General features: G+C 70.8%; 102 protein-coding genes and 1 pseudogene (2 of these 103 only partly in view). 51 read left to right on the top strand and 52 right to left on the bottom strand.

All coding sequences use genetic code 11. The annotated features are described in order from the left end of the window. From ASC56_RS09815 to ASC56_RS09795, 5 genes are all read right to left on the bottom strand, one after another. A protein-coding gene (locus ASC56_RS09815) for an erythromycin esterase family protein (protein ID WP_055490869.1) crosses the window boundary here: on the bottom strand, positions 1-1919 show its 5' portion. The gene continues 94 nt to the left of window position 1, outside the view; only the first 1919 of its 2013 coding nucleotides appear in the window; the start codon lies at positions 1917-1919; its stop codon lies off the left edge, out of view. Positions 1920-2329: 410 nt separating this feature from the next. Continuing rightward, positions 2330-3154, bottom strand: a complete 825-nt coding sequence (locus ASC56_RS09810) for an LLM class F420-dependent oxidoreductase (RefSeq protein ID WP_055490868.1) — start codon at positions 3152-3154, stop codon at positions 2330-2332. A 172-nt stretch (positions 3155-3326) separates the two neighbouring features. After that, the gene (locus ASC56_RS09805; protein WP_055490867.1) at positions 3327-4271 is read right to left on the bottom strand and encodes a phosphotransferase family protein; all 945 of its coding nucleotides are present in this window, start codon (positions 4269-4271) and stop codon (positions 3327-3329) included. 141 nt (positions 4272-4412) lie between these two features. Beyond that, a complete protein-coding gene (locus ASC56_RS09800; protein ID WP_055491077.1) occupies positions 4413-5564 on the bottom strand; it encodes a glutathione-independent formaldehyde dehydrogenase in 1152 nt (383 codons plus the stop codon). A gap of 271 nt (positions 5565-5835) precedes the next feature. Next, complete coding sequence (locus ASC56_RS09795) at positions 5836-6672, bottom strand: DUF1206 domain-containing protein (protein WP_055490866.1); 837 nt, start codon at positions 6670-6672, stop codon at positions 5836-5838. A gap of 259 nt (positions 6673-6931) precedes the next feature. Between ASC56_RS09795 and ASC56_RS09790 the strand changes: the two genes are divergently transcribed. From ASC56_RS09790 to ASC56_RS09775, 4 genes are all read left to right on the top strand, one after another. After that, positions 6932-7852, top strand: a complete 921-nt coding sequence (locus ASC56_RS09790; protein ID WP_371330047.1) for an AraC family transcriptional regulator — start codon at positions 6932-6934, stop codon at positions 7850-7852. Between the two features lie 332 nt (positions 7853-8184). Beyond that, complete coding sequence (locus ASC56_RS09785; RefSeq protein WP_234376907.1) at positions 8185-12303, top strand: Pls/PosA family non-ribosomal peptide synthetase; 4119 nt, start codon at positions 8185-8187, stop codon at positions 12301-12303. Then, positions 12300-13694 (top strand): aspartate aminotransferase family protein, encoded by a 1395-nt coding sequence (locus ASC56_RS09780; protein WP_055490864.1) that lies wholly within the window; start codon positions 12300-12302, stop codon positions 13692-13694. Before ASC56_RS09785 ends, ASC56_RS09780 begins: the two co-directional genes overlap by 4 nt. A gap of 37 nt (positions 13695-13731) precedes the next feature. Further along, on the top strand, positions 13732-14535 hold the full coding sequence (locus ASC56_RS09775; protein ID WP_055490863.1) for an aspartate kinase: 804 nt from the start codon (positions 13732-13734) through the stop codon (positions 14533-14535). Positions 14536-14658: 123 nt separating this feature from the next. Here the strand turns inward: ASC56_RS09775 and ASC56_RS09770 are convergent, their stop codons facing one another. Next, the gene (locus ASC56_RS09770) at positions 14659-14889 is read right to left on the bottom strand and encodes a hypothetical protein (RefSeq protein WP_055490862.1); all 231 of its coding nucleotides are present in this window, start codon (positions 14887-14889) and stop codon (positions 14659-14661) included. Between the two features lie 97 nt (positions 14890-14986). Further along, complete coding sequence (locus ASC56_RS09765) at positions 14987-15706, bottom strand: hypothetical protein (RefSeq protein WP_055490861.1); 720 nt, start codon at positions 15704-15706, stop codon at positions 14987-14989. Positions 15707-16017: 311 nt separating this feature from the next. Between ASC56_RS09765 and ASC56_RS41750 the strand changes: the two are divergent. Continuing rightward, positions 16018-16119, top strand: a pseudogene (locus tag ASC56_RS41750) (aldo/keto reductase); the annotation flags it as partial. A gap of 140 nt (positions 16120-16259) precedes the next feature. Here the strand turns inward: ASC56_RS41750 and ASC56_RS37790 are convergent. The 4 genes from ASC56_RS37790 to ASC56_RS09750 form a co-directional block, all read right to left on the bottom strand. Beyond that, positions 16260-16433: a CsbD family protein gene (locus ASC56_RS37790; RefSeq protein ID WP_079102398.1), complete on the bottom strand. Its 174-nt coding sequence runs from the start codon at positions 16431-16433 to the stop codon at positions 16260-16262. Between the two features lie 217 nt (positions 16434-16650). Beyond that, positions 16651-17295: a hypothetical protein gene (locus tag ASC56_RS09760; protein WP_055490860.1), complete on the bottom strand. Its 645-nt coding sequence runs from the start codon at positions 17293-17295 to the stop codon at positions 16651-16653. A gap of 313 nt (positions 17296-17608) precedes the next feature. After that, a complete protein-coding gene (locus ASC56_RS09755; RefSeq protein WP_055490859.1) occupies positions 17609-18073 on the bottom strand; it encodes a hypothetical protein in 465 nt (154 codons plus the stop codon). Positions 18074-18245: 172 nt separating this feature from the next. Next, positions 18246-19808, bottom strand: coding sequence for a hypothetical protein (locus ASC56_RS09750; protein WP_055490858.1), 1563 nt, complete (start codon positions 19806-19808; stop codon positions 18246-18248). 218 nt (positions 19809-20026) lie between these two features. Here ASC56_RS09750 and ASC56_RS09745 point away from each other — a divergent pair, with 218 nt between their 5' ends. Both ASC56_RS09745 and ASC56_RS09740 read left to right on the top strand, forming a co-directional pair. Beyond that, entirely contained in the window at positions 20027-20341 is a 315-nt protein-coding gene (locus tag ASC56_RS09745) for a hypothetical protein (protein WP_055490857.1), read from the top strand. Then, positions 20341-20733, top strand: a complete 393-nt coding sequence (locus tag ASC56_RS09740) for a hypothetical protein (protein WP_055490856.1) — start codon at positions 20341-20343, stop codon at positions 20731-20733. The genes ASC56_RS09745 and ASC56_RS09740 overlap by 1 nt, the downstream gene beginning before the upstream one ends. A 73-nt stretch (positions 20734-20806) precedes the next feature. On the opposite strand, the gene ASC56_RS09735 is transcribed toward ASC56_RS09740, so the two are convergent. Beyond that, positions 20807-22084 carry a CHAT domain-containing protein gene (locus ASC56_RS09735; RefSeq protein ID WP_055490855.1) on the bottom strand — a complete coding sequence of 426 codons (1278 nt, stop codon included), beginning with the start codon at positions 22082-22084 and terminating at the stop codon, positions 20807-20809. A gap of 447 nt (positions 22085-22531) precedes the next feature. On the opposite strand from ASC56_RS09735, the gene ASC56_RS09730 reads away from it, so the two are divergent. Then, positions 22532-23311, top strand: coding sequence for a hypothetical protein (locus ASC56_RS09730; protein WP_055490854.1), 780 nt, complete (start codon positions 22532-22534; stop codon positions 23309-23311). A gap of 141 nt (positions 23312-23452) precedes the next feature. Here the strand turns inward: ASC56_RS09730 and ASC56_RS09725 are convergent, their stop codons facing one another. Further along, positions 23453-24262, bottom strand: coding sequence for an SGNH/GDSL hydrolase family protein (locus ASC56_RS09725; protein ID WP_079102397.1), 810 nt, complete (start codon positions 24260-24262; stop codon positions 23453-23455). Positions 24263-24613: 351 nt separating this feature from the next. Here ASC56_RS09725 and ASC56_RS09720 point away from each other — a divergent pair, with 351 nt between their 5' ends. From ASC56_RS09720 to ASC56_RS09700, 5 genes are all read left to right on the top strand, one after another. Beyond that, positions 24614-25669 carry an NAD(+)/NADH kinase gene (locus ASC56_RS09720; protein WP_055490852.1) on the top strand — a complete coding sequence of 352 codons (1056 nt, stop codon included), beginning with the start codon at positions 24614-24616 and terminating at the stop codon, positions 25667-25669. Positions 25670-25923: 254 nt separating this feature from the next. Next, positions 25924-26088 (top strand): 50S ribosomal protein L33, encoded by a 165-nt coding sequence (gene rpmG, locus ASC56_RS09715; RefSeq protein ID WP_055490851.1) that lies wholly within the window; start codon positions 25924-25926, stop codon positions 26086-26088. 45 nt (positions 26089-26133) lie between these two features. Beyond that, the gene (locus ASC56_RS09710; protein WP_055490850.1) at positions 26134-26394 is read left to right on the top strand and encodes a type B 50S ribosomal protein L31; all 261 of its coding nucleotides are present in this window, start codon (positions 26134-26136) and stop codon (positions 26392-26394) included. Positions 26395-26432: 38 nt separating this feature from the next. Next, positions 26433-26555, top strand: a complete 123-nt coding sequence (locus tag ASC56_RS09705; RefSeq protein ID WP_055490849.1) for a ribosomal protein bL36 — start codon at positions 26433-26435, stop codon at positions 26553-26555. Positions 26556-26815: 260 nt separating this feature from the next. Next, positions 26816-27880 carry a biotin/lipoate A/B protein ligase family protein gene (locus ASC56_RS09700; RefSeq protein WP_055490848.1) on the top strand — a complete coding sequence of 355 codons (1065 nt, stop codon included), beginning with the start codon at positions 26816-26818 and terminating at the stop codon, positions 27878-27880. A 107-nt stretch (positions 27881-27987) separates the two neighbouring features. On the opposite strand, the gene ASC56_RS09695 is transcribed toward ASC56_RS09700, so the two are convergent. From ASC56_RS09695 to ASC56_RS09675, 5 genes are all read right to left on the bottom strand, one after another. Next, positions 27988-30195, bottom strand: coding sequence for a xanthine dehydrogenase family protein molybdopterin-binding subunit (locus tag ASC56_RS09695; protein ID WP_055490847.1), 2208 nt, complete (start codon positions 30193-30195; stop codon positions 27988-27990). After that, positions 30192-31181 (bottom strand): xanthine dehydrogenase family protein subunit M, encoded by a 990-nt coding sequence (locus ASC56_RS09690; RefSeq protein ID WP_055490846.1) that lies wholly within the window; start codon positions 31179-31181, stop codon positions 30192-30194. Before ASC56_RS09690 ends, ASC56_RS09695 begins: the two co-directional genes overlap by 4 nt. After that, positions 31168-31689 (bottom strand): (2Fe-2S)-binding protein, encoded by a 522-nt coding sequence (locus tag ASC56_RS09685; RefSeq protein ID WP_055490845.1) that lies wholly within the window; start codon positions 31687-31689, stop codon positions 31168-31170. The genes ASC56_RS09690 and ASC56_RS09685 overlap by 14 nt, the downstream gene beginning before the upstream one ends. A gap of 199 nt (positions 31690-31888) precedes the next feature. Beyond that, a complete protein-coding gene (locus ASC56_RS09680; protein ID WP_055490844.1) occupies positions 31889-32470 on the bottom strand; it encodes a GNAT family N-acetyltransferase in 582 nt (193 codons plus the stop codon). 227 nt (positions 32471-32697) lie between these two features. After that, positions 32698-33705, bottom strand: coding sequence for a hypothetical protein (locus ASC56_RS09675; RefSeq protein ID WP_159039625.1), 1008 nt, complete (start codon positions 33703-33705; stop codon positions 32698-32700). Between the two features lie 289 nt (positions 33706-33994). Between ASC56_RS09675 and ASC56_RS09670 the strand changes: the two genes are divergently transcribed. Next, positions 33995-35854, top strand: coding sequence for a CoA transferase (locus ASC56_RS09670; RefSeq protein WP_055490842.1), 1860 nt, complete (start codon positions 33995-33997; stop codon positions 35852-35854). Between the two features lie 126 nt (positions 35855-35980). After that, complete coding sequence (locus tag ASC56_RS09665; protein ID WP_055490841.1) at positions 35981-36565, top strand: hypothetical protein; 585 nt, start codon at positions 35981-35983, stop codon at positions 36563-36565. On the opposite strand, the gene ASC56_RS09660 is transcribed toward ASC56_RS09665, so the two are convergent. From ASC56_RS09660 to ASC56_RS09625, 8 genes are all read right to left on the bottom strand, one after another. After that, positions 36525-38156, bottom strand: a complete 1632-nt coding sequence (locus ASC56_RS09660; protein ID WP_055490840.1) for a class I adenylate-forming enzyme family protein — start codon at positions 38154-38156, stop codon at positions 36525-36527. The genes ASC56_RS09665 and ASC56_RS09660 overlap by 41 nt on opposite strands. Positions 38157-38188: 32 nt before the next feature. Next, positions 38189-38944 carry a DNA alkylation repair protein gene (locus ASC56_RS09655; RefSeq protein ID WP_063784954.1) on the bottom strand — a complete coding sequence of 252 codons (756 nt, stop codon included), beginning with the start codon at positions 38942-38944 and terminating at the stop codon, positions 38189-38191. Between the two features lie 22 nt (positions 38945-38966). Next, entirely contained in the window at positions 38967-39563 is a 597-nt protein-coding gene (locus ASC56_RS09650; protein ID WP_055490838.1) for an NADPH-dependent FMN reductase, read from the bottom strand. Continuing rightward, on the bottom strand, positions 39563-39790 hold the full coding sequence (locus ASC56_RS09645) for a ferredoxin (RefSeq protein ID WP_055490837.1): 228 nt from the start codon (positions 39788-39790) through the stop codon (positions 39563-39565). Before ASC56_RS09645 ends, ASC56_RS09650 begins: the two co-directional genes overlap by 1 nt. Beyond that, the gene (locus ASC56_RS09640) at positions 39790-40434 is read right to left on the bottom strand and encodes a hypothetical protein (protein WP_159039624.1); all 645 of its coding nucleotides are present in this window, start codon (positions 40432-40434) and stop codon (positions 39790-39792) included. The genes ASC56_RS09645 and ASC56_RS09640 overlap by 1 nt, the downstream gene beginning before the upstream one ends. A gap of 4 nt (positions 40435-40438) precedes the next feature. After that, positions 40439-41335 (bottom strand): hypothetical protein, encoded by an 897-nt coding sequence (locus ASC56_RS09635; protein WP_055490835.1) that lies wholly within the window; start codon positions 41333-41335, stop codon positions 40439-40441. Further along, entirely contained in the window at positions 41316-42152 is an 837-nt protein-coding gene (locus tag ASC56_RS09630) for a sugar phosphate isomerase/epimerase (protein ID WP_055490834.1), read from the bottom strand. The genes ASC56_RS09635 and ASC56_RS09630 overlap by 20 nt, the downstream gene beginning before the upstream one ends. An 86-nt stretch (positions 42153-42238) precedes the next feature. Beyond that, positions 42239-43549: a TrpB-like pyridoxal phosphate-dependent enzyme gene (locus ASC56_RS09625; RefSeq protein ID WP_055490833.1), complete on the bottom strand. Its 1311-nt coding sequence runs from the start codon at positions 43547-43549 to the stop codon at positions 42239-42241. 317 nt (positions 43550-43866) lie between these two features. Here ASC56_RS09625 and ASC56_RS09620 point away from each other — a divergent pair, with 317 nt between their 5' ends. The 14 genes from ASC56_RS09620 to ASC56_RS09555 all read left to right on the top strand — a co-directional run bounded on the left by ASC56_RS09620 (position 43867) and on the right by ASC56_RS09555 (position 61467). After that, positions 43867-45978 (top strand): molybdopterin-dependent oxidoreductase, encoded by a 2112-nt coding sequence (locus ASC56_RS09620; protein WP_055490832.1) that lies wholly within the window; start codon positions 43867-43869, stop codon positions 45976-45978. 47 nt (positions 45979-46025) lie between these two features. After that, on the top strand, positions 46026-47312 hold the full coding sequence (locus tag ASC56_RS09615) for an aminotransferase class V-fold PLP-dependent enzyme (RefSeq protein WP_055490831.1): 1287 nt from the start codon (positions 46026-46028) through the stop codon (positions 47310-47312). Beyond that, a complete protein-coding gene (locus ASC56_RS09610) occupies positions 47309-48433 on the top strand; it encodes an alcohol dehydrogenase catalytic domain-containing protein (RefSeq protein ID WP_063784945.1) in 1125 nt (374 codons plus the stop codon). Before ASC56_RS09615 ends, ASC56_RS09610 begins: the two co-directional genes overlap by 4 nt. After that, positions 48430-49653 (top strand): phenylacetate--CoA ligase family protein, encoded by a 1224-nt coding sequence (locus ASC56_RS09605; RefSeq protein ID WP_055490830.1) that lies wholly within the window; start codon positions 48430-48432, stop codon positions 49651-49653. The genes ASC56_RS09610 and ASC56_RS09605 overlap by 4 nt, the downstream gene beginning before the upstream one ends. 107 nt (positions 49654-49760) lie before the next feature. Continuing rightward, a complete protein-coding gene (locus ASC56_RS09600; protein ID WP_159039623.1) occupies positions 49761-50603 on the top strand; it encodes an NAD(P)-binding domain-containing protein in 843 nt (280 codons plus the stop codon). Positions 50604-50658: 55 nt separating this feature from the next. Then, positions 50659-51765 (top strand): 2-deoxy-scyllo-inosose synthase, encoded by a 1107-nt coding sequence (locus ASC56_RS09595; protein WP_055490828.1) that lies wholly within the window; start codon positions 50659-50661, stop codon positions 51763-51765. 6 nt (positions 51766-51771) lie between these two features. Continuing rightward, complete coding sequence (locus tag ASC56_RS09590) at positions 51772-53151, top strand: phenylacetate--CoA ligase family protein (RefSeq protein ID WP_079102395.1); 1380 nt, start codon at positions 51772-51774, stop codon at positions 53149-53151. After that, positions 53148-54323, top strand: coding sequence for a BtrH N-terminal domain-containing protein (locus ASC56_RS09585; RefSeq protein WP_055490827.1), 1176 nt, complete (start codon positions 53148-53150; stop codon positions 54321-54323). Before ASC56_RS09590 ends, ASC56_RS09585 begins: the two co-directional genes overlap by 4 nt. A gap of 72 nt (positions 54324-54395) precedes the next feature. Then, entirely contained in the window at positions 54396-55916 is a 1521-nt protein-coding gene (locus ASC56_RS09580; protein ID WP_055490826.1) for a coproporphyrinogen-III oxidase family protein, read from the top strand. Further along, positions 55909-56655: a class I SAM-dependent methyltransferase gene (locus ASC56_RS09575; protein WP_055490825.1), complete on the top strand. Its 747-nt coding sequence runs from the start codon at positions 55909-55911 to the stop codon at positions 56653-56655. The genes ASC56_RS09580 and ASC56_RS09575 overlap by 8 nt, the downstream gene beginning before the upstream one ends. 100 nt (positions 56656-56755) lie before the next feature. Next, positions 56756-57709: a carbon-nitrogen hydrolase family protein gene (locus tag ASC56_RS09570; RefSeq protein WP_055490824.1), complete on the top strand. Its 954-nt coding sequence runs from the start codon at positions 56756-56758 to the stop codon at positions 57707-57709. A 12-nt stretch (positions 57710-57721) separates the two neighbouring features. After that, positions 57722-58357, top strand: a complete 636-nt coding sequence (locus ASC56_RS09565) for a class I SAM-dependent methyltransferase (RefSeq protein ID WP_234376906.1) — start codon at positions 57722-57724, stop codon at positions 58355-58357. Further along, on the top strand, positions 58354-60705 hold the full coding sequence (locus ASC56_RS39535; RefSeq protein WP_055490823.1) for an MFS transporter: 2352 nt from the start codon (positions 58354-58356) through the stop codon (positions 60703-60705). The genes ASC56_RS09565 and ASC56_RS39535 overlap by 4 nt, the downstream gene beginning before the upstream one ends. Before the next feature lie 156 nt (positions 60706-60861). After that, a complete protein-coding gene (locus ASC56_RS09555; RefSeq protein WP_055490822.1) occupies positions 60862-61467 on the top strand; it encodes a GyrI-like domain-containing protein in 606 nt (201 codons plus the stop codon). On the opposite strand, the gene ASC56_RS09550 is transcribed toward ASC56_RS09555, so the two are convergent. Continuing rightward, positions 61442-62320, bottom strand: a complete 879-nt coding sequence (locus tag ASC56_RS09550) for an AraC family transcriptional regulator (protein ID WP_055490821.1) — start codon at positions 62318-62320, stop codon at positions 61442-61444. The genes ASC56_RS09555 and ASC56_RS09550 overlap by 26 nt on opposite strands. 423 nt (positions 62321-62743) lie before the next feature. On the opposite strand from ASC56_RS09550, the gene ASC56_RS09545 reads away from it, so the two are divergent. Then, positions 62744-63841 (top strand): alpha/beta hydrolase, encoded by a 1098-nt coding sequence (locus tag ASC56_RS09545; RefSeq protein ID WP_079102394.1) that lies wholly within the window; start codon positions 62744-62746, stop codon positions 63839-63841. A 313-nt stretch (positions 63842-64154) separates the two neighbouring features. Here ASC56_RS09545 and ASC56_RS09540 read toward each other — a convergent pair whose 3' ends face one another. The 11 genes from ASC56_RS09540 to ASC56_RS09490 all read right to left on the bottom strand — a co-directional run bounded on the left by ASC56_RS09540 (position 64155) and on the right by ASC56_RS09490 (position 74375). Continuing rightward, entirely contained in the window at positions 64155-64739 is a 585-nt protein-coding gene (locus ASC56_RS09540; protein WP_055490820.1) for an NADPH-dependent FMN reductase, read from the bottom strand. Positions 64740-64824: 85 nt separating this feature from the next. Beyond that, positions 64825-65670: an aldo/keto reductase gene (locus ASC56_RS09535; RefSeq protein WP_055490819.1), complete on the bottom strand. Its 846-nt coding sequence runs from the start codon at positions 65668-65670 to the stop codon at positions 64825-64827. A 508-nt stretch (positions 65671-66178) separates the two neighbouring features. Continuing rightward, on the bottom strand, positions 66179-67453 hold the full coding sequence (locus tag ASC56_RS09530; RefSeq protein ID WP_055490818.1) for an MFS transporter: 1275 nt from the start codon (positions 67451-67453) through the stop codon (positions 66179-66181). Between the two features lie 570 nt (positions 67454-68023). Beyond that, positions 68024-68203: a hypothetical protein gene (locus tag ASC56_RS41135; protein ID WP_055490817.1), complete on the bottom strand. Its 180-nt coding sequence runs from the start codon at positions 68201-68203 to the stop codon at positions 68024-68026. Positions 68204-68564: 361 nt separating this feature from the next. Continuing rightward, complete coding sequence (locus ASC56_RS09520) at positions 68565-68942, bottom strand: DUF2267 domain-containing protein (protein ID WP_055490816.1); 378 nt, start codon at positions 68940-68942, stop codon at positions 68565-68567. A gap of 122 nt (positions 68943-69064) precedes the next feature. Continuing rightward, positions 69065-69325, bottom strand: a complete 261-nt coding sequence (locus ASC56_RS09515) for a hypothetical protein (protein WP_055490815.1) — start codon at positions 69323-69325, stop codon at positions 69065-69067. Positions 69326-69543: 218 nt separating this feature from the next. Beyond that, on the bottom strand, positions 69544-69990 hold the full coding sequence (locus ASC56_RS09510) for a hypothetical protein (RefSeq protein WP_055490814.1): 447 nt from the start codon (positions 69988-69990) through the stop codon (positions 69544-69546). 103 nt (positions 69991-70093) lie between these two features. After that, complete coding sequence (locus ASC56_RS09505) at positions 70094-70471, bottom strand: hypothetical protein (RefSeq protein ID WP_234376905.1); 378 nt, start codon at positions 70469-70471, stop codon at positions 70094-70096. Next, on the bottom strand, positions 70468-72168 hold the full coding sequence (gene ctaD, locus ASC56_RS09500) for a cytochrome c oxidase subunit I (RefSeq protein WP_199835951.1): 1701 nt from the start codon (positions 72166-72168) through the stop codon (positions 70468-70470). Before ctaD ends, ASC56_RS09505 begins: the two co-directional genes overlap by 4 nt. A gap of 179 nt (positions 72169-72347) precedes the next feature. Continuing rightward, a complete protein-coding gene (locus ASC56_RS09495) occupies positions 72348-73619 on the bottom strand; it encodes a multicopper oxidase family protein (RefSeq protein WP_234376904.1) in 1272 nt (423 codons plus the stop codon). A 363-nt stretch (positions 73620-73982) separates the two neighbouring features. Further along, a complete protein-coding gene (locus ASC56_RS09490) occupies positions 73983-74375 on the bottom strand; it encodes a TraR/DksA C4-type zinc finger protein (protein ID WP_055490813.1) in 393 nt (130 codons plus the stop codon). 419 nt (positions 74376-74794) lie between these two features. Here ASC56_RS09490 and ASC56_RS09485 point away from each other — a divergent pair, with 419 nt between their 5' ends. From ASC56_RS09485 to ASC56_RS09475, 3 genes are all read left to right on the top strand, one after another. Continuing rightward, positions 74795-76432 carry an APC family permease gene (locus ASC56_RS09485; RefSeq protein ID WP_055490812.1) on the top strand — a complete coding sequence of 546 codons (1638 nt, stop codon included), beginning with the start codon at positions 74795-74797 and terminating at the stop codon, positions 76430-76432. Positions 76433-76642: 210 nt separating this feature from the next. Next, positions 76643-78763, top strand: a complete 2121-nt coding sequence (locus ASC56_RS09480) for a helix-turn-helix transcriptional regulator (protein WP_055490811.1) — start codon at positions 76643-76645, stop codon at positions 78761-78763. A gap of 9 nt (positions 78764-78772) precedes the next feature. Next, on the top strand, positions 78773-79327 hold the full coding sequence (locus tag ASC56_RS09475; protein WP_055490810.1) for a hypothetical protein: 555 nt from the start codon (positions 78773-78775) through the stop codon (positions 79325-79327). 163 nt (positions 79328-79490) lie between these two features. Here the strand turns inward: ASC56_RS09475 and ASC56_RS09470 are convergent, their stop codons facing one another. From ASC56_RS09470 to ASC56_RS09450, 5 genes are all read right to left on the bottom strand, one after another. Next, a complete protein-coding gene (locus ASC56_RS09470; RefSeq protein ID WP_055490809.1) occupies positions 79491-80711 on the bottom strand; it encodes a GDSL-type esterase/lipase family protein in 1221 nt (406 codons plus the stop codon). Positions 80712-80816: 105 nt separating this feature from the next. Beyond that, positions 80817-81371: a TetR/AcrR family transcriptional regulator gene (locus ASC56_RS09465; RefSeq protein ID WP_234376903.1), complete on the bottom strand. Its 555-nt coding sequence runs from the start codon at positions 81369-81371 to the stop codon at positions 80817-80819. A gap of 88 nt (positions 81372-81459) precedes the next feature. Then, entirely contained in the window at positions 81460-82374 is a 915-nt protein-coding gene (locus tag ASC56_RS09460) for an NAD(P)H-binding protein (RefSeq protein ID WP_055490807.1), read from the bottom strand. Between the two features lie 91 nt (positions 82375-82465). Next, positions 82466-84373, bottom strand: coding sequence for a glycoside hydrolase family 5 protein (locus ASC56_RS09455; RefSeq protein ID WP_055490806.1), 1908 nt, complete (start codon positions 84371-84373; stop codon positions 82466-82468). Between the two features lie 263 nt (positions 84374-84636). Next, the gene (locus ASC56_RS09450) at positions 84637-85497 is read right to left on the bottom strand and encodes an LLM class flavin-dependent oxidoreductase (RefSeq protein WP_055490805.1); all 861 of its coding nucleotides are present in this window, start codon (positions 85495-85497) and stop codon (positions 84637-84639) included. A gap of 243 nt (positions 85498-85740) precedes the next feature. Here ASC56_RS09450 and ASC56_RS37775 point away from each other — a divergent pair, with 243 nt between their 5' ends. Continuing rightward, positions 85741-86532 carry a C39 family peptidase gene (locus tag ASC56_RS37775; protein WP_079102393.1) on the top strand — a complete coding sequence of 264 codons (792 nt, stop codon included), beginning with the start codon at positions 85741-85743 and terminating at the stop codon, positions 86530-86532. 282 nt (positions 86533-86814) lie between these two features. Here ASC56_RS37775 and ASC56_RS09440 read toward each other — a convergent pair whose 3' ends face one another. Then, positions 86815-87147: an antibiotic biosynthesis monooxygenase gene (locus ASC56_RS09440; protein WP_234376902.1), complete on the bottom strand. Its 333-nt coding sequence runs from the start codon at positions 87145-87147 to the stop codon at positions 86815-86817. Here ASC56_RS09440 and ASC56_RS09435 point away from each other — a divergent pair, their 5' ends adjacent. After that, a complete protein-coding gene (locus tag ASC56_RS09435) occupies positions 87148-88830 on the top strand; it encodes a recombinase family protein (protein ID WP_063784952.1) in 1683 nt (560 codons plus the stop codon). 603 nt (positions 88831-89433) lie between these two features. Here the strand turns inward: ASC56_RS09435 and ASC56_RS09430 are convergent. Next, a complete protein-coding gene (locus ASC56_RS09430) occupies positions 89434-89847 on the bottom strand; it encodes a hypothetical protein (protein ID WP_055490801.1) in 414 nt (137 codons plus the stop codon). A gap of 395 nt (positions 89848-90242) precedes the next feature. On the opposite strand from ASC56_RS09430, the gene ASC56_RS09425 reads away from it, so the two are divergent. Both ASC56_RS09425 and ASC56_RS09420 read left to right on the top strand, forming a co-directional pair. Beyond that, entirely contained in the window at positions 90243-91460 is a 1218-nt protein-coding gene (locus ASC56_RS09425; RefSeq protein ID WP_107309220.1) for a polysaccharide pyruvyl transferase family protein, read from the top strand. A 302-nt stretch (positions 91461-91762) separates the two neighbouring features. Further along, positions 91763-93217, top strand: a complete 1455-nt coding sequence (locus ASC56_RS09420; protein ID WP_055491069.1) for an FAD-dependent oxidoreductase — start codon at positions 91763-91765, stop codon at positions 93215-93217. Positions 93218-93256: 39 nt separating this feature from the next. On the opposite strand, the gene ASC56_RS09415 is transcribed toward ASC56_RS09420, so the two are convergent. Next, positions 93257-94870 (bottom strand): right-handed parallel beta-helix repeat-containing protein, encoded by a 1614-nt coding sequence (locus ASC56_RS09415; RefSeq protein ID WP_055490800.1) that lies wholly within the window; start codon positions 94868-94870, stop codon positions 93257-93259. A 160-nt stretch (positions 94871-95030) separates the two neighbouring features. Between ASC56_RS09415 and ASC56_RS09410 the strand changes: the two genes are divergently transcribed. The 4 genes from ASC56_RS09410 to ASC56_RS09395 all read left to right on the top strand — a co-directional run bounded on the left by ASC56_RS09410 (position 95031) and on the right by ASC56_RS09395 (position 98164). Continuing rightward, positions 95031-96050: an RNA polymerase sigma factor RpoD/SigA gene (locus ASC56_RS09410; RefSeq protein WP_055490799.1), complete on the top strand. Its 1020-nt coding sequence runs from the start codon at positions 95031-95033 to the stop codon at positions 96048-96050. 128 nt (positions 96051-96178) lie between these two features. Further along, complete coding sequence (locus ASC56_RS09405; RefSeq protein WP_055490798.1) at positions 96179-97273, top strand: glutamate--cysteine ligase; 1095 nt, start codon at positions 96179-96181, stop codon at positions 97271-97273. A gap of 73 nt (positions 97274-97346) precedes the next feature. Beyond that, entirely contained in the window at positions 97347-97787 is a 441-nt protein-coding gene (locus tag ASC56_RS09400; RefSeq protein ID WP_055490797.1) for a hypothetical protein, read from the top strand. Between the two features lie 206 nt (positions 97788-97993). Then, complete coding sequence (locus ASC56_RS09395) at positions 97994-98164, top strand: DUF5670 family protein (RefSeq protein ID WP_055490796.1); 171 nt, start codon at positions 97994-97996, stop codon at positions 98162-98164. Between the two features lie 165 nt (positions 98165-98329). Here ASC56_RS09395 and ASC56_RS09390 read toward each other — a convergent pair whose 3' ends face one another. Continuing rightward, on the bottom strand, positions 98330-98767 hold the full coding sequence (locus ASC56_RS09390) for a hypothetical protein (RefSeq protein ID WP_055490795.1): 438 nt from the start codon (positions 98765-98767) through the stop codon (positions 98330-98332). Between the two features lie 280 nt (positions 98768-99047). Here ASC56_RS09390 and ASC56_RS09385 point away from each other — a divergent pair, with 280 nt between their 5' ends. Beyond that, a complete protein-coding gene (locus ASC56_RS09385) occupies positions 99048-100130 on the top strand; it encodes an esterase family protein (protein ID WP_055490794.1) in 1083 nt (360 codons plus the stop codon). A gap of 69 nt (positions 100131-100199) precedes the next feature. On the opposite strand, the gene ASC56_RS09380 is transcribed toward ASC56_RS09385, so the two are convergent. Further along, positions 100200-101054 carry an SDR family NAD(P)-dependent oxidoreductase gene (locus tag ASC56_RS09380; RefSeq protein WP_371330046.1) on the bottom strand — a complete coding sequence of 285 codons (855 nt, stop codon included), beginning with the start codon at positions 101052-101054 and terminating at the stop codon, positions 100200-100202. Positions 101055-101310: 256 nt separating this feature from the next. On the opposite strand from ASC56_RS09380, the gene ASC56_RS09375 reads away from it, so the two are divergent. The 7 genes from ASC56_RS09375 to ASC56_RS09345 all read left to right on the top strand — a co-directional run bounded on the left by ASC56_RS09375 (position 101311) and on the right by ASC56_RS09345 (position 108263). Next, positions 101311-102123, top strand: a complete 813-nt coding sequence (locus tag ASC56_RS09375; RefSeq protein WP_055490793.1) for a maleylpyruvate isomerase family mycothiol-dependent enzyme — start codon at positions 101311-101313, stop codon at positions 102121-102123. 215 nt (positions 102124-102338) lie between these two features. Beyond that, positions 102339-102509 (top strand): DUF5670 family protein, encoded by a 171-nt coding sequence (locus tag ASC56_RS09370; protein WP_055490792.1) that lies wholly within the window; start codon positions 102339-102341, stop codon positions 102507-102509. Positions 102510-102932: 423 nt separating this feature from the next. Continuing rightward, the gene (locus ASC56_RS09365) at positions 102933-103772 is read left to right on the top strand and encodes a maleylpyruvate isomerase family mycothiol-dependent enzyme (protein WP_055490791.1); all 840 of its coding nucleotides are present in this window, start codon (positions 102933-102935) and stop codon (positions 103770-103772) included. Positions 103773-103890: 118 nt separating this feature from the next. Continuing rightward, entirely contained in the window at positions 103891-105423 is a 1533-nt protein-coding gene (locus tag ASC56_RS09360; RefSeq protein WP_055490790.1) for a CYTH and CHAD domain-containing protein, read from the top strand. 512 nt (positions 105424-105935) lie between these two features. Continuing rightward, positions 105936-106868 (top strand): hypothetical protein, encoded by a 933-nt coding sequence (locus ASC56_RS09355; protein WP_234376901.1) that lies wholly within the window; start codon positions 105936-105938, stop codon positions 106866-106868. A gap of 218 nt (positions 106869-107086) precedes the next feature. After that, positions 107087-107353 (top strand): hypothetical protein, encoded by a 267-nt coding sequence (locus ASC56_RS09350; protein WP_055491067.1) that lies wholly within the window; start codon positions 107087-107089, stop codon positions 107351-107353. Between the two features lie 136 nt (positions 107354-107489). Then, entirely contained in the window at positions 107490-108263 is a 774-nt protein-coding gene (locus ASC56_RS09345) for a hypothetical protein (RefSeq protein WP_159039621.1), read from the top strand. 187 nt (positions 108264-108450) lie between these two features. Here ASC56_RS09345 and ASC56_RS09340 read toward each other — a convergent pair whose 3' ends face one another. Beyond that, complete coding sequence (locus tag ASC56_RS09340; RefSeq protein ID WP_159039620.1) at positions 108451-108723, bottom strand: hypothetical protein; 273 nt, start codon at positions 108721-108723, stop codon at positions 108451-108453. Position 108724: 1 nt separating this feature from the next. On the opposite strand from ASC56_RS09340, the gene ASC56_RS09335 reads away from it, so the two are divergent. Next, positions 108725-108994 carry a hypothetical protein gene (locus tag ASC56_RS09335; RefSeq protein WP_055490786.1) on the top strand — a complete coding sequence of 90 codons (270 nt, stop codon included), beginning with the start codon at positions 108725-108727 and terminating at the stop codon, positions 108992-108994. Positions 108995-109327: 333 nt separating this feature from the next. Then, a complete protein-coding gene (locus ASC56_RS41130; protein WP_055490785.1) occupies positions 109328-109651 on the top strand; it encodes a hypothetical protein in 324 nt (107 codons plus the stop codon). Positions 109652-109731: 80 nt separating this feature from the next. Here the strand turns inward: ASC56_RS41130 and nrfD are convergent, their stop codons facing one another. The 3 genes in view from nrfD to fdh are tightly spaced (each overlapping or abutting the next) and all read right to left on the bottom strand, a layout consistent with a single transcriptional unit that may run on beyond the window. Further along, positions 109732-110793, bottom strand: coding sequence for an NrfD/PsrC family molybdoenzyme membrane anchor subunit (nrfD, locus tag ASC56_RS09325; protein ID WP_055490784.1), 1062 nt, complete (start codon positions 110791-110793; stop codon positions 109732-109734). Next, positions 110790-111809, bottom strand: a complete 1020-nt coding sequence (locus ASC56_RS09320) for a 4Fe-4S dicluster domain-containing protein (protein ID WP_055490783.1) — start codon at positions 111807-111809, stop codon at positions 110790-110792. The genes nrfD and ASC56_RS09320 overlap by 4 nt, the downstream gene beginning before the upstream one ends. Beyond that, positions 111806-114615: the 3' portion of a formate dehydrogenase gene (gene fdh / locus ASC56_RS09315; RefSeq protein WP_234376900.1), read on the bottom strand. It continues 481 nt past the right edge of the window; the window shows 2810 of its 3291 coding nt (coding positions 482-3291); the start codon falls outside the window, past its right edge — the gene reads right to left on this strand; its stop codon occupies positions 111806-111808. Before fdh ends, ASC56_RS09320 begins: the two co-directional genes overlap by 4 nt.

The raw sequence follows: 114615 nt of genomic DNA, 5'->3' as shown, positions 1-114615 counted from the left end.
ATGAGCGCGTCGAACTGGTCGGCCGGGCGCGCGATGAAGTAGTGGCTCTGCCGCTCGGTGTCGGGGCGGTAGATGACGCCGATCGCGCGTTCGAGACGTGTGGCACGCAGACGTTCCGCGGCCAGTGGTGCGCTGCCGAAGTCGAGCAGGAACTCCTTCTCGCCGACCTCGTGGAACAGTTCCTCCACGCTGTCGGGGAGCGCGGGACGTACCCATTTGCGTTCGGCCGCGCCTCCCCAGTCGTGCGCCGCCGTCACCGTGCCCGTGTAGGTGGTGAAGCCCAGCAGCCGGCAGCCGTCGGGATGGTTCTCGCGCACGAGCTGACCCACGTTGAGCTCGCCGCGCATCGCGGACTCGGTGGCCCGGGCGTCACCCAGGTGCGAGTTGTGCTCCCACACGACGATCTTCGCCAGATCGCCGCGCTGTCTGCTCAGATGCTCGTCGAGCGCGTCCAGGGTCTCCACCATGTGCCGGTCGCGCAGGTTCCACGAGGACACCCTTCCGCCGAACATCGAACGGTAGTACTCGGCGGCGTTGCGCACCGCGACCGCGTTCCGCTCCGCGTAGAAGACCTCGTCCTCGGCGAGGAGACCGCCGCGTTGCGCGTACTCCACGGCGTTGCGTTGCAGTTCCTCCAACTGCTCGACGATCTCCTGCTCGCACGTTTCACCGGCACCGAAGGCGGCTTGGAAACCGTAGGACTGGCCGTCGTCCCCGTCGTATCGCTCCAGACAGGCGTAGCGTTCGCGCGCCCGTACCGCGGCGGCCGGATCGACACGGTCGAGATACGAGATCACCTCGTCGATCGACCGGTAGAGGCTGTAGAGGTCGAGCCCGTAGAAGCCCGCCTTGGCCGTCTCCCGGTCGCCGAGGCGGGCGTTGTGCTCGCGCAGCCACCCGACGAAGTCGAGAACGACCGTGTTGCGCCACATCCAGGTGGGGAAGCGCTCGAAGCCGCGCAGGGACTCCTCCGCGCTGCCGTCGTCGCTGCGGCCGCGGACGTAACGGTTGACGCGGTAGGCATCGGGCCAGTCCGCCTCGGCCGCTACGGCGCAGAAGCCCTTCTCCTCGATGAGCCACCGGGTCATGGCCGCTCGGGCGGCGTAGAACTCGTGCGTGCCGTGGGAAGCCTCGCCTATGAGTACGAAGCGCGCATCGCCCACGAGGTCCGCCAGCGCGCTGACCTGCGGCATCCCGTCCTCGACGGGTGTCGCCCCGGTGCGCACGGCCACCGCGTCCGTCACGCCCTCCGCACCCCAGGCGGCCGGAGCGGCCTTGGATGCGGCGTACAGCAGTTGACGGACTTCCTCGTCGGTGACCTGTGTGAACTCCCAGTAGGAGGCTCCGACGGCGTAGAAGGGGGTGGGGGTGGTCGCGCAGATCACCTCGTCGACCACGGCGGAGAGTTCCTGGCAGGTCGACTCGGGGGCGGTCGGGACCGCCACCACGATTCTCGCCGGGTGCTTGCGCTTCAGGGCCAGCAGGGCGGCGCGCATGCTCGCGCCGGTCGCCAGGCCGTCGTCGACCAGGATGACCGTGCGCCCCTCGACCTTGGGCGGGGGACGGTCACCGCGGTACGCGCGCTCCCGCCGCAGCAGCTCCCGGCCCTCGCGTTCCGCCACCTCACGGATGACGTCGGGCGAGAGGGCGAGGCCCCGGACGACATCCTCGTTGAGCACGAGCACCCCGCCGCTGGCGATCGCCCCCATCGCCACCTCTTCCATGCCGGGCACGCCCAGCTTGCGGACCAGGAAGACATCGAGTTCGGCATCGAGGGCGGTTGCCACCTCGTAACCCACCGGTACGCCGCCGCGGGGCAGCGCCAGGACCAGGACGTCGGGGCGGCCCCGGTAGTGCTCGAGTCGCCGGGCCAGTGTCCGCCCGGCGTCTCTGCGGTCGAGGAACAGACGTTCCGGCATAGCACCCCACCTCGTTCCGTCGCGTACGTCTGTCGGTGTGATGACCGACCCGTCCGGGACGGGCATCGTGGAGGCCTGCTCCTTCCAGCATGGACCGTCGGGCAACCCGATGCAGCGCGCGCACCCCGCCGCTCCGCCCGGGAACAGCACCTCGCGCGATCCGCCACGGCGGCCGCGGTGCGAGCGTCCACGGCCGGAACCGACCGGGGACGCCGTCCCGTTCCCTGTGTGAGCTTGGGGCGCCGCCGCGCTTGGCCGATCGGGACCCTGGCATGCCGGCACCTGACTGTCGGCTGCCGACGACATCCCCGCCGGTAGCCGACCCGCGTGTACTGCGTGTACGAAGGCGCGCCCCGGATCCTCGACGCCATCACCGGCACCTCGCAACCGCTCTCGTCGTCCTCCACTCCTCAGCGGAAGGGGGCCGCGACCTCGGCCAGCCGGTCGAGTTCCTCCAGCGTTTCGCGTTCGGGCATCGTCGGCAGGTAGAACAGCAGCCGCTCGACCCCCAGGGCGATGTAGCCCTTGACCTGCTCCGGGTCGCCGGGAACCGCGTACACCGTCACCGGCACGTCCCGGCCGGCGAGCGCACGCAGCCGCTCGATCTTCGGACCGAGCTCGTCGGGCGGCACGCTGTTGGCCAGCCACGCGTCACCCAACTGCACCACCCGCGGGAACGCGCCCTCGCCCCCGCCGACGTAGATCGGCGGATGGGGACGCTGCACCGGCTTGGGCCAGGAGTAGACGGGATCGAAGTCCACGAACTCGCCGTGGAACTCGGCCTTCTCCTTGGTCCACAGCTCCCGGATGGCACGCAGGCGCTCATCGGTGAGCCGCCCCCGGGTCGAGGGGTCGGCGCCGTGGTTCCTCATCTCCTCGCGGTTCCAGCCGATGCCGATGCCGAAGATCACGCGGCCGTCCGAGATCACGTCGAGCGAGGCCACCTCCTTGGCGGTGATGATCGGGTCGCGCTGCGGGATCAGCGCGATCCCGGTGGCCAGCAGGAGCCGCTCGGTGACCGCGCTGATCGCGCTCAGGGCGACGAAGGGGTCGAGCGTGCGGTAGTAGATCTCCGGCAACTCGCCGCCGCCGGGGTAGGGCGACCGACGGTCCACCGGAATGTGCGAGTGCTCGGCGATGAACAACGAGTCGAACGCTCGCTCCTCCAGCGCCTTGCCGAGTGGGACCGGGCGGATTCCCTGGTCGGTGATGAAGGTCGCGATTCCGAATTTCACGGCGACTCCGTCGAAGGTCGAGTGGGCAATGGACGGATGGCACGGGCCTATGGGCCTACGGGGCTATGGGGCTACGAGGCTGTCGACTGTCGGCCAGGGCGGCCCCACCGTCCGCGAAGGCAGGTCGCGAGGGCAGGGGCCTGACAGGCGGGGCCCGGCCGGTACGGGTACGTCACCGGGACAGGGCCTCGGCCACGGCGGGGTCGTTGAGCACGGAGGCGCACCAGGCGAAGTGCTCGTCACCGCCGCCCGGGGCGAAGGCGTCGCTCGTGGCCATCGCGTAGGCGGCCCGGAAGAGCAGCAGGTCGTCGATCCCGTAGCCGAACTCGTCGGCGAACCGCGCGGTGAGCTGCCCGGTGATCTCCTGTGCGTGCTCGGTGTCCGTCGGGAAGATCGCCGCGGTGACAGCGGCGTCGAACCGGGGGTCGCCGGCCGTGGACAGGAAGCCGTAGTCCACGAGGGCGCGGGGCCGCAGATCGTCGTCGACCAGGACCGTCTCCGGGAAGACGTCACCGTGGACGACGGCCTCGGTGGTCCCGGGCAGCGCACGCAGCTGGGCGACGAGACGCGCGCGCTTGCCGTCGAAGTCGGTGACGTGTGCGGCGAACCGTTCCCCGCAGCGGCCGACCCGCCGGTCGATGAGGTCGGCGAGGGCGGAGCCGAAGGAGCTGTGGCCCTGCCACAGGGGGCGTTCCTCGTCCAGGACGGGCAGTTGCCTCACCTCGCCGACATCGTGGGCGGCCGCGAGGGCACGCAGCACGCCGACCAGGCAGTCGACCGCTTCCGGCAGCACCTCGGGCTCGTCGGTGCGGACCTTGCCGGCCAGCGGGTGGCCGGTCAGCTCCCGTTCCACGGTCATCGGGACCCCGGCGATGTCCTCCACAGCGATGATCTGCGGCGCGTCGAACGGCAGATGGTCCGCGGCATCCGCGTAGAACCGCTGCATCCGCTGCAGCTCGGGCCCCCGGCGGTGCTCCCACACCTTGGCCACCGTGCCGCCGCCGAGCCGGTAGACGGCCCCTTCCACCGCCGCCTCGACGGGGCGGGCGTCGGGGTATCCGGCGTCGAGGAAACGCCGGACGCGTTCGGCCGTGCGGTCCTCCGTCGAATCGGGCATCGCGCACCTCCTTCCGCCCCCCGGGTGGATGACCGGGTTGGTCACAGCCGCCGGGCGCGGCCCGCACCGGGCCTCGGCCCGGCGCAGGTTGCCGGCCCGGACACGGCGAGGGCCCGGACCGGAGGCGAGGGCACCCGTTCCTCATGCCGCGAGTTCGTGACCTGGGTGCAGTACCACCTTGGTGTAGCCCTCGATCCGCTTGTCGAACTTCTCGTATGCCTGTGGCGCCTGCTCCAGCGGCAGCTCATGGGAGACGACGAAGCTGGGCTTGGCGCGCCCGGCGATGATCAGGTCACGCAGCTGGCGGTTGTACCGCTTGACGTTGCACTGACCGGTGCCCATCTTCTGGCCCTTCTCGAACATCTTGCCGATGGAGACCAGGAGCTGGCCGTGCTTGGCGTGTTCGTCGGGTCCGCCCGGGTCGGAGGGCACATACAGACCCGGTACGCCGAGCCTGCCGGTCGCCCGCACCGTCTCGACGAGCTCGTTGAGGACGATGGCGGGTTCCTCGTGGCTCGCGTCGTGCGCCTGGGCCTGGTACCCGACGGCGTCCACGCCCTTGTCGGTTCCTTCACCCTCCGTCTGTTCCTTGATCTGCTCGGCCGGGTCGCCCTTGGTGAAGTCGATGGGGATGGCCCCGATCTCCTCCGCCTTGGCGAGCCGCTCGGGCACCCGGTCGACGGAGAACACCTTCGACGCACCGCGCAGCAGCGCGGAGTAGGCGGACATCAACCCCACGGGGCCGGCGCCGAAGACGGCCACGCTCTCGCCCGGGGACACCTGGGCGAGCTCGCATCCGTGGTAGCCGGTCGGGAAGATGTCGGCGAGCAGGATGAAATCTGTCTCGAACTCATCGCCCGGCGGCAGCTTCAGGCAGTTGAAATCGGCGAAGGGCACGCGCAGCCGCTCCGCCTGACCGCCCTTGTACGGGCCCATGGCCACGTATCCGTAGGCTCCGCCGGCGAAGCCGGGATTGACGGTCAGACAGAAGCCCGTCTCCCCGGCGAGGCAGTTCTTGCAGAATCCGCACGCGACATTGAAGGGCATCACCACGCGGTCGCCCTTGGCCAGGGAGACCACGCCCGGACCGACCTCCTCGATGATGCCGAGGTTCTCGTGTCCGAAGACGATGCCCGGCTCGGCCGCCGTGCGGCCCTCGTACATGTGCAGGTCGGATCCGCAGATCGCGCTCGACGTGACGCGTACGATCACATCGTTGGGGTGCTGGATCGAGGGATCTTCGACGTCCCTGACAGCCACGCTGAACGGCTTCTCATAGACGACGGCTTTCACCTGGGTCACCTCCGCGTCGAACCCTGGATGACGGCGGCGACGGCCGAGCTGCCACCGGGCGACGCACGGAGAGCGTGGGCTGCCGGTCTCCGCCGTGGCCCCGGGTGCTCTCGCCTCACCGCCGGATACTTCCAGGTAACGCCCGTGCGGCACCGGCCGCAACCGTCTCCGGGGACGGTCGCGGCCGGCTCCCGCCGCGCTCGTCCCGAAGCGGTGGCCACCTGGGTCCCAGAGGGCAGCAGTACCAGAACCCGCTTCTCGGAGCTCGCGCTCAGACCCGGCCCCACCGCGCCAGCGCGAAGGAGAACACGCCGAACAGCGCGACACCGGCGGCGACCAGCGCCAGCAGCCACGGCCCGAACGGTGTGTCGGCGAACGAGCGCAGCGTGTCGTCGAGCCCTTTGGCCCGGTCGGGCCGGTAGTCGATCGCCGCGCGCACCGCGAAGACCCCCGCCGCGGCGAACACCAGACCGCGTGCCGCACCGCCGCCCACCCCGGCGACATCCACGAGCCGCCGAGCCCTGGGGGACATCTCGCCCAGCTTGAGTTCGTCGTGGTAGTCACGCCGCACGGCCCGGACACCGATCCACACGCCCGCCACGATGACGCCGACCGCGGCGGCACCGACGATCCACTGCCCGCCGGGCATCCCCAGCGCCTTGGCCGTGACGTCCCGGGACTGCTCGTCGCTCGATCGGCTTCCGCTGCCGGAACCTGCCGCGAACGACAGCACCGAGTAGGCGACGAAGGCGTAGAACCCGCACCGGACCAGCGCCAGCAGCCTCTTCTTCGCCTCGTGTCCGTCCGGCCCGACCGAGCCCACCACGGCCTCGGACAGCCGCCACACCGCCATGCCGACCAGCCCGATGCCCAGCGCCCACAGGAGCACGTCACCGAACGGCTCCCGCGCGATCTCGGCGAGCGCGCCGCTGCGGTCGGCCTGCTGTGTGCCGTCGCCGAAGGCGATCCTCAGCGCGAGCACGCCGATCAGCAGGTAGATCACTCCGCGCGCGGTCAGCCCCGCCCGGGCGGCGCCCCGGGTCACCGGGCTCCGCGCCGCGCGCCGGGCCCGGCTCCGACCGGTGCGGGCCATGGCACTCGTGTTCATCTCGACCTCCCGCAGTCCGGATGCCCTGGCGACGGGCGGGCACACGCGGTACGGCGGGTGTCACCGGTTCGCCGGCAGTTCGGGACGTCCGCTCCGGCGCGCAGACCGTGTCCGGCCTCGATCGACGGGGTGGTGGCATTCAGACTGTCGTCGGGGCCAGATGGCCTGTGGACACGAAAGAGCTGTGGACACGAAAGAGCTGTGGACACGGAAGAGCTGTGGAATCCAACCGAGAGCCCTTGTCGACGACCTGAACCACATGAACGAGATCATCATCATGGCGAATACCGACGACGCCGACCTCCCTCGCAGGGATGGCAGACCGATCCCCGGATTCGGCTTCGGTCCGCCGACCACGCCCGTCCCCGGCCTGGAGATCACCGATCTGGAGACGCTGCACGGCCGTGTGAGCGACGGCAGCCTGGAGCATGTCCACCGGGTCGACTTCCACACCGTCACCCTGATCACCGAGGGCAGCGGCGAGCACACCGTCGACTTCGTCACCCACGCCTGCCGCCCCGGCACACTGCTGTGGGTCCACCCCGGGCAGGTACAGCGCTTCGGCCGCCCGGGCACGATGAACGGCACACACCTGCTGTTCACGCCCGCCTTCCCGCCCCACATCGGCGGCACCGACCGGCTGGTCGACGAGTGGTACGGCCCGGTCTGCTGGCAGCTGGGTGCCGGCGCGGACTACACCGCCCTGTCCACCCTGCTGGCCCAGATGCGGGCCGAGGTCACCAGGCCGGACGGCGCGGTGTCGCCGCAGATCCTCCAACTCCTGCTCGCCGCCGTTCTCTTGCACATCGACCGGCTGCGGAGGCGGGGCGAGAGGGGAGACCCGTACGCCGGCGGTGAGATCTACACCCGCTTCCGCGGCGAACTGGAGCGGTCCTACGCCACCACCCGGCGCGCCGAGGACTACGCCCGGCGCCTCGGCTGCAGCGTCAGGACCCTGACCCGCGCCTGCCAGGCCGCCACCGGGCAACCCGTCAAACTGGTCATCGACACCCGGGTGGCCCTGGAGGCCCAGCGCCTGCTCGCGCACAGCGACGAACCCGTCGCGACCATCGCCCGCCGACTCGGCTTCTCCGAGCCCACCAACTTCGGCAAGTTCTTCACCCGGCACACCGGCACCAACCCCGGCGACTTCCGCCGCACCCACCAGCTCCCTCGGTGAGCCGCAGAACGTGGCGGGCTCCCGGACGTGCGAGGGGGGCTGCTAGGGCCTCGACCCCTACAGCCTCTACGGCCTCGCCTGGCGCCGACGCCGAAGTGGCCGCTCCCGCCGAGCTCCGGCGGACGCCGGCCCGCAAGGCCGCCGAAGCCGCCCCCCCTGTGCGGCCGGCCCAGAGCATCGAGGCGCTCCCGGTCGCTGAGCGGCAGCCCACGAACACCCCACGCAGCGCGGCTTCTGCGACGTTTACCGTCGCCTAACCCATGTCTTTGCGGAGGTTAACCGCCCTCTTCGTAGCATCGAAGCGTGGGGTGATTCACCTCGCGGAGGACGTCATGAGCAAGCGCATCTTCCTCGACGCCCGCGATGATGTGGACGACGCTGGGGCCCGTGTGGGCCCGCCGTCCGACGACCGCCTTCCCCCGGCGCCGAGCGACTGTCTTCCCTCGATGCGGGCTCTGGGCGACTTCTTCGCGCGCACCTGCGACCGCAGGCCGTCGGCCACCGCCGTGATCTGCGGCACGCGGAGCCTCGCCTACGCGGAGCTCGACCGCCGATCCAACCGGCTGGCGCATCTGCTCATGGCACGTGGGACGGCAGCCGGGGACCGCATAGGGATCCTGCTGGAGCGGTCCTGCGAGACCTACGTCGCCCTCCTGGGCGTGCTCAAGGCAGGGGCGACGTATGTGCCGCTCGATCCGTCCTTCCCCGCCGACCGTCTGGCGTACATCGCACGCGATGCCGGCCTGCGCGAGCTGGTGACCGCGTCGGACCAGCGTGCACGAACCCGGGACCTGCCCTGCGCCGTGCTGGAGCTCGACCGTGCCGAGGACCACCTGTCCGTCCAGCCGGACAGTCGCCCGGCCGTCGACGTCGCGCCGCGGGCCGAGTGCTACGTCATCTACACCTCGGGTACGACGGGCAGGCCCAAGGGGGTGGCCGTGTCCCACGCGAGCATCGTCAACTTCCTGCGGGTCGTCGCACCGATCTACCGTGTGACCGGCGAGGACCGGGTGTACCAAGGCCTGTCGATCGCCTTCGACTTCGCCATCGAGGAGATCTGGCCGGCGTGGATGGCGGGGGCCACTCTGGTCGCGGGCCCGACCGGCGCCAAGCTCGCCGGACCGGAACTCGGTGCCTTCCTCGCCGAACACGAGATCACGGTGCTGTGCTGTGTGCCCACTCTGCTGACCACCCTCGACGCGGAGGTTCCCAGCCTGCGCAGCCTGCTCGTAAGCGGCGAGGCCTGCCCTCCCGACCTGGTACGCCGCTGGTGGCGTCCGGACCGCCGCATCCTCAACGCCTACGGGCCGACCGAGACCACCGTGACCGCCACCTGCGCCGAGCTCCATCCGCACCGGCCCGTCACGATCGGCACTCCGCTGCCCACGTACCGCGTCTACATCATGGACGACCGGCTGCGACCGGTCGGCGCGGGCGACAGCGGGGAGATCTGCATCGGCGGGCCCGGCGTGGCGATCGGCTATGTCAACCGCTCCGGCCTCACCGCCGAACGCTTCGTGCCCAACCCCGTGACGCGCGACCGCGCCGAGGTACCCCGGATCTACCGCACGGGCGACCGGGGCAGATTCACGGCCACCGGCGAGATCGAGTACCTCGGCCGTGCCGACACCCAGGTGAAGATCCGCGGCTACCGCATCGAACTCGCCGAGATCGAGGAGATCCTGCGAGAGGACGAAGCCGTCGAGAGCGCGGTCGTCGCACCGCGGGAACGGGACGGTGTCGCACAGGACCTGATCGGTTATGTCACGCTCCACGACCGCTCGGTCGCGGAGACGGACGACGTTCTCCGCGAACGCCTGCGCACGGCGTTGCGGCGCAGGTTGCCCGAGTACATGATTCCCGCGTTCGTGGAGGTCCTTCCCGCGCTTCCGCTGCTCGCCGCGGACAAGGTGGACCGCGCCAGGCTCCCTGCCCCGACGTCACCGCCGCTCGCCCGCCGCTCCCGCCCGCACGTCGCCGCCGCGACACCCCTGGAAGGCCGGCTGACGGAGCTGTGGCAGGGTGCTCTCGGCTGCGACCGGATCTCCGTCGAGGACGACTTCTTCCGTGACCTGGGCGGCCACTCCATGAGCGCCGCCGTCCTCATCTCTCGGATGCGCCAGGACCCGGGCACGAGAGACGTGGCCATGGGCGACCTGTACGCCCACCCCACCGTCCGGGGCCTCGCCGCCTTCATCGACGAGGGCGCCGGGGCGGCGGACGCCACGGGGCCGTCACCGCCCTCGTCGCCACCCGCCCGGTGCCATTCCACCGCGCGGGTCATGGCCTGCGGAATGGCGCAACTGGCGAGCCTGTACGCGTGGTTGCTGCTGCCGGGCATCGCGGTGGTCCTCGTGCCCTACCGGCAGTACGCCGCCTGGCACGGCCCCCTCCCGGGGACGGCGGCCGGTGGCATCCTGCACACCCTCGTCCATATGCCCCTGGCGGCGTTCGTCGCCCTGGAGACGGTGTGGCTGGCGGTCACCCTCCTCCTGCTGCCCATGGTGGTCTGCCGGTTGCTGATGACCGGCGTCCGCGCGGGGACCTATCCGCTGTGGGGCATCACCTACCTGCGGTTCTGGCTCCACGGCAGGCTGCTCGCCATGACACCGCTGCGCCTCCTGAGCGGCTCGCCGCTGCTCGCTCCCTGCCTGCGGCTGCTGGGCGCCCGCGTCGGCCGGGGCTGTCATCTGCAGGTCGTCCTCGCGCCGCTCACCCTGCTGGAGATCGGCGACGGCGTGGGCATCGGGTACGGCGTACGCCTGCAGACGTACACGGTCGAAGACGGCCGGTTGCGGCTGGCGCCCGTCCGGATCGGAACCGGCGCCTTCGTCGGGGCCAACAGCGTGGTGCAGCCCGGCGCCGTCATCGGCGACCACGCCTCGGTCGGCGAGCAGTCCCTCGTACCCGAGGACGCCGTGGTCCGGCCGCACGAACACTGGGCCGGTTCCCCCGCCACCCGACAGGACGCGCCCCCGGCCCTGTTGCAGGACATGGCCGCGCAGGCCGATGACGCGGCCTGGCCGGTCCGCGTGCTGGCCGGACACGTCGCGGCCGCGCTGCTGGTCCTGTTCATCCCGCTGCTGGTCATCGGGTCGGCCGCCACGCTCGTCGAGTACACGGCTCTGCGGCACGGCATCGGATGGGCCGTCCTGTCCACCGCCGCTGCCGGGCCCCTGGTCGTCCTGGCCACCTGTCTGTGCGTCCTCGTCGTCAAGCGCGCGGTGATGCCGAGGACCCCGACCGGTATCCATGCCGAGCGCAGTGGCTTCGGGGTACGCAAATGGATCATCGACGCGCTGATGTTCGTCAGCCTCACCATGACCCAGGCGCTGTACTCCACCCTCTACCTCGTCCCGTTCCTGCGTGCGATGGGAGCGCGCACCGGGCGCTGGTCGGAGGTGGCGACCGTCAACTTCGTCGACCCCGACATGCTCGTCACCGGGGAGCAGTGCTTCCTGGCGGACGTCAGCGTGGTCGGATCCGCGGTCTTCCACCGGGGGCGCATCGCCATCGCACCGGCGGAGATAGGACGGCGCGGGTTCGTCGGCAACGGCGCACTGCTCCCGGGCTCCCACCGACTGGGCGACAACAGCCTGCTGGGCGTCCACTCTCTCGCGCCACCCAGGCCCACCGGCCCCGAGACCACCTGGCTCGGGTCGCCCGCGATCTTCCTGCCCAGCCGCCAGGCCAGCCAGGACTTCCCCCCGACCCTGACCTACCTCCCCACCCGCACCCTCATCGCGGCACGTCTCGCCATCGAGTACTTCCGGGTGAGCCTCCCCGGGACCGTCAGCACACTAGGGATCCTGGCCGTCCTCTCCACCTGGATGTCGCTGGCGGCGGTCCTTCCGCCGCTCGCGGTGGTCCTGCTCGGACCTGCCCTGCTGTTCGAGGCGGCCCTGGTCTGCCTCGTTGTGGCAGTGATCCTCAAGTGGCTGGTCATCGGCCGCTACCGGCCACGGGTCGAGCCGCTGTGGAGCGTCTGGGTGCGGCGCACCGAACTGATCACCGGCCTGTACGAGAACCTCGTCGTACCGCTCGTCATGAACCTCGTCATCGGCAGCCCCTGGGCGGTCCTGGTGCTGCGTCTGTTCGGCGCCCGCATCGGACGGCGCGTCTGGCTGTCCACCACGTATCTGACCGAGTTCGACCTGGTCCGGGTCGGTGATGACGCCGCCGTCGGTGAAGTCACCTCCCTGCAGACCCATCTGTTCGAGGACCGGGTGATGAAGATGTCCAGGGTCAGCGTCGAGGCGAATGCCTCGGTCGGCACCCGGTCCGTCGTCCTGTACGACGCGCGGGTGGGGGAGGGCGCCTGCCTGGACGCCATGTCCCTGGCCATGAAGGGCGAATCACTGCCCGCGGGAACCCGCTGGCGGGGCATTCCCGCGGCCCCCCGCCGCGACAGCGCACCGGCCGTCCCGCACAACCCCGGAGGCCCCTCATGACCACCTTCCTCCTCCCAGGTCACCCGACGGCGCCGCACGTCATGGGCGACCTGCCCGGACCGCGCTCCGCCGCACTCCTCTCGCGCCAGGAACGCCGGGAGTCCAACGCCCGTACCTATCCCCGTCATCTCCCCATCGCGCTGGCCGAGGGCGACGGAAGCTTCGTCCGGGACGTCGACGGAAACGTCTTCATCGACTTCCTCGGCGGTGCCGGAGTGCTCTCACTGGGACACAACCATCCCGACCTGGTCGAGGCCGTGATCCGGCAGCTCGGCTCGCTCACCCACGGACTGGACTTCCCCACACCCGCCAAGGACGCCTTCACCGAGGCCCAACTGTCCATGCTCGCACCTGAGTTGAGAAGGCGCATGAAGATCCACTTCTGCGGGCCGACGGGAGCCAACGCGGTCGAGGCGGCCGTCAAGCTGTGCAAGATCGCCACGGACCGCGGCGACATCGTCTCCTTCCGGGGCGCCTTCCACGGCAGTACGCACGCGGCCATGGCGCTCAGCGGCCTGGTCTCCCAGAAGGCACCCGTGCGCAACGGTATGCCGGGCGTCCACTTCTTCCCGTACTGCTCCTGCGGGAGCGGCACCCCGGGACCGGTCCCGGGCCGCTGCACCGCGGACTGCGCCGCGGATCTGGAACGGGCGCTGCACGACAGCAACGGCGGCATCCCGCCCCCGGCGGCCGTGATCCTCGAACTCGTGCAGGGCGAGGGCGGCGTCGTGATCCCCGGCAGGGACTTCGTACGGCGCGTGCGGTCGCTGACCCGCTCCCTCGGCATCCCGCTCGTAGTGGACGAGGTGCAGACGGGCTGCGGGCGCACCGGGACGTGGTTCGCCTTCGAGCAGTACGGCATCGAGCCGGACGTCGTCCTGGCGTCCAAGGCCCTGAGCGGCATCGGTCTGCCGGTCTCCGTCATCCTGTACGACGCCGCACTGGACACCTGGGCGCCCGGCGCGCACATCGGTACCTTCCGCGGGAACCAACTCGCCTTCGCCGCGGGCGTGGAGGCGATCCGCGTCATTCGGCGCGACGGCGTGCTCGCGAACGTCCGGCGGCGGGGCGAGCAGATCGCGGACCGGCTCGCGGTGCTGTCCGGCTGCCCGTGGGTCCGCGAGGTGCGGGGTCTGGGCCTGATGTGGGGGATCGAGATGGCCGATCCCGACAGTGGCCGGCCCGCCACCACGGTCGCGTCCGCGGTCCAGAGCCACGCGTTGCGCCACGGGCTCATCGTCGAACGCGGCGGGCGCGAGGACGCCGTCGTACGCATCCTGCCCCCGCTCAACGTCACCGCCGAGGTGGTGGACACGGCGTGCGCGATCCTCGTCGAAGCCGTCTTCGCGTGTCGTCCTGCGTCCTCCGTCCGCCCCGGCCCGGCACGGTGAACCGCCCCCTGGGGCGCTCCGCCGGGAGGTGTCCGAGATGGCCCTCATCGTCCAGAAGTACGGCGGCTCCTCGGTCTGGAGCACCGATCGGATCAAACACGCCGCACGGCGCGTCGTCGCGGCCCATGCGGCCGGTCACGACGTCGTCGTCGTGGTGTCCGCCATGGGCGACACCACCGACCGACTGCTGGGGCTCGCCCGCGAGGTGGATCCCGCTCCACCCCCACGCGAGCTGGACATGCTGCTGGCATCGGGTGAGCAGGTCTCCAACCCCCTCATGGCCATGGCCATTCACGCGCTCGGCGCCCAGGCCTGCTCGTTCTCGGGCGCCCAGGCCGGTGTGATCACGACCTCGGTGCACGGCGAAGCCCGGATCGTCGACGTCAGGCCCGAGCGGATACGGCGGCTCCTGGACCGTGGCGTGATCGTGCTCGTGGCGGGCTTCCAGGGCATCAGCCGGGAGACGGACGAGCTCACCACCCTGGGCCGCGGCGGATCCGACACCACGGCGATCGCCCTGGCCGCGGCCCTCAAGGCCGACGTGTGCGAGATCTACACCGACGTGGACGGCGTCTACACCGCCGATCCCAGGCTCGTACCGGGGGCGCGCCTGCTGCGCCACCTCACCTACGAGGAGATGTGGGAGCTGGCGGCCGCCGGGGCGAGGGTGCTGGCGCTGCGCAGCGTGGAATACGCCTGGCGGTACGGAGTGACGGTGCACGTCCGGTCCGCTCAGGACGACGGCCCCGGCACGGTGGTCTCCGACCACCGGGACGAGGCGATGGAGCCGGTACCGGTCGGAGCCGGGGTGCACGCCGCAGCGGGCACCGAGATCCGGTGAGGCGTTCGGCCGACGGGCCGGTGCAGTGGAACCGGCCCGTCGGCCGTGCGGCGGCACGTGTGGCTGCCCGGCGACCGGGAGGGCCGGGGCGGGGAGACCCCGGCCCTCGCGCAACCGCTCGGGTCAGCCGAGACGGGTGCGCAGCAGCTGCTTGCCGATCTCGGCTCCCTTGCGGCTGTCGGCCTGCGCCTTGCGGAACAGCTCAGCCAGCTCTTTGTCGTTCTCGCGTTCCGCGTCCTGGATGTATGTCTCCATCCGCAGGGCGTTGCTCAGACATGCCTCGACGAACCAGATCAGGTTGTAGTCCTTGTCCTTGGTCCCGGTGGTGTGGCCGGTCTCCGTGCTGCTGGCCATGTACTCCTGCCTTTCCTTGATTCTGGGCGGGGGTGCCCCGTCGGCCGCCGGTCCGCGGGGCCGGCGGGGTGGTCGCTGGTGCGGTGCCGTGGAGGTGCTACTGAGCTCCTCGCGCTGTCGGTGACCCTGAGTGCAGTCCGGTACCTGTCGGGCGGGGGTCGACGCGGGTGTCCGTGGGCGAACGGTGATCCGGCCAGGCCTGGGGGCGCTGCACTCCGGCCAGGTGCGGTGTCGTGCCGGTGCGGGCGTCGTCGGTCCGGATCCACCGGCCGTCGGCGGCCGATGTGTCGGCCATGGCCTGGGCCAGCTGTTCGAGGCTGTTCTCCAGCCTCTGCAGAAGCTCCTCGTCCTGCCGACGCAGCGCGCCGAGCAGGTCCATGGCCCTCTCGTCATCGGCGAGAGCGGCGATGCTCTCCCCGGCTCGGCAGGCCGCGAGCGCGTGAGCGGCGGCCGCGTACTCGCACTCGGTGATTCTCAGCAGCCGGCGATCCGTGGTCGGGCGTCCGCCCCCGAGCAGGCCGTCCGCGATCATCGTGCCGGCCTCCAGCGGGATCCGGGCCAGACGGCCGACGCCGGACGCCAGGGTGCGGACGATCTCGACGGTGTCGCGCAGCAGGTGCCGGGGCCGGATGGCGCGTACGTGGTTGTCGAGGCGGGTGATGTCTACCTGGGCGTCGGCGACGTGGCGTTCCAGTGTGTGGCGGTGCGGGCCGACGGGGATGACGGCCATGTCCGCCCGGAACCTTTCGATGACTGCCGCATGGGCCTTCCGGGCGTCTTGCAGCGCCGGGATGAGCGCGTTCGTCGTCACTGTCATTGCCGTGCTTCCTTGTTCGGGGGTCTCTCGGGACGGCGGGTGGGGCGACCTGCACGCGGAGCGGTTGCCCGGCGTGGGCGGGCGGCCCCGGGATCAGGGTGTGCGAACCGGCCCAAGATCGCCCGGCGGCCCGTGCCGTCCTGGAGGGGTCCGACGGGTGCTCCTGACCGCGCGATCTGCACTGCCGGGACGCCCGATGAAGCGGCTCTGCGCTGCTCCGTCCGGGTGCCCGGCGGCTCCCGAGAGCCCGGGCCCGGGCCCGTGACGGGTCCGGCAGCGGGCCGGCAGTTCAGTGGAGGACGCCGAATCGCGTCGGCCTGAGCGAGGCGGGGGCCGAGACGATCCGCCGTGCGAACGCCGTCCACCCGATCACGGCAGTGCAGACGGAGTACTCGCTGTGGACGACGAGGCCGGGATGGCGGCCGTGGACCCCTGAATCGCGCCCCACGCACATCGTCGCGTGACCGGGGGCGCGGGCGGCTCCCGCACGAGCAGGGGGACCCCCGCCCGATGGACGGAGGTCCCCTGGAGTGTCTCGCTTACGGCGGCTCGATCAGCGCCGGAAGGCGTCCTTGGTCTTCTCCTTCGCCTGGCGGGCATCGCCCTTGGACTTCTCGGCCTGCCCCTCGGCGGTCAGCTTCTCATTGCCGACCGCGCGGCCGGCCGTCTCCTTGACCTTGCCCTTGGCCTGTTCCATCTTGGCCTTGGCCTTCTGCTCTCCAGCCACTGTTGCTCACTCCAAGTCGCGGTTGACTTCGGTGTCACGACACCGGGTGACCCGGGGTGCGGAACGTAAACATGCCGGGAGGCGCACTGGACGACCGCCGGACGCCGACCGGCGAAGGCCGGACATGGGACTGCGCCCCGGCGCTGTTCCCCTGTTTCGTGACGACGCCGGCCCGATTCCGGTGGGCCGGCGTCCTCCCCAACCTCCGGAGGCGCTGTCACCAGTCGTCGTGGTGACCGATCACCCGGAAGCTGCCCACGACACCGTCGTCGCCGAACCCACCCCCATTGAGATTGAACGTGTCACCGAACTGGCCCGCGCTGAAGGTACGGGTCACTACGCCGTTGGTGGCGCCGTAGGGTCCCACGGTGGCGACCGGAGCGCCGTTGTCGCAGGTGAACCCGCGGTAGACCTCTACGACCTTCTTGCTGTCGTTGAAGATGCTGAAGCTGCTGGAGCCCAGCCCGCTGGCCGCGGTCACGCAGCCCTCCGTGAAGGCCGAGTACGTCCGTTCGTTGAAGTAGATTCTTCCCTCCTCCCTGCGCTCGTGGCGGCGCCCGCCCTCCCGGTCCCGGTCCCGGCCCTCTCGGTCACGGCCCTCCCGGTCCCGGTCCCGGCCCTCGTCCTTCTTGCCGTCCTCGCCGCTGCCGCCGAGGGGAGCGGTGGCGGGAGCGGGATGCTGGACGGGCGGGGCGGCGCGGTGGGCGGGCGCGGGGGCGCGGTGCGCGGGCGCGGGGGCCGCGCGGTGGGCGGGCTGGGCGGCCTGAGGTGATCCGGCGGTCGAGGCGTAGGTGATGCCGGTGGTGGCGAGGGCCGCCGCGCCTACTACGGCGGCGGCCACGGCGAAGGTACGCGTGGGCATGTCACTTCTTTCTGTCTCGCAGACGCCGGCCGGGCAGCCGACCTGCGATGAACGTACTGACGCCCCCTTATATCTGTCATGTCGGATATGCCTAAGGTGTGATCTTGGGCAGCCGGACGGGTGCAAACGCGGTACTCGTGGCATACCCCCCAGAGACCTGACGGGGTCTCACGAAGCCGTCTGCAGCGCCTGCCGAGGGACTCATGCAGAGCTGTGGCCCTACTCGCAGCGGATGGCGGCTCAGGCGGTGCGCTGGGCGTGGGGTTTACCCCCACTCAACACCTCGGGATCTCGTGGCCGCCCGCGGACGAGGTCAGTTCCACAGCGGATAGATCACCACTCGCTCGAACCCGTCCGGCCTGTCGTCGAGGTAGACGAGGCTCATCTGGGTGTAGTGCTGCAGCTTCGGGTGCTTCTTCCAGGGCTGCGGGTGGTCGAGCCGCACGACGACCGGATAGGAGTGGAACTTGCCCGCCGCGCAGTACGGCTTGCAGTCGTTCACCACGTTGAGGCCGTTGGCCACTGCCGAGTTCGGGTCCCACTGCGACCAATGGAGCGAGACGAGACGGCTGTTGCCGTCACCACAGGCGATCATGAAGTCGTCCGGGTGCACCTGCGCGTGCCAGACACAGTCGACGAGCACGGGACGCCCGGCCTGGTTCACGGAGTGCGCGGCCGACGGCGACGCCCCCGGAGCGGCGGACGCCGTTCCCACCGCCGCCACGAGTGCTGCGCTGGCACAGAGCGTGACCGCTGTACTTACCGTGTGACTCCGCATCTCCGCTCCCGGCCGTCCGTACCCGGACCCATGGACCCCGCGCCCGCGCGCTGCCCTTCGCCCGCGTTGCTTCTGTAATGACGCTACGACCGTGTCAGGCGTTGCACCACTCGAAGGGAGCAACGGCGCGGATCTGCCCACGACGGCCTGAGGGCTGCGAAGGTTCCGCTGGTCACCGTCGGGCGCTGAGCCGGACGTGCGGCGAGATGTCGAGCCACCAGGCTGCGGCAGAGCGCACGGAGTACGGGGTGCCCGGGCGGGCACCGAGTGCGGCCAGCAGGTCGTAGCGGTCCGCCATGCCCATCGCGTACACCAGGCCCCGCAGGCCGGCCTCCGCTGCGGCGTCCCCCTCCGTCTGCCGCCGGGCGGCGTGATGGCGTAGCGCCCGCACCCAGAACCCGACGTCGGCCTGCGCGGCGGCGATGTGCCCCAGGCCGTGCACGGCCGCCGCGACCGCGGCCCATGGGGCCTGGCCCGCAAGGGCCAGACGCTCGACCGGACCCCGGCGGGGTGCGCCGCCCAGCACGCGCAGCGCGCCCAGGAGCGGCACCGCCAGGCCGGTGTCCCGGACGGTGACGGGTCTGGCGAGTTCGCTGACGAGTGCGTCCGCCAATCCGGCACGGTACGGTGTGGCCGCCAGCAGGAGCGCCGTGTAGAGCCGCGCGTCGAACTCCGGGTGCTGAAGCATCTCGGTGACCAGGGCGGTGAGGGCGGCCCCGTCGAGGGGCTCACGCACGGCGGCGGCCTCGGCGGACGCGGCCACGCGCCGTGCCGATACGCCGATACGCCGGTCGCCGTCGTGCTCCGGCGGGACCCGCAGGGCGCCGAGCGTGGGCTCGAACTGCGGGTGCAGGGCGAGGAGGCCGCCGGCGAGCGGAGCGACTTGACCGATGGCGTCTCCGTCGTCCGGGAGGTGCGTCAGTTCCCGGGCGAGGACGTGCAGTTGGCCCGGGGAGAAGTGGCGGTAGCGGATCTTGCGGAGGCAGGCCATGTGCGCGCCCTGCTGGGAACGAGGTCCCGCGGGGCGGCGCAGCGCGGCCAGCACACGGGCCGCCGCGTCCGGATGGGCGGTGTTGTCGAGCGCGCAGATCACCTCGGTGGCCGCGTGGTTGGCCGGGTCGGCGGCCAGCGCGGCGCAGACCGCGATCGCATGACGGCTTCCCCGCGGATGGTTGAGGAGGCGGTTGAGCGCCTCGAAGCGCAGCATCCACGGGATCCCGTCCGCGATCACCATTTCCTCGACGAGGCGCCGGGTGAGCAGGGACCAGACACCGGACGGCATCAGCGTGACAGCACCGGACGCACAGAGCCCGTCGGTGAGCCGTCCCCACTCCGCCCCGCTCATGACGTCGTCGGACAGCGCGTGGTCGAGCAGGTCCTCCGTCGCCCGGGTCTCCTGCGGCCCGCCCGGCAGCGGGGGCCGCTCCAGGGCGGAGGGCGCGAGATAGCGGGCCGTCGTCTCGACGGTGGCCACCAGCAGATCCGGGGGGAGGGCCAGCAGTTCCTCATAGCGGCGTACGGCCGCGCGGGGCACCGGCGCCTGGGCGGTCTCCCAGCGTGAGACGGTGCTGGGGCTGACGTCACGGGGGTAGGAGCCGCCCCGAAAGGCTCGGGCGAAGGCCGGCAGGGAGGCGTACTCGGCATGCGGTCCCAGCGTGCGGTTGACGCGCAACAGCCATGCGATCCTGTGCCGCGCCCCGATCGCTCGCGGTGGCCCACCGGTTGCCGTCGCCATGGCCGTGCCCCCTCGATTCCCCCGCCTCGACGGCAGGATGGCAGCGTGGGCGGCCCCCAAGCAGGAGATACGGCATCTTCCGCGCTTACCAGATCATCCTCCTCTATAGTGCGCGCGTTGCACATCCCGGCGCCCCCTGCAACGCCTCGGCCGCTGCGTCCTCCGACCGGCTACCAAGGGAGGGCGACACGACGCACATCGGATGAGAGGGGCCCTGGATGGGGTGGGAGAGCCTGCTGGGACTGGGTCATCTGGCGGGGGTGGCCGTCGCGCTCTGGACGTTCAACGCCCGGGCCGGCGGTTCCCTCTGGCGCGGAGTCACCCTTTCCGTTCTGGCCATGAGTCCCGAGTGGACCGTGACATCCGTGGCCAAGGCCGTGGGCTGGGAGCTGACCCTGATCGTCTGGCTGCTGCGTGGACGGCCGAGCTCGCCCTGGGGTCCCCGGCCCGGAAGCCGCACCGGCCGCGTCCTGCGGCTCACCGCGGAGGAGCGTGCCCGCCGGGACGCCATGGCCGGGATCGGGGGCGTCTGATGCTGTTCCGCCGCCGCACCCCGCCGCCGCTGCTGCCCGCCGACATCGTCCGGCGCATGGAGATCTACGGCCGCTGGGAGTTCGACCCGCCGTCGAGCGACGCGGACATCCCGGCGCTGGTCTACACCCCGCTGTATCCGATCGCCTCGGTGTCGCCCGACGCGTTCGTCGAGGCGCTGGCGGACGCGGTGCTGCCCGTGGGCGGCTGGGCGGTGTACGGCGGCTCGCACTGCGTACGCGATCTGCTGACGGCCTCGTACGAGCACCCGCGCCACGACGACATGCTGGACGGTGCCGTCGACTTCCTGCGCGCCGAGCGGATTGCCCCGGCCCGGCTCAACTCCCATGAGTGGCAGCGGTGGTGCACCACGCATCCCGGCGAGGAGTGGTAGCGGCGTCGGCCAGGCACGAGGCTCAGGCCCCTGCGGCGGGCGGCGCCCCGTGTGCCTGGAACGGCCGTCGGGTTCACGCCCCGAAGTAGCCGAAGCCCGCCCAGGAGCGAAGGGTGCCGAAACACCGGCCGTCGCGCTCCTGGTACTCCAGCGCCAGCAACAGGCCCTCCGTCGTCTCGTCGTCCGGGAGCCAGGACTCGCCCTCGGCGAGTGCCCGCTGAAGAAACGCCGACTGGTCGCCGTTCGTCGCGTCGCGCATCCAGACCTGAGCGTCGCGCAGCGCGGTGGCCGGGTGCCGTCCCTCGGTACGCCAGCGCCGGTAGAACTCGATCATCAGCAGTGTGGTGGGCAGGTCGGGCACCGACCACATGGCCGCGGCGACCCCGGCCACACCCGCCCCCAGCAGCCCGCCGGGCAGGGACACCACCTCGTCCGGCAAGTCGGTGCGCGGCAGGAAGGACTCGCAGGCGGACAGGACCGCCAGCCTGAGCCGCAGCCGGGACACCGGCAGGTCCCGCAGCCGTAGTTCGTCCGACCCCGCCAGCAGCAGGCGGCTGTCCAGCGGGGTGAGCAGATCGGCCTCCCCGTGGCAGGCGAAGTGGGCGGCGTCGGCGGCGGCCAGCGCTCTCCGCACGGCGTCCGCGTTCGCCGCCGGCCCGCGCAGCACGTTCGATCGCCCCGGGAACGCCGCGGCGGCGGCGCACGCCTGGCTCTCCGCCGAGCGCAGCGGGTCGCGTCCGTCGCCCCGGGGCGGATCCACCACGACCGTCAGCCGCTGCACCGGCCCTCGGGCGAGTGCACGGGCCGAGGTCAGGAAGCGCGCGTTGGGTACGTAACTGACGACGAGGTCGTCGAGGGCGTACCGCCGTCCGGTGGGAGCGCTCGGGTCCTCGGTCCAGGCCGCGTGCAGCGGCAGCAGACCCAGCAGTCCACCCGCCACCAGGACGGCCTCGCCGTGCCCCGGCAGCGCGGCGCGGACCGGACCCATGAGGGCGTCCCACAGCCATCTCGTCGTCCCCTCCAGGGACTTCTCCCAGTCGGCGAGCCGCCCGCCGGGGTCCGCCCGGTACGCCCGGTGGGCGTCGTCGTGGGCACGCGCGTGGACGCGCACCACCTCGGCGGACAGGTCGGGCAGCGCCACCGACCGGACGTCCTCGTCGTCCACGACCAGGGCCACGCCACCGTGCTCCGCCGCCGAGAGGTACACCAGAGGCCGCTCCTGCGCGGCATCGTGGATGTCCCGCTCCGAAGGTTCGGACAGGAAGTCCTCGAGGCCCTTGAGCCGCCGGATCTCCGCGACGACGGCGTCCAGTTCGCGCCGGGCCGCGCGGATCTCCCCGAACCGGTCCACCCCTCACCCCCTGCCCCCGTCGGCTCCCTCACCGACCCGGTGGCACTCAGCGTAGATGAAGGCCCGCGAGCGGAAGGCGAGTTGGCCGTCCGAAGAGGACGGTTACCGACTGACGGCCGGGGTCGGGCGGCGTACCGGGTCGGCTGATAGGCGTACGACCGGGGCGGCCCTCCCGGCTGGGAGCAGAGAGATCCCTCGCAGGCACGATGCGAAGTGTCTTGCTCCATCCCGGCGTGCTCAGGGACCGGCTCGTCGATGCCGAGCATGGTCCCCTCGCCGGCCCAGCGGTCCCAGGCGCCGGCCCCACCCGGTGGGGACCGGCAGACCCGGAAGGCGGAATCCAGCGCGAGCCGGGGGCGTGAGCGTGTCCATCCTGGAAGAAGCGATTGACCGGAGTCCCGACTGCCGAGCGGCTCCGGCCGGCTTCTACCTTGGGTGAGGCTTTGCATGGCTGCGATCAGAGCGACAGAGGACCCCGGCATCGCCATCGAGTTCCTGCACGAGGAGGTGGAGGAGATCACCCAGGCCCCCGACCCGGCCGCCGCCACCCGCGGGATGGTCCTGGCCGCCGCGGTCACCGTCCCCATCGCGGGCCCCCTCATGACCGACGCCGCCACGGAGATCGCGGAGGCCATCGCCCACCGGAAGGCCGATCTCCAGGAGACCGACGAGGGACACGGGGTCGAGGTCGTCTTCCCCACCACCGCGCTGACCCTCGGCCGCTGGGAGATCCAGGAGATCCGGCCCCTGCCGACCACGGTCCGCTCGGTCTCGATGGCGGAGACCTTCGCATCCCTGCGCAGCCAGGCCGCGCCGACGGCGGCGAGCCGGGGGGAGGACCTCTATGTGTTCGCCAGGGACCCGGAGGGCCGCGTCCAGTACAACCGGACCGGCCGTGGCGGGGCGTTCGAGGGCTGGGAAGAGGTGCCCGGTGACATGGTGAGCTCGTCCCAGCCCGCGGCGGTGGCCCGCGGAGGGGAGGTACTCGTGTTCGTCACGGACGCCGACGGCCGCGTTGTGTCCAACCGCGTCGGCGAGGACGGATCGTTCGCCGGCTGGGAGCCGGTGCCCGGGGACGTCAGGACCGACACCGCCGTCGGCGTGGGTTCCCGAGGCGGCACGGTGTTCGTCTTCGCGAGGGTGGACGAGGACCGCATCGTCTTCAACCAGCTGCTGCCGGACGGGACCTACGACGGGTGGCAGGACAAGAGCATCGCCTTCCGCTGAGGCCGAGGCACAGGCCCGTGGCGTGCGTCATCGCGTCGTAGGGCTTCGCGGGCCACCCCGTCCGGATGGCACCGGCCGGGGTGCGACCGCTCAAAAGCCTCCGCAGTTGTAGTGGACAACTCGGGGTGGCGGAGGTGGTGTTCAGGACGCGTGGGTGAAGACGGGCAGGTAGCCGCGGGACTGCCCGACTGCCGTGGGGTGGTACGACTCGGTGAGGGCCAGCAGGTCGACGCTGCGCAGCCAGGGGCTGCCGGAGCAGATCTCGTGCCCGGAGAAGGCGGTCCTGACGTCGGCGAAGGAGTACCCGTGGTCGGCGGCACGCTTCGCGATCACGGTGTTCAGATGGTCCACGGCGTTGTTGATGGCGGACCGCGCGGTGTCCTGGAGGCCCGCCACACAGCTGCCCTTGATCTTGTAGAAGCGCGGATAGCCGAGAACGACGACGTGGGCGGCCGGGGCCTTCCTCCTGATGGCCGTGTAGAGACGGTCCAGGTCGCGGGGGAGCGAGTTGTCCGTGTAGGAGCGCGCCTCGGCGACGGCGGACAGGCATTTGCTGTTGCCCCGCAGCACACAGGTCGTCATGACGCTGGAGAAGCCGATGTCGCTGCCGCCCGCGGTGATGCTCACCAACCCGGTACGGCGGCTGAGCGGGCCGAGCTGGCCGGCCATGACATCACTGGTACGGGCACCGTTGCACGCGGTGAAGGTGAACGACGACGGGGAATGGGCCGCGGCCCACAGGGCGGGATACGACCGGCTGCTGCGCATGCATGCGATGCCGGAGCCGAAGTAGCTGCCGGCTCCGACCCCGGCGGAGTAGGAGTCACCGAGGGCCACGTAACCCAAGGCCGCTGTCTCCGGGGCCGCCTGCGCCGCCGCAGCGCCCGTGAAGGTGCAGGCGACGGCGAGGAGGAGTGAGGACACACTTGCCGCGATTCGGGACTGTCTCATGACTCTCCCTTAGCACGGCCGGTTCGCCCCGGCCGTCATGGTCGTCGCCCCGTGCCCGACCGTGTTGAGAGACGCCGACGGCCATGCCGCTCCTCGGACGGGCCCGCGCCGGACGGGGCTTCCGCCGTACTCGGCGCCCCGGTGGCGGGCTGTCCTGTCGGCAGAGTTCACCCGTAGAGCCGTCACCCGTCCGCCAGCGCCTGGCTCGCACACCTCCCGCCCCTCCCCGCACGGCGCAGCCGACCTCGCACCGCCGACAGGGGCCGTCCCCCCCGTGGCAGGTGCAGGTGCGCTCCGAAGCTGTGACGATGGCTTCCAGCCCCGCAGACAGGACGGCAGCCCGGAGGTGACATGCCGATCAGCCGGTTGGGACTCGTCGTGCACGGAGGCCGTCCGGAGGCTGTGTCCGGAGCGCGGACCGTACGCCGGTGGTGCGCACGGCACGGCATCGGCTGTGTGGACATCGACGTGTGGCAGGGCCCGGGAAGCCGCCGTCACGCCCGCGAGGAAGCGCGGGCAGCGGGCAGCCCCGACCTCATCGTGACGCTGGGCGGGGACGGCACGTTCCTGCGCGGTGCGCGGATCGCGGCTCGCAACGACGTCCGGGTGCTGGGCGTCGACCTGGGCAAGGTCGGCTTCCTGACCGAGATACCGATCTCCGACGTGGAGCAGGCGCTGGACGCCGTGCATGCCGGAAGGTCGGAGTGCGAGGAACGCATGATGCTCACGATGCGGGCGTCCAGGCCGCTCGAGGTACCCACCGATGTGGAGGAGATCCTGTGCTACGGGCGCGGGCCCGCGCTGCCGCCGCCGCAGCCGCAGACGGACCTCGCCGAGGACGACACCTGGGGAATCGCGCTGGACGTCACCGCGCTGAACGACATCGTCGTGGAGAAGCTCGCCCGGGACCACCAGGTCAGCGTGGGCGTCTACATCGCCGGCCGGCTCCTGGCCTCGTACTCTGCCGACGGCGTCATCCTCGCCACCCCCACGGGCTCCACCGCCTACAGCTTCGCCGCCGGGGGACCGGTGCTCTCGCCCCGGATGCGGGCGGTGGTCTTCACCCCCGTGGCCCCGCACATGGCGTTCAACCGCACGGTGATCGCGAACGCGGACGAGCCGATCGCCCTTCGCGTGCAGCCCCACTCCGGGCGCGCCGCGGTCAGCGTCGACGGGCAGCCTCGCGGCGTCCTGGAGCCCGGCGACTGGATCGGGGCGTTCGCGGCGCCGCGGCCGCTGCGTCTCGTCAGGCTCACCCCCGCCAACTTCTACGGCCGGCTGCGGGAGCGTATGCGGCTCACGGACGCGCCCGCGACGGCCGCGGACGGCGAAGCGGCACCGCTGTTCCGGCCCGGGAGCCCCGTACCCGACGACCTGCGCCACCTCTACCTGCCTCCGCCGCCCTGACGACCCGGGGCAGCGGGAATGTCCACGGGGCCCGACCGGTTGTACGGCGCGTGGTGGTGAGGGGGCGCGTGGTGGTGAGCGGGACCGTGTCCCCGGGCCTCACTTTCTTCCCCTGAGAACGGTCGTGTTCATCCCCTGAGGACGATCCTGCCGGGAATGCCGTGGCAGGTCTCGGTGTTGAGAATCGTGGCTGGCATGCTCTGGTCAAGAACGGGCCGTGGGTGAACCGGGCCTGTGGGTGAAGGGAGAACCTCATGACACGCAACAACGCGCGCCCCGTCGTCAGGCTGAAGTCGACGGCCGGGACCGGTGTCACCTATGTGACGCGCAAGAACCGCACCAACGATCCCGACCGGCTCGTACTGCGCAAGTACGACGCCGTGGTCGGCAGACACGTCCTCTTCCGTGAGGAACGCTGAACGAAGCCGCCGCCCCTGGCGGACGGCCATGAGGAGGGAAGCCCGATGAGGCCTGCCATTCACCCCGAAACCCGGTTGGTCGTCTTCCGCGACCGTGCCGCGGACGCCGCGTTCCTGACCCGTTCGACCGCTCACTCGACGCGCACGATCGAGTGGGAGGACGGGAACACCTACCCGCTGATCGACGTCGAGATCTCGTCGGCCAGCCACCCGTTCTACACGGGCACCTCGCGCGTCGTGGACACCGCGGGCCGGGTGGAGCGCTTCGAGCGGCGCTACGGCCGCGCGGCATCGGCCCGCCGCTGACCCGGCTCCGCCGCCCCAGCAAGAGTGAGGAGACAGTCATGAAGGTGCGCAAGTCCCTGCGCTCACTGAAGTCGAAGCCCGGGGCCCAGGTCGTACGCCGCCGGGGCGTGACCTTCGTCGTCAACAAGAAGAACCCTCGCTTCAAGGCGCGCCACGGCTGACGGGCTTCCGCCCGGCACGACGACGAAACGCCGATCGGCCCCGGCCGGCCCAGCACCGGCCGGGGCTGTCGCGTATCTCCAGCGGACTCGGCCGGATTCGTCGGGGTTGCCGGGTTGCCGGATCACAGCGGATCGCACCGCGTGGTTGCGTCGGATTCGATCCGGCGCGACCGTCCCGATCGGCCCGCCCTGCACGGAACAGGAGACACCCCGGCGGCGTTACCGTGGCGGCGTTACCGGAACGATCAAGGCGGACGGGCATGCACGGCGAGTACAAGGTTCCCGGGGGCAAGCTGGTCGTGGTCGACCTCGACGATCACGACGGCGTACTGCGCGACGTCCGCGTGGCGGGTGACTTCTTCCTCGAACCCGATGAGGCGCTCCCCGCCATCGACCGGGCTCTCGAAGGAGCTCCGGTCACCGCGGAAGCCGCCGAGCTCGCCGAACGCATCGAAGCGGGCCTTCCCGAGGGCACCGTCATGTACGGCCTCACTCCGGAAGGTGTCGCCGTCGCCGTCCGCCGCGCCCTCGCCCAGGCGACGGACTGGACCGACTACGACTGGCAGCTGATCCACGAGCAACCGCAGCACCCCGCCCTTCACATGGCGCTCGACGAGGTCCTCACCGGGGAGGTCGCCGCGGGGCGCCGACCCCCGACCCTCCGGGTCTGGGAGTGGGGCGGACCCGCCGTCGTCATCGGCAGCTTCCAGTCCCTGAGCAACGAGGTCGACGCGGAGGCCGCCCGGCACCACGGGATGACCGTCGTACGGCGCATCTCGGGCGGCGGGGCCATGTTCGTCGAACCCGGTGACACCATCACGTACTCGCTCTCCGTCCCCGCCTCGCTCGTGTCCGGGCTGTCGTTCGCCGACTCCTACGCCTACCTCGACGACTGGGTGCTGGGCGCTCTCGACGACATGGGCGTCAAGGCCTGGTACCAGCCCCTCAACGACATCGCCACCGACGCCGGCAAGATCGCAGGAGCCGCGCAGAAGCGCGTCGTCGGCCCCCAGGGTGGTCCGGGAGCGGTCCTGCACCACGTGACCATGTCCTACGACATCGACGCCGACAAGATGCTGGAGGTGCTCCGCATCGGCCGGGAGAAGCTGTCCGACAAGGGCATCCGCAGCGCCAGGAAGCGCGTCGACCCGCTGAGGCGGCAGACCGGCCTCTCCCGCGAGGCCGTCATCGACCGCATGATCGGCTCGTTCCGCGCGCGCTACGGCCTCACCGTCGGCCGTATCACCGGGCAGGAGCTCGCACGCGCCGAGGAACTGGCCGCCACGAAGTTCGCTTCCCAGGAATGGACCGCCCGCGTTCCGTAGTGGTCCCGTCCCCGACGACCCGGCCGGCACCCATCACCCCCGCAGCATTCACCTCAGCGGCATTCACTCAACAGCACTCACCCCAGCAGCACTCACCCCGGCAGCACTCACAACAGTGCGTCGAGCGTGATGGGCAGTGACCGGATGCGCTTCCCGGTCGCGTGGTGGACGGCGTTCGCCACGGCGGCGGCGACACCGACGAGGCCCACCTCGCCGATCCCCTTGGTGCCGATGGGGCTGGCCCGGTCGGGATCGCCCACGAACACCACATCCATGTCGGGCACATCCGCGTTGACGGGGACGAGGTAGTCGCTGAGGGTGCCATTGGCGATCCGCCCGCTGGGGACATCGGTGACGGTGTCCTCGAAGAGCGCCATCCCGATACCGCCGACGGTCCCGCCGACGATCTGGCTCCGGGCGGTCTTCTCGTTGAGGATGCGACCGCCGTCGATCACGGACACGATGCGCGCGATGCGTACGAGTCCCAGATCCGCGTCGACATGGACTTCGACGAACTTGGCGGCGAAGGCGCCCGACAGGGCCATGCCCAGCTCGTCCCGGGACCGGGGTCTGCTGTAGCCGTTCGCCGTCAGCTCCACCAGTTCGTGGCGGCCGAGGACGTCGGTGTACGCCTCGCCGAGGTGGGGCTGTCCGATCGGATGGATACGGCCGTGCGTGACCTCGACGGACTCGGGGGCGGCACCGTAGAGCGGGGAGCCCCTGTCCCCGGCGGCCAGCTCCACGAACCGCCGCACGAGCCGGGCACAGGCGTCGAACACCGCGTTGCCGAGCGCCGCCGTCAGCCCGGACCCTCCGGCCTGGGGCGCGACGGGCATGTCCGAGTCACCGAGGTCGAAGCGCACCTGCCCCAGCCGCAGTCCGAGGCACTCCGCGGCGAGCTGGGTCATCACGGTGTACGTGCCCGTGCCGATGTCGGTCGCGGCGCTGCGTACCAGAGCGCTTCCGTCCCGGTGCAGGGTGGCCTCGGCGTGGCAGTCCATCGCGAACCAGGGATAGCTCACCCCCGCCATGCCGTAGCCGACCAGCCGGTCCCCGTCCCGCATCGAGCGGGGAGCGGGGTTGCGACGCGACCAGCCGAACCGTTGCGCGCCGACCTCGTAGCACTCGCGCAGTGCGTTGCTGGACCACGGCAGTGCGTGGACCGGGTGGAGCTCGGCGTAGTTGCGCAGGCGCAGGTCCAGCGGATCCATCCCGAGCCTGTAGGACAGTTCGTCCAGGGCCGATTCCAGCGCGAAGTTGCCCTGCGCCTCGGCCGGGGCACGCATCGAGGTGGGGTTGGGGATGTTCAGACGGGCCTGCCGGTCCTGGGTGAAGACGTTGGGGCACGTGTAGGCGAAAGCGGTGCCGGAGGCGACCGGCTCGTAGTCGTCGTCCTCCATCGCCACCGGCGAGACACTGCGGTGGTCCATGCCCACCAGATCACCGGCGCGTGTGGCGCCGACGGTGATGCGCTGCACGCTCTTGGGCCGATGCCCCACGGACGTGAACATCTGCGGCCGGGTCAGGACCAGCTTCACCGGCCGTTGCAGCACGCGGGCGGCGGCGGCCGTCAGGACCACGTGCGGCCACACACGCAACCCGGCTCCGAAGCCTCCGCCCACGTACGGCGCCAGCACCCGCACCGAGCTCTCGGGCACCTTGAAGACGGCGGCCAGGGTGCTGCGCACCACGAACGGCCACTGGGTGGTGTCGTGGACCGTGAGCCGGTCGCCGTCCCAGGAGGCCAGGGTCGCGAACGGACCGAGTGGGTTGTTGGTGTTGTCCGCGGTCGTGTAGGTGGCCTCCACCGTGACGTCGGCCGTCGCCAGGGCAGCGGCGGCCTCGCCCCGGCTGTGGTCCATGCCCCACGGATCGTCGATCTGCGGCGCCCGCGGGTCCATCAGGTCCAGCAGGGGATCGGCGCGCTCGTACTCCGCCGACACGAGACGCGCGGCCGCGGTCGCCTGCTCCTGCGTCTCGGCGACGACGACCGCGATGTGCTGTCCGTAGTGCAGGACGCGGTCGTCCTGGAGCGGCGGGGGAGGAGAGGCTCCGAGCTTGCTCACCGGCGCCCGCCTCAGTCTGGGTGCATTGGTGTGGGTGAGCACGGTGATCACCCCGGGTGATGCCTCGGCCGCATCGGTGTCGATGCGGACGATGCGGCCGGCGGCGATCGTGCTCTGGACGAGCGCCGCGTACGCCTGTCCGGGAGCGTCGAAGTCCATCGGGTAGGGGGCGGCGCCGGTGACCTTGCAGGCGCCGTCGACGCGGTTGACGCCGGCGCCGATGATCGGCCTGCTCTGCACGGTGCTCATACCGTCGCTCCCGCCACTGTCTGCAGCTCGCGAACGAGGGTGCGCCGGGCGAGCTCGACCTTGAACGCCGTACCCGGTACGGTCCACGCGCCCTGGACGGCCGCGGCGGCCGCCCACTGGAAGTTCTCGACGGTGGCGGAGGCGCCGGCCAGTGCCCTCTCCGCCTCCCAGGCCCGCCACGGTACGGATCCGACCCCGCCCAAGCCGATCCGGGCATCCTTGATCGCGTCGTCGGAGATCAGCAGGCTCACGGCGGCGGAGGTCAGGGCGAACTCGTAGGAGCTGCGGTCCCGCACCTTGAGGTAGCCCGACCGGGCTCCGGTGGGCAGGAGGGGGATGGACACCGAGGTGATCAGCTCGCCGTGCTGCAGGACGTTCTCGACCTCCGGGCTGTCGGATGCCGGCAGGTAGAAGTCCGTCAGGGGCACCTGCCGCGGCCCGGCCACCCCCTGGATGTGCACGACGGCGTCGAGGGCCACCAGGGCGACCGCCAGATCGGAGGCATGGACGGCGATGCAGCGTTCACTCGCCCCCAGCACGGCGTGCATCCGGGCGGCCCCGTGCACGGCCGCGCATCCCGACCCGGGCGCCCGCTTGTTGCACTGGGGAACGTCGGGATCGCGGAAGTACCGGCAGCGGGTGCGTTGCAGCAGGTTTCCGCCGATCGTCGCCATGTTCCGCAGCTGAGTGGAGGCGCCGGACAGCAGGGCTTCCCTGACGAAGGGAATCCGCTCGGCGACCGTGGGATGCGCGGCCAGTTCCTCCATGGTGACCAGCGCACCGACCCGCAGGACCTCGCCGTGGCTCTCCACCGCGTGCAGCGGCAGGCGGGTGATGTCCACCAGTCGCGCGGGATCGAGCACGCCGTCCTTCATCAGATCGAGCTGCGTCGTGCCGCCCGCGAGGAACGCCGCCGTCGGATCTCCCGACACCAGCTCGACGGCTTGAGCGGCGTCGGTGGAGCGGATGTACTCAAGCGCCCGCATCGCGACCCCTCGCCGCCGCCACCTCACGGATCGCCGCGACCATGTGGGGATAGGCACCGCAGCGGCACAGGTTCCCGCTCATGTACTCGCGGATCTCCTCGTCGGAGCCGGCCCGCCCTTCGTCGAGCAGGGCCACGGCGGACATGATCTGACCGGGGGTGCAGAAGCCGCACTGAAACCCGTCGTGTTCGAGGAACGCGGCCTGGACCGGGTGGAGACCGTCGGGTCCCGCGAGTCCCTCGATGGTGGTGATCGCGCGGCCGTCGCACTGAGCGGCCAGGGTGAGACAGGACAGCACGCGCTTGCCGTCCACGAGCACCGTGCAGGCACCACAGGCGCCCTGGTCACAGCCCTTCTTGGTACCCACGAGCCCGAGGTGGTCACGCAAGGCGTCCACCAGGGTGACCCGCGGGTCGAGCGCCACCTTGCGCGTACGTCCGTTGACCTCCAGCGCCACGACCCGCACTTCCGGATCCGCGGCACTTCGCGTACGGGCTACGTCCACCATCGCGTCCTCCGGAGGCTTCGCAGTGGTTCGGAACGAGTTTGGATGACGCGCACAGGAGGCCGAGGGGAGTGCGGCAGGCGCTGGCTCGATCGTGGCACGCCCCGGCGAGCGGCTCATCTCGATCATGCCGTCGCCCACGCCCGTCGGAGCCCGCTGGGGCCCGCTGGGGCCTGTCGGGCCTGGTCAGGGGCCTCCGAAGTCACCAGAGCCTGTCGATCTCCCCTGGATACAGCCCGATACGGCTGTCGTGGAAGGACGCCTCGGCGCGCCGGCCCTTGTGCGAGAAGAAGTCGGCCATGGTGACCTTGTCGAAGCCGGGCTGGTCGCTGGGGAACGGGGCCTGCGGCGTTCCGCCCAACAGCACCGCACCGGGAAGAACATGCCAGCCCGCCTTCTCGTAGAACGCCTGGAGCGGGTGGTCGCAGGTGAACAGCCCCAGATCCAGATTCCGCGCGATCATCGACTCCCTCGCCACCGTGACCAGGCGCAGACCATGTCCGCGGCCACGCGCCTCCCGCCGTGTCACCACGGTGCTCAGCCCGCCGGCGGCGTAGCGCTCGCCCGCGTGGACGATCTCCTTGACCAGGATGTCCAGCGCGGCCAGCACCGTCTCCCCGTCCACGAGCACCATCGACAGCGGCCGTAGCGAAGGATCGTGGGTCGGGGAGCAGTCGGGAGCGATCGGGACAGGCGCGGACGGCCACGCCTGCTCCTGGAGCTCCCGTACCTGCATACGCAGCTCGGGCGGCGTGGCCTCTTCGGGAAACGAAAGGATGTGCACCCACTGATTCTCGGCATCGCCCGGATCGGCGCAAGGGCCACTGTCGCGGCGGACCCGGCCGACCCGGGATCGTCCCCCTGACCGCACGCGGCTGGACCGCACGCGGCTGGACCGCACGCGGCTGGACCGCACGCGGCCGGTTCGCGCTTCCGGCCGGTTCGCGCTTCCGGCCGGTTCGCGCTTCCGGCCGGTCCGCTCCGGTCCGCGTCGGTCCGCGCCGGTCCGCCTCAGCGTCGGTCCGGGCGCGACGTGGTACCGCGCAGCAGGGCCAGCCGGCGGGTCGTCAGTTCGTCGATGACGTCCGTGCCCGCCCGCTTGGCGGACTCGGGCCCGGACACCTCCATCCGCAGGCTTGGAATCTTCGTCCCGTCGAACCTGGCACAGACCAGGCGGTGGGCGGCGTAAACCCGCTGCAGCGCCCCCTCCAGTTCGACGACCGCGGGGTGGTCGAACCCCAGGGCGCCCAGGGCCGGTCGCGCAGCCCGCAGGGTCTTCACCAGGAGAGCGTGATCGCGGGTCTGGAAGCCGCTGAAGCCCGGGCGGACGGCAGGCGGAAGCATGGAGGGCCGTACCTCGTACTCGTAGTCCACGGGGCTGAGTCCTCCCGCGAACTTCATGGCGAGGGCGGAGTGCCGGCACATCTCCGACGCCAGGCCGAGCGACCGGGCCGCCGTACCCTCGTCGCCCGCGTCCAACTCTCCGACGAAGCACCGGACGCCCGCGATGACGGCCTGGATGAGGACGAAGAACAGCTGGTGCCCGACCCGCCAGTGCTCGTGCGGACGCGGGCAGTCGGCCAGTGCGGCGTCGTCGTCGGCGGTGTCGGCGGGGCAGTCGGCGGGGGGCGGGGCACCGTCCGCGTGCTCCATGAGACAGCGCCAGCCGGACGACAGCACCCGAAGGTCGCGGGGGTCCCCGCAGCCGCAGTGCTGCTGATGCGAGGCCACGACGTGGTGCGTGTGCAGCCCGCCGAGCAGGAAGGCGTCCGGTGAGCGGTCCTCGGCGCGCGCGACGCCGAAGAAGGTGTCGTGCTCGTCGTGCTCGTCGTATCCGTCGGCGCCGGGCCGTGGAATCACGGCGGGACCGGCGGGGCGCCGTACGGCGTCCTCGCCGCTGAACCGCCATGCGGCCGCCGACAGTTCGGCCATGCGGTGCGGAAGACCGGCCGGATCCGCCAGGACCAGCCATGGTTCCCGGCACACTGGACAGTCGCGGGCCTCGTGCGCTGCGGCCACGGACATCCCCCTCCCCCTCGAAGCTGCGGGCCGGCGATGCGGCGTCGGAGCGGTGCCCACCGACACTAGGGCCGGGTCACGCCCGTTCCGGCGGCCCGTCGGCCAACAAGCAGGGCGCTGCAACGCCGGGACCTGCGACGGCCGACGGCACTTGACTGCGGTGTTCAATTCCGCCTCGCCGGGATGGACAGCGGGCGCCGGGCACGGTCGGATGGGCGTGCAGAGCCTTGACCCTCGCCGGTCGCCTCACGGGCGTCGAAGCCCGCGGTTCTCTCGGAGGTAGGACTGAATGATCCACCCCGTCGTTGAGAAACTCGCTCCGTTGTCCGGGCGGCGCTGCGCCGTGGCGGGGACCAGCACCGCGGCACGGGTGGTCCGGGACCATCTCCGCCGTCTCGGCGGGGACGTCGCGGCGGCAGGCGCCGAGGACGAGGACGGTGAGACCGCGGGCGGTGACGGCGCCGAGGACCACTGTCCGGAGGGTCCCGGACCGGCGCCGGCGGCCCGGGCCTGGACGCACGGGCCGTTCGGGACCGCCGGGACGGTGGTCCGCTGGGCCGACGTGCTGCCCGCGGACCTGGTGCACGACGAGGCTTCCGCACAGGCCGTGTGCGGGATCATGCAGGTGCACGGCCGCCGCCACGGGCGTCCGCGTGCGCTGCCGCTCGATGTCGCGGGCACCGCCGCGGGCGTCCTGGGCACCATCGGTCTGCTCAGCCAACTCGCCTGCGCCGATCCGGACGCCGGGCGCCAGGCGGCGGCCACCGGTGTCGACCGTGCGGCCCTGCTGCTGACCGCTCACTACCTGGCCGTCGCCTCCGCCGACTCGGGGCTTCCCGACTGCGGCCCGGGCGGCCCCCCGTTCCGGAGCCTGGACGGGGTGTGGTTCGAGATCGAGGCCCTCCAGGCCGAACCGTGGGCCCGCTTCTGGGCCGCCCTCGGGGCGTCGCGCGAGGCGGCGCGAGACGGCTGGCGATCGTTCGCCGCGCGCTTCTCGGTCGCCGCCGCCCCCCTTCCGCCCGAGCTGCACACCGCGGTACGCCGGCCCTGGGACGAAGTGCGCCGACTGGCCGGGCAGTACGGCGTCAGCATCTGCCCGATCACGACGATCGCCGAGCGGCGCCGCGAGCTGGGCCTGGACGGTACCGCGGAACCACCGGACCCCTGGCTGCTGAGGTCCGGCCCGGCGCCGGACACGAGCACGTCGACGTCCGGCGCTGCGGCTGTCCCGCCCGCCGCGCCGCGGTCCGGGGCCCGTCCTGAGCGCGGACCGCTCGGCGGTCTGGTCGTGCTGGAGGCGGGGCGCCGGATCCAGGGCCCGCTGGCGGCGCATCTGCTGCGGCTGCTCGGGGCCGAGGTCATACGTGTCGAGCCGCCCGGCGGCGATCCCATGCGGGGCATGCCACCCCTGTGCGGCGACCACTCCGCCGTATGGCTGGCGCTCAACCACGGCAAGGACGCCGTGGAGGTCGACATCAAGAGCGAGCGCGGGCGGCGCGAGCTGCTGGCGGCGGTGCGCGGCGCCGACGTCTTCCTGCACAACTGGGCCCCCGGCGCGGCCGAACGGCTCGGACTGGACGGCGCGGCCCTGCACCGGGTCAACCCCGCGCTGGTGTACGCCCACACGTCGGGCTGGTCGGACGCCGTGCCGGCGCCGCCCCTGGGCACTGACTTCATGGTGCAGGCGCGCTCGGGTGTCGCCGACGCCCTGCGCCACGACCCCGGCGAGCCGCCCCGCCCGACCCTGATGACGGTCCTGGACTCGCTCGGCGGCATGCTCGGCGCCGAGGCGGTCGTGGCCGGTCTGCTGCACCGCCGGTTGACGGGACGCGGCAGCGCGGTCGAGTCGTCGCTGCTGTCGGCGGCGACGCTGCTGCTGGACCCCGTCCTCAGGAGCGGTCGGCCCCCCGACGGGCGGCGACCCGACCCGGTCCCCGCGGCGGACGGCTGGACCACACTGCCGGACGCGGACCCGAGCGGGCCGCCGGCACGGCGGGCAGGCCACGACGGCCCCGCGATCCCGGTGACGACGTCACTGCGCGCCGCCGACCTGTGCGGCCCGCTCGCGGCCGTACTCACCACCAGCGTGCACGGATGCGTCCTGCCACCCAGCCCATGGTCGGCAGGACCGACGCGAATACGCCGGTAGACGTCCGGCACTCCCTCACCGATGCACCCGCCGTGACGGGCGGCAGAGCGGTGCGCCGACGGGGGGAGATGTGTGCCGGGGACGAGGGCACCATACGAGGGGGATACGTACATGGTGGTTTCACAGATGAGCCAAGACCGCTGGCAGATCGTGCCACCCCGGCCCACGCCGGTACTCTGCCTGCGGCACACGGGGGACTGTGCGTACTGGCTGGACACCTGGCGTACGCTGACGGCCCTGCTGTTCGAATGGGGGCTCGCCGGACCGCACACCCGCGCGGTCGGTGTGCTCTACGACCTTCCGGACCGCGGACCGGTCGACGGGGTCCGCTACGACGCCTGCCTCAGCGTCGACCACGCCGACCTCAACAACTGCGACATGTGGCGCTGCCTGGAGCGCGTCCGCGGGCTGAGGTACGAGGTCATCATGAGCGAGGCGCCCCTCGCCAAGGTAGGTTCACGGCACTCGCGGCGCCTCGCGGACATGTCGATGATCAGCGGCGCCCATCCCGCGAAGCCACGCCGGGGCTCCGGCTTCGGCGCTCCGCTCTACGAGGTGTATCCATGCAGCCCGATCTTCCTCACCGACGACGTCCCCGTGGTCGAGTGGTACCAGACCGTCCACACCGCCGATGACGCTCCGGTGCGGTGCGCCCCCGGCCGCCCGCTGATCACCCGTCGGTCATGGGACCACGGCATGCGATCGTCCTGAGTCGGCGCCGGTCCACCTTGCCGGTGGGCGTCTGCGGCAGCCGGTCCACCAGCACCAGGCGCTCGGGGAGCTTGCGGTCCTCCAGCGCCCGGTGCCGCAACTGCGCGACGAGGCCGCCGAGGGTGATCGTGGCACCGGGGGCGGGGACCACGCACGCGCACAGCCGTTCACCCATCAGCGCATCGGGCACCCCCACGCATGCGGCGTCGCGGACCCCGTCGAGCTGGAGCAGCAGCTGTTCCACCTCCAGCGGGCTGATGCTCGCCCCGCCCCTGACGACGATCTCCTTGCGCCGGTCCACGACGGTCAGCCTGCCGTCCGCGTCGAGCACCCCGAGGTCGTCCGTGCGCACCCACCCGCCCGGGGTCCGGTAGCGGGCGTTCAGATGAGGAGCACCCACGTAGCACAGCGGGGTGAAGGGGCCGCGGGCCACGATCTCGCCCACCTGGCCGGGACCGACGTCGTTCAGGTCGTCGTCCACCACCCGGATGTCCACGATCGCGGGGTTCGGACGGCCCGACCTGCTGCCGCCCCGGGTGGGATCCGACATCGCGCAGTGCACCCCGTCCGAGGACCCGTACGTGCTGACGACGGGGCACCGGAACAGCGCGGCGGCCCGGCGCGCGGTGGCGCCGTCCAGCTTCGCGCCGCCGACGACCACCGCCCGCACCCCGCTGGTGTCGGCCGTCGCCGCCGACGGCTCGTCGGCCATCATCCGCATCATGGTGGGCACCCCCAGGACATGGCTGGGACGGTGACGCTCTATCAGCCGCAGCGCCTCGGCCGCGTCGAATCGCGGCTGGAGCACCAGGGTGCCGCCGTGCACGATGAGGGTGCCCACCGTGGCGTTGCTGCCGAACGCGGCGGACAGCGGCACCAGCCACAGGCTTCGGGGGCGTTCACCCGGTTCGAGGACCTCGCCGACGACCGCACCGAGCCCGGTGGCCAGCGCGTTGTGCGAGAAGGCCACCATCTTCGGCGCCGCCTCGCTGCCGGAGGACACCATGATCCGCGCCGCACCGTCCGGATCCGGCCGCGCCGGGACGGCCGGCTCGGACCGCAGCAGATCCGCCAGACAGGGGCTGCGGTCCGTGCGCTGGGCACTGACCACCGTCCGCAGCTCCGGCAGGGTCCGTGCGAGCGCCAGCACCGGGGTCAGATAGTCGTGGCCCCGGTGGGTTCCGGGGACGATGACGCACGCGGCCCTCGCCCCGCTGAGTAGGGTGGCCGCCTCCTTGCCGCCACGCCCCGGCGGGAACGGCAGCAGCACGGCGCCCAGCGCCGCGACGGCCAGTTCGACGATGCACGACAGACGGCTGTTCGGCAGCTGGACACCGACCACGTCCCCACGGCCGACGCCGTGTTCGGCGAGTCCGCCGGCCAACCGCAGGGCCAGGTCGCGCAGTTCCCCGAATCCGACCTCGCCCTCGGCGTCGACGACGGCGGTGCGGTCGCCCAGTCGCCGCGCCTGCTCGTCGAACAGGCTGAACAGGTCGAGATCGCGGTAGAGGCCTTGGGCGGCCCAGCCGCGGCGCACACGGCGCGGGACGAGGTCGGTGAAGAGAGACGTCGACTGGTCTATGGCGGTCATCGGGCACCTCGGGATCGCGGGACGGGTCGGTGTCAGGGCGGGCTCTCGTCTCCGTGCCGGTAGGCGGCCAGGACCGCCTCGCGTTGCTCGGCGCCGAGATAGCGGACGGCCTCCCGGACCGTCACACCGGACGAACGGTCGGCGCGCGGCCGGAACCAGGCGTACACCTCGGCGGGGTGCTTCTTGCTCGCCTGCCGCAGCACCCAGCCGAGGGCCTTGCGGACGAAGAACCGCGGGTCCTCCAGGAGCGGGTCGCCGATCTCCGTGAAGACCGGCCAGTACCGGCTGAACCCTTCCTCGTCGCCGACGGGCACCAGGAACGCGAGGACGCCCGAGCGCCGGATCCACTGGTGTTCCTCGGCCGCCCAGCGACGGTAGACGTCGACCACGGCGGGCTCCCGCAGCAGCAGACGGCCCGCGACGGACCCGGCGAGCAGATCGACGAGCGCCCAGGTGCGGCTGTCGCGCAGCAGCTCCTCCAACAGGGCGGTGTCCTCGCGCCGCAGGACGTGGACATGCCTCTCCAGCAGGATCGAGGCCGCGATCCGGGACTCGTGCACCTCGGGGCGCCACAGGGCGCGGGTGCACGCCACGAGCTGCGGGTGAGCGAGCCGGCCGTTGGCTCGTACGGCGTCGGCCACCAGCTTGCGGATGACCGGCAGCCTGACTCCGTAGTGCAGCAGATCGCTCTTGAGGTACTGCTTGGCCCCCTCCGCGGTCTGCGGGTCGCCGGCCGCGCGCAGGCCTGCCGTGAGCTCCGCCACCAGATGTGTCGTCTCGGCGTCCACCGGTCCGTCCCCTCCGTCGCCGTCATGCGTCGGGCCCACCCTGAGGGGGAACGGGGGCGGTGTTCAAGGCCAACGCGCGGGCGGCGTGGGTGAGCTCGTCGGCGAGCTGCGTCAATCGCCCGGTGACCTCGGGATCGTGGAAGCGTCCGCCGGCGTGCGCGGCGCGCGCGTCGGGGATCGCGACCTGGTCGGGCAGCATCCATCCGTGCAGCCAGCGCACCGATGTACGCAGCTGGTTCAGTGCGTTGCTGTTGGACCGGCCGCCCAGGGCGCTGATGCCGGCGAACACCTTGCCCCGGGCATGCGGGATGTCCAGCAGGTCGAGCGCGTTCTTCAGCGCCCCGCTCATTCCCCCGTGGTACTCGGGGGTCGCCAGCACCACCCCGTGGGCCAGCGAGACCGAGCGGCGCAGCTCGGCGACGGCCGGATACTCCGGCCACGGTGCGGTCTTGTCCCCGTCGCAGAACGGCAACCGCACCTCGGCCAGGCGGATCACCCGGGTGCGGCAACCGAGTTCCGCGGCCCGCGCGAGCACGACGTCCAGGGCGGCGCCGCTCGTCGAGTCCTTCCGCGCGCTCGCGGCGATACCGAGGATGTCCAGGCGTCGCTCCCGGGCCATCACATCTCCCCAATGGCGTCCGCCGGACACCGGTCCATCGCCTCGTACAGCTCGTCGGCCTCGTCGTCATCGACCGGCTGGCGGACCACGTACGAGTAACCGGCCTCGTCGTTGCGCGCGAACAGGCCGGGGGCGAGGCACCGGCAGGTGTCGCAGTCGGTGCACTCGCTGTCGACGAAGAAGCGGCCCGGGGCGTTGTCCCGCAGCCGTAGCCGCGGATCGGCCATCAGGCCGCCTCCGCGCCGTGGCCCGGTCCGGCGCCGTACGCGGGGGCCCCCGCGTACACGACCTCCAGCACCAGACCGGTCTCCGCACTCTGCAGATGACCGTAGGTGTGGCCGATCTCGTCGGCCGGCGTGTAGGCGAGCTGCTCGATGCCCGGCCGCGCGCCGAGGAAGTCGAGCATCGCGAGTACCTGTTCGGGCCGGTTCACCGACAGCGCGTGGTGCGACATCAGGGCCGTCTTGCGCCGGACGCTGAAGGTGGCCCACTCGCCGCGGGCGCGGCAGTTGAACAGCTCGTACTCGTACCCGTCCACCGTGAGGTTGATCCAGTGCCCGGGTGTGCCGTACAGGCGCGGGGCGATGTACGAAGGACCGTGCCGTACGTCCCGGACGGCGCCGAACGCCTCGATGGAGGCGAGCCAGTTGTCGAAGTCGTCCTCGGTCACGTAGTCGCCGGCGTAGACGGCCACGTGGTGCACCCCGTCCACCTGGAGGGTCGCCGGGTCGGCGGGCGCGCCGAGGAACTCCTTGAGGACCTGCTCGGGCGTGCTGCGGCGGGCCTGCTCCAGGTGGTCCACGATGCGTTCGAGGTAGGCGGGGTGTTCGTCCTGGGGCGGCAGGACCGCCGGGGCGTCGAAGAGCATCACGTCATCACTCCTGCCGTGCTGTCGGGACGGCGGCTTCGTAGGGTTCGGTCGGGATCCGGAAGAACGCGGCCGCGTTCTTGCGGGCGATGCGGTCCAGCACCTCCGGCTCGACGCCGGAGAGCCTGAGCCGCAGTACGGTCTTCGACAGGCCCAGCGGATCGGCCGAGCCGAAGTGGAAGCCGGAGTTCAGCATCAGCCGGTCGGGGCCGAACTCCTCCAGCACAGCCAGGATCTGATGGTGGTCCGCCTTGCGCCGGACCTGGAACAGCCGGTCGGAGGCCGGTGAGACGGCGATGCCCAGACCCCCGCAGCCCAGCCCCGCCGCGACCGGCAGCATCTCCGGCGCGACGTCCATCAGCGCCACCCGCGCCGGATCGACCAGCCCGTCGTCGAACCCCCGCCGCAGCACCTCCACCATGCGGTGGAACTCCGGCATCCACGGCGGCAGTTCCACCATCACCGGCTTGTCCGCCGCGGTGGCCAGCTCCAACTGCTTGCCGAACACCGTCAGTTCGTCGTCGGTGAACCGCCGGATCGACAGTTCGCCCAGGGCCAGGACCCGGGGGTCGTCCAGTCGGGCGGCGAGCCGGTCGATGCCGTCCATGGCGCTCGTCAGATCGGCCATGTCGGCCGCGTGCACCGAGAGCCCGATCCAGGCGCGCACCCCGTAGTGGGCCGCGCGCCGGGTCTCGGTGGTCAGCAGGCGTTCGAAGCGGGCGTCGTGGGACGCGCCGCACGGACGGGGCTCGTTCGACGACGAACAGGGGATGAGCACCGTGTCCACGCCGCTGAGCGCCATGAGCTCGTAGTCGTCGGCGTTGCGGCCGTCCGCGTGGATGTGGTGGTCGAACAGGCGCGGGTTCGGGGAGCCGATCGCGCCCTCAGGCGGCAGCTGCGGCATCGTACTGCTCCTGCAGATACGCGATGCTGCGCTTGAGCGCGGCGTCGAAGTCGTCCGAGTGGTTGTACAACTCGACGCTGTAGTAGCCCTCGTAGCCCTGCTCCCGGCAGATCCGGAAGAACGAGCGGAAGTCGATGTCACCGTCGCCCGGGATCTCGTGGTAGTGGTGGCGGCCCTTGATGTCCTCCACCTGGATCACCGAGGTGGCGCGCAGGGAGCGCGCCACGGAGCCGAGGTAGTCCTCCTCGACCACGCGGCAGTGACCGAGGTCCTGGGCCAGGGTGAAGTCGGGCGAGGCGAAGTCGTCGATCAGTGAGATCGCGTGGTCGTTGGTCTCGACGAAGAAGCCCGGCTCCGGCTCCATGGCCAGCTTGACCCCGTCGCAGTGGTCGATCAGCCGGGTCAGCCCCTCCCTGAGCCAGCGGTCGGCGTCCTGCTCGGAGACCTCCGGCTTGCGGATGCCGCTGGCGAAGTTGATCACCGGGACGCCGAGGTCGGCCGCGATGTCCAGGGCACGCTGGATCAGGTCGATCCGCTGCTCGCGGCCCTCCCGCGTGGGGTGGATCAGCGACGGCTCGAACCGCTCGTCGCTGAGCAGGTTGTCGGCCCCGGCCGCCAGACAGCAGGCGACGATGCCACTGCGCTCCAGGGCCCCCGACAGGCGGTCCGCGTCGGCCGGGCCGAACGCGAAGGGATCGATGTGCTGGGGGTGCAGGGACAGTTCGATCGCCTGGTAGCCGGCGTCCGCGACCGCGCGAACCGCCTCCTCGACCGGGACGCTGCGCAATCCATTGGCGTTGTAGCTCGACTTCAGCACGGTGTTTCCTCCCTGGCGGCCGCGGCGGGCCGCCGGTTCGACTCGAATGGGGAGTTCTGTCCTCGCGTGGTCTTGTGGCGGTGGCCTCAGACCGCCTGGACCGGGAAGGCCTCCAGGTATCCCTCGATGTCGAGCAGGCCGTGCCCGCTCACACACGCCACGATCACGGTCTCCCGCCGGGCCGCCCGGGCCTCCTCGATCGCCGCGCGCAGCGCGTGGCACGACTCCGGCGCCGGCAGGAAGCCCTCCAGCCGCAGCACCAGCCGTCCGGTCTCGAAGATCTCCCGCTCCTCGTAGGCGACCGCGTCCAGCCAGCCCGAGGAGCGCAGCACGCCCACGGCCGTCGACCCGCTGTGCTGGCGCAGACCCCCCACATGCGTCTCGGGCAGCTCGTAGTCCAGGCCGAGGGTGTACGACTTCGACAGCGGGGTCATCCGGCCCGGGTCCGCGTGGTCGTACCGCCAGGTCCCCTTGGTCAGCCGGGGCGCGGCGGCCGACTCCGCGCCGATCAGCCGGAGCCCCTCGCCGCGCGCCGACTTGCGCTCCAGGAACGGCCCCATCAGACCGACCAGGTTGCTGCCCCCGCCGACCGCGGCGACCAGCACGTCGGGCTCCTCCCCGAGCGCGGTGAGCTGATCACGCGTCTCCAGGCCGATCACGGTCTGGTGAATCAGCACATGCGGCAGGTTGCTGCCGGAGATGTAGCGCACCTCAGGGTGCTCGGCCGCGTAGGAGATGGCCTCGCCGATGGCCGTGCCCAGGGAGCCGGAGGCGTGCCGGCCCGATTCCAGAACCGCCCGGCCCACGGCCGTCACCGGGCTCGGGGACTCGTGCACCGTCGCGCCCAGCATGGACAGGACGGCGCGCCGACTGGTCTTCTGCCGGGCCGACACGCCGGCCCAGAAGACGATGCTCTCCAGGCCGAACATCCGCGCGGCGTACTGCACCGCGTGTCCCCACTGCCCGGCCCCCGTCTCGGTGACGAGGGTGCGTACGCCCTCGTGGGAGGCGAAGTATGCCTGGGCGATCGCCGAGTTCAGCTTGAAGCTCCCGGTCGGCAGCTGGTCCTCGCGCTTGAGGTAGATGCGCGCCGGCGTACCGAGATACGTCTCCAGGGCGCGGGCCCGCGTCAGCCGGGTCGGACGTCCGATGTCCTCGTAGCGGCGGCGCACCTCCTCGGGCACGGGCAGCAGCACGTCGTCGGAGCGCTCCTGCTCCTGCACGGCCCGCAGCCGGATCCTTGTCATCAGTTCGAGCGCCGACCCGCCCTCGGCGTCCTGCGGTGGCGGCATCTTCTCGGGCAGGAACCGCGGGAAGTTGAGCCAGGCCGCGGGGACCGGGACCGCGGGCGCGGACCGGGGGTACGAGGTGCTGGACTCGTCGGTCGATACGGACATTACGCCTCGCCTCGCTCGCTGGGCTGGGTGGACCGCGGTGGACAGGACGTCCGCGGCCCCTTCCGGCGGCACGTGCCGTCCTGACCGCGGTCCGTACCGATGGGCGGACCGCGGCCCGCACTCGCAGCCTCCGGAGCGGGCCGGTGCCTCACAAGGCGCGGCAGGCCTTCGTGCCGACCGGCATCAACGGCCCCGTGACGCGCCTCGCCCGGCGTTGACCTTCTCGGTGAACCCGCCGCCCGGCCCGGGCCCCCCGCCGACCGGCCGTGCTCAGCTGGGGCTCCGGTTCAGTCGAGGGAGGGGACGGCGACGCGACGATGACCACGCGTGAGGTGCCCACGGTCTGCCGCATGTGCCATGGGGGATGCGGCGCGCTGGTGACGGTGGACGGCGACCGGGCCGTCTCGATCACGGGCCATCCCGGCAACCCCAACAACGCCGGCTTCCTGTGCGCCAAGGGCCGCGCCTCCATCGAGCACGCCTACCACCCCGACCGGCTCCGGCAGCCGCTGCGCCGCACCGGCCCGCGCGGCAGCGGCTCCTACCGGCCCATCGGCTGGGACGAGGCGCTCGCCGAGGTGGCCGAGCGCCTTGCCACCGCGCGGGAGCGGGACGGCGCAGAGTCGGTCGTCCTCGCCCAGGGCACCGACCGCAACTACCAGGAATGGCTGTTCCGCTTCGCCAACGCCTTCGGCTCGCCCAACGTGCTGGGCCCGGCGCACGTCTGCTTCTACCCCCGGGTGATGGCGGGCATCCTCACCCTCGGCGGCTTCACGTTCTGCGACTACGAGCACGACCCCGAGGTCGTCGTCGTCTGGGGCAGCAACAAGGCCGCCACCCACGGCGACGGGGTCATCGGCACCCGGCTGCTGTCGGCGGTCTCGCGCGGCACCAGGCTCATCGTCATCGACCCGCACCGCACGGGACTCGCCGCCCGCGCCGAGTGCTGGCTCCAGCTGCGTCCCGGCACCGACGCCGCCCTCGCACTGGGACTCCTGCACGTCGTCATCGGCGAGGGACTGATCGACAAGGAGTTCGTCGAGCAGCACACCACCGGCTACGCGCAGCTGCAGGAACACGTCCGTGACTGGGACCCGCAGCGGGTGGCCGGCATCACGGGGGTGCCGGAAGAGCTGATCGTCCGGGCGGCGCGCCTCTACGCCACCGCCGGGTCGGCCGCCGTCGAACTGGGCACCGGCACCGCACAGCACGCGAGTTCCTTCGACACCGCCCGCGCCGCGATCCTGCTGTCGGCGGTCTGCGGGAACCTCGACCGGCCGGGCGGAGACGTGCTCTGGGACCCGCAGCCGATCATCGGTCGCCGCGCCATGCCGATGAACGAGGCACTGCCCGCCGAGCAGGCCGCCAAACGCCTCGGCGCCGGCCGGCACCGTGTGCTGTCGATGTCCGGCTGGGCGCATCCGTCCGCCGTGTGGCGCGCCGTGCTGGAGCAGGACCCCTACCCGGTGCGCACCATGGCCGTCTTCGGCAGCAACCTGCTGGTGGCCTACGCGGACGCCGACCGGGTGCGGCAGGCGCTCGGCGCACTGGACTTCCTGTGCGTCACGGACCTCTTCCTCACCCCGACCGCGGCGCTGGCCGACATCGTGCTGCCCGCCAGCGGCTGGCTGGAGCGGGACCAGATCGTGGAGCACGCCAACTACGTGGCCGCCCGCCGCGCGGTGACCTCGGTCGGGGAGTCCCGGTCGGACGAGGAGATCCTCAACGACCTCGCGGGGCGCCTCGGCCTGGAGGGCTTCTGGGACAGCGCGCGCGAGGCGCTGGACGCCCGGCTGGCCCCGGCCGGCACCACCTGGCGCGAGCTCGCCGACGGCTATTACCGGCCCACCGAGCTGCGCCACTTCAAGTACCGGGAGCGCGGGTTCGCCACCCGCAGCGGACGCGTCGCCCTCTACCACGAAGGCCTGCAGAGGATGGGCTACGAGCCGCTGCCTGTGTACGAGGCGCCGGTTTGGCACCCACGCGCCGGCGACTACCTCCTGACGAGCCGTCACTCGAAGTTCTACTTCAACTCCGAGTTCCGAAACGTGCGTTCACTGCGCTCGAAGGAGCCGGACCCCCGGGTCGAGATCCATCCCGGCACGGCGGCGGCCGAGGGGATCGCGGACGGCGACTGGACGGTCCTGGAGGCCCGCGGACAGCAGGCCCTGTTCCGGGCCCGGGTCACCGACGAGGTGCGACCCGGAGTGCTCTGCGCCGCCGCCTCGTGGTGGTACCCCGAACTGCCCCCCGACCGCTCCTGGCGGATCTCCAACGTCAACCGTCTGCTGCGGGACGGCGACGAGAGCCCGGCGATGGGCTCGTCGAACCTGCGCGGCGTGCCGTGCACCGTGCGACGCGCCCCCGACGGACTGGTCGCCGCCTGCCTCGGCACCGATCGCACCGAGTGGGCCGGAGAGCTGGCGTGAGCGACCGGCACGGCCCCGTACGAGGAGGAGCAGGAGGGATCACCGACATGGCACCGGCGACACCATCGGCACCGGGAGCGGACACCACACCGTCCCGGACTCCGTACCCACCGAGCGCACGGCCCGCACACCCGTCGAACGCCCTGGCGCCGACAGCGCCCTGGGAGCCCTGGGAGTCCTGGGACGACGGCCTGGCCACGCCGCAGGTGCTCGAAGAGATCCGGCGCCTGCGCGCGGACGACCACGACTACGCGGACGGCACCGTCTTCAACTCCATCAGCTCCGAGCCCTTCGAGCCCGCGCGGCAGGTCTTCGCCGAGCACCTCAGCACCAACATGGGCGACCACCGGATCTTCCCGAGCCTGCCTCGGGTCACCGCGCTCGTCACCCGTATGCTCGGCGATCTGCTGGGCGCGCCCGACGCCGGCGGAGTGCCCACGTCCGGGGCCACCGAAGCCAATCTGCTCGCCGTGCTGGCCGCCGTCCGCAACCACAGCGGACCGGGCAGGCCGCGAATCGTGCTGGCCCGCAACGCCCACTTCTCGTTCGAGAAGATCCTCGCGATGCTGCCGGTCGAACCCGTCTGGATCGGCCTGGACGACCGGTTCCGCGCCGACACCGCCGTCTTCCGCGCGGCCGTCGCCAGTCGGCCCGCGCTCGCCGTCCTCACCTCCGGGACCAGCGAGTGCGGTGCCGTGGACGACATCGGGACGATCGCCCCGTACGCCGCCTCGCTCGGCGTCCCCGTGCACGTGGACGGGGCGACCGGCGGGTTCCTGGTGCCGTTCGCCCGGGAGTTCGGCCACCCGATCTCCGGCACCGGCTTCGAGATCCACGGCGTGGAGTCGGTGTCGGTGGACCCGCACAAGTACGGCGGGGCCCCGATCCCCTCCGGATACCTGCTGGTCCGCGATGCCGCCGCCCTGGAACCGCTGCGCTCGCCCTCCCACTACCAGGGCGCCGCCGATCACTTCGGGCTCCTCGGCACCCGTCCCGGCGCGGCCCTGCTGGCCACCTACGCCGTACTGCGGCAGCAGGGCAGGGCCGGGTACCGGGCGGCGGCCCGCGAGGTGTTCCGGCTGCGGTCCGCCACGCTCGAACTGCTCGACCGGGCCGGCCTTCCGGTGGCCTTCCCGCCCGACCTCATGGTCGTCGGTGTGGCGTGCCCGGACCCGGCGGCCGTCCAGTCGGAGATGGAACGCCGAGGACTGATCGTCTCCGTCTCCCGTCGGTTCGGCTTCGTACGCCTGGTGATCCATCTGCACCAGACCGACGAGCAGCTGGCCCATCTCGTGGACCAACTCGCCGAAGCGGTCAAGGAGGTGTCCGCATGACCGACCTCGTCATCACCGCCCCCGGCCGGCTGGAGGTGCGCGAGGCCGCCGAGGCCCGCCCCGGCGGACCGGACGACGTGGTCGTGCGCGTGGACCGGGTGACCCTGTGCGGCAGCGACTACGGCCTGTTCGGCGGCGCATACGGCGGCCCCAGCACCTACCCCCTGCGGTTCGGGCACGAGTGGTCGGGACGGGTCGTCGACGCGGGACGCGACGCCACCGGGCTCGTCGGGCGGGCGGTGACCGGCGACTGCTCCCTGTGGTGCGGACACTGCCCGCAGTGCCGCACCGACCGCAACCGCTGCGAGCACATCGAGAAGTTCGGGCTGACCGTCGACGGGTTCTCCGTCCGGCAGCGGAGCGTCGACCGCCGCTTCCTGTACGTCGACGAACACGGGCTGCGGCCCGGCACCCTCGCGATGACCGAGTTCTTCTCCGTGGTCCACCACGCCCTACGGCCCGCGGGCCCGTCGGCGCGAGGCGCCGAGGTGCTGGTCGTGGGGGGCGGCGCGCTGGGCCTGGCCGCGCAGCTGCTGCTCACCCGGAAGTTCGGCGCCGCCCGTGTCACCCTGCTCGAACGCGACCCGGCCAAACGGCGAACCGTGCGAGGCCTGCTGGAGCCGGAGACCGAACTCAGCCCGCCGCCGGAACCCGAGGAGATCGAGGCCGTACGCGGATACCGGACGATGGCCCGGCACGCGCGGTACCCGCTCGTCCTGGAGTGTTCCGGCACCGCCGACGGAGTGAACTGCGCGCTGGCCCTCGCCGGCCTCGGCGGCACCGTGCTCTGGCTCGGCCTGGCCCGGCGCGGCATGCTCCGCCCCGACCTCGTCGTCGCCAAGGGACTGACGGTGGTCGGATCCATCGGCGGCACCGGCGACTTCCCCGAGGTGATGCGCTTCCTCGCCGCCCACGAGGAACGCGCCTCGGCCCTGGTCACCCACCGCTTCCCGGCCGACTCGGCCCGCCAGGCCCTGTCGGCCGCGCCCGACGAACGCGCCGTGCGCGTCAAGGTCCAGCTCGACTTCTCCGGGGACGACAGCCCCAGCCGCTCCGAAGTCCAAGGCGACAGCGGGGAGTTGACGGGCAACGCCGTACCGGACGAGGGAGCCGGCCGATGAGGACCGCACCCGACCGGACCCTCGAACGGCTCGGCGCGCAGCTGGAGTACGCGCTGTCCCGCTCGCCCCACTACCGGCAGGCCTGGGGCGCACACCGCGGCCGGGTCCTCGACGACCTCGCGGACCTGCGCACCCTGCCGTTCACCACCGCCGACGCGGTGGACGCCGCGGGGCCGCTCGGACTCACCGCGGTCGGCCACGGCCGGATCGCGCGCTACGCCGAATCCCGCGACACACGTGGCCGGGTGCTCGGCGCCGCGGCCACCGCCGCCGACCTCGGGCGCGCCTCGGCCGCCATGGAGGAGGCGCTGCGGCCCCATGTCCGCCCCGACGACCTGGCGTTCGTCGCCGTACCCTACGAACTGTCCGGTGGCGCCCACGACACCGACCGCGCGCTGGGTGCCCTCGGCGCGGGGGTGGTCGGGGTGGGCGCCCTGTCCGCCGTGTGCCCACCGGAGCGCGCGATCGCCCTGATGGCCCTCCTGCACCCCAGCGTGCTGGTCGCCACCCCGGACCGCGCTGTCGGCACCCACCATCGACTGGGGGCCGCCGGGCACGACCCGCGTTCGGTGGGTCTGCGCGCCCAGCTGTACGTCGGTGGCGCCTGCGCACCCGCCAAGACGGCCCGGGTCGGGGCCCTGTGGGGCACGTCCACCGCGTGGGCATACGGCTCGACGCTCACGCCGGCGGCTGGGCTGCCCTGCGCCCTGGGCACCGCGCATCTGACGGACACGCTCTACCACGCCGAGGTCGTCGACCCCGACGGCCAGGACCCGGTACCGGACGGGCGGCCGGGCGAGCTGGTGCTGACCACCCTCGCCGCCGAGGCAACCCCGCTGCTGCGGTTCCGCACGGGTGACCTCGTACGGCTCGGGGGGTGCGGTTGCGGCGACCCCCGGCCGGCCCTGGAGCAGCACGGCCGCGTAGAGGACCGCTGGTCGTCGCCGACGGGCCGCGCCCTGACCGCCGTCGAGCTGGAGCAGGCCGCCCTGAGCGTGCCGGGTACCGGCCTGTACTGCGTCACCGGAGCCGTCGGCGGGAGGCCCACCGCACGCATCGACACGGCCGCGCCGGACGTCCGCCAGGAGGTCGCCGAGGCGCTGCGGCGGCTCACCGGGGTCGTGTGGCAGGTGGACACCGCGGACCGCCGGGCCTTCCTGGACGCCACCGAACGGGCGGGCCGCCGACGCATCGGCCTACGAGACCTGGAGGCCGTATGAACCACCCCGCGCGCTCCCCGGACCATCCGCTCCCCGGACCACCGCACGCCCGCGGGGAAGAGCCGGCGCCGTCGCCCGTACCCATGGCGTCCCACCGGGAGGGACCGTTGAGCACCACCCGCCCCGGGCACCAGGCCCGTTCCACACCGGAGACCGGGCGGCGGTCCGCCGGACCCGCCGTGGGGGTGCTGGGCGCCGGGCGGCTCGGACGCGCCCTGGCCGCACGCCTGGCCGGGCGGCTGACCGTCGCCGTCAGCGACGCCGAGGCGTCCGCCGCCGACGACCTCGCCCACGGCCTCGGCGTGCCGGCGTACGGTCCGGCAGAGCTGGCCGCCCGCTGCGACGTGGTCCTGGTCTGCGTGCCGCCCCCGGCCGTCGCCGCGGCCATCGCATCGTGCCGGGGGGACGCCGCGGGCGGTGGTGCCACCGTCCCGAAGGCGGTGTTCGCGAACCTCGCCACCTCGGTGCCCACCGGTCGGCTCCGCGAGGACCCACGGCTGCGGGACCTGACCGTGGTCGGACTCAAGCCCGTCTGCCAGTACACGGCCGTGGCGCACGGCGTGCCGACCGTCTTCGTCACCTCGGTCGCCGGCCAACTGCCGCTGCTGCGCGCCGTGGTCGGCGAACTGGGCACCGTGCTCCTCGGCGACGAGACCGTCGAGGAGAGCGTCGGGGCGGTCAACCGGATCGCCACCATGGCGGCGCTGCGCGCCTGTTCGGCCCTGCGCGAGGAGCTGTCCGGCCTCGTCGCCGATCCCGCTGTGATCGCCTCCGCGGTCACCAACGTCTTCGCCGGCACGGCGGTGGACTTCCCGCCCGACCCGGCCAACCCCTACACCGCGGCCCTGCTGCGCGAGCTCACCGCCGCCGGAGACCACACCGGCATCAACTCCGCGGGCGCCGCGGCCCGTTCCGTTGGCGGCGCCGGTCATCCCGCCGCCCATCCGTAGTCCCGGGTCACCGCGCCCGGCCAAGCTGACCCAAGACGACGAGGAGGAACGGCACGTGGCACGCGTACCGCTCATCGAACTGACCACGGGTGTCCGGCCCGCCAGCCCCTATCACCTCGGCGACGGCATCACGGACCTGCTCCCGGAGCACCTCGCCTCCCACGACTTCGACGATCTGTTCCTGGTGTGCGGGGAGGGCATACGCGAACTGCTGGCCGAGCCCCTGGCCCGCCGGCTGTACGAGGCGGACCTGCCGGTCACCGTCCTCACCGTGCCCGAGAGCGAGGGCAACAAGAGCTGGGCCCGGCTGACCGAACTGTGCGAGCGGCTGGTGCACGCGGGCGCCACCAAGCAGTCGATCGTCCTGGCGCTCGGCGGCGGCATGGTCAGCAACCTGACCGGGCTGGCGGCCGGGCTGCTGTACCGCGGCGTACGGTACGTCGACATCCCGACTACCCTGCTCGGCCTCACCGACGGGACGCTCAGCAACAAGCAGGCCATCAACGGACGCGGCGGCAAGAACCAGTTCGGGCTCTACCACGCCCCGCTGTTCGTCTGGGCCGACGTCGCCCATCTGCGCACCGAGCGGCCGGTGAACCACAAGAGCGGTCTGGTGGAGGCCGTCAAGAACGGACTCATCGACGACGCCGCCTGGTTCGACCGCCTGGCCGCCCGGCTCACCCCCGACCTGGAGGCCGTCCACGACGACCTGCTCGGGATCTGCCATCAGATCATCGAGTCCAAGCTGCGCATCCTCGCCAGCGACCCGACCGAGCGCTCCCGGGCCGTGATCCTGGAGTACGGGCACACCGTGGGGCACGCGACGGAGTTCCTGTGCGGCGATCTCCCGCACGGACTCGCGGTGGGCATCGGCATGTGCGCCGCCGCACGCGTGGGCATCCGCCTGGGCATCACCCCGCCCGAGGTGCTCGAGAAGCAGGAATGGGTGCTCGGCGAACGGCTCGGACTGCCCACCCGCATCCCCCGCGGCTGCACACCCGACCAGATCCTCAACGTCATCCGCACCGACAACAAGCGCCGCTCCAGCGAGGAGACCCATCTGATCCTCCTCGACGCCATCGGCTGCGTGCACGCGTCGGACGGCAGTTTCGAGACGCCCGTACCGGAGTCCGTACTCAAGACCGTGCTCCAGGAGAGCTGAGGACCCATGGCCATCCTCGACCACACCCCGGCCGCGCCGACGACCACGGTGCCGGCCCCGGCCCCGGACCGTGCGCGCGAACGCCACTCCGCCCTGCGCGAGACCGCCCAGGCAGAGCTGCACGCCTTCGAGGCGCTCGGCCGCACGCGGGTACGTTCCTGGCAACTGGACCGGCTGCGCGAGCAGGTGGCGTACGCACGACGCGAATCGCCCTTCTACCGGCGCCGGTTCGCAGCCGGCGGACTTCCGGACGGCACCGACGGGGACGAACTGCTGCGCCGGCTGCCCTTCACCACCAAGGACGACCTGCGCGACGGCTATCCCTTCGGCCTCATCGCGGCGCCCCTCACCAGCCTGGTCCGCTACGGCGAGTCCACCGGTACCACCGGCTCGCCCACCTCCTCGGCCATCACCTACCAGGACTGGGTGCGCGGCAACGTCTCCACCGAACTGTCCGTAGGGCAACGCTTCGGACCGGGCGACACGGTCTTCGTCGCCATTCCGTACGAGCTGTCCTTCGCCGCGTACGACCTGGACCGCGCGCTGGAGACGGTGGGGGCCACGGTCGTGGGCGTCGGCATCCTGTCCGCCGTCTGCCCCATCGAACGAACCGCGCGCATGATCGCCACCCTGCGCCCGGCAGGGATCGTCTGCTCCCCCACCCGCGCGCTGCGCCTGTTCGACCTGCTGACCGAGATGGGCCACGACCCCGCCGAGCTCGGCGTGCGGACCGTGCTGTACGTGGGGGAGACCTGCTCGCCGGCCAAGCTGGCGAAGATATCCCGGATGTGGCAGGCCGAACTGATCTCGGCGTACGGCACCACGGAGACCAACTCGCTCGCCCTCAGCTGCGGACACGGCAGGGCCCATCTGACCGAGGACCGGCACCTGTTCGAGATCCTCGACCCGGCCACGGGCACCCCCCTCGCCGACGGCACGACCGGCGAACTGGTCCTGTCCACCCTCGTCGCGCAGGCCATGCCACTGCTCCGCTACCGCACCGGTGACCTGGTCTCCGTCGACCCCGAGCCCTGCCCCTGCGGCAGCGTACGGCGCACCGTACGCCACCACGGCAGGGCGAGCGACCGGCTCGTCGTCGACGGGCGGCCCATCGACCGCTTGGACCTGGAGGAGTCGGTGCTCTCGGTCCCCGGCACCGGGCTGTACTACGCCGCCGGAGTGCGCGACGGCCTGCTGCACATCCGCGTCGAGTGCCCCGACCGCCCGGCCCGGCAGGTGTGCGCCGAGATCGCCGACGGCATCCGGGCCCGCTTCCGGACCGATGCCACCGTGACCGAGGTCGACCGGGCGACGGTCGGCCGCGCCATGGACCGGATGCTCAAGCCCGGCAACCTCACCCTGGAAGACCTGGAGGCGGCCCGATGACCAGCCCCGGCACGGCGCCCGTCCCCGGCGGTCCGCTGGCCGCGGATCCCGGTGAGTTCGGGGGCGCGCACTGCGAGACCTCGTCCCTGCGCAAGCAACTGCTGGTGAACGGCGTTGACATCGGGGAACCGCTGCTGTTCGGCCTCGGCGGAGGCATCGGCTTCTGGTACCAGCCGTCCGCGCCCGGCGGAGTCTTCCGCAGCATGACCTCCACCCGCAACGGACCGTTCCCGCTGTTCATCACCCGGCTGTGCCGTGCGCTCGGCCTGGACGTGACCGTGCACCGGACGGACGACCCCGACCGGGCGCTGCACGAGCTGCGGGAGGAACTGGCCGCCGGCCGGCCGGTGATCTGCTACGTCGATCTCTTCCACCTGCCGTACTTCCAGGCGAGCAGGCACTTCGGCGGTCACGCGGTCGTGGTCCACGCACTCGACGAGAAGACCGGCACCGCCTGGATCTCCGACCGTTGTCCGGGCCCCATGGCCGTCCCCGTCGAGGCACTGGCGACCGCGCGGGCCTCCACGCACCAGCCGTTCCCGCCCGCCCACGCCTGGCTGTCGGCGGACTGGTCCACCGCCCGGCTGCCCGACGAGGACGGCTTCCGCGAGGCGGTCCGCACCTGCCACGCCGCGCTGACCCAGAGCACCCTGCCCAACGAGGGACTGGCCGGCCTCGCGGCGTTCGGCGCCGAGCTGACCCATGACATCCGCACCGCTCCCGCCGAACGCGTGGTGGACCGCCTCACGGCGGCGCACATCGACTTCGAGTTCGCCGGCACCGGAGGCAGCGGATTCCGCAACCTCTACGGCGACTTCCTCGCCGAGGCCGGCCCATGGCTCTCGGGCCCCGCGCACACCGCCGCCCTCGCCGCGATCGAGGAGGCCCGGGCCGCCTGGGTGGCCCTGGACGACCTGCTGGTGCCCGACGCGGGCGAGGCATGGAAGGAGCTCCGGGAGACCTACCGGGAACGCGAGGACGCCCTGCGGTCGGGCACCCCCGACCACCTGGCGAAGGCCACCGTCCTGACCGCCCGGCTGCCCCGGTTGCGCGCCGACGCGGCCGGCGAACTGGACGGCCACCGCGACCGGCTCGCCGAGGAGACCGGCGCCGCGTTCCGGCGGCTGCTGCGGACCGAACGCCTGCTGGCGGACGCGCTGAGCCGCATCTGACCGAACCCACCGACTCGACCTCACCGATCCGAACCCGAACGCCCCACGCCCCACCACGAGAAGAGGGCACCGATGACCGAAGCGCCCAACGCCGCCGCGGCGGCCAAGGAGACCATCACCCGCAACTTCCTGGACACGCCGAGCTTCTGGCGCGAGTACCCGGACCGCGACATCGAGTTCGTCCGCTGGTACCCGTGCAACATCGGGCCATTGACGTCCGATCAGATGTTCACGACCATCGAGAACCGCCCCAAGACCGTCTCGTTCTATCTGCACATCCCGTTCTGCAACCAGGTGTGCACCAGCTGCCCGTACAACAAGCTGCACACCCGCAACACCCTGGTCACCGACTACCTCGAAGCCCTCAAGGCCGAGATCCTGCTGTACTCGCGGCTGGGCTACCTCGACGGAGTGAAGTTCTCCTCCGGCTACTTCGGCGGAGGCACCCCCACCACCCTGCGCGCCGAACAGCTCGACGACCTCCTCGGCTTCCTGCGCCGGCACCTGGAGTTCACGGACGACTACACCGTCACCATCGAGAGCACCCCGGTCGACATCGACCAGCACAAGATCGACGTGCTGCTCCGGCACGGCGTGAACCGGGTCAGCATGGGAGTGCAGACCTTCCACGACCCGCTGCTGCGCTATCTGGGCCGGGCCAGGGCCCACACCGGCGAGTCCGCGCTGCGCACGATCGAGCTCCTGGACCGCAACGGCATGGAGAACATCTGCATCGACTTCATGATCGGCATCCCGGGCCAGACGCCGGAGCTGTGGGCGCAGGACATCGCCACCCTCACCAGCATCCCCGTGACCTCGTTCTCCGTGTACAACTACGCGGTCCTGCCCGGGTCGGAGGCCTTCTTCGCGGTGCAGAGCGGCATCACGCCGCCCTGCCCGAGCACGAAGGAGGCGGACGCCATGTACCACTACATGCACGAGGAGCTGCTCTCCAAGAACTACCTCGCGCTGACCTACAACGACTTCGCCGAGCCCATGAAGCCCGAGTGGGCGGCGAAGGGCGCGCAGACCTTCCCGATCCTGCCCGACGGCTCCAAGCCCTTCCGCGGCCTGAAGGCCGACAGCCTCTCGCTCACCGACCACCTCGCCCAGGTGTGGGGGCGGTGCGGCGACATGGTGGCGATCGGCGCCGGTGCGTACGGCTACCTCAACAACCACCTCTACTGCACCGAGCCCGACATCGGCCGCTACATCGAGACGGTCAACTCCGGCCGCCTGCCGGCCGTCATGGGCGCCTACACCGACGAGCACGAACGGCGCTGCCGCAGCCTGGTCCTCGGCCTGAAGCTGCTGCGGGTCAGCCGCGCCGACTACCGGGCCCGGCACGGCGTCGATCCGTACGAGTACTTCACGGAGAAGATCGACGGCCTGGTCGACAAGGGGCTGCTGGAGGTCACGGACGACGCCCTGCAGGTCACGTACCCCAAGGGCTGGCACTACATCGACAACATCTCCAAGACGTTCTACTCCGAGGCCAACCACCGGCTGCCCCAGCCGACGTCGGCCAGCACCGAGATCCTCAACTGGCAGGTCAGGCCCGAGAACGGAAGGCGGTTGCTGAACATTGTCTGAGGAACCCACGCGCATCTTCGACCTCGCCGAACGCGTCACCGGACCGGATCCGTTCACCGAGGTCGAGCAGTGCCGCGAATTCGACCGCACGATGCGTACCCAGCTCATCATCCCGATGCAGCATCTGATGAAGCTGCTCGAACCCCATGTCTCCAAGGCGGAGCAGGTGCTGGAGGTGGGGTGCGGCCCCGGCCTGGTGTCCCTGCGGCTGGCCGCCCTGCACAAGCAGGCAGAGTTCGTCGCGGTGGACTCCAACGACCGGTTCCTCGAGGTCGCCCGGGAGAACGCGATCTTCGCCAATCTGGTCGCCTACGGCGGTCGCTTCAACTGCGACTACGCCCACACCAACCGGCTGCCGTTCGACGATGACTCCTTCGACGTGGTCTTCAGCTTCTGTGCCGTGCCCCGGTGGAAGCGGCCCGAGAAGACTATCGCCGAGTGCGCCCGGGTCTGCCGTCCGGGCGGCACCGTCCTGATCTACGACCTGGCCCGGGACGCCGACGAGGGCATGATCTCCTTCGTCCTGCAGTACTCGGCGGGCGAGGCCGAGCAGTTCATGCGGTCACTGCGCAGCGGCTACACCGTCCCCGAGATGCGCGAGCTGCTGTCCGGCCTCGGACTGGGCGACTGGTCCGTCGCCCGCGAGGGCATCAACCTCGTCGTCTCCTCACGCCCCTTGGGCGTCAACTACGCCGTGGGGGAGCCCGGTATCTACGAGGACATCTTCAGCGAGCGGTGAACCACCGCACCGGACACGGGCGGTGACCGCCACCCGATAAGAGCGGTGGCCGCCCCATCCGGCGCGAGCGGTGGCCGCCGCACCCAACACGGGAGTACGCATGGAACCGACACGCCGTCCCCGCGTCGCCCTGCTGCAGACCCGGTGGCGCGAGGACCCCGAGGAGAACCTCCGGCAGGCCGCGCGCATGCTGGAGTCGCTGGAGGAGGGCACGCATCTGGCCGTCCTCCCGGAGTTCTTCCTCGGACCGCCCTTCTACTTCCCCGGCCGCCAGCACCTGCAGGGTGTGGTCGACCACCCGATACCCGACCCGGTCTTCGACCGCCTCGGTGACATCGCCCGGCGCAAGGGCTGCTGGATCATCTGCGGCTCCGTCATCGAACGCACCGAGGACGGCACCTACCACAACACCGCCGTCGTCCTCGACGACACCGGCGCGATCGTGGCCAAGGTGCGCAAGGTCCACCTGTTCTCCGCCGAGTTCGTCGCCCTGCGCCCCGGTGACGAGGCCGTCGTGCTCGACACCCCCTTCGGCCGGCTGGGCATCTGCGTCTGCTCCGACTTCTGGATCCAGGAGATGCCGCGACTGCTGGCCCTCAAGGGCGCCGAGATCATCGCCGTACCGGCGGCGGCGCTGCGCAACAACCTCCCGGCCACCAAGCCGTGCGTCCTGTCCACCGCCGTGCTCAACGCGGCCGACGTGCTCTACGTCGGTGGCGTCGGGAAGGTCAGCGGCGAGCGCGGCGGACGCACCGTCACCATCGACCTGGCAGGGCACAGCACCGTCGCCACCCCGGAGGGGATCACCGCCGAACTCGAGGAGGAGGAGGCCGTCCTCTACGCCGACCTCGACCTCGAACGGCTGCGGGAGCTGCGGGAGATCGACTTCAGCTTCCAGAAGACCATCTACTTCGGCCTCCACGGCCGTCGCCCGGAACTCTACGAGCGGCTGCTCAAGCACGCCGACGGCGTCAGCGACCTCGGGCCCGTGCTCGGCGACTACTTCCGCCGACGCCTGAAGGAGACCTTCGAGTCCGAGTCCGCTCCGGACTGAGAGGAGAACGCCGTGCAGTTGCTCGGCACCACCAGCATCGATTGGAACAAGACCTATGAGACAGGGCAGTACGCCCACTTCTGGGAGATCAGCAACCCGTCCCAGGAACTGATCGGCTTCCTCACGTCCCGCCCGCCGGGAGACGGCCGTATCGCCGTCGACCTCGGCTGCGGGACCGGCAGCGACGTCATCGAACTCACCCGGCAGGGCTACCGCGCCACCGGCTTCGACCTCAGCCGGCGCGCGATCGAGATCGCGACCGGCCGGGCGGCGGAGCACGGCGTCGCGGCGGAGTTCCGGGTCGCCGACGTGCTGGCGCTGCCCCTGGCGGACGCCAGCGTCGACCTGCTCCTGGACCGGGGCTGCTTCCACCACCTGGGCGACGACGACCGCAAACGGTACGCGGCCGAGGTCGGCCGGGTGCTGAAACCGGGCGGCGAACTGTTCCTGCGCGGCGTACGGTTCACCACGTTCCCCTTCAAGGCGGTGACCGAGGAGGCGGTGGCGGCCTTCTTCCCGCCGGCCGGTCTCGTGGTGGACCGGATCGTCCCCGCGGTCCTCAGCACCGACGCCACCTCGCTGGAGAAGCACGTCTGCCTGCTGCACAAGGCCGGCCCCGGCGACGGCCCGGACAGGACCGCGTCATGACGGCGGCCCAGCGCGAACGCAACCCGTGGCAGGTCCTCGGTGTGCTGACCATCGGGCTGTTCATGACGCTTCTCGACCTCACCGTCGTGAACATCGCCTTCCCCAGCATCATCACCGACCTGGGGGCGACACTGGACGAAGGTCTGTGGACCTTCAGCGCCTACACCCTTGCCTTCGCCACCCTGCTGATCCTCGGCGGACGGCTGGGCGACTGGTTCGGTCCGCGGCGTGTGTACGTGGCGGGTCTGGTCGTCTTCGTGGCCGCGTCGGTGGTCTGCGGTGTGGTGGACGACGCCACCGTGCTGATCGCCGCCCGTGCGGTGCAGGGGCTGGGCGGTGCCCTCGTGGCACCCCAGCTGCTGCCGGTCACCGCGGCGGTCTTCCCGCCGTCCAAGTGGGGCGCCGCGTTCGGCATGTCCGCCGCTCTGTCCGGACTCGCCATCCTCGCCGGGCCCACCCTGGGCGGACTCATCGTCAACTACCTCAGCTGGCGGTGGATCTTCTACATCAACCTGCCCATCGGACTGCTCACCCTGGTCCTCGTCCTGCGGATCGTCCCCGACCTGCGACCGGGCCGCCGCCAGTCCTTCGGACTCGGCTCGACCGCGCTGCTCATCGCCGGTCTGGGAGCGTTCAGCTTCGCGCTGATCGAGGGCCAGCGGCTGAACTGGTCCCCGCTGGTGTGGTCGCTCCTGGCCGCGGGCGTCCTGCTGGCCGCGCTGTTCGTGGTCGTTCAGCGGCGCAGCCAGAACGGGGGCGCCCTGGTGCCCTTCGGACTCTTCCGCAGCCGCAACTTCGCCACGATGACCGGGGTCATCGCGATCACCGGATTCGGGATGCTGGGCACCTTCCTTCCGCTCACCATCTACCTCCAGTCGATCCTGCAGATGAGCCCCCTGCGGGCCGGTCTGACCATCGCCGCGATGCCCCTCACCTCCACCCTCGTGGCCGGTGTGGCGGGCAAGCTCGCAGACCGGTACGGAGGCAGGAACTTCCTGGTCGCCGGTCTGTTGCTGTTCGCCTCCGGGGTGGTCCTGCTCGGCGCCCTCAGTACCCCCGACGCCGGAACCTGGCGCCTGATCGGGCCGCTCGCCGTCATCGGCCTCGGCACCGGGATGATCTTCGCGCCGCTCTTCTCGGTGGCGTTCGCCGATCTCGACCCCCAGCTCTCGGGTGCCGCGTCCGGCGTCATCAACACCGCCCAGGAACTCGGCGGACTGATCGCGACGGCCGTCGTCGGCGCGATCCTGCAAGCCAGGCTGGTGGCGGGCATGCGCGACTGGGTCGACCGGCAGGCGCTCGCCGTACCGGAGTCCGGCCGCGCACAGTTCCGCGCCGCGTTCGACCCGCTCACCAGCGGGGCCGTCGACGTCACCACGAGCGGTCCGGCCGCGATTCCGCAGGGCACCAACCCCGAGCAGGTGCGGGCCGCGATGTCCGCCTTCGCCGACGCGTTCGTCTCGGCGATGCGCGACAGCTACGCGGCCCCGGCCGTCATCCTCCTGCTCGGAGTCGTCGTCGCCCTGTTCAGCCGTCGTACACCCGTGCCCGCGTCCGCCACCCCCTCAGCACCATCGCCCCGGTCGGCCGACACACGCCCGGGTCCGTCACACGATCGAGCACACGAGAGGACAGCCATGCCACAGCAGAACGACACGAACGCCGAAGGGACCACGATCATCGGTCTCTACCAGGTCGCCAAGGGCAAGGAGGACCAGGTACAGGAGGCGATCGGCCGGCACTGGCCGGTGCTCGCCCGGCACGGCCTGGTCATCGGCGCCCCCGCGAGGGTCTACAAGGGGGAGTGGGGCGACGGTTGCTTCTTCATGGAGATCGCCACCTGGGTCAGCGACGAGGCGCTGCACTCGGCGTTCTCCATCCCGGAGATCACCGACATCTGGCAGGAGATCAAGGACCTCACCGAGGACCGCAGCGGCCGGGACGGCGTCGAGTACCCCACCGTGACCAGCCTGCCGGCGTTCCACTCCATCACGGCCGAGCAGCACGACGGCCCGGTCGCCACAGGCGTCGCCATCCATCAGATCCGGCCCGAGAAGCTGGAGGCGATGGAGGAACTGCTGCCGCGGGAGTGGGACGTCCTGCTGGCCGAGGGCTTCATTCCGCGGCACAAGCCGCAGGCGTACCTCGGCAAGGACAAGCACGGCCCGTTCTCGATCTCCATCGTCGACTGGTACGAGGCGAGCGGTCCGGGCAAGGCGTTCATGAATGAGGCGGTCAACGCCATCTGGCGCGAGGTGCAGGCGTACACCGTCGGACGCGCGGGCCGGCCCGCCAGCGAATACCTGTGGGTCGAGGAGATCACGTACGACGGGATCACCTCGGAGTGATACAGGTGCGGCGGAGCGCGTGGAAGCGAACGCGCTCCGCCGTATGCACCGAAAGACGTGTGGTGAGTGGTGTGTTCGGCTGTTTTCGCGACGGACGGGCCGTCGGTCTGGGAGGCTGTTGCCGTTTCCCTTCCGGCTCGACGAGGATCGCCGATCATGCCCAGTGCAGCAAAGAAGATCGACTACAAACGCGAACTCAAGGAGGTGTACTCGGCGGCCAGGCGCCCCGCGATCATCGAGGTTCCGCCACTGGACTATTTGACGATTGAAGGTTCTGGAGGGCCGTACGGTGACGAATACCGAGCGGCCGTCGCCGCACTGTTCGCCATCTCCTACAAGGCGAAGTTCCTGGTGCGTGAGAGTGCGGGAGTGGACTTCGGTGTAATGCCGTTGGAAACGCTGTGGCACACGGAGGGCGAGAACGCCGGGAAGGGCTCCTGGCGGTGGTCCGCGATGATCATGCAGCCGGAGCCGGTCGACAAGGACGTCATCGCCCAGGCGTGCGACTTCGTCGTGGCGAAGAAGGAGCGGCCCGCCGCCGTCGATGCGGTCTACCGGCGCCTGGACGAGGGGACGGCGGCCCAACTGCTGTACGTGGGGCCGTACGAGGAGGAGGACCCCGTGATCGACGGGCTGCACGCCTTCATCCTGGAGAGCGGCGCCAAGGCCAGTGGTACGCACCACGAGATCTACCTGAACAGCCCCGAGCGCACCGCGCCCGAGCGGCTGCGGACCATCATCCGCCAGCCCGTTCAGGTGTGACCGGCTCCTTCAGCGGGATCCCGACCTGGGCGATCACCCGGGGACAGTCCTTGGCGGGGCACTGATCCAGGTATGCGACGAAGGGCAGAGCGGCGGTCGGCTCCGCCTGACCGCCCATCACCGCGGCGACCGCGAGATGCATGTAGCTGAAGGGGAGGAACTCCAGCGGGCCCGTGTGCCGGGAGAGCAGCAGACGCTGCTCGTCGACGACCTGGACGCCTATCCCATGGTCCGGCCGGACCCCGTTCTCCACGACGAGGCCCACGTCGTAGCGCATGGGTTCGCCGAGGAACCTTCCCGGGTCGTCGTAACACATGAGCACGTGCCGGCAGGCTCGCGCGCCGTCGTCCCGCCGGGTCGCGGACCACCGGGTCACCCTGCGCCAGACGTCGTTCACATCGTCGAGCAGACCGAAGTACCGGTAGAACGCGACGGTCTGGGACGTCTGGGTCACGATGTCCAGCCCCTCGCAGCAGAGGCTGGACACGGGCCAGGCGCTCTCCGGCCGTCCGGACCTGGCGCTCGCCGGACAGCTGCCGTAGGCCTCCCGGAACGCCCTGCTGAAGGCGGCGGCCGAACCGTATCCCGCGGCCAGCGCTATGTCGATGACCGGTTCTTCCGTGAAGACCAGCCGGTACGCGGCTAATTGCAGCCGCAGTCGGCGCACGAAACGGAGCAGCGGATTTCCCGTGGCATCACGGAAAATCCGGCGGAAGTGGTGTGGTGCCGTGTTCGTTTCGCGCGCCAACAGATCGATGTCGATGTTCGCCCAGCCGTCGCGTGCCCATGTGGACACATGCCGGACGGCGTGCATGATGCGCTCGTCATTCCGTGTGACCGTGTCGTGTCGCATGTGCTTCCCCCGTTTCCCCCCGCGCTCACCGCCGCACAACGGCTGTGGAACATGGTCTGTGGGACATGGTCAATTCACCCATGCCTCAGCTGTCTCGTCCATATCCCCAGTGTCGATTTGCGGGAGATTCGTCACGCCATCATATGCAATAGCCTTCCGTACGTTCGGCGGCTCGCACGATTGCCCGGCGACATCCTGGCCCCGCACCGCCGGTCGGCGACAGGCCCGCGCCCCCGGCGCGGCCCCCCGGCGACGGCGTGGCCCCCACCGACGCGCTCGCCGACCACAGCGCCGCAAACCGGTTCGGCCCGCCGACCACCTGGGCGGGTGAACGGCGCCACTCCTTCAGCCGAGTCCGACGGGCCGTCCGACGGGGATCGCAGAAGGCTCGCTGGGGAAGTCCCTGTCGGAAGGAGGACGTCCATGAGCGCCACCCGACGCTCTCGATCACCCCGCAGGCCGCTGTCCCGCCTCACGGCGCTGCTCAGCGCCGCGGCCCTGGCCGCCACCGTCCCGGCCCTGGTGACCCGCGCGGACGCCGCCGTGCCCAAGGCGCCGTGCGGCGATCCCCAGGTGAGCCTCGAACCAGGCGCCCAGGCGTTTCTCGACAAGCTCGCCGAGGCGGACGGGCCGCCGATCCAGAACCAGACGCCCGCCGCCGCCCGGCAGTCGCTGCTGAACCTCCAGGCCGCCTATCCGGTGGCCAAGCTCCCCGCCGACATCACCACACGGACCATACCCGGCGGCCCCACCGGGTCGGTCTCGATACGCATCGTCCGGCCGCACGGCGTGTCCGGCAGGCTGCCCGCGGTGATGTACTTCCACGGCGGTGGCTGGGTGCTCGGTGACGCCTCCACCCACGACCGGCTCGTACGGCAGATCGCCCATGGCGCCAAGGCAGCGGTGATCTTCGTCAACTACACCCCCTCGCCCGAGGCCAAGTACCCGGTCGCCAACGAGCAGGCCTACGCCGCCACGCAGTGGGTCGCCCGGCACGGCGGCGAGATCAACGTCGACGGCTCCCGGCTGGCCGTGGCCGGCGACAGCGTCGGTGGCAACATGACCGCCGCCGTCACCCTGATGGCCAAGCAGCGCGGTGGCCCCAAGCTGGCCCAACAGGTGCTGTTCTACCCGGTCACCGACGCCTCGTTCACCACACCCTCCTTTCGGCGCTTCGCCAATGGCTGCTGGCTCACCGCGGCGGGCACGAAGTGGTTCTGGAGCCAGTACGCCCCCGACTCCGGCGTCCGCACCCAGCCCACCGCCTCCCCGCTGCGCGCCACCACCACCCAACTGCGCGGTCTGCCCAAGGCGCTGCTCATCACGGACAGCGACGTGCTGCACGACGAAGGACGCCAGTACGCCGACAAGCTGCGCGCCGCCGGCGTACCCGTCACCTACGTCAACTACCCGCACATGATTCACGACTTCGTGATGCTCAACGGACTGGCGGGCACCCAGGCCGCCAAGTCCGCGGTCACCCAGGCCACCGCGGCCCTGCGCCAGGCCCTGCACAGCTGACCCCCTCGTCCACCGTTCGCGGTCGGCCGGCCGCGAACGGTGGATCGGCATCGGCCCCCCGGGGATCCCGCGAGCCGCGCTCGCCGCCGGGCGCTGCGGGGAGCGGCTCCGAGCGGACGGTCCGGCGGTCGTCCACGACAATGGAGGGGACGCGTCCGGCACGGCCGGGCTCCGGCCGGCCGCCGTCCCGCGCTTCCGCCCGGCCGCCCGGCGACGCGTGAGCAGGGCGCCCCGGTCCGGCCCGGCGCCTGAGGTCCGCGGCGAGCACGGCGCGGTATCCCGCCCCGCCCAGCATGCCGCCGCCACCCTGCACTCACTCCGCGTAGTCGCAGGTGCCCTCCGCCCTGAACTGCACCGCCGCCCGCGTCACTTCCGCCCCGAGACCGCGCAACTGGTCCGCGACCGCATCGTCCGAGAGATGCCCGTCGCGATCGAACGCGCGTGAGGACTGGGCGACCGCCATGACCAGCGGAACGGACCAGCCGCGCAACGCCCTGACGATGAACTCCATCGCGTTGATCGCCTGCAGACCCTGCACCCCTCCGGCGGTCGTCAGCATCCCGACGGGCTTGTTGCTGAGGTAGGGCGGGTCGCGGTCGGCCAGCAGCGCGAGCCAGTCGACCGCGTTCTTGAACGCGCCACTGACCGAACCGTGGTACGTGGGGCTGCTCCACAGCAGGGCGTCGGCCGCATGGACCGTATCGGCGAGGAACCGGGCCGCCGGCGGTGCTGCGCGCTCGGCCGTGTAGAACGGCAGATCCAGCCCACTGAGGGAGATCACCTCCGTGTCGGCGCCTGCCGCGGCCGCCCCCTCGATCGCCACGCGCAGGGCCGTGAGGCTGGTCGAGGGGGTCCGCAGCGAGCCACCCATGCCGACGACGAGCATCGGGTGCGCCATCCTGGTCAACCCCTTTCGGTGACGTCGGGTTCCTCGCTCACGGCTGCACGGGCCGCACCAGGGGGTGCGGCGAAGCGCCAAGGGTTCAGAGGACCTCCAGCGGTAGGGGCTCGCTCGGCGGCGGGAACGCCGCGTCCAGGACGGTGAGTACCTCGGGAGGCAGCCTGAGGTCCGCCGCGCCGCGGTTCTCCCGGACGTGGTCCGGCCTTCCGGAGCGCGGAATGGCGGCCACCTCCTGTTCGAGCACCCATGCGAGCGCCACCTGGGCCGGTGTGGCCCCGAGGTCCAGGGCCACATCCTGAAGAGCCTCGTCCTCCAGCAGCCGCCCCTGTTCGATGGGCGAGTACGCCATGACCGCCACGCCGCTCTCGCGGCACCAGGGGAGCAGGTTCCACTCGATGCCGCGCCGCGCGAGGTTGTACAGCACCTGGTCGACCGCAACCGCGTCGCCGCCGGGCAGGGCGGTCAGCTCGATCAGGTCGGCGACGTCCAGATTGCTCACTCCCCAATGGCGGATCTTCCCCGCGGCCACCAGGTCGATGAATCCGGCGAGGGTCTCGTCGAGGGGGTGCCGTCCTCGCCAGTGCAGCAGGTAGAGGTCCAACTGGTCCGTACGGAGCCGCCGCAGACTGCCCTCGCAGGCCGAGACGGTGCCCTTTCTGTCCGCGTGGCCGGGCAGCACCTTGCTGACGAGGAAGACCTCCTCACGGCGCCCCTCGATCGCCTCCCCGACGAGCTCCTCGGAGGCTCCGTCGCCGTACATCTCGGCCGTGTCGACGACGGTCATGCCCAGATCGAGACCCAGCCGCAGGGCAGCGATCTCCTGACTGCGCCGCGTCGGGTCCTCGCCGAGGTGCCACGTGCCCTGCCCGAGCGCCGGGATCTCCTCCTCCGTGGGGAGTGCGACTGTGCGCATCGCCTCTGTCGTCATCACTGCCCTCCCGGGATCCAGAGCTGTCCGCCGGGTGCCGCCCGGACGGAGCAGATGCGGTCCCGTGCCGGTCCGGACCCGCCTGCGCGTGTCCGGCGCGTCACCCGTCGGTCGGACGACGCACGGCTCCTTCAGGCCATCACCCACGGCAGGCGCGTGCAACTTCGGGTCTCTCACGCGCGTGGGACCGGGTGGCCGGGGGCGCGGCCGGTGCCGGCCCGTGCGCGTTGACCTGCGGTCGGGCGTGCGGCGGCAGGTGCGGCGAGTGAAGTGGTGTGTGCGGCGCGGCTCAGCGTGCCTCGGCCAGGGCCGCCGGGGCCGGCGTGTCGCGCGCACCGAGGCGCAGGTGCTCGATGTGGTACAGGGCCTGCTCCAGAAGCACAGGATCCGATGGCGCCCCGCAGCGGTGCGCGCAGGCGCCGGACGGCCGCAGTCACCGCCGCCGTCGCCTGCCTCCCCGGCCACAAGATGTCGAAGAACCGGGAGGACCGTTGCAACAAGGTCGTCCTCAAGCCCTGGCGGGTTCGCCCGTGGCACGCAGCACCGGGTCCTTGCGCAGGCGGGTGAAGGTCGCGATCAGGGCCAGGGCCTGCAGTACGGCGCACCCTCCGATGGCATCGGTCAGATACGGCGGCGGAGTGAGGGCGATCATGACGCCCGCCATGGGGAAGGGCAGCAGCAGGAGCAGGATGGACAGCGAGAGCGTCGTGCCGAAGGCCGTGGGCGGAATGATCAGGGAGCGCAGTGTGCGCAGGACGACCGTCAGTCCTCCGTCCCCTGCCATGAAGAGTGCCACCAGGGCCGTGTAGCTGATGTAGGAGGGAGCCTCGGGCAGGGCGAGGCAGGCCGCGGCGGCGACGGTGGAGCTGATGACGCCGACTCCCCACAGCCCCAGCCGGTTGAGGGCGAATCGGCAGCAGGCGACCGCGATGAGGGTGGAGGCGGCGGCGGCCGACCAGAGGGTGCCGACGGCGGCCGGTGAGCGGCCGAAACCGTCCACCACGACGATGGGGCTGGCCGATTGCAGCATGCCCAGGGCCAGATTGGAGCAGGCCAGCCCGGCCACGAGCCAGCCGAGGGCCGGCAGGGAACGCAGCGTCTCCCATCCTTCCCGCAGGCCTCCGCCCGGCCGCTGCCCGTCCTGCCGCGCGGCACGCAGGGGGGTGGGCGGGGTCTGCAGGGCGAGGCCGGCCGACAGGAAGGACAGCACGCTCAGACACGCGAGCATGGGAGTCGGTCCGCTGAGCAGGAGGACACCGCCGAGTGCCGGGCCGACGAGGGTGGCCGTCTGGTCGATGCCGATGAGCACCGATTGCACCTTGTGGGACTGTCCTTCCGTCCGGCGGCTGACGATGGCGCCGACGGCTTCGTTGGCCACGAAGCTGAACTGTGTGAGCGTACCGGTCACCGCCGCCAGCGTCATGACGGTGACGGTCTCGGCCGTGCCCCGTGGCAGCAGGGCCAGCCCCACAGCCGCGCCCCCCACCAGTACGGCCCGCGCGAGGGAGGCGAGGAAGGACACGATCGCCGCGCCGCAGCGGTCCACCAGGGCACCGGCCAAGCTGAAGGCGGCCACCCGGGGTATCCACTCCAGCGCGAAGGCCAGGCCTGTCAGGGACGAGGAGCCTGTGGTGGCCAGTACGAGGAGCGGCATGGCGTACGTCGACATGGAGTAGGCGAGCGCGTCGCAGGCCCGGGGTGCGTGGACTCGCCGGAACAGACTGCCGGAGGGTATGGCGGCGTGCCGTCCGGCCGGGTGGCCCTCGTACAGGGAGATGGTCACGGAGAGGGGGCTTTCGGTGAGCGGTGTCGCTGGCGGACAGAGACTGGAGGGCTCCTCTCCGCTCACACTGAAGCGCTGCCGAGAGGAAGGAGAGACGGCGTGTGGGCTCCGGTCGGCAGGGCTTGGACCGCTGCTGGAACGATTCCCCGCGGTGCGTCAGTGACGGGCACCCGGCGAGTGAGGCTGGTCCATGGGAGAGCGCAAGGGGAGGTCCCTGGCTAGGGGCATGACATGGATGCAAACCATGTGAACTCCACTCAGAACCGGGATCCGAAGACGGACAACGAGCGCACCGATAGGCCTTGTTGAGGTCTGAACTACGGCGCGGTAACAACATAGCGGAAACACCTCCCACCTGCTGACCCGGGAGTCAGCACTCGCGGTGGCGTGACCGCGGTCCGGCGCAGCGGACCACCACGTCGCCTAGTGTTCCGCCCCGGGATCAGTGCGGGAAGGCTCTCGACGGGCGCTGCCGGGGCAGTTCGTCGCGGAACTCCTCGCTGACGGTGCTGATCTGCCGCATGAGCGAGGTTCCTTCCAGCCGGTCGAGGTAGAGGCTGCGCCGACCGATCAGCGCGCGGTATGCGCGCGCAGCCGCTCCACGCCCGCACGCGGGAACGTATACAACGTATACATCGTGGAGGGCAGGCCCTGCCGGTCGAGCCACTGGGCGAGTGTGCGCTCGGGCAAGTGGCGACCCCGGGCCCTGGTGTCGGGGCGGACGGCCGCGACGTCCTGCTCCAGCCACACGTCGATGTCCAGGCCCTACAGATCGGCGAAGGAGAGGCCGGCGAGGTGGACCTCCTCACCGGCCGAACGCAGGGCGAGAGTAGGCAGGCTGGCGGGTGCCGGCGAGGAGGTTGGACGGCTGTCTCCACTACGCCCGGAGGTCGCTCCATGATCAACGACCGGCAGGGGTGTGTCACCAACCTCCCGGCCGAGTACACCTAGTGCTGCGACCGGAAAGGTTCACCGGCTCGCGGCGTCCGGCACGGCACCTTGCCGCGTTGTCGCATCGCCCGAGTACATCCAGTACGCGGGCGACGCTCCGCCTTGCGATGCACCGCACCGGACGCCGCGAGCTTCCCGGCAAACCTTTCCGGCCACAGCACTAGCCCGGGGCGCCGGCGAGTGCGGCGATCTCCTGGGGGAGCTGGGACAGTACGTGCCGGAACTCGCCGGCGCTGACCGCGTCCCTGAGCGTGCTCAACGCGGCCTCCACGCCCTTGCGGGCCTCCTCCTGGTCCAGGCCCGACCGCCTGCTCACCCGGTTGACGAACTCGTCGAGTCCGAAGCCTTCCGCCTCCGGGGTGGGGGAGACCAGCGCCTCCTTCATCGGCTTGGGCAGCTCCGAGGCCAGGTCGTCCGCCTCGCCGCGGGTGAGACGCTCGGCCAGGGTCTCCAGCGTGGCGCGGGTGAGGGCCTCCGCCTTGTCCCTGGGGAGCTGGGCCCGCCGGGACACGGTGTCGAGGAACGTTTCGTAGTCCATGATGCGTCCTTCCTTCCCTTCCTTCGCCGTCCGCCCGCAGGCGGAGTGCCGTCCACGGGGACGTGCCTGCATGGGCGCCGGGTCCCCGGGGGAGCAGCCCCCGGGACGACCGGACGGGCGGATCACCCGGTGGCGATCTCCCGGTGGAGCTCCGGCCGTTCCGGCAAGTGGCGGCCGTCCAGGAAGCGTTCGAGAGCCCGGCGGCCCCTGGTTCCGGAGAGCCGGTGCCCAAGGCTCGCGGTGACGCAGGACGGAGCCATGTGCCGGTCCGTGGTCGACAGGGGATCGACCGACGGCCGGACGACGCTCGCCCGCCGGTCCGCGAGCCGGTCGGCGACGTGCGGGGCCCGGCACAACACAGAGGCCTCCGCCGCCTCCGGCACGAGACAGGTGTACGCCGGTGGGGCTGAGCTGCGTCATGGTGCGCTCACTTGCGCCGTGCTTCCCGGGAGTGCAGGCGGACCCGTACTTGCCAAGGTCCCGGACCGGGGCCCTGTTCCGCGTGCCCCCGACGGGACGAAACTGGAAGCTCCGGGTCGCCCCCGCAGGACGAGACGCCGGCACCGCCCGCCCGCTCGCCCGGGGGGAGAGGGCCTGCTCGTCAGCACAATGCCTGGTACACCGAAGCGGTGGTGAGGCCGTACACGAGATGCGGGACCACGTCGGAGGCCCAGGACGTCAGGTCCCAGGTGCTGGGGTCGGTCACTCCGAGTGCGGTGGCCGGCAGGTCACTGCCGGCCATGGCCGCCGCGCCGAGCAACGGTCCGGCCACCCGGACCGGGCCGCCCCGGCGTCGTAGCAGTCCGTACGCCGCACCGATGCCGAGGCCGGTGATGTAGCCGAGGAGCGCACCGGCGGCGTGTTCTCGGTTGGACCTGGCTTCGCCGGTGCCGAGTTCGACACCGGCGCGCTCCGCAAGACGGGCGGCCACCTGGGCCGGAGTGTCGCTGGCGGGTCGGCCGCGCAGCAGCATGTCGCCATAGGTGACCAGGTCCAGTGCGATGGTGCCGGCTGTCCCCGCCAGCAGGCCCTTGGTGAGTGGCTGCATACGCGGCACTCCCTTGTCGTGAGTGCGGTCGTGACGGACCGACCCCCGGGTTCCGCCGATGGCGGCCCTCAAACAGACGGGGAAGCGGTGCTCGGAAGGGCCCTCAGCGGGCCAGCGTGCACATCACCGCGCCGATTCCCACGACGCCGACCAGCAGGGCGGAGGCGAGGACGGCGTGGAGCTTGAGCAGGGTGCGCCGCAGGCCCGCGTAACGGGTTTCGTACTCGCAGCGCAGCTGGTCCGCGCGCTCGGCCGTGGAGCGCAGCAGGTGGCGTACGAGGTCCAGGCGCTGCTCCACGTAGTGGCGTGTGATGTCCTCGGCCTGGGCGCCGGTCAGCCAGGGCAGGCGCGCGCAGAGGGCTGCCGCTTCGCGGTGGGCGCTGTCGTACTGGGCGTGGGCGAGCAGGTATCCCTCGACCTCGTTCGCGAGGAGCGCGCCCGGATCGGCACGCACACCGCGCTGCGGGCGGCGTTTGGTCACGGCAGCTCTCCCTTGCCGCCCGGGGCTTTGAGGCCCTTGTGCTCCTCGTAGTCGATCTGGGCGTATGCGGGGTGGTGCAGGTCGAAGGCCGGGGACTCGGAACGGATGCGTGGGAGCGTGACGAAGTTGTGCCGTGGCGGAGGACATGAGGTGGCCCACTCCAGGGAGCGTCCGTAGCCCCATGGGTCGTCGACCTCGACGCGCTCGCCGTACTGAGCCGTCTTCCACACGTTGTAGAGGAACGGCAGGGTGGACAGGCCGAGCAGGAAGGCCCCGATGGAGGAGACGGTGTTCAGCCAGGTGAAGCCGTCGGCCGCGAGGTAGTCGGCGTAGCGCCGCGGCATGCCCTCGGCGCCGAGCCAGTGCTGCACCAGGAAGGTCATGTGGAAGCCGACGAACAGCGTCCAGAAGTGGATCTTGCCGAAGCGTTCGTCGAGCATCGTGCCGGTCATCTTCGGCCACCAGAAGTGGAATCCGCCGAACATCGCGAAGACGATCGTGCCGAACAGCACGTAGTGGAAGTGCGCCACCACGAAGTAGGTGTCGGTGACGTGCCAGTCAAGCGGCGGGGAGCCCAGGATGACGCCGGTCAGGCCACCGAAGAGGAACGTCACCAGGAAGCCGACCGACCACAGCATCGGCGTTTCGAACGACAGGGAGCCCTGCCACATGGTGCCGACCCAGTTGAAGAACTTCACTCCGGTGGGTACCGCGATCATGTAGGTCAGGAAGGAGAAGAACGGCAGCAGGACGGCACCGGTGGCGAACATATGGTGGGCCCACACCGTGGCCGACAGTCCGGCGATGGCGATCGTCGCGCCGACCAGCCCCATGTAGCCGAAGATGGGCTTGCGGGCGAAGACGGGAATGATCTCGCTGATCACGCCGAAGAACGGCAGCGCCAGGATGTACACCTCGGGGTGGCCGAAGAACCAGAACAGATGCTGCCACAGGATCGGCCCACCGTTGGCCGCGTCGAAGACATGGGCGCCGAAGTGCCGGTCCGCCTCCAGCACCAGCAAGGCCGCCGCCAGCACCGGGAAGGCCAGCAGCACCAGGACCGAGGTCAGCAGCACGTTCCAGGTGAAGATCGGCATGCGGAAGATCGTCATGCCGGGGGCGCGCATGCACACGATCGTGGTGATGAAGTTGACCGCGCCGAGGATCGTGCCGAACCCGGACAACGCCAGCCCCATGATCCACAGATCACCGCCGACGTGAGAGGAGTAGATGGGGCCGCTGAGCGGGGTGTAGGCGGTCCAGCCGAAGTCGGCGGCGCCCTGAGGGCTGAGGAAGCTGCCGAGCACGATCAGGCCGCCGAAGAGGAACAGCCAGTACGACAGCATGTTCAGCCGCGGGAAGGCCACGTCCGGTGAGCCGATCTGCAGGGGCATGACGGCGTTGGCGAAGCCGGCGAAGGTGGGGGTGGCGAACAGCAGCAGCATGATCGTGCCGTGCATCGTGAAGAGCTGGTTGTACTGCTCCTTGGACACGATCTGCAGCCCGGGCCGCGCGAGTTCCGCCCGGATCAGCAGCGCGAGCACGCCGGCGATCAGGAAGAACACGAACGACGTGATCAGGTACAGATGCCCGATCTTCTTGTGATCCGTCGTCGTCACCCACGACACGACCACCTGGCCCCTGCCGTGGCGCTCGGCCCTTGGCACCGGCGAGACCGGCTCCGTCTCAAGAGTCATGGAAGCCTCCCGAAGAGGTCAGTGCGGGGCAAGAGGAAGTAGTGCCCAAAAGCTCCCTCAATGAGAGCGGGAGTGCACGCACATCGCCCTCGGGAACCTCCGTGTCGCACCATGGATTACCCGTACACGCGCGCTCCCCCAGGAATGAGCGCGGTCGCCGGATCGCGGGCCCGGGCCGGTCATTTGTCGATCTGCTGGATGGCCATCATCCCTTGGTCTTCGTGATTGAGGATGTGGCAGTGAAAGACCGTCTTACCCGTGTAGTTGGTGAATCGGATACGGATCACGATCCGGCCCTTGGCAGGGACATTGGCGACGTCCTGGCGGCTGAGGGTGAGGTGAACCGGGCCGTTGCTGCTCATCAACTGGAAGTGGTTGGTGTGCACATGGAAGGAATGTTCCTCATTGCTGTCGTTGCGGACGGTCCACTCCTCGACGGTGTTCAACTTCGACCTGATGTCCACCCGATTCGGATCGAACTGCTTGCCGTTGATGTAGAACTGCGTCCCGGCCTTGTTCTCGGAGAACACGATCGTGCGGCGGACGGCGATCGGGAGGCGGCTGAGGTCCTCCGGCGGGGCGAAGGCGGAGGGTAGCGTCACCGGCGGCACCCGCGTCCCCGAGGAGACCACGGTGGCCAGGTTCACCTGGGGGAACTGGTTCCCGGCCGGCCCGGTGCTGTAGGGGAGCGTCTCCAGCACGGTACTGCCGGCCTGGCCGCCGGTCACCAGCACGTCGTAGCGGCTGCCGGCTGCGAGGAGAAGACTGTCGGAGGCGAAGGTGCGGTCGACGGGAAATCCGTCGCGACCGATCACCAGGAATCGCTGGCCTCTCAGGCTGACCTTGTAATAGATGTTCGCGCTGATGTTGGCCAGCCGCCACAACTGGACCTCGCCGGGCCGAATGGGGATGGTGGGGTTCAACTGGCCGTTGACCGTACGATTGGTGGGCGCGCCGATGTGCAGCCCCTTGGTCTTCACCGCGTCGCCCTCGATCTGGAAGTCCTTGAGCGCGATGACGTGTTCGGTGAGATGCCGCAGAGCCGGTGGCAGGTACTGCTGCAGTCCGTCGACGACGATGACCCCCGCCATTCCCCCGGCCACCTGGGGCGCCGAAATCGGATGGGCGTGTGAGTGATACCAGTAGGTGCCGGGCTTGAGGGTCTTGGGGAACTGGTACGAGTAGTGGAATGTCTCACCGGCGTGCACGTGGAGGAGAACGTTGTCGGCGTTGCCGCTCGGTGACACGTGCAGCCCGTGCACATGCAGATTGGTGTAGGGGCTCACCCGGTTCACCAAGTCCAGTTCGACCCTGTCGCCCGGGCGGATCCGGAGGGTGGGGGGCATGTACCGGTCGTTGTAGGTGAGGGCCCACAGTCTTCTGCCCGCCACGTCGACCTTCCGCCGCTCCACGATGATCCGTGTCCGCAGGAGCCCGTCGTGACTCACCACTTCGGGGGGATCCTGCAACGGGGCACCCTGTGTCGCGGAAGCCTGTGCCGAGGACCCCGAGGACGCCGATGCCCCTGCGGCCGATGACGGCGACGGCCTGCCGTCACAACCGGACAGCGCCATTGCGAGTGCCAGCAGTGCGGCAGCGGCCGGGCACGTCAGCTTCAGTCGAGATCTCATCAGTGTCTCCGCAGGTGGGCCGGGGTGCATGGGCGCGGCGATAAGGGAGATTCCGATCTTCGCCGTGATCATCACACCCGCTCCTGCGGCACGCCGCATCCTCAGACGGCTGATCGGGCGCACCCGGGCGGCCGACGGGCGTGTGCCGCCGGCCGGGCGGCACACCGACGCGACGCCGGATGACTATCCGCGTGGCGAGGCTGCGGCGCAGCGCACACACCTGCTGGCCGCCGGACGCACTTCGAGACGCTCCTTCGGGATCGGCCCGCCGCACCCCTCGCACCGTCCGTATTCGCCTCGATCCAAACGCTCCAGCGCCCGATCCAGATCGGCCAGATGCTCGCGCGCCTGCGCGAGCAGGGCGGCGACATGGGCCCGCTCGAAGGCGGTGCTGGAGCCCTCCGGGTCGTGCTCGTCGTCGATCGCCACCAGCGCGTTCGCCTCGACGATGCCGTCGAACTCACGGCTCAGCGCGGCGATCTGCGCGAGCGTGCCGGCACGGTCGGCCGCAAGCAGCTCGCACACCGACTCGCGCTCGATCGCGGAGGAAACGACATCACGGGATGAATCACGCATATATACGTAACGTCAGGGTGCCCGTGGGGATTCCGCACCCAGGTCGCTGTCCAACGGCGCCGGCGACCACGTGGGTACTGCCGCGGCCAGGGGACGTCGTCGCCGAGGATGCGCGCCGCGCGGAGCGGCGGAGTCCCGACCGACTGTCCGGGCAGCCCTGGCCACCGCTGCGGTTCCGGGGGCCGGAACGACGCCGTCAATCCCTGTGCGGGGCCTCCTGTCTCACCTTCTTCTTGCATTGGGTCACTGAATAGCCACATTCCGCCACCCCGGCTGACCTGTGCAAAATCTCTCCCAAAGATGTCCCTGTGGAACAGTCAAATCTCCGGCAAGAGTCTTCTGCCGAGTGGCTCAGGATTCCTAGTCTGAGCCGCCATTGCGCGTTAATTCGCTGTTCAAAGAGTGAGAGGCCCCTTGACATGGTGAACCTTGACCATGCAACCCCCGATGTCACGCGGGACCGTACCGGTCTACGGCGCGATGTCGGTCTGATCGGATTGATGTGGGCCTCGGTCGGTTCCATCATTGGCTCAGGTTGGCTCTACGGCGCCGAGAAGGCCGTCGTGCTGGCCGGCCCCGCAGCCATCATCTCCTGGCTGATCGGCACCGTGGCGATCGTCCTGCTGGCGCTCGTGCACGCCGAGCTCGGCGGCATGTTCCCGGTCGCGGGCGGCACGGCCCGCTACCCGCACTACGCCTTCGGCGGGCTGGCCGGCATGTCCTTCGGCTGGTTCTCCTGGCTGCAGGCGGCGACCGTGGCCCCGATCGAGGTCGAGGCCATGATCGGCTACGCCGGACACTGGGACTGGGCGAAGGGCTTCCAGAACGCCAACGGAACCCTGACCGTCAGCGGTTTCATCGTCGCGGTCGTCCTCATGGCCGTATTCGTCCTGGTGAACTTCCTTGGTGTGCGGATCCTGGCCCACACCAACAGCGCGGCCACCTGGTGGAAGATCGCCGTGCCGCTGGCCACGATCTTCATCATCGCGGTGAGCAACTTCCACCCGAACAACTTCACCGCCCACGGTTTCGCCCCGTTCGGCGCCAAGGGCGTGCTGAGCGCCATCAGCTCCAGCGGCATCATCTTCGCCCTGCTCGGCTTCGAGCAGGCGATCCAGCTGGCCGGCGAGAGCCGCGACCCGAAGCGTGACCTGCCGCGTGCCACCCTCGGCTCGGTCGCCATCGGCGCGACCATCTACGTGCTCCTCCAGGTCGTGTTCATCGGCGCCCTGCCGCTCAGCTCCTTCGCGCACGGCTGGGACAAGCTCGACTTCCCGGGCATCAGCGGGCCCTGGGCGGGCCTCGCGACGCTGGTCGGCCTCGGCTGGCTCGGCGTGGTGCTGTACATCGACGCCGTGATCTCCCCCGGAGGCACCGGTCTGATCTACACCACCGCGACCTCGCGGGTCTCCTACGGGCTGTCCAAGAACGGCTACGCGCCGAAGGGATTCACGCTCACCGACGGCCGCGGTGTGCCGTGGTTCGGCCTGGTCGTCTCCTTCGTGACCGGCGTGATCTGCTTCCTGCCCTTCCCGAGCTGGCAGCAGCTGGTCGGCTTCATCACCTCCGCGAGCGTCCTGATGTACGCGGGCGCCCCGCTGGCCTACGGCGTCTTCTCCGACCGGCTCCCGCACCACGAGCGCCCCTACCGCCTGCCTGCCGGCAAGGTGATCTCCCCGCTGTCCTTCGTGGTCGCCAACCTCATCATCTACTGGGCCGGCTGGGACACGCTGTGGCGTCTCGGCGTGGCGATCATCCTCGGCTATGTGCTCCTCGGCAGCTACGCCCTCTACGCCACGGCCAAGCGCCGGCCGGACGCGCCCCGGATGGACTGGAAGGCTGCCCAGTGGCTGCCCGGCTACCTGGCGGGCCTGGGCCTGATCTCCTGGCAGGGCGGCTTCGGCGGTCAGGGCCACATCCCTCTGTGGTGGGACATCCTGGTCGTCGCGGCCTTCTCCGTGGTCATCTACTACTGGGCGAAGGCGACCGCGTCCCGCCCCGAGGAGATCGAGCGGAGCATCGACGAGGTCGTGGTCACCGACGCACCGGCCCACTGACCGGCCCCGACGTGTCCCGTCAGTCGCAGCCACCCGGCCGCGACCGACGGGACACCGTCGTATGCGGGAGCCTCGCGATGCGGACCGATCTGGGCGGGGACGAGAACAGCTGACGGCTGCCTGACCGTGGCGTCCCAGGCGCCATGAGCGATTCGTGAGCGATCGACCGTGCGTCTCCTGGTAGGTTGAGGGGCCACGAGGGAGGCGCCGATGTCCGGCCAGGAGGAGCTGTTCAGTGCTGTCGACGCACTCTTGGAACACATCGCGCAGGACGACCTGCCTGCTCCCGCCGAGCGCAAGAGACTGCGTGAGGCCGCGGGGCTGACCCAGGATCAGGTCGCCAAGGCGCTCAACACGCGCCGGGAGGCCGTGGGGAACTGGGAGACCGGCAAGACCGAGCCCCGGCCGCCGAAGCGCGCCGCCTACGCCCGGCTCCTCGAAGGCCTCGCCGCGCGCTTCCCCGCCCCCGACAGCACCACGGCTCCCGCAGCCGCGGCGCCCGAACCCTTCCACGGCCCGGCCGACGCGCCTGCTCAGCCCCCGGCGGCCACCACGAAGGAGCCCGCGCGCAGCACCAGGCCGTCATCCACGGCGCGCCGCTCCAGTGCACACCAGACAGCGAAGAAGCCCGCCACCACGGCGCCCCCGGTCGACCCCCGCTTCGCCAACGGCCCACTCGCCGTCATCGACGCGGCCGACGGCGAGGTCTCGGCGTACTGCGTCGGCGGCCTGGTCCTCGATGTGCCCGCCAAGTCGGTCCCGGCGCTGGTGGAGTGGACGCTGACCGAAGCGAAGCTCGGGCAGCCGCGTCTGCACCGCAACGGCAAGGACGCCGACCCCCTGCTCGTGCTCACCGAGGCCGCCTGCGAGCGCTACGGGCTGCCTGCCGCGCTCAGCGACGAAGAGCGCCTGGCGGGCCGGATCCCGGAGTCGCACAAGGTCGTCAAGCAGGTGAAGAAGGCCGACTGGCAGCTCACCCGGCGCGGATTCGGCCCGTGGGCGCGGATCTACCGGCCCGCCCAGGGCGCCCAGCGCACCTGTGTCCAGCTGTGCATTCCCTCCTGGCACGCGCTGGACTTCCGGCACTGGGGCGACGCCGCCGATCTGCCGCCCGCCGAACTCGCCCGCGTCCTGGGCACCTACGCGACCCGGGTCATGACACCGCGCGGTTCCACCGCCGTCACCGGGCTGGAGCTGATGACGGCACTGCGCCCCCCGACCCGCGCCGTCCAGGACGAAGGGACGGGCAGATGGGTGTCCGCACCGAACCCGGGCGCGCTGACCGAGGCGGTCGACTGCGCCCCGTGCGAGGCCCCCGACGCTCACCCGCTCCTCGCCGACCTGCCGAGGTTCCACCAGCGCACCCCGGCTGAGGTATTGCGGGAGGAGGCCTACGACTGGGCGCGGCCGCTGACCGACGAGGAGTGCATGAAGCCGTTCCTGGTCGGGATCGACGTCAACATGGCGTTCGCCGCGGCCGCCAACCGCACCCTGGTCGGGCTCGGCGCCCCGGTACACGTGAACACCCCGCGCTTCGACCCGAACCTGCCCGGCTCGTGGCTGGTCGACCTCTCCCGCATCCGCTTCGACCCGCGCCTGCCCAGCCCCTTCACCCCGGACGGCGAGCAGCCCGAGGGCCCGGCCTGGTACGCGACGCCGACGGTCGCGTACGCGGTGGAGCTCGGCCATGAGGTGAGGCCGATCGAGGCGTACATCCGGCCCGAGCACGCCGCGTACCTGGACGGCTGGTACACCCGGCTGCGCGACGCCTACGTGGCGACGATGGCGGACCTGGGCGTCACCCCGGACCTGGACCCGGCCGCCTTCCTTGACGCGATGGCCGGCCACAAGGAGGCCGACCCCGAACTGGCCATCGTGCTGGCCGCGATCAAGGCGACCGTGAAGGGCGGCATCGGGAAGCTGCGCGAGCGCGGTCGGCAGGGCTGGCGGCCCGGCCAACGCTGGCCGGCACTGGACCGGCCGACCTGGCGCCCCGACATCCGCGCCGCCGTCATCTCCAAGGCCCGCGTCAACATGCACCGCAAGATGCTCAAGCTCGCCCGGGCGACAGGACAGTACCCGGTGGCGGTCCTGTCGGACTGCGCCGTGTACGCCTCCGACGGCCCCTCTCCGCTGGACTTCCTGCCGTACGAGGACGGCAAGCCGCTGCCCGGCGGCTTCCGGCTCGGGGTCTCGCCGGGAATGGTCAAGCACGAGGGCACCCAGACCGTCCTGTGGGCGGAAGGCCTGAGGGAAGAACACGGTGACTTCCTCAACCTCGCCCGCTACATCAAGACCGGCACCGTCACCGCCATGGACTCAGGAGAGTAGGCCGACACCATGGTCACCATCGGCGAGAGCCTGGAGAGAGCCGAGGCCGAGCACTTCACCCGCCCCATGCCCAAGTCCGCCCAGGCGCAGATGAAGTTCCTCGTCAGGCAGCTCAAGGGGACACGGGCCGTGGCCGAGTTGCTCGGCGTCTCCCAGCGGACGGTGGAGCGCTACGTGGTCGGCCGGCTGAAGCGACCGCGTAAGCAGCTCGCCGACAAGCTCGCCACCGAGGTCCGCAAACGCTGGCAGCCGAGAGTGAGGGAGAGGGCGAAGCAGAGAGCCGCCACCGCCACCGGTGTCTTCGTCTCCACCCGCGCCCAGTTCGGCTTCACCGCGGCCCCCGGCACCACCGACGACCCCCGCGTCCGGTACATCAGCCAGGCCCTGCCACCCGAGTACGCGGCCCGGCTCTTCGAGGCCCACGACACGGGCGTCCCCGAGCAGCAACTCCAGCAGATCCTCGCCGAAGGCCTGGGCGAGATGTACTTCCGCGACCGCAACCGCCGCGCCCCCGGGCTGCATGTGCACCTCAACAACATCGAGGAACTCGACCTGGGCATCTAGGGGGCGACTCGTCTCCACTGCCCCCATCACGCCTCCTCGGTCGAGGTCACCTCAGCGAGAGGCACGATCGGCCGAACACGTCCGAGGCGGGCCCGACTCATCGCCGGAGGGGTCGCCTTCGCCGATGCAGGACGAAGGCGTCGGCAGTCGGCGCGCAGGTGTGTCAGGCATGCGGGTCGGCGAACGGTCCGTCGGCGCCGAAGGCCAGCTCGGCGAAGCGTTCGCCGATACGGTGGTGCGTGGCGGCGTCCGGGTGGAGCTGGTCGGGCAGCGGCAGCTCCGCGAAGTCCTGCTCGCCGTAGAGTTCGAGGCCGTCGAGGTAGTGCAGATGGGGGTCGTCGATCGCCCGCTGCTGCACGATACGGGAGAGCTCCGCACGGATGACGCCCAGCGTCAGCTTCCCGGCGGCGCGCTCCGCGGGGTCGCCGGCGGCCCGGAACCGCAGCTTCCCGGCGCCGAGGTCGCTGAAGTCCGGGACGCTCGGGCCGGGGGTGTCCTCGTGGATGGGGCAGTGGATGGGCGAGACGACCAGCAGTGGCGTGCTCGGGTGTCCTTCGCGGATGGTGTCGAGGAAGCCGTGTACCGCCGGGGTGAAGGCGCGCAGACGCATCAGGTCGGTGTTGACCAGGTTGATGCCGATCTTGACGCTGATCAGATCCGCGGGGGTGTCCCGCAGGGCGCGGGCGGTGAACGGATCGAGCAGGGCGCAGCCGCCCAGGCCCAGGTTGATCAGTTCCGCACCGGCGAGGGAGGCGGCCAGCGCCGGCCAGGTCGTGGCGGAGCTTTCGGCGTTGGAGCCGTGGCTGATCGAACTGCCGTGGTGCAGCCACACCCTGCGGCCTCCCGGCGGCACGGCTTCGACGGGCGCGTCGGTGCGCAGGGCGACCAGCTGGGTGATCTCGTTGTACGGCAACCAGATCTCGACGTCCTTCACCCGCTCGGGCAGACCGGTGAACCGGACGGTACCGACCGGGCCGGGCCGCGTTTCCGCGGAGCCGGTGGCCATGTCCACCATCAGGACGTTGCCACCGGGCGCGCTTCCCCGGCCGGCCGGATGACCGTCGACGAGCAGGTCGTACACGCCGTCCGGACGCGACGGGGCGCCCTGGTAGACCGTCTTGGTGGGCAGCGTGTCCAGCTCGACGGCGGTGGCCCGGGTGCGGAAGACCAGCCGAACGCCGGAGGGCTGGGCCTCCGCCATGGCCAGTTGCCCGTCGGCGGACTGTGCGCGGGCCCGGGCAGGCAGCCGGTGCGGCAGCAGACCGTGCTCGGTGCGCTCCAGATCGAGCTGACCACGCAGGAGGTCCGCGGTGATGGGTGTGGTGATCCAACTCGTCTGGGGCGTGGTGGAAGGGCCGGGGACGGAGGCGCGCTGATGGTCCATGAGTTCTGCGGCGTTTCCTGTCGTACTCGATGGTCGGTCGGATCGACGTCGGGGATGAGTGTGAGGGGTGGGTCCGGGCCCGCCGGTACCGGGTGGTCCTCGTCGTCAGGCCGGCGGCCAGTCCCTGAGGATCCTGTCGAGGGCGTCCAGCGTTCTGGACCAGGAGGCTTCGGCCGCGCGCGGGTGGTGGCGGAACCCGCCTGCGGTCTCCAGGCTCACATAGCCGTGGAACGTGCTGTGCAGCATCCGTACCGCATCCGTCTGGTCGGGCTCCGACAGCTGGTAGCCGCGCAGGATCGCCCGCGTCATCTCCGAGTGCCGACCGGCCGCGCTCATGGCCGCCGTCTCGGGGTCCAGCTTCAGCTGGGCCGCCGTGTACCTTCCGGGATGCCGCTTGGCGTAGTCCCGGTAGGCACCCGCGAAGGCCACCAGCGCGTCCTTGCCCGCGCGACCGGCAAGCTCGGCCGCGACCTTGTCGGCGAGTTCCGCCAGAGCCAGCAGGGCCACCCGTGTCCTCAGGTCACGGGCGTTCTTGATGTGCGAGTAGAGGCTGGCTTCCTTGACATCGAACCGGCGCGCCAGCGCCGCGACGGTCATGTTCTCGAAGCCGACCTCATCGGCCAGGTCCGCCGCCGCCCGGGTCAGACGTTCAACGGTCACCCCTGCGCGTGTGCGTTCCAAAGGCTCCCTCCCCGCTCGCCCAGAAGACTACTCCCTCTACCTAAGGCCATTAGGGAGAGGTGATCGCTCACTTCGCGAACAGTTCGGGATTGCTCTCGACGAAGTCCTCCACGCTGGACGGCTGCCGTCCGATGATCTCACCCACGTCGTCCGTTGCGCGGTCGTACCGATTCTCCTGATGCAGACGCGCCATCGTCGACAGGTGCTCAAACACATGGCCGGGAAGATCCAGCGGGGCCAGTTCCCGCCGGACCCACTCGTCATAGGGAACATCGACATAGGTGATGGTCCTGCCCAGCGACGCGGAGAACTCGGCGGCCATGGAGGTCATGTCTCGGGAGTTCGCTCCGGTCAGGTGGTAGGGGTTCCCGAGGTGCGGGGACGGCTCCATGAGGAGCGTCGCGACGACTTCCGCCACATCGCGCGCGGCGATGGGAGAGGTCTTACCGGAGCCGAACGGCAGACGGATCGTATCGCTCGACCTGATCGAGGCATACGCGAGCTGGAAGATCGGATTCTCCATGAACACGGTGGGCCGGACGTGCACGACGGGCAGGCCCGACCAGTTCAGGACCTGCTCGGCCAGCCAGTGCTGTCGCTGCTGGATCGACTCGGATGTGCTCGCGACGGTCATCTGGCTCACCGTCATCTGCGACATGTTGACGAACGCTTCGAGGCGTCCGTGTCCGCGGGCGACGGCTGCCGCGGTGACCGTGGCCTGCAGGTACTGGGCGGAAACACCCATGCCGAAGTACACGCGCCGGCAGTCCTCCATGGCTCGCCCGACGTCTCCGGCAAGGGTCAGATCACCCACGAACACCTCTGCGCCTGTGGCGCGCAGCGCCTCGGCCCGCTCGTCCTCCCGGCGGACGAAGGCGCGGACGGGAGCGCCCCTGTCCCGGAGAAGTTCCACCACGGTCCGGCCGACGGCTCCGACACTTCCCGCGGCGCCGGTCACGAGAATCGGACTCTTGTCGGGCATCGAGCTTCCTCCTGTTCGCGGTGATTATCGAGCCCGGCGTTCCGATTCCGTGGTCGGCACGCTGGCCGGCACGCTTGCGGCTGGTGGGTGCTCACGACAGCGTGCGGCACAGCAGGGCCGCGGGACCTGGGCTGCTGCCCAGCCGCGTGGTGAAGGCGATTCCGGCGGCGTACTCGTCGGCAGCGCACTGTCCCTTGTAGTCGCCGTGGGCGAAGTCGCCGCCGGCGGCATCGGCGGGCCGGTTGTCGGACCGGTCGAACCACACGGTCCGCTCGGCGGCACCCAGCTGGGCGCGTGCGGGCACGCACAGGGCCGCGGACATCCGTTCGCCGCGGCGGCTGTAGCCGACGAGGAAGTGGCCGGAGGGGCACTGGAGCTTGGTGTAGCCAGAAGCCCAGTCGCCATCGGCGGGGACGTAGCGTTCGTCGGTGACGACCGTCTGAGCGCTGCCCGCGGCGCGCAGATCACCGGCGCTGATGTCGGCGCACAGTCCGCGGCCACCCGTATGGCCGAGGCCGATCAGCCGCAGGCCGTCGGGACAGGCCGCCTTGTAGGCGCCCGCGTCCCAGTCGCCGCCGGCTCGTACCCGCAGCGACTGCACGGAGTCGCCGTGGTCGGTGGTGAGCATGCGCCAGGTCGGCACAGGGGTGACGGCGCCGGTGCGTGTCGGTGAGGTCATGAGGTGGTGCCACGCGGTACCGCGCCAGTCGGCCTGGTCGAGGATGCCGTATCTGCGCCCCGTCGAGTCGTAGCGCAGCAGGGCCCAGTCGTCGTGGCCCTCCCAACCGACGAGCGGCCAGTAGGCGAAGTCGGCGTCGTGGTCGGCGAAGTAGTCGGTCATGTTGCCGAACCATGTGCGGGCGGCGGCGCCGGATTCGCCGGCCCCGATGCCGAACTCGCTGACCCACACGGGCGCCGTGAAGTGCCGGCCTTCTTCGGTGACGAAGAAGGCCTCGTCGGCGAGGACTTGGTGGAGCTGGTCGCGGGTGAGGTCCTGGTAGCGGGGGTCGTGGGTCTCGCCGGTTCCGGTGGCGCCGCTGTGGTTGGGGCCGGTGTACCCGTAGAAGTGGGCGGAGTAGACCAGCTTGTGGGTGGCGACGAGTGTGTGCGAGAGCGCGCGTGCGGGAGTGAGGGTGGGGCGGCCGTGCGGTAGCCCGTCGACCGGAAGGCCGGTCCAGTTGATCCCTTCGATGACGATGAGGAGATCGGGGTCGGCTTCGGTGAGGATGCGGTCCGCGGCGAGTTGGGCGGCCGCGTACCAGTCGTGGTCGTCGCCCAGGCCCCAGTTGGGATCGTCCAGGATGTCGCGGCGTACTTCGTTGTACAGGTCGGCGCCCACCACACGGGGGTTGGCGGCGTAACGGCGGGCCATGAAGACCCAGTCGTCCGCCCACTGCTGGGTGGACTGACGACTGTTCCACCGCTCGTTGCCGTCGATGCCGCAGCACCACCGGGAGGTGTTGGTGTGGTTGTTGAGGATGACCGCGAACCCCTCCTGGGTGAGGGCGGCCACCACGGCGTCGTAGACCTGCAGGGGCGACCTGCCGCGCAGTTGCGGGTTGGCCGCGACGGCGAGGTCGGGCACGGGGGCCGTTGCGTGGACCATCTCGTTGGAGAACGGCAGCCGGATGCTGTTGATGCCGAGCTGGTGGAAGTCGGCGAGCAGCTTGGGCAGCGGGGTGCGGTCCAGGCCGAGGGGTATGCCGTAGGAGTTCTGGCCGGCGTGGTGGTTGGCGGAATCGGCGATGCTGCCGCTCCCCGTCCACGAGCCTTGTGCGCCGTCCCAGTTGGCCGACCTGAGCCGGAAGCGGTTGCCCGCGGCGTCGACGATGTACCGGCCGCGGGTGGACAACGGCGGTTGCCAGGAGTCGGGGGCCGGGGCAGCGGCACGAGCGTTCGGGGCGACAGCCTCCGGGGCGGCGGCGACCGCCCCGGGCGCTGTGGTGAGCAGCAGGAGGACTGCGGCACCTGTCAGGTACTGGACAAGCCTGGTCGGCATGAGGACCTCTGCGAACGAGCGACGGGGTGGGGGGTGGTGCGGCGCCGCCGTCGGGACGTCCGTGCGCGACGCGTCTCGGCCGTTCCCGGCGCAACGGCCGGACCGGGCCGTCCACCGGGCGGTGCCCGCCAGTCTACGAAGGAACCACTCTCACTCGGCACCCCTGAGAGCGACCTACCGGTCGCGGCGCCGCTTCGGCAGATGCTCACCCGCCGCCGCGAGCGCTGGTGGTGGGGCGGCGTCCACGACGAGTGGATGTGCTCCTACGACGACGTGCGCCCCGAGATCCGGTGCCGTTGGGCGGCCACGGTCGCGAGAGCCTGCCAAGCCACCTCCGGGTGGAGGGTCTCCCGGGGATCGCCGCCGAAGGGATCGAGCACGACGGTCTCCGCGCCGAGCCCACGCAGTTGCTCGAGGTCATCGATGATCTGCTCGATCGTGCCCTCGCCCGCCAGCCGGTCGGGGCGAGTGACCGGCTCGTCGGTCAAGCGCAGGAGGATGCGGGGGACCAGCGCGGGCACCGGTCGTTGCTCCTCCGCCGCGATCTCCCTCATCCGTTCCACCGCGTCACGAAGCCATTCGAGGCCGATGCGCAGCGGATGCCACGGCGCGCCGAGCCGCACCGCTCGGCGTATCCCGGCGGCACTGTTGCCGCCGACCCAGAGCGGAATCCCTCCGCCGCGGTAGTCGTCCTCGTTCTCCCAGGCCTTGCGGATCACCTGGAGGTACTCGTCCGTCAGCTTCCCGCGCTTCTCGAACGGAACGCCGAGGACCTCGAATTCCTCGCGCGCCCACCCGACGCCGACGCCGAGGATCAGCCGTCCCCCGCTGAACTGGTTGAGGTTGGCGGCCATGCGGGCGACGAGCAGCGGGTGCCGGTACGGGGCGATGAGCACGGTGGTGCCCAGCCGGACACGACGGGTGACCCCGGCCAGATACGAGAGGGTGGTGAAGGGTTCGTAGAACGGCGCCGGGTACTGCGCGGCGACATCGGCGGTCACCGCGACATGGTCCGACACCATCAGCAAGTCGAAGCCGAGGCCTTCCACTGTCTGTGCCCATCGCAGGAGCACATCCGGATCGGTCCCAGGCCCGAAATTCGGAACGTTGACGCCTAGTTCCATGACCTCAGCGTAGACGGCGACCGCAGCGACAGCATTCCGCCAAGGCCACGCCCACACCTCGCCGCAAGCACCTGCAACTGCAATTCTCGGCTCTTCTCGCGGGAACCCACTCGTGACCAGCAGTTGCCCGCCGGACGGCCGCTCTCGTTTCGCCCGTACGGCGCAGCACCAAAGGCTTGCTCCAGGTGAGACACATAGAGTCACGATGAGTGGCCGATCGTGTGCCACCCTAGGAGGTTGAGAATGCGAGCGAAGCCGTCGCAGAGAATGAGACCGCGAATAGGCCCGGCCCGACGAATCGCCCTCACGATGGTCAGCGGTATGGCCGCGGGCACTTTGGTCCTCGCGTCAGGTTCATCGGCTACGGCCGTGACACCCGGACCCACGCCGCCGCAGGGGCACACCAGCCCGCCCCCTTCGACGTCACCGAGCACATCGCGCTCGACGACGGCATCAAGTGATGTTCCCTTGTACGGGATGCAGTTGCGCAACAACTGCGAAGCGGCGTCCCTGCGGATGGTTCTTGCCGCGCGAGGCGTCCGCACCGGAGAACAAGAGATTCTGAACCAGATCGGGGTCGACCGGAGTCACACTCAATTCGGTCGCTCCGGATCCTTGTCCGGGAACCCCTTCCGTTCCTTCGTGGGGAACCCTGACGGTTCGGAGAAAGCTGGTACCGGATTCGGCGTGTACTACCCGCCTGTGGCGTCTGCGGCCCGATCCTTCGGGCTGGGCGTGCTCGCGGCGGGACAAGGCATCTCGATCGGGCAACTGCAGACCCAGGTTGCCCAAGGACACCCCGCGATCGCCTGGGTCGACTATCTCTGGCGCCGGGCGGCAACCACGTCGTACACCGCCTATGACGGAACCCGCGTCCCGTACGCCGGCCCCGCGGAACACTCGGTCGTCGTCACCGGATTCTCCGGCAACACGGTGACGGTCAACGACCCGTCGAGGGGCAAACTCACCATCCCCCTGAGCTCGTTCGCCGCCGCCTACGCCACCTACGGGAACATGGCCGTGATCGCGCGTTGAAGACCGTCCGCGGCGGCTCGTGGCACGCCTCGGCGCCGGTGCGGTCGATGGGCGCATCGCGACCACCTCGCCCAGCTCCTCATCGGCAGGGGTTGGACGTGGGCACGGCTGGCCGGCGGTCTGTCGTTCCGGCTGTGTCTGGGCCGTACGACGACCGCGACCGGCCTCGCGGCACGAGTCGTCCGGCGCGGATCGGCGATGGCCCGGGCCCCGGTTCGCCGCCGACCGCGCGCCGCGCCGGGCTGGGAGACTCCGGTGTCCCTGTCGCCGACGAGGACCTGTCTACGCGCTCTTCGGCGCCGCCTGCTGCACGACCTCGAAGGACCACAGCGTGGAACCGCTCGCCGCAGGCTTGGGGCGCTCGCCGCTGTCGGCGCCACCGCCCTGGTGGGCCGTCTTCATGGGGCCCTCCATCCAGGCCTGGAAGGACTCCTCGTCGCGCCACCGCGTGTAGACGAGGTAATTGTCAGTGCCTTCGACCGGCCGGAGGAGTTCGAACCACTCGAACCCGTCGGAGCTCTCCACGGCATGGGCGCGGGAGGCGAAGCGCTTCTCCAGCGTCTCCCGCTGCTCGGCGGGGACGGTCAGTACGTTGATTTTTACTACGCTAGGCACATGACACCTCTCGTCAAACGGGTCTCCGACTGGACCCCTAATCTGGACCATGTGCGCGCAGTGTCCTACATCCGACAGTCAAGGAAGCGTGAGGACGACTCCGCGTCGTCCCCCGAAGCACAGCGGACCAAGTGCGAGGCGCTGATCACAGCCAAGGGTTGGGACAACGCCGGTCACTTCGCTGACGTGGGCAAATCCGGCTGGGACCCCAAAGTGGTCCGCCCCGCGTTCGAAGAGATGATGTCCGCCGTTCGCGCCGGACACGTAGACGCAGTGGTTGTCTTCTCGCTGTCCCGGCTCACCCGACAGGGCGCCCTCGAAGCGATGCTGATCAACGAGGAACTTGCCAAATACGGCGTACTGCTCGTCAGCGTCGAAGAGCCCTACTTGGACACGTCTACTCCCATGGGCGTTGCGATCTTCGGCCTCATCGCTGCGCTGGCTCAGCAAGAGTCAGACCTGAAGTCGGCGTACATCACGGCGACTAAAGAGACCCTGCGCGCTGCTGGCTCCCACGTGTCCGGCATGGCCCCGTACGGCTTCCAGTCGAGCCGTGAGCCGCGCGGGGACCTGGTGGTGGTCAAGCTGGTCCCGGACCCGGCAGAGGCACCGCACGTGCGCCAGATGGTCGAATGGGCGTTGTCCGGCATAGCCGCATCTGCCATTGCCCGCAGGCTGAACACAGACGGCGTGCCGACCAAAGCGGCGGACATGACAGCGCGCGTGGCCGCCCGGCGGGGCAGGGGCATAAGCAAGCCGCTGGAGCACACTGCGTGGGTGTCCTCGACCGTGCTGCGCATCCTGCGTGATCCTCGCCTTGCTGGCTATGCCGCTGAACGCCAGGGCGCCAAGCGAGTCATTCTGCGCGACGATTCCGGCGCCCCCCTGGTAGCACATGAGGGCATCGTTCCCGCTGATGACTGGTGGCGCCTCCAGGACGTTCTAGACGGCCGTACGCCGCAGGTTGTGAGGCAGGCTGGCCGGTCTGTGCCGTCGCTGCTCGGCGGGGCAGGGATGCTGTTCTGTGGGGTGTGCGGATCGTCCATGGTGACCGACCGACGCAACGGCAAGCAGCTCTACCGGTGCAACCGGGCCCAGTCCGGCGCTGTGCCGGGACATGGTGGCCTGGCCATCAGTATGGAAGCCGCCGACGACGTGGTCGCCCGCACCGTGTGGTCGCGCCTGAGTGCGCTGGACCCCGAGGACCGTGAAGACTTGGAATGGCTTGGTGAGGCAGCGCGCCGATTTGCCGCCCAGGCAGACACGGGCGAGCGACAGGCCGAACTAGCCGCCGCACGGGCTGAGTTGGAGCACGTACGGGAAGCCCTCCGCACGCTGTATGCCGACCGGCAGGCAGGGCTGTACGCCGGGGCGACCGGCACGGCCATGTTCGCTCAATCCGTCGAGCGGCTGACTGCCCATGAGGCTCGCGTGAGTGAGCGCGTGGCTGAGCTGGGGCGGGATGAGAGCGGCACCGTGGTCATCCCCTCGGAGTGGACGGCCCCGGAAGGCGACCCCATCGGGCCGGAGTCGACGTGGGGCAGTTGGGACCTGGAGCAGCGACGTAGCTTCCTGGCTTTCTTCCTCGACCGCATCACCATCGCTAAGTCCATCGGCCGTGGCCGGCACGCGAACACGGAGGATCGGGTGACTGTGCATTGGGCAGAGGCGCCAGCCAAGTAGGCGCCTGAGCACCCCCTGAGCCCCGTTTGGTCGATCCCTAGCGGGATTTGGTCGAGCGGGGTTCTTTCATGCCTCAGACGGCCGTACAGCGTGTAGGTGTTCAACTCGCTCCTGCCCCATGTAGTCACTCAGAGCTTCCCCGGTTCCGCCCCAAATTTTGGGCACTCAATGGACGCCCCACAGCGGGGTGCGCGTTGATCGCTACGTGTGATCACGTCACAGCAAGCCACCCCTTCGTTACCTTTCCGTCGCTTTCGCGGCGTCAGCGGCGACCCTTGGAGCCAGCGAGCGTGACGAAGCGGTTTTCCGGGGCAAGATCCACATACCCTCTGACCTGCTCAAAGTGACGAAGTGACGATTGGACCCCCATCCCGCAAATCCCTAAGGAGTTCTATAGGGATTCCGGAAGTGGCATCCGAACCGTCACTTCGTCACTCCTCCGGCGGCCAGTCTCTTCGGCGCACGGGGGTGGAGACCTCACGCAGCGTGATCAGATCCGGCGCGTCTCACCGGGAGCGGCTCGTACATCGCGGGGCTTCGCCGGGCGCCGACCGGAGGGCTCACGCGCCCGGCCCGACCCCACACCGAAACGGGAGCCGTCGGTCAGCCCGCGGTGGGCTCGACCCGCAGCCGTACCTGTTCCTCCAGGCGCCGCAGACTGGTGTCGAGGGCCTCGTGCGCGGACCGCTGTCCCGGGTCGTGGCGGTCGTCGAAGAACGACAGGTGTACGGTCACCTCGCTCGCCCCGCCGTCGATGCCGGCGACCTGGAGCCACCCGGCGTAGTAGCCCTCGTCACGGGTGCCCCACTCCAGTCGCATCTGGTCCCGGCGGGCACTGAGCAGCGCGGACGTGTCCTGCTCGGCGTGATCGTCGTGCACGGTGACGGCGGGCGGGTCCTCCGCGTGCACATGCAGTTCGTGCGGCAGCCAGCCGTCCAGCTGGTCGACGTTGGCGGCCTGCTCGAAGACGTGCTCGGGCAGCGCCGGCATGGTGCGTGAACGCTCGTACTCGGTCATCGGATATCGGTCCTCGCCTCGGGGTCGTACAGATGTGCGGGTGCCCGTTTTGTCCTGCTCGAAGCCTTGGTGACGGACGACGTCGTCGGGCCCCACCCGATGGGTGCGGAGAGCTCGCGGTGACGGAGCAGGACGCTCGCGTTGCCGATAGAGTGAACTGGATCGAGTCGTCGTTGGTGTGGGCCGTGCCGGCCCCTGTCCGACGGGGCGGCCAGCCCCCGTCTCTTCCCCCTCGGGCGTTCCTCATCGGCCGGAGCGCCCCGGGACCAGAAGGCAACACAGGGGGCCCGACGCCAGGCAGCCCCCACCCCATCCCCAGGGCCGAGCCCGGCCGTCGCGTCCTCCGGCACCGGGTCCGGCGCCCCCCTCCCAGCTCCGCCCCACAGGAGTGCCGGATGAGTGGCACGCAGCGACCAACTCCCGCACCGTCCGATGTGCGGATCGGCGTGCTCGGTTCGTACGGCGGTGTCAACGTCGGCGACGAGGCGATCCTGATGTGCGTCCTCGGTCGTCTGCGCGCCCACCGCCCGCGGGCCCGGCTCGTGGTCTTCAGCCGAAACGCCGAACACACCCGTGGCCACCAGCCCGACGCCGACGAGGTCGTGGACTGGGAAGGCGTGCCCCAGAAGCCGCTGCTCGACGCCCTGTCACAACTCGACCTGCTCGTGCTCGGCGGCGGCGGGATCCTCTACGACGGCGAGGCCCGCCGGTACCTGCGGCTGGTCAGAGCGGCACAGGCCTGCGGCGTGCACACCTTCGCCTACGCCGTGGGAGCCGGCCCGCTGCGCGAGGCGGAGGATCGCGAAGCGGTGCGTGCGGTGCTGCCCGCGATGGACGATGTCGTGGTCCGCGACGAGGAGTCGCGGCTGGTCCTGGAGGAGGTGGGCATCGATCGCGAGCTCACCGTCACCGCCGACCCGGCGCTGCTGCTGCCGTCGGAACCCTTCACCGAGCAGATGATGCGCCAGGAAGGCGTTCCCGCCGACGTACGCCTGGTGGGAATGTCGGTACGAGAACCGGGCCGGGCGGCGGAGAAGCTCGACGAGGGCGACTACCACGCTCTGCTCGCCGACGTGGCGGACTTCCTCGTACGGCGTCTGGACGCGCATGTGGTGTTCGTGCCGATGGAACGCCACGACGTGCGCCACTCCCACGGTGTGCTGTCCCGGATGACCGCGCCGGACCTGGGGCGGATCCTGCACAACGTCTACAGCCCGGGGCAGGTGCTCGGCTTCATGAACCACCTGGACCTCGTCGTCGGTATGCGCCTGCACTTCCTGATGTTCGCCGCGGTCTCCGGACTGCCCGTGCTGCCGCTGCCGTACTCGGGCAAGGTCTTCGACTTCGCACGGCGCATCGGGGCACCGGCGCTGGTCGGTGTGGCCCGTGAGCAGGCCGGTCTGCTGCTGGCCGAGGTCGACCGGCTGTGGGACGAGTTCCCGCAGCGGAGAGAGGAGCTGAACGCCCGGGTCCAGCGGTTGCAGACGCTCGCCGAGGAGACCGGGGCACGCTGTGGAACCCTTCTGGATCGCATCGACGGCGGCACGAGCGGCACACCGCAGCCGGCCGAGCCCGGCCTGAGCCTCTTCGGCCAGGGCCCCGCAGGCCGATAGCGGCTCGACGTGCAGGCCGGACGACCTGCGTACCAGCAAGGACGGCGGGAGACCGGGCACGAGGCGACGGAAGAGCGGCAACAGGGCAACAGAAGACCGGAAACGAGCCGGCGGGAGAGCGGATACGAGCTGACGGGAGAGCGGAAAGGGGCCGAAGGGCGAGACCGGACACGGGCCGACAGGCGACCGGACACAAGCGACGGGAGAGCGGAGACAAGCCGACGGGGAGAGTGGAAACGGGCCGACGGGCCAGACCGGACACGGGCCGACAGGCGACCGGACACAAGCCGACGGGAGAACCGATGCCGAACCTGGAACCACCCGCACAGCGCCGGACCATCACCCTGCCGCCCCGTCCGGCCCAGCACGGCGGCCGGACGGACGTCCTGGTCGTCGGTGGCGGACCGGCCGGAACCGCCGCGGCCCACGCCGCGGCCGAGGCCGGTGCCGACGTGGTGCTGGTGGAGCGCTACGCCTTCCTCGGCGGCAACGCGACCGTCGCGCTGGTCATGCCGCTGATGTCGTTCCACAACGAGCAGAAGCAGGCCGTGTTCACCGAGTCAGGCGAATCCGGAGACCGGCTCCTGCCCACCGACCACGGGGAGGGCGAGGCGGTGGTCGCCGGCTTCCTGTGGCAGCTGCTGGAGCGGCTCAACGCGGCCGGCGGCATCATCCCGCCGTCGCTGGACACCGGCTACACCGTGCCGTTCGACCCGGAGATCTTCAAGCTCGTCCTGCTCGACATGCTCGACGAGGCGGGCGTACACCTGCTGCTCCACGGCTTCGCCTCCGGCGCGCTCCCGCTGGACGACGGCTGGCGGGTGGTCTTCGAGTCCAAGTCCGGGCCGGTCGTCATCGACGCGGGCGTCGTGGTGGACGGCACGGGCGACGGCGATGTCGCCGCGTCCTGCGGAGCTCCCTACGAGATCGGCCGGCCCGAGGACGGGCGGGTGCAGCCGATGACACTGATGTTCCGCATCGCCGACTGCCTCAGGCCGAGATTCATGGAATACGTGCGCGAGCATCCCGACCAGTGGCACGGCGTACACGGACTGTGGGACCTCGTCCAGCAGGCCACGGCCGCCGGCGAGCTGCAGCTGCCGCGCGAGGACATACTGTTCTTCGCCACACCGCACCCGCGGGAGGTGAGCGTGAACAGCACCCGCGTCACCGACGCGCTGGGCACCGACGTGTGGGACCTCACCCGCGCCGAGTGCGTCGCCCGCCACCAGATGGCCCAGATCGACCGCTTCCTGCGCAAGTGGGTGCCGGGATTCGAGGAGTCGTACGTCGTGCAGAGCGGCACCCAGATCGGTGTGCGGGAGACCCGTCGCATCCTGGGCGACTACAAGCTGACCGGCTACGACATCCTGGAGGCCCGCACGTTCCCGGATGTCGTTGCGCACGGCGCCTATCCGGTCGACATCCACAACCCAGAGGGCTCGGGCACCGTCCTCAAACGGGTACCACGGGGCCGCTTCTACGACATCCCGCTGCGCTGTCTGCTGCCGCGGGACACCGAGCGGCTGCTGGTGGCCGGCCGTTGCATCTCCGGCACGCACGTGGCCCACTCCTCCTATCGCGTCATGCCGATCGCGATGGCGACGGGCCAGGCCGCGGGCGTGTGCGCGGCGCTCGCCGCGCGTCTGGGCCGACGCCCGCGGGACGTGCCCCACCACCTCGTGCAGGAGGAGCTGCTGCGTCAGGGTGCACGGCTGCGCTGTGTGGCGGCCGACGGGGCACGTGTGCCCTGCTGACGGCGACGGGCCACCGCAGGAGCCGTCCGCCGGCCGCGGTCATGTGTCGTTGTCGCGCCAGCGGCCGCCGCTGGGCGGGGTGTCGAAGCGCATCGCGTAGGAGGCGTTGCCGCCGAAGTCGTTGTCGGAGACCCGGCCGCCCGTCCAGCTGCCTTCGGCGGTGATCCACATGGCGTGTGTCTGGGTCGGGGGCCGCATGGGGTCCCAGATGCGGTTGCCGTGCATCTGCGCCCCGGTCACCGCGGCCGCGACCGTGAGCCCCGAGCGCGGTCCGGGGGCACCGGGCAGCCGGTAGGCGGAGCCCGGTGCGGGCGTGCCGTCGCTCCAGGCCGTGCCCGCTCCGGGACGCACCGGAGCCAGTGAGAGGCCGGTCGCGGTGTTGAAGACGACCACCGCGCTCTGCCTGCCCACCACCAGCCGCTTGCCGCGATGGCCGTCCGCCGGCCAGTCGGCGTGGTCGTCCGTCATGGACAAGTCGTCGTAGCGCACTCCTTCGCCACCGCCGGAGGTGGCGGGCGCGGCCCGGCGGCCGTTGCTGCGGACGCGGTTGGCCACCAGGGACGGATCCAGCAGTGGGGCGTCGACGCGGACGCCGTCGAGTGCGTTGTCCCGGATGTCGTTGGCCTCCAGGACGATGTCCGTGGCCGTCTCCTGGTCGCCACCGGCCAGGTTGTGCTGCCGGTAACCGTACTGTCCGTTGTTGCTGATGCGGTTGCCGCGGAGCGCGTACGGCCCGGGTGTGTTGCCGAACCCGATGCCGTCGCCCACGTTGCCGTCGATGACGCAGCCCGTGACGACGCCGCCCCGCCCGCCGATACCCGACGTGCCCTGCGAGGAGACGTCGAACCCGGCATCGTGATTCGCGATCATGGTCGACGACGTGACCAGCAGCCCGTCGGCGCCCCAGTCGGAGATGCCGAACCGGTTGTCCTCGGCGTGGCAGGCGGTGATGCGGATGCCGCGCGGCGGCGGCCAGTACTCCCGCTGCAACTCAACGAAGATGCCGTTGGTGCCGTTGCCGATCGCGGTGCACGTGGTCACCGTGAGGCGTTCGACCATGCCCCAGCCGCCGATGCCTATGCCGATGCCCGCACCTCCCATCTCCTCGCCCGAGTCCTGCCGCCCGCACCGCTCGCACAGCACCCCCTCGACGACCGTGTCCTGCAGGAAGTCGCAGCCGAAACCGGTCGCCGCGGTGTCGTGCACATACAGATCACTGAACCGGCCCCGCAGCACGTACTGCATCCCGAGCCCCTTCGCCAGCGGGTCGTACCCCGCCGTGCGCACGCCCGAGCCGTCGATCTCGAAGTGCGCGAAGGTGATGTCCGCCAGGTGGTTGTCCCGGCTCGCCCCGTGCTGCTGGGAGGTGAACCAGGCCAGCGGCACGGGTGTCGTCGGGCTGCCGGGATTGCACAGGACGAAGCAGGTCGCGCCGCGCCCGGCCCCGACCAGGGACACACCGCTGCGCCACACCGTGGGCCGGTCCCGCATGACATAGCGGCCGGCGGGGACGCGGAGGGTGCGGGGACGGCCGTCGGCGGCGCAGGCGTCACCGAGCGCGTCCACCAGCCTCTCGAACGCAGGCTGGTCGTTGGTCGTCCCGTCACCGACCAGGCCGTACTCGCGGGCGTCGACCGTCAGGGGTATGGACATCGGGACCCTCCTCTCGGGGGCGCCGGCCCCCGGTGGCCGGGGTACCAGCCGGGCGCGGAGCCCGTTCCCGCTCGGGTCCGGGCCCGGTCCGGGCGAGGTTCGCCCGATGCTCCCCGGGTACCCGGGTCATCGGGGACGACGAGGAGACGAGGAGCGCGAGATGCCTCCCGTGGCACGGACCGCCGCGGCGGGCAACCGGGACGGCCGCGGTAGCGCCGCCCGCAGGACACGGCGGCGCAACCCGGTTCCCGAACCCGACGAGGAACCCGATCTGCTGGGCCAGTACCTGAGACAGATCGCCGCGACACCGCTGCTGGACGCGGCGGACGAGGTGCGCCTGGCCAGGCGCATCGAGGCCGGTGTACGCGCGGTGGAGGAGCTGCGGGAGGCAGACGCCGGGGAGCGCGACGTGCCGCCGCCGCGGCGCCGGGAACTCGAGGAGACCGCCCGCGACGGACTGGCCGCCAAGGACCACATGGTGCGTGCCAACCTGCGGCTCGTGGTGTCGACGGCCAAGCGGCACGCCCACCGGGGCCTGCCCCTGCTGGACGTCATCCAGGAAGGGAACCTGGGACTGATCCGGGCGGTGGAGAAGTTCGACCACACCAAGGGGTTCAAGTTCTCCACCTACGCCACCTGGTGGATCCGGCAGGCGATCGAGCGGGGCCTGGCGACGCACGCCCGCGCGGTCCGTCTGCCGATGCACGTCGTGGAGCAGCTGCAGAAGCTCGCCAAGATCGAACGACGCCTGCGGCTCGCCCTGGACCGCGAGCCCACCGCCGAGGAGGTTGCCCGCGACAGCGGAGTCACCGAGGACAAGGTCGCCTGGCTGCGCCACGTCGGGCGGCAGACCGTGAGCCTGGACGCACCGGTGGACGACACCGGGGAGACGGTCGTCGGCGACCTCATCCCCGACACGGACATACTGCAGGCTCCGGAGGTCGCCGAGTACCAGGCACTCGCGGAAGAACTACGGGACGCCGTCGGCACCCTGGCCCCCCGCGAAGCACTGATCCTCAGTCTGCGCTACGGCCTCCACGACGGACAGCCGCGCACCCTGGAGGAGATCGCCCGCCACGTCGGACTGACCCGCGAACGCGTGCGCCAACTGGAGAAGCAGTCGCTGGCCCGGTTGCGGGAGCGCGAACCGGGGGAGCGGCTGCTCGCGTGGGCGAGCTGAGAATGAGGCGGAGAGCTGCCCACAGGGCGCGGGGGCAGGTTTGAATCGTTCCGGCCGCGGAACCTGCCAGAAGCAACCTGGAGGCGCACGGATCGGTGCCGGGCGCGGAGCGAACGGAAGAATCGCTGATGGCGACGGTCGGTGTCGAAGAAGAGTACTTGTTGATCGATCCGGCCACGGGCCGTCTGGCACCGCAGGGGGAGAAGGTGCGGGCCGCGGTCGGCCTGGAGCCGTTCGTCGCCGCCGACGAGGTCCAGCCGGAACTGCTGCAGGCTCAGATCGAGGTGGCCACTCCGGTGTGTGCCACGCTGGACGAGGTCCGGGGACACCTACGCCGTCTGCGCCATGCGGTGGCCGCAGCGGCGAAGGCACAGGGATGCCGGATCATGGTCAGCGGCACGCCGCCGTCGGCGCAGGGCCTGCCCGTCCCCGTCACCGACAAGACCCGCTACCAGGCCATGCAGCGACAGGCCCCACAGCTGGTGGCCGAGCAGATGGTCAACGGCATGCACGTGCACGTCGCGGTCCCCAGTCGGCGCGTCGGAGTCGACGTACTGAACCGGATCCGGCTGTGGTTGCCCACGCTGACCGCCATGGGAGCGAACTCCCCGCTGTGGGAGGGGCACGACACGGGCTTCGCAAGCTGGCGCACCATCATCTTCGATCGCTGGCCGGTCAGCGGGGTTCCACCGCACTTCGCCGACGAAAGGGACTACGACAGGCGGGTACGCCGGCTGCTGTCGGCGGGAGTCATCAGTGACACCGGCCAGTTGTACTGGCAGGCCCGGTTGTCCGAGAACTACCCCACGGTGGAACTCCGCTGCCTGGACGTCCAGTTGCGCACGGACGACGCCGTGATGTTCGCCGGCCTGGTACGCGCCCTGGTGGCCACGGAGCTGTCCGCAACCGGCTCGCGCAGCCGGGCACCGGAGCCCGCTCCGGAGCTGGTACAGGCGGAGATGTGGCAGGCCGCCCGTTACGGGCTGAGCGGAGAGCTGATCGACCCCGACGGCCGGCGCCGCCCTGCGCGCGACGCGGTGAACCGGTTCCTGGAGCATGTGAGCCCCGCTCTGGAGGCGGCCGGCGACGCCGACGAAGTGACCACGCTCCTAGGCCGTCTGCTCCAGCGAGGTACGGGCGCGGATCGGCAACGCCAAGCTCTGGCCGCCGGCGGCCTCGGCGCGGTCACCGACCTGGTCACCGGCCTCGGTGCCGCGCCGTGACGAGGAGCAGTGACGAGGAGCAGTGACAAGGAGCCGCGACAGGGAGCAGTGACAGGGGGATCATGATGGGTGCATGGATCCAGTGCTCCACCAACTACCGGCCGACTTCTGGACCGTTCCCTACGTGGGCTCCCGATTTCCGGGTTCGCGGGCGGTGACCGCTCGTCCTGGCCTGTCAATGGGCGCGAACTGCCAGTTGTTCGCCTACGAGGTACTTCGGCACTTCGGCCTGGCCGCACCCGCTCTGCGCTCGAGTGACCTATGGACGGATACGCGGGCCACGATCCGCGTGTCGGCCGCCCGGCCGCTCGACCTGCTGCTGTTCAACGCCACCGACGATGCTTACGGCGCCCACGTCGGGGTCCGGGTGGACGAGGGACGGGTGCTGCACCTGTGTGCGGAGATGGGACGTCCTGCAGTCTGGGACATGACGGAGTTCGCCGCACATGAGCGGTACCGGGTCTTGATCGGCATCAAGCGCGTGGTCGCCGGCCGGCCGACGAAGCCACGGTGAAAGGGACAAGGCCTGCCCTGAGCAACGGAATTCACAGCACCAACTTCGGGACCCTCTCGAAACGTCGTCGTCCGCTGCCCTTTGGATGATGAGTCGAGGTGCGGGCGAACCGTCAAGACTTCCCCGGTCCACGCTGAAGAAACGGGGATTTCTGGATGCTTGTCTGCTCGTCGAGCGGGCACTCGCCGGACTGGAGGTTGATAGAAATGGTTCCCTTGCTTCTCGTTCTTCTACTGGCTCTGATCCTTTTCGGTGCGGGCTTTGCGCTGAAGGCACTGTGGTGGATCGCCGTCATCGTGCTCGTGCTGTGGCTGCTGGGCTTCGTCGTCCGCCCGGCGGCAGGCGGCGGCCGACGAGGCCGCTGGTACCGCTGGTAGACACGCAGAGCCAGCGCGAGAGGGGCCCCGGCTGCGCGCCGGGGCCCCCTCGTCTGCGCCCACCCCCGTGGGGCGCCCGGACGCTGGGGGGAGGAGAACCGGCGGGGCGGCCGTCCGCCTTCGGCTGGACGGCCGCTGCTCGGATCCGACTCTGGGGGCGACCCTTCAGAGGATCCTCATGCCGGTGGCACTGTAGCGGCCGTCGTAGTACATGCTTACCCAGGCCTGGCTGAGGCCGCCGTGCCCGGCGCAGTAGGCGTACGACCAGCGCCGATCGCCGGCCCAGCGCCGTGCCCCGCTGGTCAGGGTGCCGTCCTTGCACTGGGCGTGCGTCTGGTACGACCAGTTCGGGCCCTGGCCGTCGCAGAAGCCGCCGGCGGTGTTCCGGTCGTGCCAGGTGCCGGTGCGCTCGTCGCAGGCGTACCAGCCCGAGGCGGCGGCCGAGGTGCCGCTCGCGACATGGGCGACGTCGCCGCTCTGTGACGCGGTGTGATGCTGGGAGTTGTCGGCTTGCGCGGCGGCGGAGGTGCCCGTCAGAGCGAGACCGCCCACACCCATGGCGAGCGTCATCCCGGTCACGGAGATCTTCCTGAGCATGGACATGGGTCCACCTCTCTCGTTCGTCGAAAGGGCGGCACGGGGTGGACCGTGCCGCCCGTCTTGCACCACCGAGAGTGGGGTGGAGCGTCGGGAAAGGGCCAGGGCATCCGGGCAAGTGAGGGCAACGTGGGACGTCCCATGCGCTGACCTGCCCTTTGAGGGCGGCGGCTGAGGGTGTGCCGGGAGACTCGGCACAGTGGATTTTGATCAACTCGCCGGGCTGTGGTTCCGTGAAGCGCATGTCTCCACCCACCCTGGGTTCGACCGGCTAGGAGGCCGACGCGTGAGTCTCACCGGGACGCCGTTCTTCGTCCTGCTCATAGTGGCCACCGTGTTCTGCGTGGTCGGCACCATGGTGCTGTGGTCGCTGCTGCGGGGGCCGCGATCGCTGCGCTGGGTACTGCGGTTGTTGATGATCGGCTGCTGCCAGCTGACCGCGATCTCGGTGGTGGCGACCTGGATCAACAACAGCTATGGCCTGTACGCCTCCTGGGACGACCTGCTGGGGAGGGACAACAGCACCGGCACCGTCGCCATGCCCGGCCCGCCGCCGGACCGGGCCAAGTTCACCCGCGGCGACACGGGGCTGATGGACACCTACTTCCGCGGTGCGCACTCCAAGCTGTCCGGTGAGGTCGTCGTCTGGACCCCGCCGCAATACGACTCGCCGCAGTACCGCAATACCCGTTTCCCGGTCGTGATGTTGCTGCACGGAGTGCCGGGCAGTCCCGCCTCCTGGATCGAGCACGGCGGCATCCCGAAGGACTTCCAGCAGCTGGTGAACCAGGGCACGGTCCATCCGTTCATCCTGGCCATGCCGGTGGTCGATCCGGGTGGCATCGACACCGACTGCACCGATGTACCGGACCGCAAGGTCGCCACCTGGATGGCTCGGGACGTGCCGGAGCTGATCAGCCGGAAGTTCCGCACCCTGCCCGGCGCGCACGGCTGGGGCCTGATGGGCTATTCCACGGGAGGCTTCTGCGCTGCCCGGCTGCCGCTGGTCTATCCGAGCGTCTTCGCTGCCGGTGTCGCGCTCGACCCCGACCCGCTCACCGGGGACAAGGGCGTCATCAAGGACCCGGCGCTGCGGGAACGTACCAGCCCCACCGGTCTGGTGCGGCACAGCACCGCCGGCGTGAGCCTGTTCCTCGCCACCTCGGCCCAGGACCGGCTGAGCCCGCCGAGCTACATCCAGCAGTTCGTACGGGCGGCCGCAGGCACCCGGGTTCAGACGCAGACCCTGGTGCTCCCCAGCGGCGGCCACAACTACAACACCTGGACACGGATGTACCCGGACGCGTTCGGCTTCCTCAGCCACCGACTCGACGCCCCGCACACGACAAGGGCCAAAGCACCACGCTGACAGCAGCGCAGACCGAAAGCGCGCCGGCTCGACGCCGGGGCCGGGGACGAGGTGTCCGGCACCCGGTGGTCAGTGTTCCTGGGCGGTAGGGCGCATCATGATTTCGTTGATCGCGACGTGCGAGGGCTGAGTGATCATGAAGGTGATGGCACGGGCGATGTCCTCGGCATGCAGCCAGGTGCTCTGCGGCAGGTCACGGGCGGCACCGCGGCCGGCGCCGATCGCCATCTCGGTCACGGTCAAACCCGGTTCGATGAGTCCCACCCGGACCCCCCTTCCGGTCACCTCCTGGCGCAGGGCCTCGCTGAACACGCACACCGCGTGCTTCGTCGCCGAATAGACGGCGTTGTTCCTTCGCACCACCCTGCCCCCGACCGAGCTGACGTTCACAAGATCGGCGACCTCGCGGGGGCCGTCGGCTGCCGCGCGCAGCAGGTGCGGCAACGCCGCCCCTGACATTTGCAGGACAGCGTTGAAGTTGAGGTCGACCATCCGCTCCCAGTCCGCGGGGTCGCTCTCCTCGATGGCGCCCATCGCCACGTAACCGGCGTTGTTCACCAGCACGTCCAATCGCGCGAAGTGGCGCACAGCGTCCTCCACGGCCTGACGTGCCTGCACCGCGTCCGCCAGGTCCGCGGTGAGGACGGCGCACCTGCCGCCCTGGTCACGGATCATCGTGGCCAGTTCCTCCAGTCGCCCGGTACGCCGGGCGACCACCGCCACGGCGGCGCCCCGCCGAGCCAGCTCCAGGGCAGTGGCCGCACCGATGCCACTGGACGCACCGGTCACCAGCGCCGCGCATCCCGACAACGGCGCATCGGCACCGATGGCGGCGCCGACGCCGGACGCTGCGCCGTTGTGCCCCGCGGCGCCCGCGGCGCCCGCGGCCTCCGCGTCTCCGGCGTTCGGATCCTTCACCGACACGACCGCCCTTCACAGATCGTTCCGCACAAGCTGGGCTGAGGGCGGCGCCCCTGGCTCCTGTGAGGTCACCCGCCGCCGCACACCACCGAGGCCGCCTCCTCTCGGCAGCTTGCACCACGCGGAGCGAGACCGCCTCCCGCCGCAGCCGGGAGAGGCCGGCCGGAGGTGGACAACCCCTCGGGTTTGCCTTGGAGTGGACTCCAGCCTCCAGACTGATGACGATGAGATCCGGCTGCGAACAGAGAGGCGGCAGCAGATGGAGACGACGAGCCGGGCGGGGCGCCCGCTGCCGTACGACGCCTACCGGCAGGCGGTCGAGGAGGAAACCCTGCGCTTCGCCGAGGTGGTGAGAGGCGCGGACCCGGCGACCCCCGTGCCCTCCTGTCCCGACTGGACGCTGGCCGAGCTCACCCGGCACGTGGGAGCGTTGCAGCGCTGGTTCTCCACGCTGCTGACCGGGCTGGTGCAGGAGCCGCCTCGCAGTCGCGACGTGGAGCTGGGGCTGCCGGAACGTGCCGAGGAGTATGCCGACTGGGTGGCGGCGGGCGTGCCCGGTGTGGCCGCCGTGCTGCGGGCCACGGATCCCCAGGCGGCGATGTGGGCCTGGGGCGCGGACCAGCATGCGCGGTTCTGGGCCCGCCGGATGCTGTGCGAAACGCTGGTGCACCGGGTGGACGCGGAGCGCGCCGTCGGCCGGGAGTCGGACATCGACCCCGTCCTGGCGGCGGACGGGGTGGACGAGTTCCTCGTCAACCTGCCCTACGCGAGTGTCTTCGCCCCGGCAGTGACGAAGCTGCGCGGCAACGGCGAGACCATCGCCTTCCAGAGCACGGACTCCGCCCGCGGAACCGGCGAGGAGTGGCGGGTGCGGCTGGATCCGGACGGCTTCCGCCTGCTGCCGCGGGCAGGAGCCGACGCCGCGCCATCCGAGCCGCAGGCGGCGGCACGGGGACAGGTGGGGGACCTCCTGCTGCTGCTCTACGGGCGGCGGTCGTACCAGGAGACTGCCTTCGACGTGTCGGGTGAGCTCACCGCACTCGATCACTGGTTCGCCCACACGGCCTTCTGACCCTCACCGGAGAGCACGCTTGCGGCGGTGGCTTCTACGGGCCCCCATTTCCATCGGTGAGTGGCGGGTTTCGGAATTCAGTTGTTGGCGTCGGTCCGTTCTCGCCCGCCCGGCGAACTTGCCAGGATTCCCCCGATCGCAGTGAAGAAACCGAGATTCTTGGATGCTTGTCCGCTCATCGAGAGGGCACTCGATGGTCGGGAGGTTGAAAACACATGGTTCCCTTGCTTCTTGTTCTTCTGCTGGCTCTGATCCTGTTCGGCGCGGGCTTTGCGCTGAAGGCACTGTGGTGGATCGCCGTCATCGTGCTCGTACTGTGGTTGCTGGGCTTCGTCGTACGTCCGGCGGGTAGTGGCGGTCGGCGGGGCCGTTGGTACCGCTGGTAGAGACGCGCAGTCAGCGCACCTGTGGGCCCCGGCTGTAGTCGGGGCCCACACGTCTGTCATGTGAGGGGTACGTGAGGGGGCTGGATCCTTCCAGCGGCGCACAGCACGCAGACAGCGGTAAATCGGGCGTACCTCCCGGTCGAGTGGGCACCCGCAGTACGTCGGGCGCCGGTGCGCCAAGGGAACCAGCGCCTCCACTCCGGCGCCCGACTGCCGCGACCTCCGACACTCTCCGAACACCGTGCTGACCGAGTGGCGCCTGGCGCCAGTTCGCGGCCACCGGATGGCGGAACCCCGCTGTGGATCGTCGGCGCCTTCGGTGCGCGGGAGCAGATCGGACGCCGACTCTTGTCGTACGCCCCCGGTGCCTGATTGGGTGCCCTGCGACGAGCGCATCGGACACGGGAAGGGGAGCGGAGCGGCATGGGCATGGTGCCGGGGACGCGGCAGGAGGTGGGCAGCACCCTGCCCGAAGGGCTGGGGCAGGCGATACGCGACACCGCCGGTGACATCGCCGCGTTGCTGCGCGCGGTGGTGGACACGACCGTTCCCGTGCCCGGGTCGCAGTGGACCATCGGCGAAGCGGCGGCCCACCTCGCACAGGCCAACGAGCTGATGGCCGACCTCGCGGCGGGTCGCGAGCGCCCGTACGGGGACGGCACGCCGCAGAGCCTGGCCGCGGCCAACGCGCGTGCGCTGGCCGCGTTCGGGGAACGTGGGGCGGAACCGCTGGCAGCGATGATCGTGGAGCAGGCGGAGGTCTTCCTCGACGCGGTGGCCCGGTCCGCGGCGGACAAGACCGCGGACCGGACTCTCGTCACCCCACTCGGCCCCTTGAACCAGTCAGCGCTCGCCTCGTACCTGCTGACGCACATGCTCGGCCACGGCTACGACCTCGCCCGCGCCCTGGGCCGTCCGCACATGATCGACCGCGTTCGGGTCGGGCTGTGCCTGCCGTTCCTGCAGGCGGCCATGCCACGCGTCGCCGACGCGGCCGCCACCGCCGGGCTGACGGCCCGTTACAGGCTCCGGCTGAGGGGCGGCCCGGCGTTCGGCGTGACGTTCACCGACGGCGCGGTCGACGTGACGCCGGGGCCACCCGACCGCCCGGACTGCACGATCCTCATCGAGCCCATCACCTTCTTCCTCATGGCGCTGGGCCGCCGCGACCCGTTGCGGGCGATCGCCTGTGGTCAGGTACTCGCCTGGGGGCGCAAGCCATGGCTCGCACCGCGCTTCCCGACCCTGTTCACCGCGCCCTGACGTTCGCGTCCCCTGGAACACCGGCGACACCGCCGCGAGCGCGAGGAACGAACCGCGCGACGGCGGTCGTCCGGGCCCGGACGGGTTTGATGCCCCGGATTGTGTCAACCGGCACTGTATGGCTCAGTCGAAACGAGAGACAGAACGCAAGTACGCGGCGCCTGCGGTGGACGGCGTCTCGTGGCTGCCCGACCTGACGGACGTGGATCCGGTGGCGTCGCTGGTCGACCGCGGGATCCAGGAACTGGACGCCGTCTACTACGACACCGCCGATCTGCGGCTGGCCCGCAGCTCGGCGGCCCTGCGGCGCAGGACGGGCGGCACGGACGCCGGCTGGCATCTCAAGCTGCCCCGGACCGACGACAGCCGGGAGGAGGTCCAGGCCCCGTTGTCCGACGAGATACCCGACGAGCTGCGTGGTCTGGCCCTCTCCCGGACCCGCGGCGCACCACTGCGGCCGGTGGTGCGTATCCGCTCCACCCGTTCCGTGCGCGCCCTCGTCAACGCCGAGGGCGGCGCCCTCGCCGAGCTGAGCCTGGACACGGTACGTGCCGACTCCCTGCTCGCCGATGGGGGCCAGACCGTGTGGTCGGAGATGGAGGTCGAGCTCGCCGAGGACGCGGACCCCGCACTCCTGGACCGCATCGACAAGGTGCTGGGCAAGAAGGGCATCGACCGTGTGCGGACCCCGTCCAAGCTGGCCCGCGCCCTGGCGGAGACGGCACCGGACAGGGACGGCGCCCGCGAGCCGCACACGGATGTCGCCCCTGGTTCGGCCGGTGAGCAGGTGTGCGGCTATCTGCGCGAACAGGTACGGGCCCTGGTGGACCTGGACCCGGCGGTTCGCCGCGGCGCGCCCGACTCGGTGCATCGGATGCGCGTCACCTGCCGTCGCCTGCGCGGAGCTCTGCGGTCCTACCGTTCCGTCCTCGACCGTGAGGCCGTCGAGCCCATCCGCAAGGAACTGAAGTGGCTGGCCGGACAGCTGGGGCCCGAGCGTGACCACGAAGTGCTGAGCGAGCGTCTGAGCGCGCGGGTGCGGGAACTGCCCGGCGAGTTGGTGCTCGGCCCCGTCGCCGCACGCCTCCAGGTGTGGGACGCGGGGCAGCGGGCGGCTGCCCGCCGTCGCACCCTCGACGCGTTGAACTCGCCCTGCTACACGGCTCTGCTGGACCGGCTGAGCGAGCTGACCACCCGTCCGCCGCTGCGCGCCAAGGCCGCCCGCAAGCCCGAGAAGGTGATGGTCAAGGCGCTTGTGAAGGAGTATCAACGGCTCCAGCGGCGCATGGCAGTGGCGCTCGGCCAACCGTCGGGGCCGGAACGCGACGCCGCGGTCCATCAGGCCCGCAAGGCGGCCAAGCGGCTGCGCTATGCCGCTCAAGCGGCCCGCCCGGCCCTGGGCAAGCCCGCCAAGCGTCTCGGTAGGCGCGTCAAGGAAGTTCAGAAGGTGAGCGGTGACCACCACGACGGTGTCGTGACCCGTGATGTGCTTCGCCGTCTGGCCGTAGCCGCGCATGCGGCGGGCGAACCCAGCTTCACCTGGGGCCTGCTGCACGGCCAGGAGCGGGCCGCGGCCGGCGCGCGGGAACAGCAGCTTCCGGCGGTCTGGGAGCGGGCCTCGGACGCCCGTCTGCGCAAGGCACTCGGGTGACGGGGGCGCCGGCCGCGGAGCGCTGAGGGCCGACCACCGGGGGGCCACGCCCGCGTGGCCGCAGACTCGTACGCCGAGCCGCTTCGGGCTGTGCCTTGCGACCATCCCCGGCGCTCCGGTGCCGGCCATGTCAGGCGGCCCACCGTTGGCAAAGTCCAGTACTAGCCGATGTCGGGAAGACCGGGGAGGGCAGGAAGGGGCCTGGGTGCGCCTCGGCCGCAGGACGACCGGCACCTTCCAGGACCAGCGGCGTGGGCCCCGAGAACAATCGCCATGTCACGCTGTCGGCAGACAACCAGCGGTGCCATTTCGTCGTCTTTGCGTGTGACCAATGACTGGGAGAGACGATGAATTGGTCCAGGGCAGTGGGCGTTTCGGTAGCGGGTGTCGTGCTGTGCGGGTGCGCCGTCTCGGCAGGCGATGCCGGGACAGCGCAGAGCCCGAGCGCGCCCGCGCATGGCGCGACAGCAGACGCGCGCAACGCCACGAGCACGCCCGCGGGTCGCGCGCCCGTGCTGATTCTGAACGGTCAGCTCGGTGCACGCCCCGGGCAACTGGTGGACATGCAGCTGGACTGGGTCGGCGGCGCCCAGGGACACGACGCGGTGGTCGCTCAGTCGCCTGCGTTCAGTGCGCCCGTGCGGCTGCGGTGGCGTAACGGTGGCTACGGGGCCGTGGCGACCCTGGCGATGACGGGCAAGCCCGGCTGGCACCCGCTCTCGGTCACCATCGCAGGCCGCACCGTGGCGAGCGACAGGATCCAGGTCGTGCGCTCCGAACGCCCGTCGTTCAGGTTGGCGGCGCCGTCGAGTGCGGCCCGGCCGGGGGAGACGGTGGCGTTGCGCTTCGACGACCTGTACCCGGGTGAGCGGGGCACCGACTTCACCGTGCGCTCCGCAGCACTGTCCGGGCCCGTGCGTCTCGTCCACGACAAGCTGTACGACTTCTACAACCCCCGGGCGTTCTCGGCCAAGCCGGAGCTCAGGGCCGGTTTGGCGGACGGCACGTACACCTTCGAGCTGTACGGCCCGCACGGCCACCGCGTTGCGGAGAAGCGCCTGACGGTCCGAGGGTCGCGACCCGGAGACCCCGACTATCTGGGCAAGGCGCACGGTCCCGACTTCTACGACCCGGGCACCGGATACGTCGACGGCGGTCACGGGCACGACGTCAAGGTCCGCCTCGGCGGGCGGGTCGCGGTCATGTGGCACGACGTGTACCCGGACCGGGGCGAGGAGAAGCGGTTGACCGCCACCTCACCGGCGTTCACCCGCGTACTCCATCTCAACCGCGACGACAGCAAGGGCGCCGACGGCGACGACCCGCGCTACTTCAACACGGCCACCATCCGTGCCGACCTCAAGCCGGGCCGCTATCCGGTGACGGTTGTCGCCCACCACGGTCGCGTGAAGAAGACGGGCTACGTGACAGTGACGGCCCGCTAGGACTAGGACGCTTGCGGCGGACCCCCGGCGCGCTCCGCCGCGAGTCGGCCTGAGGCATCGCTGAGGGCGCGGGGCGGCCCAGCCGACCGCGGCAGCTGATCGGCTCGAGGTCGTCGAAGGATGCGAGCTCCGCGCGCTGCGCTTGGTTGCGCTTGTCCCGCCGCGGCCCAGGTCGAGCCACGGGGGGAGTGTCGGTGGTGACTGCGACCCTGTTGGTCATGGATGAGAAGGAGTTCATGCGCGGCCGGGTCTACGGGGCCGACCACGACGACGCCGGACCTCGGCACGGACGGACCTACGCGGAACTGGTGGCCGGCCCGCTGGACGGTCTGCTTCTGGACGTCACCGATTGGCCCGACGAGGCCTCGGCCGAGAGCGTCGCCCTGGTCACCGAGATAGGCCGGTACGGGCCTGGGGGCCGCGCCCTGTACGCCCCGAGGCCGGCCGACCGGCGCCGGTTCGACTGGCACGGGGACATCCCCTGACGGCGGTGAGCACGCGGGGGTCCCCCTGCTCGGCATCCGCCGGCACCCCACCGGCCAACTCCCGCCTCCGGCACACGACGGCGCCACCCTGCTCGCCGCCGTCTCGTAGAGTCCTGCGTGTGACAGCCTGTCATACATGGCAGGAGGAGACCCACGGCTACCGGCAGCGGGCTGGCAGCACACACTCGCCACGGCACTCTCGGACTTCTCGACCCGGGACGCACGTATCCTGGACATGCGCGTGCATGGATCGGCCGCCGACCGCACAGAGGCACTCGACCAGTGGTCGGACCTCGATCTATTGATCACAGCTCGGGAACCGCTCTCGGTCGCCGAGGATGTCGCCCATGAGATCGCTGAGCATCATGCGCCGGTGTTCGCCGCCAGTCGGAGCGGCAACGCCAACCGGTTCACGATGCGACTGGTGCTGTCCGACCTGCGCCGGCTGGACATCACGGTCGTGGACGCGTTCCGGAACGGCCCGGATGCGGCCGACGCCGCACCGCCCCCGGACGCGCACAGTGTGATCGACCCTCTCGTCAATGACTTCCGTTTCGACGCGGTACTGGCCTCATGCAAGGCAGCCCGCGGAGACGTACTGATCGGCGCGCATCTGACGCTCGCCTTGGCCCGTCACATCCTGGTCGTGGGGATGGTCCTGCGCGACCAGGACAAGGGCACCACCCATCACCGGCACGGCGGCACCCGTCATGACGCCTGGGTGACACGGCTGGCAGCCGCCCCGGCCCCCTACGATCCCCCGGCGATCACGGCCGCCATCCGGTACTACACAGTCGCCCTCCAAGACCTTCTCACCGAACACGGCCTGCACTCCCACCTCGACAACAGCCCTCTGTGGGCACTCCTCGATGCCGTGGACCATCGCACGGTGCGGGAAGCCAGGTCATAGGGTCCAGGGCCTCCCCGTCACCGGGCCTTGTCACGATCGGGTGACATTCAGTTGATCGAGGCAACCTCACAGATTCCTCACTGGTCACACACACGCAAGGCACAGCATCAGTCCCAGGGGGGATCATAAGCCAGCAGCAGTACCCGCAGCCCCAGCAGCCCGGATGGGGCGGCCCCCAGCAGCAGGGCTACGGCGTTCCGCCGTTCCAGCCCCAGCCGCCGAAGAAGTCCAACGCCGGCAAGATCGTCGGCTTCGGTTGTCTCGGTCTCGTCGCTCTCTTCGTCCTGATCGGCATCGTCGGCGCGATCGGCAGCGCCGGTTCCAGCGACACCAGCGGCTCCAAGCCCGCGGCCTCCGACACGCGCAAGGAAGCGAAGCCCGCCGCCGCGGACAAGGCCGGCGACAAGCCCAAGAACAGCGGCGCCAAGGGCGACAACGCCAAGAAGGTCGTCGTCTTCAAGGTGTGGGGCACCGCGCCCAATGGCGTTGACATCACCTACGGCAGCGACAGCGACAACCGGAAGGGCACCTTCAAGAACGGCGCGTTCGAAGCCTCCCTGCCGCTCACCGAGAAGGCCCTGTACTTCAGCGTCATGGGCCAGCTCAGCGGCGGAGGTGACATCAACTGCTCCGTCACCGTCGACGGCAAGACCAAGAAGGGCCACGCGTCCGGTGATTACAACATCTGCGACGCGCAGCTGAACTCCGGGCTTCTCGGCGGCTGGGACTGACCTCGTCACGCGAGGCCCCGCCGACGCCCCGTGGACGGCGGGGCCTCCGTGTCTGCTGTTGTCCTCCCTCGGCCTGATCATCGATCACTACGTCAGGCCGGCACGCCGCGCCGCATCGGCACAGGGCGCCGCAGAGCGCCGAGCACTACCGGATTCGCGCCGTACGGTCCACGGAGATCGCCCGCTACCACGGGTTGTCGGAGGCGCGGGCGATCTCGGCGCGGACGTCATCGCCGTCGCGCCGGACGGCCGCCGGAGCGTGATCCAGAATGTGACCGAAGCTCATTCCTCTCGTTGGCTCTGACCGACGCGCAGTCCACGGAAGGAGAGTTCATGCACCACACCGCCACCGCCACGCTCTCCGCCACCCTGTTAGCGCTGACCGGCTGCTCCGCCTCGACCTCGGGCAACAGCAAGCCCACCAAGCCGACCCCGGCCGCCACGTCGAGCGCGTCGGCGAAGGCCTCGCACACGGATCAGGTCGCAGCGTGCACGGACGCCATGGTCGCCAGGAAGGACAAGGGACCTGGCGCGCCGGAGTGCACCGAGCTGTCCCCGGACGACTACCTGAAGGCGCTTCAGGCGGCGAATCAGCGAGGGCAGGATGCCATACAGCAGCAGATCGACGGGGCATCTGCCTCTGCCGTCGCGCGGTAGCGGCCGAGCTGCCGGCTGTGGCCACCTCACCGCGGAGAGGGGAGGGCCGGCTCATGCGTGAGCGGTTGCCGGTGGGGACCTCACGGGGTGATGTGCTTGCCGCCACGGGCCTCCAGGCGTTCGCGTTGCGGGACCACCACATAGGCCGGATCCTTCGTCGACGCGACGCCCGCGTGGAAGGTGCCGAACCGTTGCAGGGCGCTGCCCGCGAGCAGGGCCAGACCCGCCGCGGCCGCGGCCGGGCGGCTGCGTCGGGCGACGGAGACCGCGGCGAGCGCCCCGCCGAGGGTGAGGTATTCCGAGGCCCGGCGCAGGCGATGAGCTCGGCCCCTGGTGTAGGCCTTGCTCTCCAGACCCGGTCGGCGCTCGATCAGCCGGGCGGCGACGAGTTCCGCCGTCGCGCCCACCGCGGCGAGCCGCCGGGCGGGACCCGCCTCTGTCACCGGCGCCAGCAGCATCCCGAGCCCGCCACCGCTCGCGGCCGCCGAGCCGGTGAACAGGAAGGGCAGTTCGCGGCGGGCCTCGTGCCAGGCCGGCACCGCCGTCTGGGAGAGCAGCACCGCCGTGTAGGACGCGAGCCCGGGGGCGAAGGCGGCCGCGGACAGCCCGCCCAGGCGGCCCGCCCGGTGCAGCAGCCGGCCGGCCCGGCCGGCGCGCAGGGAGGTGGGCAGCAGCTCGGCGACGGCGGCCAGACCGCTGCCGGGTGCGTAGGCGACGAGGATCCAGGTACCGACGGACATCGGCGAACTCGGCTTCGCCACGCGCAGCATGTGGTGGAAGCGTTCGGGGCGGCCGAGGTCCGCGATCAGCAGGTAGGTGCTGGCCAGCAGGGCGCCGCAGCCGCCCAGGCGGCCGGCCCGGCGAAGGGCCGGGCGGCCGGTCAGGTCGGCACCGGCGGAGAGCAGGGCCGCGCCGGCCGACAGCCCGCCGGTGAACAGGTAGGCCGGTACCTTCCACTCCCACACCGGAGGTTTCAGCACCGGCCGTCCGTAGTAGGAGCGGAACTCCGTGCTCGGCACGACCGTCTGCTCGTGCTGTCCGTCGCGGTCGCGGTCGCGGCCCGAGCCGAACGTGCGCGCCTGGAAGTCGGCGGCACCCGTGTCGCTGCGCGGCTCGCGAAGCGTCCCGTCGCCCTCGGTCATCGGCGGCCTCCCTCGACGAAGACGGCGGCGGAGGCCGCCAGCAGCGCCGAGGCGGCCACACCGGCGTACTTCCACATCGACGGCAGGTGACGCGTGGGCACCACCGGGTCCGGCGGCAGCCCGTAGACCTCCGGTTCGTCGAGCAGGAGGAAGAAGGCGCCGTCGCCGCCGACTCCGTCGTCGGGGTCCCGGCCGTACAGCCGTGCCTCGCTCACCCCCGCCTCCTGCAGCTGCTCCAGCCGCCGGTCGGCCCGCTCCCGCAGCTCGTCGAGCGGCCCGAACTGGATGGAGTCGGTGGGGCAGGCCTTGGCGCAGGCCGGCTCCAGGCCGCCGCGCAGCCGGTCGTAGCAGAGCGTGCACTTCCAGGCCCGGCCGTCGTCGGGCCGCCGGTCGATGACCCCGTACGGGCAGCCGGACACGCAGTAGCCGCAGCCGTTGCAGATGTCCTCCTGCACCACCACGGTGCCGAACTCGGTGCGGAAGAGCGCCCCGGTGGGGCACACGTCGAGGCATCCGGCGTGGGTGCAGTGTTTGCACACGTCGGACGACATCAGCCAGCGGAAGTCGGTACGGCTCTCCGCGCCGGTGGCGGCGCCGGGCAGGCCGAAGGTGGGGAACCCCAGGTCCACCGGCTCGGTGCCCAGTTCGCCACCGCCTCGGGGGGCGTCGCGCAGCGCGTCCGCCACCACCTCGGCCGTGGCCTCGGTGCCGGAAGGACCGGTGGGCAGGCCGGACAGCCCCGCATCCTGCCGCCCCAACGGGCGCTCCTGCTCGATGAAGGCGACGTGCCGCCAGGAACTCGCGCCGAGCATGCCGGTGTTGTCGAACGACATGCCCAGCAGGTCGAGGCCGTCGTCCGGGATGTTGTTCCACTCCTTGCAGGCCACTTCGCACGCCTTGCAGCCGATGCACACGGAGGTGTCGGTGAAGAAGCCGACCCGGGGCGGAGGGGAGGGATGTCCTGCGTCCGCGGCGGGGTCCGCCAGGGGCCCGTACAGGCTGTGCTCGTCCGTCATGAGGCATCCTCCGGCCGGTTCGATTCGGTGTGGGCCGGCTTGTGGTCGTCGCCCGCCGTCACGAGGCGAGTACCGGTCTCCGGTGTGATCCCTGCCCGGCGGCGGTAGTCCTGGACGTACTCCAGCAGGGCGGGTCCTCTCGGCCGCCGTCCTGGACGGATGTCGCAGGTCAGTACCTTGCTCTCCTGGATCAGCACGTTCGGGTCGGCCACCACGCCGATGAGGTCGTTGACGACGTCACCGCTGGTGAGGCCCGTGGGTCCCCAGTGGTAGGGCATCCAGACCTGGTGGAGGGTCCGGCCCTCGACGCGGAGTGGCGCCAGCCGGTCGGTGACGAACACCCGGGCCTCCACCGCCGTCCGGCTGGTGATCACATGGGCCCAGTCCAGGTGGCGCAGCCCGCGTTCGGCCGCCAGTTCCGGTGACACCTCGACGAACAGCTCCGGCTGCAGCTCCGACAGGTACGGCAGTCCGCGGCTCATGCCGCCGGCGGTGTGGTGCTCGGTGAGCCGCGACGCCGTGAACACGAAGGGGAACACGTCGCTGTGCGGCTCGGGCGGAGCCGGGTTGGAGGGGTTGTCGCGGCGCCCGTACACCTTCCGGGCCGGATTGGCCTGCTGGCCGTAGAGGAGGTTGCGTACAGGGGACTCCTGCGGCTCGTAGTGGGTGGGCAACGGGCCGTCCGCGAGCCCGGCCGGGGCGAACAGCCATGCCTTCCCGTCGGCCATCATGATGAACGCGTCCTCGCCGCTCAGCGCCTCCGGGCCCGATGCCCCCTCGGGCGGCCGGTAGTGAGGCGGCTTGTCCTTCTCGAAGTCCGGGATGTCGTGTCCGGTCCACTCACCGCGTTCCTCGTCCCACCAGACGAGGGCCTTGCGCTCGCTCCAGGGGCGCCCTTGCGGGTCGGCCGAGGCGCGGTTGTAGAGCACACGCCGGTTCAACGGCCAGGTCCAGCCCCACTCGGCCTCGTACGGCCCTTGTTCCAACCGGGGTTTGCGGCGCCGGGCCTGGTTGACCTCGTCGGCGTACACCCCGCTGTAGATCCAGCAGCCGCAGGACGTGCTGCCGTCGGCCTTGAGGTCGGGGTAGCCGCTGACCGTCCGCCCGGTACGCAGGTCGATGCCGTTGATGTGGCGCAGCACGTCCGCGGCGGACGGCTCGTCGCCCTCGGTGCGGTAGTCCCAGGCGAGGTCGAGGACGGGGCGGTCGCGGTCGTCGGTCGAGGCGGCCAGCTTCTCCTTGAGGCGCCTGCCGAGGTGGTAGAAGAACCACAGATCGGACCGCTGGTCACCACGGGGTTCCACGGCCTGGTCCCGCCACTGGAGCATGCGCTGGGTCTGGGTGAAGGTGCCGGCCTTCTCCACATGCGAGGCGGCGGGGAAGAAGAACACCTCGGTGCGGCACCGCTCGGTGGCGATCTCGCCGGTCTCGATCTCGGGGGCGTCCTTCCAGAACGTGGCGCTCTCGATCATGGTCAGGTCGCGGACGACCAGCCAGTCCAGCTTGGCCATGCCCAGACGCTGCAGCCGGCCGTGCGCGGAGCCGACCGCGGGGTTCTGGCCGAGCAGGAAGTAGCCGAAGACCTTCCCGTCGACCATGTCCATGGCGGTGCGGTAGGTGCCGTGGTCGCCGTTGACGCGGGGCAGGTAGTCGAAGCAGTAGTCGTTCTGCGCCGTAGCCGCCTCGCCCCAGTACTCCTTGAGCAACGAGACCATGTAGGCGTCGGCGTTGCCCCAGAACCCCTTCTGATGGGGGCGGCGGATTCCGTCCAGGTAGGCGGTCAGGTTCTCGTGGGTGGTGTCCGGCATCGGCAGATAGCCGGGCAGCAGGTTGAACAGGGTCGGGATGTCGGTGGAGCCCTGAATGCTGGCGTGCCCGCGCAGCGCGTAGATCCCGCCGCCGGGACGGCCGATGTTGCCCAGCAGCAACTGGATGATGGAACCGGCCCGGATGTACTGGGCGCCGACCGAGTGCTGGGTCCAGCCGACGCTGTAGACCAGCGCCGCGGTGCGCTCCCGTCCCGAGTTCTCCGTCCAGGCCCGGCACACGTCGAGGAACCGCTCCCGGGGCACCCCGCAGATCCGCTCGACCATCTCCGGGGTGTAGCGGGCGAAGTGCCGCTTGACCACCTGGAACACACAACGCGGATGCTTCAGCGTCGGATCGGCCGCGATCTCGCCGGCGCCTCCGTCGACGACCGGACCGCCGGCACCGTGCTGGTAGGCCGCGGCCTGCTCCTTCAGACGGTGGCCCGGCCGCTCCTCGGCCTCGATGCCCTCGTACGCCCAACTGGAGGAGTCGTACGAGGCGGTGTGCGGGTCGTAGCCGCTGAACAGGCCGTCCAGATCCTCGGTGTCCTGGTAGCGCTCGCTCAGCAGGAACGGGGCGTTGGTGTACGTCTGCACGTACTCCCTGAAGTAGAGGTCGTTGGACAGGATGTAGTTGATCACCCCGCCCAGGAAGGCGATGTCCGTGCCCACCCGCAGCGTGATGTGCTGGTCGGCGAGCGCGCTGGTGCGGCTGAAGCGGGGATCGATGTGGATGACCCGGGCGCTGCGCGCCTTGGCCTCCATGACCCACTGGAACCCCACGGGATGGGCCTCGGCCATGTTCGAGCCCATGATGATGATGCAGTCGGCGTTGGCCAGGTCCTGCTGGTAGTCGGTGGCGCCGCCGCGTCCGAACGAAGCTCCCAGACCGGGAACCGTGGCGGAGTGTCAAATACGTGCCTGGTTCTCGATCTGTAGCGCGCCCAGCGCGGTGAACAACTTCTTGATCAGGTAGTTTTCCTCGTTGTCGAGGGTGG

The sequence above is a fragment of the Streptomyces sp. TP-A0356 genome, assembly GCF_001417775.1.
GTDB lineage: Bacteria > Actinomycetota > Actinomycetes > Streptomycetales > Streptomycetaceae > Streptomyces.
Note: the sequence above shows the minus strand (reverse complement) of the source record. Positions and strands in the feature narration are given on the sequence as shown.

What these genes read in the sequence shown, in the direction of transcription:
- ASC56_RS09610 (WP_063784945.1), top strand. Translation starts at nt 47,309, where the DNA reads ATGACCGACCTCGTCATCACCGCCCCCGGCCGGCTGGAGGTGCGCGAG.
- ASC56_RS09410 (WP_055490799.1), top strand. Translation starts at nt 95,031, where the DNA reads ATGCCTCCCGTGGCACGGACCGCCGCGGCGGGCAACCGGGACGGCCGC.
- ASC56_RS09540 (WP_055490820.1), bottom strand. Translation starts at nt 64,739, where the DNA reads ATGGCGCACCCGATGCTCGTCGTCGGCATGGGTGGCTCGCTGCGGACC.
- rpmG (WP_055490851.1), top strand. Translation starts at nt 25,924, where the DNA reads ATGACACGCAACAACGCGCGCCCCGTCGTCAGGCTGAAGTCGACGGCC.
- ASC56_RS09645 (WP_055490837.1), bottom strand. Translation starts at nt 39,790, where the DNA reads ATGGCCGATCCGCGGCTACGGCTGCGGGACAACGCCCCGGGCCGCTTC.
- ASC56_RS09510 (WP_055490814.1), bottom strand. Translation starts at nt 69,990, where the DNA reads ATGCAGCCACTCACCAAGGGCCTGCTGGCGGGGACAGCCGGCACCATC.
- ASC56_RS09400 (WP_055490797.1), top strand. Translation starts at nt 97,347, where the DNA reads ATGGATCCAGTGCTCCACCAACTACCGGCCGACTTCTGGACCGTTCCC.
- ASC56_RS09755 (WP_055490859.1), bottom strand. Translation starts at nt 18,073, where the DNA reads ATGCGGAGTCACACGGTAAGTACAGCGGTCACGCTCTGTGCCAGCGCA.
- ASC56_RS09395 (WP_055490796.1), top strand. Translation starts at nt 97,994, where the DNA reads ATGGTTCCCTTGCTTCTCGTTCTTCTACTGGCTCTGATCCTTTTCGGT.
- ASC56_RS09320 (WP_055490783.1), bottom strand. Translation starts at nt 111,809, where the DNA reads ATGACGGACGAGCACAGCCTGTACGGGCCCCTGGCGGACCCCGCCGCG.
- ASC56_RS09700 (WP_055490848.1), top strand. Translation starts at nt 26,816, where the DNA reads ATGCACGGCGAGTACAAGGTTCCCGGGGGCAAGCTGGTCGTGGTCGAC.
- ASC56_RS09650 (WP_055490838.1), bottom strand. Translation starts at nt 39,563, where the DNA reads ATGGCCCGGGAGCGACGCCTGGACATCCTCGGTATCGCCGCGAGCGCG.
- ASC56_RS09795 (WP_055490866.1), bottom strand. Translation starts at nt 6,672, where the DNA reads ATGAACACGAGTGCCATGGCCCGCACCGGTCGGAGCCGGGCCCGGCGC.
- ASC56_RS09430 (WP_055490801.1), bottom strand. Translation starts at nt 89,847, where the DNA reads ATGACCGAGTACGAGCGTTCACGCACCATGCCGGCGCTGCCCGAGCAC.
- ASC56_RS09775 (WP_055490863.1), top strand. Translation starts at nt 13,732, where the DNA reads ATGGCCCTCATCGTCCAGAAGTACGGCGGCTCCTCGGTCTGGAGCACC.
- ASC56_RS09705 (WP_055490849.1), top strand. Translation starts at nt 26,433, where the DNA reads ATGAAGGTGCGCAAGTCCCTGCGCTCACTGAAGTCGAAGCCCGGGGCC.
- nrfD (WP_055490784.1), bottom strand. Translation starts at nt 110,793, where the DNA reads ATGACCGAGGGCGACGGGACGCTTCGCGAGCCGCGCAGCGACACGGGT.
- ASC56_RS09450 (WP_055490805.1), bottom strand. Translation starts at nt 85,497, where the DNA reads ATGGAACTAGGCGTCAACGTTCCGAATTTCGGGCCTGGGACCGATCCG.
- ASC56_RS09670 (WP_055490842.1), top strand. Translation starts at nt 33,995, where the DNA reads ATGATCCACCCCGTCGTTGAGAAACTCGCTCCGTTGTCCGGGCGGCGC.
- ASC56_RS09725 (WP_079102397.1), bottom strand. Translation starts at nt 24,262, where the DNA reads ATGAGACAGTCCCGAATCGCGGCAAGTGTGTCCTCACTCCTCCTCGCC.
- ASC56_RS09365 (WP_055490791.1), top strand. Translation starts at nt 102,933, where the DNA reads ATGGGCATGGTGCCGGGGACGCGGCAGGAGGTGGGCAGCACCCTGCCC.
- ASC56_RS09350 (WP_055491067.1), top strand. Translation starts at nt 107,087, where the DNA reads ATGGATGAGAAGGAGTTCATGCGCGGCCGGGTCTACGGGGCCGACCAC.
- ASC56_RS09475 (WP_055490810.1), top strand. Translation starts at nt 78,773, where the DNA reads ATGGTCACCATCGGCGAGAGCCTGGAGAGAGCCGAGGCCGAGCACTTC.
- ASC56_RS09425 (WP_107309220.1), top strand. Translation starts at nt 90,243, where the DNA reads ATGAGTGGCACGCAGCGACCAACTCCCGCACCGTCCGATGTGCGGATC.
- ASC56_RS09625 (WP_055490833.1), bottom strand. Translation starts at nt 43,549, where the DNA reads ATGTCCGTATCGACCGACGAGTCCAGCACCTCGTACCCCCGGTCCGCG.
- ASC56_RS09550 (WP_055490821.1), bottom strand. Translation starts at nt 62,320, where the DNA reads ATGCGACACGACACGGTCACACGGAATGACGAGCGCATCATGCACGCC.
- ASC56_RS09695 (WP_055490847.1), bottom strand. Translation starts at nt 30,195, where the DNA reads ATGAGCACCGTGCAGAGCAGGCCGATCATCGGCGCCGGCGTCAACCGC.
- ASC56_RS09345 (WP_159039621.1), top strand. Translation starts at nt 107,490, where the DNA reads ATGGCAGGAGGAGACCCACGGCTACCGGCAGCGGGCTGGCAGCACACA.
- ASC56_RS09535 (WP_055490819.1), bottom strand. Translation starts at nt 65,670, where the DNA reads ATGACGACAGAGGCGATGCGCACAGTCGCACTCCCCACGGAGGAGGAG.
- ASC56_RS09390 (WP_055490795.1), bottom strand. Translation starts at nt 98,767, where the DNA reads ATGTCCATGCTCAGGAAGATCTCCGTGACCGGGATGACGCTCGCCATG.
- ASC56_RS09730 (WP_055490854.1), top strand. Translation starts at nt 22,532, where the DNA reads ATGGCTGCGATCAGAGCGACAGAGGACCCCGGCATCGCCATCGAGTTC.
- ASC56_RS09690 (WP_055490846.1), bottom strand. Translation starts at nt 31,181, where the DNA reads ATGCGGGCGCTTGAGTACATCCGCTCCACCGACGCCGCTCAAGCCGTC.
- ASC56_RS09485 (WP_055490812.1), top strand. Translation starts at nt 74,795, where the DNA reads ATGGTGAACCTTGACCATGCAACCCCCGATGTCACGCGGGACCGTACC.
- ASC56_RS09545 (WP_079102394.1), top strand. Translation starts at nt 62,744, where the DNA reads ATGAGCGCCACCCGACGCTCTCGATCACCCCGCAGGCCGCTGTCCCGC.
- ASC56_RS09570 (WP_055490824.1), top strand. Translation starts at nt 56,756, where the DNA reads ATGGAACCGACACGCCGTCCCCGCGTCGCCCTGCTGCAGACCCGGTGG.
- ASC56_RS09480 (WP_055490811.1), top strand. Translation starts at nt 76,643, where the DNA reads ATGTCCGGCCAGGAGGAGCTGTTCAGTGCTGTCGACGCACTCTTGGAA.
- ASC56_RS09790 (WP_371330047.1), top strand. Translation starts at nt 6,932, where the DNA reads ATGAACGAGATCATCATCATGGCGAATACCGACGACGCCGACCTCCCT.
- ASC56_RS37775 (WP_079102393.1), top strand. Translation starts at nt 85,741, where the DNA reads ATGCGAGCGAAGCCGTCGCAGAGAATGAGACCGCGAATAGGCCCGGCC.
- ASC56_RS09745 (WP_055490857.1), top strand. Translation starts at nt 20,027, where the DNA reads ATGGGGTGGGAGAGCCTGCTGGGACTGGGTCATCTGGCGGGGGTGGCC.
- ASC56_RS09710 (WP_055490850.1), top strand. Translation starts at nt 26,134, where the DNA reads ATGAGGCCTGCCATTCACCCCGAAACCCGGTTGGTCGTCTTCCGCGAC.
- ASC56_RS09765 (WP_055490861.1), bottom strand. Translation starts at nt 15,706, where the DNA reads ATGACAGTGACGACGAACGCGCTCATCCCGGCGCTGCAAGACGCCCGG.
- ASC56_RS41130 (WP_055490785.1), top strand. Translation starts at nt 109,328, where the DNA reads ATGCACCACACCGCCACCGCCACGCTCTCCGCCACCCTGTTAGCGCTG.
- ASC56_RS09740 (WP_055490856.1), top strand. Translation starts at nt 20,341, where the DNA reads ATGCTGTTCCGCCGCCGCACCCCGCCGCCGCTGCTGCCCGCCGACATC.
- ASC56_RS09360 (WP_055490790.1), top strand. Translation starts at nt 103,891, where the DNA reads ATGGCTCAGTCGAAACGAGAGACAGAACGCAAGTACGCGGCGCCTGCG.
- ASC56_RS09555 (WP_055490822.1), top strand. Translation starts at nt 60,862, where the DNA reads ATGCCCAGTGCAGCAAAGAAGATCGACTACAAACGCGAACTCAAGGAG.
- ASC56_RS09660 (WP_055490840.1), bottom strand. Translation starts at nt 38,156, where the DNA reads ATGACCGCCATAGACCAGTCGACGTCTCTCTTCACCGACCTCGTCCCG.
- ASC56_RS09665 (WP_055490841.1), top strand. Translation starts at nt 35,981, where the DNA reads ATGAGCCAAGACCGCTGGCAGATCGTGCCACCCCGGCCCACGCCGGTA.
- ASC56_RS09685 (WP_055490845.1), bottom strand. Translation starts at nt 31,689, where the DNA reads ATGGTGGACGTAGCCCGTACGCGAAGTGCCGCGGATCCGGAAGTGCGG.
- ASC56_RS09760 (WP_055490860.1), bottom strand. Translation starts at nt 17,295, where the DNA reads ATGCCCACGCGTACCTTCGCCGTGGCCGCCGCCGTAGTAGGCGCGGCG.
- ASC56_RS09805 (WP_055490867.1), bottom strand. Translation starts at nt 4,271, where the DNA reads ATGCCCGATTCGACGGAGGACCGCACGGCCGAACGCGTCCGGCGTTTC.
- ASC56_RS09770 (WP_055490862.1), bottom strand. Translation starts at nt 14,889, where the DNA reads ATGGCCAGCAGCACGGAGACCGGCCACACCACCGGGACCAAGGACAAG.
- ASC56_RS09455 (WP_055490806.1), bottom strand. Translation starts at nt 84,373, where the DNA reads ATGCCGACCAGGCTTGTCCAGTACCTGACAGGTGCCGCAGTCCTCCTG.
- ASC56_RS09520 (WP_055490816.1), bottom strand. Translation starts at nt 68,942, where the DNA reads ATGGACTACGAAACGTTCCTCGACACCGTGTCCCGGCGGGCCCAGCTC.
- ASC56_RS09785 (WP_234376907.1), top strand. Translation starts at nt 8,185, where the DNA reads ATGAGCAAGCGCATCTTCCTCGACGCCCGCGATGATGTGGACGACGCT.
- ASC56_RS09780 (WP_055490864.1), top strand. Translation starts at nt 12,300, where the DNA reads ATGACCACCTTCCTCCTCCCAGGTCACCCGACGGCGCCGCACGTCATG.
- ASC56_RS09615 (WP_055490831.1), top strand. Translation starts at nt 46,026, where the DNA reads ATGGCACCGGCGACACCATCGGCACCGGGAGCGGACACCACACCGTCC.
- ASC56_RS09405 (WP_055490798.1), top strand. Translation starts at nt 96,179, where the DNA reads ATGGCGACGGTCGGTGTCGAAGAAGAGTACTTGTTGATCGATCCGGCC.
- ASC56_RS09460 (WP_055490807.1), bottom strand. Translation starts at nt 82,374, where the DNA reads ATGCCCGACAAGAGTCCGATTCTCGTGACCGGCGCCGCGGGAAGTGTC.
- ASC56_RS09435 (WP_063784952.1), top strand. Translation starts at nt 87,148, where the DNA reads ATGACACCTCTCGTCAAACGGGTCTCCGACTGGACCCCTAATCTGGAC.
- ASC56_RS09580 (WP_055490826.1), top strand. Translation starts at nt 54,396, where the DNA reads ATGACCGAAGCGCCCAACGCCGCCGCGGCGGCCAAGGAGACCATCACC.
- ASC56_RS09720 (WP_055490852.1), top strand. Translation starts at nt 24,614, where the DNA reads ATGCCGATCAGCCGGTTGGGACTCGTCGTGCACGGAGGCCGTCCGGAG.
- ASC56_RS09750 (WP_055490858.1), bottom strand. Translation starts at nt 19,808, where the DNA reads ATGGCGACGGCAACCGGTGGGCCACCGCGAGCGATCGGGGCGCGGCAC.
- ASC56_RS09585 (WP_055490827.1), top strand. Translation starts at nt 53,148, where the DNA reads ATGACCAGCCCCGGCACGGCGCCCGTCCCCGGCGGTCCGCTGGCCGCG.
- ctaD (WP_199835951.1), bottom strand. Translation starts at nt 72,168, where the DNA reads ATGACTCTTGAGACGGAGCCGGTCTCGCCGGTGCCAAGGGCCGAGCGC.
- ASC56_RS09420 (WP_055491069.1), top strand. Translation starts at nt 91,763, where the DNA reads ATGCCGAACCTGGAACCACCCGCACAGCGCCGGACCATCACCCTGCCG.
- ASC56_RS09635 (WP_055490835.1), bottom strand. Translation starts at nt 41,335, where the DNA reads ATGCCGCAGCTGCCGCCTGAGGGCGCGATCGGCTCCCCGAACCCGCGC.
- ASC56_RS09620 (WP_055490832.1), top strand. Translation starts at nt 43,867, where the DNA reads ATGACCACGCGTGAGGTGCCCACGGTCTGCCGCATGTGCCATGGGGGA.
- ASC56_RS09490 (WP_055490813.1), bottom strand. Translation starts at nt 74,375, where the DNA reads ATGCGTGATTCATCCCGTGATGTCGTTTCCTCCGCGATCGAGCGCGAG.
- ASC56_RS09415 (WP_055490800.1), bottom strand. Translation starts at nt 94,870, where the DNA reads ATGTCCATACCCCTGACGGTCGACGCCCGCGAGTACGGCCTGGTCGGT.
- ASC56_RS09370 (WP_055490792.1), top strand. Translation starts at nt 102,339, where the DNA reads ATGGTTCCCTTGCTTCTTGTTCTTCTGCTGGCTCTGATCCTGTTCGGC.
- ASC56_RS09590 (WP_079102395.1), top strand. Translation starts at nt 51,772, where the DNA reads ATGGCCATCCTCGACCACACCCCGGCCGCGCCGACGACCACGGTGCCG.
- ASC56_RS39535 (WP_055490823.1), top strand. Translation starts at nt 58,354, where the DNA reads ATGACGGCGGCCCAGCGCGAACGCAACCCGTGGCAGGTCCTCGGTGTG.
- ASC56_RS09375 (WP_055490793.1), top strand. Translation starts at nt 101,311, where the DNA reads ATGGAGACGACGAGCCGGGCGGGGCGCCCGCTGCCGTACGACGCCTAC.
- ASC56_RS09605 (WP_055490830.1), top strand. Translation starts at nt 48,430, where the DNA reads ATGAGGACCGCACCCGACCGGACCCTCGAACGGCTCGGCGCGCAGCTG.
- ASC56_RS09470 (WP_055490809.1), bottom strand. Translation starts at nt 80,711, where the DNA reads ATGGACCATCAGCGCGCCTCCGTCCCCGGCCCTTCCACCACGCCCCAG.